This window comes from Arthrobacter oryzae, from assembly GCF_030718995.1.
GTDB classification, from domain to species: domain Bacteria; phylum Actinomycetota; class Actinomycetes; order Actinomycetales; family Micrococcaceae; genus Arthrobacter; species Arthrobacter oryzae_C.
In genome coordinates, this window is sequence record NZ_CP132204.1 from 2491193 (window position 1) to 2606535 (window position 115343).

A 115343-nucleotide genomic window follows, 5' to 3' on the forward strand; every position below is an offset into this window, starting at 1 on the left:
GTAGGTGGATCCCAGGAAGGTGCCATAGGAATAGCCCAGGTAATTCAGTTTGGCGTCGTTGACCACGGCACGCATGATGTCCAGGTCCTTGGCAGCGCTGACCGTGTCCACGTGCGCCAGCACCGGGCCGGTCTTTTCGGCGCACTTGGCCGCCGTCGCCCTGTTGTCGGCCAGTGCGGCCGCCAGGCCCGCGTCCGAGCTGAGGTCGTAGTTCTTTGCCCGGGACTCATCGCGTTCCTGGTCCGTGAGGCACGTGACCGGGGCGGAGCGCTTCACTCCGCGGGGATCGAAGCCCACCAGATCGTACTTGGCGCGGACCTCACTGGAGATGTTCGTCGCCCCTGCGTCCTTGACGAAGTCATAGCCGGACCCGCCCGGCCCGCCGGGGTTGACCAGCAGGCTGCCGGTCTTTTCGCCTTCTGCGGGCATTTTGAGGGCCGCGATCTCAATGCTGTCGCCGTCGGGCTTGCTGTAGTCCAGGGGCACCTTGATCTTGGCGCACTCCAGATTGTCCTCGCAGGAGGTCCAGGCAACCTCCTGCGAGTAGAAGTTCCTGAGCTCCTCGGGAGCCGCCTCGGCAATCGACGGATCGGCCTTGCCGGTGCTGCCTCCGTTCGATCCGCCGTTGGACGAGCCGAACAGGGTGCAGCCCGTCAGTGCCAGCAGTACGGCCAGTGAGCCGGCAGCTGCCTTTGCGGCGGTCGATCCGGACCGTGACCGTAAGGGCAGGCGTCGGGCAGGCTTCATGCAGGGCTCCTTGGGGGACGTGGCGTGGGCTCGGGGGAACATACGTCGGCGGGACGGGGCTGGACGCGGCGGCACTAGATCAGGCTCGCGGCCATGGATTCGATGGCCAGCAACGGCGCAACGTTCGTGGTGGTGATGCGCTGGCGCGCCTTGTTGATCGCATCCATCCTCGCTAGCGTCGCCTCCGGGCCGGAACGGCCGGCAAACTCCGCCAGCTCGCTCCTGAGTTCAACGTTCACCAGTTCCACCGCGTTCCCCATCTGGATGATCAGCACGTCGCGGTAGAACGAGAGCAGGTCCGTGAGGGTGCGGTCAAGGGAATCGGTGATGGAGCGTTTGGCGCGCCGCTTCTGGTCATCCTCGAGCTGCTTGATCTGGCTTCTCATGGCAGGCGGCAGGGTGCCGCTTTCCGGCGCACCGAGCGTGGCCAGGAGCGCTGCCTTTTCCTCGGCGTCGCGCACTTCATTGGAGCTGTTGGCTTCCTCAGTGGCGATCTTCACCAGCTTTTCGGCCATCAGGACTGCCGCGGTGATGCCCCGCAATCCCAGCGGGAACCGGACGGTTTCCATCCGGCGTTCGCGGGCGGCCTCGTCCCGGGCCAGCCGGCGGGCAATACCCACGTGGCTCTGCGCCGCGCGGGCCGCACGTTCGGCCAGTGCGGGGTCCACGCCGTCGCGCCTCACCAGCAGCGCCGCGACGTCGGCAGCCGGCGGGAGCCGCAGCGCCACCGGGCGGCAGCGGGACCGGATGGTCACCAGGACGTCCGCCGGTGACGGCGCGCAGAGCATCCACACGGTGCGGGGAGTGGGCTCTTCAATTGCTTTAAGGAGGACGTTGGTGGTGCGTTCGGCCATGCGGTCGGCGTCTTCCACCACGATGATCCGCCACCGCCCGGACGAGGGGCGGTTTCCCGCGGTCGCCACAAGGTCCCGGGCTTCATCGATGGTGATGGTGACCTTCTCGGTGCGGACGAACACCACGTCCGAATGCGTTTCCCCCAGGATGGTGCGGCACGCCGCGCATTCGCCGCAGCCGCGCCTGGTGACGTCCTCCTGGTCGCAGTTGAGGGCGGCGGCGAAGGCCTTTGCCGCGTTGGAGCGGCCTGACCCGGGCGGGCCGGTAAACAGCCACGCGTGGGTCAGGCCCTCGCCCTGCGCGGCCTGGCGGAGCTGGGCGACGACGGCGGGCTGGCCCTGCAGGTCATCCCAGACGGTCACGGGGCCACGCCTTCTCTGGAAACCTGCGGGGCAACGTTCCGGGCCACGATCAGTGCGTCCACCCGCGCCAGGATGAGCCCGGCCAGCTCGGCGGCGGGCTGACGGGCCGGCAGCACCAGATAGTGGTCCGGTCGGTCGGCGGCGAGGTCCAGGAACGCAGTGCGGATGGTGGCGTGGAATTCGTCCGCCTCGGACTCCATCCGGTCCTCAGCGGCGTCACCGGCTGTGCGGCGGAGGCGGCCGACGGCGGGGTCGACGTCGAGCAGTACCGTGAGGTCCGGCTGCAGGCCGGACGTGGCCCACTCGTTGAGCTGGCGCACGGCAGCGGTGCCGAGCCCCCGCCCGGCGCCCTGGTAGGCCACGGATGAGTCGATGTAGCGGTCCGTCAGCACGATGTCGCCGCGTTCCAGCGCCGGGAGGATAACCTGTTCGGCATGGGCCGCGCGGGAGGCGGCAAAGATCAGGGCTTCGGTGCGGGCGTCGATGTGGCCGTGGCCGTGGTCCAGCACCAGGGACCGCAGCTTTTCGCCGATCGGGGTGCCGCCCGGCTCCCGGGTGCGCAGCACCGTGAAGCCGCGCGATTCAAGGGCCCCGGCCAGTGCTGCGGCCTGCGTGGACTTGCCTGCGCCGTCGCCGCCTTCGAAGGCGATGAACAGTCCGGGGTTCTGGGTAGTCACAAGACCAGCCTACCGACAATCACCGACACCGCAGGTGCCCGGCCGTAACGCCTTTCCGGGGCTGCGGGCCTCCCACGTACTCTTTGACCATGAGTCTTTCCGAACAGCAGGCCGCCGCGCTGTCGGCCGAAACGGTGGTCGTGGCCGCCGGCCGCCCGCCCCGTAAACGCGATGCGCCGGTCAACCAGCCCATCGTCCTGTCCTCCACCTACTTCGGCACGGGGCCGCTCGCCGACGGCGACCGCGGCTACGGGCGCTACTCCAACCCCACGTGGGACCCGTTCGAGGAAGCGCTGGGCCAGCTGGAGGGTGCGTCCCTTCCGGGCCTGCTCTACGCTTCCGGCTTGGCCGCCGTCAGTTCGGCGTTGTCCCTTATCCCCGCCGGGGGAGTGCTGGTCATGCCCTCGCACAGCTATGCCGGGTCCCTGGTGATGGCCACGGAATTGGCGGAGAAGGGGCTGTTCGAGCTCCGCACCGTGGACATTGCGGACACGGACGCCGTCAAGGCACTGCTTGCGCCGGCCGAGGGCAAGGCTGCCAGCATGCTCTGGCTGGAAAGCCCCACCAACCCGATGCTGGGGATCGCGGACATCCGCGCCCTGACGGCTGCCGCTCACGAAGCCGGTGCGATCGTAGTCACCGACAACACCTTTTCCACGCCCCTGGTCCAGCAGCCGCTGAGCCTGGGGTCCGACGTCGTCCTGCACTCGGTCACCAAGTACCTTGCCGGACATTCCGACGTCGTCCTGGGCGCCCTGGTGACCTCGGACGCCTCGATCCGCGCCGCACTGCTGCACCACCGCATCATCCACGGCGGCATTGCCGGCCCGTTCGAAGCCTGGCTGGCGCTGCGCGGGCTGCGGACGCTGGCGCTGCGCATCGAACGCTCGCAGGCATCGGCGGCCGAGCTCGCCGCACGGCTGAGCGACCACCCCCAGATCGAGGGCATCCGGTTCCCGGGACTGGAAACGGACCCCGGGCACGAACGCGCCAAGTCGCAGATGAAGGGCTTCGGTTCGGTGCTGTGCGTGCAGATCGCTCCCGTCGGCGGCCTGAGCGGTGCCGACGCGGCGGACAAACTGGTCCGCGCGCTGCAGCTGTGGCTTCCCGCCACCTCTTTGGGCGGCGTTGAGTCCCTGATTGAACGGCGACGGCGCCACGCGGCTGAGCCGGTCAGCGTACCGGACAACCTGGTGCGCCTGAGTGTCGGGATCGAAAACATCGACGACCTGTGGGCCGATTTGGAGCAGGCACTGGACGCTCTTGGCGGATAGGCTGGGGGCGTGGACGGAAAACAGTTGATTATGTTCGTCGAGAACTGGGTGTACTTCATCCTTGCGCTCGTCGCCCTTGGCATCGAGGTGTGGGCCTTCTTCGATTGCCTGCGCCACAAGGCGAATGCCTTCGAGGCCGTGTCCAAGCGGACCAAGACCTTCTGGCTGGCACTGACGGGCGGTGCCCTGGCCATCGGCGCCCTCTCCGTCTTCGGAGGCGGTGGCGGCGGGCTTCTCGGCCCGCTCGGACTGTTCGGCCTGGCCGCAGTGACCGCCGCGTCCGTGTACCTCGCCGACGTGCGGCCCGCAGTGAAGGACGCTGGCCGCGGCGGCAGCCGCAACATGGGGCCTTACGGGCCCTGGTAGCGGGGCTGCCCCGCCAGCCGGGCGGGCACTAACCGAGCGGGGCCACAGCGTCCCAGCCCACCGTCATCTCGCCCAACCGCCAGCGGGACGGTCCGTCCTGCACGGGCCAGCCGCCGTCGAGCATTGACCGGCACATGGCTGTCCACCGTTGCCGGTTCCCGAATGCTGCCAGTGGTGCAGCGTCCAGCCAGGCCTTGTCCAGTGCCTGCAGGAAGCCGTGGATCCTCTCACCGGGCACATTCCGGTGGATAAGGGCCTTCGGCAGCCGTTCGGCAATCTCCGAGGGCAGCACGAAACCGCCGAAGCGCATGGAGATGCTCAGGCTCAGCGGGCCGGAGGCGTCGAGCGCCACCCACGTCACGCGCCGTCCGATCTCGTCGCAGGTGCCGTCGATGAACAGCCCGTCCGGTCCGAGCCTGCTCCGGACCAGCGCCCAGATGGCTTCGACGTCCGCTTCCTCATACTGCCGCAGGACGTTGAAGGCGCGGACGATCACTGGCTGACCGGGCACGGGAATCTCGAACCCGCCCACATGGAAGCTCAGCCCGGCCCGTTCCAGTTCCTGGGCCGCCCGGACCCGCTCCGGCTCGATTTCGATGCCGGCCACCCGGACATCCGCGCGCACCGCGGACAGGCGCTCGAACAGTTCGACGGCGGTGGCCGGGGAGGCGCCATAGCCGAGGTCGACGACCAGCGGGTCGGAGGCCCGGCGCAGCCGCCAAGCCTGCGTCCCGGTGAGCCACCGGTCGAGGCGACGCATTCTGTTGGGGTTGGTGGTGCCGCGGGTGACGTTGCCTACCGGCTTGCCGCCGCGGCCGGCGCCGCCGGTTCCTCCGCCGGCGCCCTTTCCGGTCCGGGCAGGGGCGACCCGTTCAGCTTTCTGCACCACCGGACAAGCTTAACGGTCCTGCCCTTCTCGCCGCGCACCGGCGATCCGGTCGCGGTTCCTGCCACCCGGTGTAACGCTCGGCGCCGCCGCCGCCTGCTCGGCTAGGATGAAAACCATGACTTACAAGCTGATTCTGCTGCGCCACGGCCACAGCGAATGGAACGCCAAGAACCTGTTCACCGGCTGGGTGGATGTTGACCTGAACGACCAGGGCCGCGAGGAAGCGGCACGCGGCGGTGAGCTTCTGGTTGAGAACAATGTTCTCCCGGACGTCCTCTACACCTCCCTCCTGAAGCGGGCCATCAACACTGCGAACATCGCTCTGGACAAGGCCGACCGCGGCTGGATCCCGGTCAAGCGCGACTGGCGCCTCAACGAACGCCACTACGGCGCCCTGCAGGGCAAGGACAAGGCACAGACGCTGGCCGAATACGGCGAAGAGCAGTTCATGGAGTGGCGTCGTTCGTACGACACCCCGCCGCCGCCCCTGGATGACAACAGCGAGTTCTCCCAGGCGCATGACCCCCGTTACGCGGACCTGGGCGACGCCCTGCCGCGCACCGAGTGCCTGAAGGACGTCCTCATCCGCCTGATGCCCTACTGGGAATCGGACATCAAGGAAGACCTCAAGGCCGGCAAGACCGTCCTGGTCACGGCCCACGGCAACTCCCTGCGCGCCCTCGTCAAGCACCTTGACGGCATCAGCGACGAAGCCATCGCCGGCCTGAACATCCCCACGGGCATTCCGCTGGTCTACGACCTCGACGAGGACTTCAAGCCGCTGAACCCGGGCGGCACCTACCTCGACCCCGAGGCGGCCGCCGAGTCCATCAAGGCAGTCGCCAACCAGGGCAAGAAATAAGGCAACGCCTTAACAGACGACGGCGGGCCGGTCACCTCTCAGGTGACCGGCCCGCCGTCGTACTTTCCACTCCCGGAGTTTTTGTCCAGATAACGGGGCCAAAATGCCGTCAAAAGGCCATTATCTGGACAAAAACTCCAGAGATGTCAGCTGATTTCGGTGCTGTGCGGGTGCCACGCGCCGGTGACGAGGTACGTGACCTTCTGGGCGACTGACACGCCGTGATCAGCGAACCGCTCAAAGTAGCGGCTTGCCAGGGCGACGTCCACCGTGGTGGCCGGGGATTCATTCCAGTCGCTGCGGGCGATGGCCTTGAAGACGCTCAGGTGGAGGTCGTTGACGGTGGCGTTCGCCTTGAGGATGTCGCGGGCAACTTCCAGGTTGCGCGTTTCCAGGAGTTCGGTGAGCTTGTCCGCGATCAGCTGGTCCTGCTCGGCGAAGTTCTTGAAAGTGTCCGCGAGCTGCGGCGGAATCACGTTGGCCGGGTACCGGAGCCGTGCCAGCTGGGCGATGTGCCGGGCAAGGTCTCCCATGCGCTCCAGCGAGGCGCTCATCCGCAGTGATCCCACGATCATCCGGAGGTCGCTGGCCACGGGACCCTGGAGGGCCAGAATGTCGATGGCCCGCTCGTCCAGGCTGTTCTGCAGGAAGTCGATTCTGGCGTCAGCGGCGATGACATCCTGGGCGAGGTCGACGTCGGCCCCCTCGAAGGCGGTCGTGGCCTTGGAAATGGCCTCGCTGACCAGCTTTGAAATCTCGACGAGCTGCTCGCCCACCTGTGTGAGCTCCTCCTGAAAAACCTTACGCACTTCGCGTCCTTTCCTTGGAAATCCGTCTCCCACCGCAATGGGAGGCAGATTTCGTGTCACCGCTCTGCAGTCCAACTAATTACTCTGTCAGCGGCCGGTGAACTGTTACGCACCTATAGGTGAACGTTAGCTGAACCCGGCGGTGAAACGCATCAGATTCGACTTCGACGCCCGGAGCAGAGCATAAGCTGGAGCCGTGGATCCTATGCTCATCGGTGTCATCGCAGGCCTTATCGGCCTGTCATTCGGCATCTTTGGCGTGCTCGCCTTCCGGGTCAGCGAACAGCAGCGCAAGCTGGTGGACGTCGAATTCGACGAACCGGCACTGCCTCCCGGTGCCGCGGAGGTACTTGCCGTCGTCGGCCGCGCCTTCGTGGTGGTGGATGCGATCGACGGTGTGGTGCGGGCGAGTCCGGCGGCATACGCCTTCGGCCTGGTCCGCGGGCACACCGTCGTCCACGAACAGCTCCTGGACATGACCGCCAGGGTGCGGCGCGACGGCGTCATCCTCGAAAAGCAGTTCGAACTGCCGCGCGGCCCGCTCGGGCAGGGGACCATCGTCGTCCAGGTGCGGGCGGCCATGCTCGGTGAGGAATACATCCTGCTGCTGGCGGACGACCGGACCGAGCTCACGCGCACCGAAGAGATCCGGAATGACTTCGTCGCCAACGTCTCCCACGAACTCAAGACGCCGGTGGGCGCCATCTCCCTGCTGGCAGAGGCACTGGAATCATCGGCGGACGATGAAGTGGCCGTCCGCCGCTTCGCCAAGCGCATGCAGAAGGAATCGACGCGGCTTGCTGCGCTGGTCCAGGACATCATTGAGCTTTCCCGGCTGCAGGGTGCCAACGTGGCCCAGCAGGGACACCCCGTGGACATCAACGCCGTGATCACCGAAGCCGTTGACCGCTCGCAGCTGCCCGCCGAAAGCAAGAACATCTCCATCGTGGTCGGCGGCCACGTGGACGCCATGGTCTACGGCGACCAGGACCTGCTCGTGACGGCGCTGCGAAACCTGATAGACAACGCCATCCGCTACTCGCCGGAAAACACCCGGGTGGGGATCGGCGTCCGTGCCAAGGAAGGCCTGATCTCCGTCTCAGTCACGGACCAGGGCGACGGCATGAGCCCGGAGGACCAGGAACGGGTCTTCGAACGGTTCTACCGTGCGGATGCCGCCAGGTCGCGGCAGACCGGTGGCACCGGACTGGGCCTGAGCATCGTGAAACACGTGATCTCCAACCACGGCGGGGAAGTGACGCTGTGGTCGCAGCCCGGCCAGGGATCCACGTTCACCATCAGGCTTCCCGAGATGGAGGGCCAGGTCGACGGCGACGCCCCCGCGGCGCCCGCACCGGCCGCCCGCAGCACCTCACCCCACAGTAACGACGCCACCGGCGTCCATGAGCAAGGAGCCAGCGCTTGAGCAGGATTCTCATAGTCGAGGATGAGGAGTCGTTCAGCGACCCTCTGTCCTACCTTCTGGGCAAGGAAGGATTCGAGGTGGAAGTCGTGGACAACGGCCTGGACGCCATCACGGAGTTCGACCGGAACGGCGCCGACCTGGTGCTCCTGGACCTCCAGCTTCCCGGCCAGTCAGGCACCGAGGTGTGCCGGCAGCTGCGCCAGCGCTCCACCGTGCCGGTGATCATGCTGACCGCCAAGGACGCCGAGATCGACAAGGTCGTGGGACTGGAACTCGGTGCCGACGACTACGTCACCAAGCCGTATTCGTCCCGGGAACTCGTTGCGCGGGTCAGGGCCGTCCTCCGCCGGCAGGGTGAGCCCGAAGAACTCATCACCAACACGGTCCAGGCAGGCCCCGTGAGGATGGACGTCGAACGCCATGTGGTGAGTGTCGACGGCGAACAGGTCTCACTGCCGCTCAAGGAATTCGAACTGCTGGAGATGCTGCTGCGCAATTCCGGCCGGGTGTTGACCCGCGGCCAGCTGATCGACCGGGTGTGGGGGTCGGACTACGTGGGGGACACCAAGACCTTGGATGTCCACGTCAAAAGGCTGCGCAGCAAGATCGAACCGGACCCGTCAGCGCCGAGGTACCTCGTAACGGTCCGCGGCCTGGGCTACAAGTTCGAGCCGTAGGCAGGCTGCGCAGGCAGGCGCACCGCACGCTGGCGCGCTGCAGGCTGTCTCGCCGGGGGAACAGGCGCGCAGACAGCTTGCACGGACATGCAGAAAGGAGGGCCCCCGCGCGGCGGGAGCCCTCCTTTCTGCTGTGCGGACTAGTGGCTTTCGCTGCTCGTGGGAGTCGGCGTGGCAGTCTCCGAGACCGTCGGCTCGCTGCCTGCCGGCAGGTACTCCTTGTACTCGGGCAGGGTGGCGTCCAGGACAGGCACCTTGACCTTGGCGGTCTGGTTTGTGCCGTCCTCGGAGATGGTCACATCGGACAGGGAGCCCGGGATGGCTCCTGTGCTGCTGAGGATCGCCGGATCCGTGGATTCGTTAAGCAGGGTGTAGGAATTCTGCTTCACGGACACTTCCGTCTGCGAGCCGGCAGCCCCGCTAATGGTGAGCTTGACGTCGCTGGACGAGGAGTTGTAGACGGCGCCGATGACGCGGCCCGGCTTGTCCTCGCCGGTGGAGATGATCATGAAGTTGCGGATCTGGAGCGGACCAAGATCTTCCCGGGTCCCGTCCGAGGCAGAGTACTGCTCAGTGGTCTGCTGGGCGTTGATGTAGCCGCAGCCGGTCACGGACAGCAGGCCGATGGCAAGTGCTGCCGTTGCCATTGCCAGCTTGCCGCGCTGGCCCCGGTTCATCGCAGTGAAACGCACGTCACGCACTCCTTGAGAGTCTTGAAACATTATTCAGCCATAGCCTATCCTCAAACGGTCTCAAACAAGGATTCGGGGCGTACACATTAGCGTCCGGAAACCCGCCCTCCCGCAACGCCGCATGCAGCCCCGCGCTGGCCGGAACCAGACCGGGCAGCCGCTTCCCCGTGCCCTTGGCACAGCCCCCGCCATGCACTAATATCCGCATCCGTCAAGGGGTTGGAGGGGGTGGATTACCCCCAATTTCCCCGTATTTACGCGGTTCGCGGCCCGTATCCGTGCCAGTTGTATGCCTGAATCGTGATAAACTGGTCTGCGGGAAAGGGGAAAGTCCACATGGTTTTTGAGGTCGGCGAGACAGTAGTTTACCCTCACCACGGTGCAGCAAAAATTGAAGAAATCAAGATGCGCACCATCAAGGGCGAAGAGAAGATGTATCTCAAGCTCAAGGTGGCTCAGGGTGATCTGACCATTGAAGTTCCAGCAGAGAACGTTGACCTAGTAGGGGTTCGCGACGTAGTGGGCAAAGAAGGTTTGGAGCATGTCTTTGACGTGCTGCGGGCCGAGTTCACTGAAGAGCCTACCAACTGGTCACGTCGTTACAAGGCAAATCTGGAGAAGCTTGCTTCCGGGGACGTCATCAAGGTTGCAGAGGTCGTTCGCGACCTGTGGCGCCGTGATCACGACCGCGGCCTTTCCGCAGGTGAGAAGCGTATGCTGGCCAAGGCCCGCCAAATTCTGATTTCAGAACTGGCGCTGGCTGAAAAGACGGATGAAGAGAAGGCCGCAAGCGTTCTCGACGAAGTCCTGGCTTCCTAAGAATTGAACCCCGGTGGCTCACCAGCCGCCGGGGTTTCTTTTTGCCCTTTTTTGGGAGAATCCCGGGATTTTGCCGGGCGCCTGATGCGCGCAGGCACGTAGTGTTGTGCCCATGAGTGCAACAGAATTCCCGACCGGATCCGGGCCGGCGGCGGAAGACCGCCCCGCCCGCCCCGTCGTCGCCGTCGTACTGGTCGCGGCCGGATCAGGGCAGAGGCTGGGTTACGGCATGCCCAAGGCAAGGGTTCCCCTCGGCGGGGAACCCATCCTGATGCATGCCCTTCGCGGGATAGTCGCCTCCGGCGTCGCGCAGCAGGTCTGCGTCGCGTTGCCGGCGGGCGACGGCGCCCTGCGGCGGATGTGCGATGAGTTCAAGGCCGAACTTGTCGACGGCGGGCCGCTGCTGACCGTCGTCGACGGCGGCCTGACGCGCGCCGAGTCCGTCCGGTCCGCTTTGGCGGCACTGGAAGAAGGCACCCAGGCGGTGCTCGTCCACGATGCCGCACGCGCCCTGACGCCCGAAACCGTCTTCCACCGGGTGGTCGACTCCCTGGCGGCCGGCGCGCTGGCGGTCATTCCGGTGATGCCCGTAGTGGACACGGTCAAGACCGTCGAAGCAACGAGTGAGGCAGACGCCCGTATGGCGCCGGAGGTGGTGGTGGGCACGGCTCCGCGGGAGAAGCTCCGGGCTGTGCAGACCCCTCAGGGATTCGACTACGACACACTCATGAAGGCGCACCGGCAGGCGGCAGGATTGGACGACGCCGAGGCTGCAGCCGTCACGGATGACGCCATGCTTGTTGAGCGCCTGGGCGTCGCGGTCCATGCCGTCCGCGGAGCCAGCCAGTCACTGAAGATCACCACGCCTTTGGACCTCATCATTGCCGAGGGCCTGCTGGAGGGCCCCCTGGGCGCCCGCTGGGTGGAAGGCTGACATGGCCGTTCCGATCATCCCCAGGACCGGAATCGGTGTCGACGTCCACGCTTTTGCCACCCCGGACAACCCGCGGGCCCTGTGGCTGGGAGGCTTGCTGTGGGACGGTGAGCAGGGCCTGGCCGGCCACTCCGACGGCGACCCCGTGGCCCATGCAGCCGCGGATGCGCTGTTTTCGGCTGCCGGGATCGGCGACCTGGGCACGCACTTCGGCACGGACCGGCCGGAATTCGCGGGTGCCTCCGGCGTGACGCTCCTTGCCGAGGCCGCCCGGATCGTGCGTGCGGAAGGCTTCGAGATCGGCAACATCGCGGTGCAGTTCGTTGGCAACAGGCCCAAGTTCGGTCCGCGCCGGGAGGAGTCCCAGGCTGTCCTCAGCGCAGCCGCGGGCGCCCCCGTCAGCGTCAGCGCCACCACCAGCGACGGACTCGGTTTCACCGGCCGGGGGGAAGGCATTTCCGCCCTCGCCACTGCACTGGTGTACCGGGCGGGCTGAAGAAGGGCACGCCTTTCGCCTAGGCTTAAGGGAGCCATTCCTCTGCCCAACACTCCAGGAGACCCCTCGTGAAGAAGCCGTTTGCCGCCGTCGTACTCGTTGCCGGGATGCTGCTGAGCGGTTGCGGCACTCCGAAGATGAGCGTCGAGGAAAGCTGCAAGTTCCTCAACGGGGACACTTTCGTGCCCAGCGGAAACGAGCAGCAGCAGGCTGACCAGATTGCCAAGCATTACCAGGAAGTGGCGGACAAGGTGGCCCCTGAAGTTGCCGAGCCCATCCAGAAAATGGCCGACATCATGAAGAAGGTCGCCGCCACGTCGCTGGGCACCAAGAGCGCAGAACAGACAGCACAGCTGAGCGAGCAGAACAACAAGATCGGCGAAGTCTGCAAATAGCGCTTGTGGGGGCACCTCCGGGGCCATCGGCTAATCTGGAGCGGTGACCCTGCGCTTTTACGACACAGCATCCGCCGAAGTCCGCGACTTCGTCCCTCTGAAACCGGGCAACGTGAGCCTGTACTACTGCGGCGCAACGGTGCAGGGCCTGCCGCACGTGGGGCACATCCGGTCCGCCATCGCCTTTGACCAGCTCACCCGCTGGCTGGAGTACCGCGGATTCCGGGTAACGGTGGTCCGGAACGTCACGGACATCGACGACAAAATCCTCGCCAAGTCCGCGCTTTCCTTTGAACCGGACTTCGAGGAAGGCCCGGACGACATCCGCGAAGAAGAGTGGTGGGCCCTGGCCTACCGCTATGAACAGGCGTTCCTCAAGGCCTACGACACCCTCGGCGTTTCCCGCCCCACGTACGAGCCGCGGGCCACCGGCCACATTCCGGAAATGCATGCACTGATCCAGCGCCTCATCGACCGCGGACATGCCTACCCCGCCCTCGACGACTCCGGCGACGTGTACTTCGACGTCCGCTCCTGGGACCGCTACGGCTCACTCACCCGGCAGAAGATCGACGACATGCAGGGAGCCCCGGACGCTGACCCGCGGGGAAAGAAGGACCCGCGGGACTTTGCGTTATGGAAGGGGCATAAGGCCGGAGAGCCGACGACGGCGAGCTGGGTTTCGCCCTGGGGCACCGGCCGTCCGGGCTGGCACCTGGAGTGCTCCGCCATGGTCACCAAATACCTCGGCACCGAGTTCGACATCCACGGCGGCGGCCTGGACCTCCGGTTCCCGCACCATGAAAACGAGATGGCCCAGTCCCAGGCGGCGGGCCACGCCTTCGCCAACTTCTGGATGCACAACGGCATGGTGACGTACCAGGGCGAGAAGATGTCCAAGTCCATCGGCAACACCGTAAGCCCCGCGGAGATGCTGGAGCTCGCTTCACCACGCGTGGTGCGTTACTACCTTGGCCAGGCGCAGTACCGTTCGGTCCTGGACTACCAGCCCACGTCGCTGCAGGAAGCCACCGCCGCGATGGAGCGGATTGAGGGTTTCATCGCCCGGGCAGTGCGTGCGTTGTCTGACAGTGTTGTTTCCGGCGCGGCCGAACTCCTGTTCGGAAGCCCCGGCACAGTTCCGGACGCCTTCGCCGCGGCCATGGACGACGACCTGAATGTTCCGCAGGCGCTGGCTGTCCTCCACGACACGGTGCGGGCCGGCAACACCGCCCTTACGGCGGGCGACAACGCCGCGGCCCGGGCAGCGTTGCACTCCGTCACGGACATGATGCGCGTCCTGGGCCTGAACGACGTCGCGGCTCCCACCCGCGACGAGCAGGCGGACACGGCCCTCGGCGTGCTCATCGACGCCCAGCTTGGAGCGCGGGCGCAGGCGCGGGCCACCAAGGACTGGGCGGCTTCGGACGCCATCCGGGACACGCTGGCGGCGGCGGGAGTCCTCGTGGAGGACGGTCCGGACGGCGCCACCTGGAGCCTGAGGCGAAGCTAAGGCAGGGCGGATCGGGCGCCGGGCCGGCGATTTAACCTGAGTAAGTAGACTGGAGGTCAGACTTACTCAACAAAGCAAGGGTGAAACTCATGGCCAACAACGGTCGCCGGTCGGTCAAAGCAAAGAAGGGCCCCACCATCGGAACGGGGGGCCACGGCCGCAAGGCCCTCGAGGGCAAGGGCCCCACTCCCAAGGCGGAGGACCGCCCCTACCACAAGGCCCACAAGAACAAGCAGCTCGCCGAGCGGTCCGCCGCCAAGCGTCCGGGCGCAGCCCGCGGTGCCGGCGCCCGCTCAGGTCCGAAGGGCCGTGCCACGGAAGAAGTGGTCACCGGACGCAACTCCGTCGTCGAAGCGCTGCGCGCCGGAATCCCGGCGAAGGCCCTCCACGTTGCCATCCGCATCGAAATGGATGACCGCGTCAAGGAGTCCCTCAAGCTTGCGGCCGAACGCGGCATTCCGCTGCTGGAAACGGGCAAGCCGGAATTGGACCGGATGACGGACGACGCCATCCACCAGGGCCTTGTGCTGCAGATTCCGCCCTACGAATACCAGGACGCCTACGAGCTGGCCGAAGAAACGGTGGAAAGCTGGAAGAAGGGCCACGTTGCCAACGCTCCGCTCTTTGTCGCCCTGGACGGCATCACGGACCCGCGCAACCTTGGTGCCATCATCCGCTCCGTGTCGGCCTTCAGCGGCCACGGGGTCATCGTGCCGGAGCGCCGCTCCGTCGGCGTCACTGCCTCGGCATGGAAGACCAGCGCCGGCGCAGCCGTCCGCGTCCCGGTGGCACGCGCCGCCAACCTGAACAACACGCTCAAGGCGTTCAAGGGCATGGGCATCTATGTGCTGGGCCTGGACGGTGACGGCGACGTCTCGCTGCCGGACCTTAGCCTGGCCAAGGAACCCGTATGCATCGTCGTCGGTTCCGAGGGCAAAGGCCTGAGCCGCCTGGTCCGCGAAAACTGCGACCAGATCGTCTCCATCCCGATCGACTCCGCCATGGAATCGCTCAACGCCTCCATGGCTGTGGGCATCTCGCTGTACGAAGTTTCCAGGCAGCGCGCCGCTAAGTAGCAGGTGGGCGGCTGGCGAGGAGGGGCGGCACGGCCGCCATCCTCCGCGTGCTGCTCCTTCGTCGCTTTGACGCAGGCTTCCGGATGCCAGCCGTGCCGCCCAACGCTCTATTACTTCCTGCAACAAAACCAGAAACGCTCTCTCACCTTCGGTGGGGGAGATTTCTGGTTTTTAGAATGTGTGCCGGTTGGCCAGGACCGGGAGCTTTGTCCGGGCGTCCTTGACGACGGCGGGGTCCAGGTCGGCGAACAGCAGCCCGGTCCCGCCGTCGAGCTCTTCCAGCACCTCACCGAGCGGGGAGACGACGGCGGAGTGCCCCACGCCGGTAGGCGCTGAGCCCTTGGCCTCGATGCCCTCGGTGGCCGGATCGCCCTGGCCGCAGGCGAGGACATACGTCGTGGTGTCCACGGCGCGGGCCCTTGCCAGCAGGCGCCACTGATCGACCTTCCCCGGCCCGGACCCCCAGGAAGCACACACAATATTGGCCTCGGCACCCAGATCGGCATTGGCAGTGAACAGTGCCGGGAACCGGATGTCGTAGCAGGTGGCGAGCCCGAAAACGATGCCGCCCAGTTCAAACGTGACCGGTCGCGTGCCGGCCTCCACCGTGTCTGATTCGGCAAAGCCGAAGGCGTCGAAAAGGTGGATTTTGTCGTAGCTCGCTTCCACGCCGGGACCGGTGGCTACGAGGGTATTGCGCACCTTCCGGGCGCCGGCCAGCCCCGGGGTAAACATGCCCGCCACGATCACGATCCCCAGTTCGGCGGCGATTTTGCGCAGCCGGGCGGCCCAGGGTCCGTCCAGCGGTTCGGCAATGTCCAGGAGGGAATTACCGAATGCGCGCATGGTGGCTTCGGGAAAGACCACCATTTCGGCGCCGCCTTCTTTCGCTTTGCGGGAGAATTTCTCCACAAGGTCCAGATTCCCGGAAATGTCGCGTCCTGTTACTACCTGAGCAAGTGCAACTCGCACAATTACCTCCAACTTGGCTGTCACTCCAGTATGAACGCTGAACAAGGCCAGCCCATTTCCCGACACATGACAAGGAATATCGGACATTTGTGCGGCACAGCTAATATTTAAGCAATGGTCATGCCTCTCCTAGACACAGCTTCAACCGTGGACGCCTCCAGGCCGTTTCCACTGGGTATCAGCGTGCCGCGCACGGGTTCGCCGGCAATGGACGATCCCGAAGGTGCCTGTGCCAACGTCGCTGTCTACGCCCCCGGCGTGGCCACACTGGAAATTGCCTACTGCCCGCCCGGCGGGACCTGGCAGTTGAAGACGCTGCCGAACATCACCAACGACGTCCACCACGGCATTGTGGACGGTTTCCCCGCGGGATCGCGCTACGGGTTCCGGTCGTCACCCGAGGATGATGCCTTGCCGGTGTCTGTGCCCACCGTGGCTTTCGACGACGACGCCGAGCAGCCGCTGCTGCTGGACCCTTACGGCCGCGCGGTGGATCAGAGGGATGATTTCCTCACCAATGTGCGCATGTCCAGCGGTTTCGACTGGGGTGGGGACCGCAATCCGCACACTTCCTGGCGCAACACCATCATTTACGAGGCCCACGTCCGCGGCCAGAGCATGCTGCATCCGGATATCCCCGAAGACCTCCGGGGCACGTACGCCGGAATGGCGCATCCGGCAATGATTGAGCATCTCACGGGCCTGGGCATCACCTCGGTCCAGTTGCTGCCCGTCCATTTCCACCTGGACGAGCCCCATCTCCAGAACCTGGGCATGACCAATTACTGGGGTTACAACACGGCGGCGTTCTTTGTTCCGCATCCCGCCTACGCCACCCAGGCTGCCCAGGCGGCCGGACCGCAGGCCGTGCAGGATGAATTCAAGGGCATGGTCAAGCTCCTGCATGCGGCAGGCCTGGAAGTAATCCTGGACGTTGTGTACAACCACACGGCCGAGGGCGGCCGCGACGGGCAGACAATCAGCTTCCGCGGGCTCGGGGAGATGCAGTATTACCGGAACGACGGCCATGGCCGGTACGTGGACACGACCGGATGCGGCAACAGCCTGAACTTTGGGCACCCCCGTGTCGTCCAGCTGGTCCTTGATTCGCTCAGGTACTGGGTGGACGAGTTCCACATTGACGGATTCCGCTTCGACCTCGCAGTCACGCTGTGCCGCAACGCCGCGAACGACTTCGATCCGCACCACCCCTTCCTCGTAGCCATCGCCGCGGACCCGGTGCTGTCCTCCGTCAAGCTGATCGCCGAGCCGTGGGACATTGGCTACGGGGGCTGGCAGACCGGGCGCTTCCCGCCGGGTTGGGTCGACTGGAACGACCACTACCGCGACGCACTGCGTTCGTTCTGGCTCGCGGACCGGGCCGCGATCGACGCCGGTGGCCACGGCGGTTCCGTGGCCCGGCTCGCGGATTCCATTTCAGGCTCCGCGAGTCTCTTTGCGGAATCGGGCCGTTCCCGGATGGCCTCGGTCAACCTCGTCACCGCGCACGACGGTTTCACGTTGGCCGACCTCGTGTCCTACGACCGCAAGCACAACGAAGCCAACGGAGAGCAGAACCGCGACGGCCACGGGGACAACCGCAGCTACAACCACGGCTTCGAAGGACCCACCGAAGACGAAGACATCCTGGCGTTGCGGGCGCAGACCAGCCGCAACCTGATGGCTACCCTGATGGTGTCCATGGGCATCCCCATGATCACCGCGGGCGACGAGCTCGGCCGGACGCAGCAGGGCAACAACAACGCCTACTGCCAGGACAACCCCATCACCTGGCTGGACTGGACAAGCACACCCGAATCGCATGCCATGCTCCGGAGCACCAAGCGGGTGATCCGGCTTCGCAAGGAATTCCTGGCCGGGCAGCCGCACCACTATCCCACGCGGGACAAGCAGTCCTACCTGCACTGGTTCGACGAACACGGCAAGCCAATGTCCATGGACCGCTGGCATGATCCCCAGCACCGCGTGGTCCAGCTCCTGCTGGGCTCGGACGACGGCCAGGTGGACGGACTCGTAGTGGTCAACGGCAGCGCCCATGACATCAAGATCACGCTGCCCGAGATCAGTAACGACGAAGGCACGGGCAAACGGCTCTTCGAACTCCGGCTCACCACGTCCGAACTCCATGACCGGCGCCAGGGAGTCAGGGTGGCTGCCGGCGAACGTGACGTCGTGCAGTCCTACACCATCAGCATCTACCGCACCTAGGATTCGACACATGGTGAATGCATGAGGGGGATCGCGAAGCTGCTGACGCTGGCCGCGGTTCTGGTGCTGGTGGTCGGCCTGGGCATGGTGCTTTCCGGCACGCAGGAGGCCCCTGTCAGTCCGGGCGCTTCAGCGGGTTCGACGGCGGCGCCCACCCCCGTGACGTCCGCCCCCGCAGTCACCGATTCCGGGATGGAACCGGTCCCTGTTTCCGGCCTCCCGCCGGAGGCGCGGGAAACCCTGGCCCTGATTGCCCGCGGCGGGCCGTACCCGTACGAGCGTGACGGCGCAGTCTTTAGCAACTTTGAGCGCCTGCTGCCCCGGAAAGCCGGCGGTTACTACAAGGAATTCACAGTCAGGACCCCCGGGGAATCGGACCGGGGCGCCCGCCGGATCGTCACGGGGCAGAGCGGCGAGAAGTACTACACTCCCGACCACTACGAATCGTTTCTTTTGATCCTGGAAGGCCAATAGAGCACCCATGAAGATCTACTCCGCTGACACCTGGACTATAGATGAGCTCCGGGAGCAGGCGTCCGACGCCGGCCGCCGGGTCCTGGTGATCCCCGCAGCCGATACCAAGAAAGCGGTGCTCCACACGTTCGGGGAAGTCCTGGACTTCCCCGAACACTACGGCGTGAACCTCGACGCCCTCAATGACTCGCTGCACGACTTCGCGGACACGGTCACGGACGACGGCAAGAAACCGCTCACGTTCATCTGGCAGGTGCCGGCCGTCTTCCGGTCGGACCGCTCCTTCGGCATCATCTGTGAAATCCTGCAGGACGCGGAGAGCTATGCGGGCAAGGACCTGTCCGTGATCACCGTCTGCCTCTGACGGACGCTCTCTCACTTTTCGCCCTGAAACGGCAATCGCTCTCTCACCCGGTGAGAGAGCGATTGCCGTTTTGCTGTAAAAAGTGAGAGAGCGTCGGAGCCCGACGGCGGGTCAGGCGTTGACGATGAGCCCAAGCTCCGCCCGCGAAGCGAGGGCCGAATGCTTCGGGAGAACGCGGACGGTGTAGCCGAAGGACCCGGAACGGTCGATCAGCAGTGATCCGCTGAAGAGGTAGCGGCCCTTGCCCAGGTCCTCCTTGGGCACCAGATCCGCGACTGTCACATCGGCCAGTTCGTCGCTTTCCTCGGCACGACCGAACGCGACCTCTACGGCGACGTCGTCGGGGTCGAGGTTGTTCAGCGCGATGTAGGCGTTCACCTGGAGCGTGTCGCCGATCTGTGGGTCTTCGGACACGCCCACCGAGTCGACGTGCTCCACCTGGATCTGGGGCCACGCTGCGCGGATCTGCGACGTCCAGGCCGCCAGGGACTTGGACTGGGCGAAGTTGTCCGCAACGGCCCGCCGCCCGGCGATCGCAGCGGGGCGGTAGAGGGTGTTCACGTAGTCCTGCAACATCCGGTCAGCGGACACCGCCGGGCCCAGATGAGCCATGGTGTGCTTGATCATCGACACCCAGTGTGTGGGCACCTTCTGACGCCCGGGCTCCGAAGGCCCTGCAGCCCCCGCGCCGTCGGAAACGGTGAGGCCATAGAAGCGCGGTGCAACCTGCGTCTCGAGCAGCTCGTACAGAGCCGCGGCCTCGATGTCGTCCCGTTCCTCGGGCGAGGCATTGTTGTTGGCAGTGGGGATGGCCCAGCCGTTTTCGCCGTCGTACATCTCATCCCACCACCCGTCCAGCACCGAAAGGTTCAGCGACCCGTTGATGGCCGCCTTCATACCGGACGTTCCGCAGGCTTCGAGCGGGCGCAGCGGGTTGTTCAGCCACACATCGCATCCGGGGAAGAGAGTGCGTGCCATGGCGATGTCGTAGTTGGGCAGGAACGCGATCCGGTGCCGGACTTCGGGGTCGTCGGTGAAACGGACGAGGTCCTGGATCATCTTCTTGCCGGCATCATCGGCGGGGTGGGACTTGCCAGCAATGACCAGCTGGATCGGGTGGGTCTCGTGCAGCAGCAGGGCCTTGAGCCGGGCCGGTTCGCGGAGCATCAAGGTCAGCCGCTTGTACGTGGGCACGCGCCGTGCGAAGCCGATGGTGAGGATGTCCGGGTCCAGGACGGAATCGGTCCAGCCGAGCTCGGCATCCGCCGCCCCGCGCTTTTTCCAGGCCGCGCGCAGACGTTTGCGGACGTCCTCCACGAGTGAGACGCGCATTTCGCGGCGGAGGGCCCAGACGTCCTCGTCACTGACGTTGTAGGCAAGATCCCAGCGGCCCATGGCTTCGGCCTCGGTGCCGAACTGCTCGCGGGCCAGCTTGGAGACGCGGCTGTCCACCCAGGTGGGAACGTGCACTCCGTTGGTCACCGAGGTGATGGGAACTTCTGAATGATCGAACCCGGGCCAGAGCGCCGAGAACATGCCGCGGGACACCACGCCGTGGAGCTTGGCCACACCGTTGGCGCGCTGAGCCAGGCGCAGCCCCATCACGGCCATGTTGAAGACCGAAGGGTTGCCGTCCGTGAAGTTTTCCCGGCCGAGGTCCAGGATCCGTGATACGGGAACGTCGGGAGCCAGCCCGGCCTCGAAGAAGTGCTGGATCTGGGACACTTCGAAACGGTCGATGCCCGCCGGCACCGGAGTGTGCGTGGTGAATACAGTGGAGGCGCGCCCGGCCGCGAGAGCCTCTTCCCAGCTCAGCGGGCTGTCTGAGGACATGAGTTCCTGGATGCGTTCGACGCCGAGGAAGCCTGCGTGGCCCTCGTTGGTGTGGAACACCTCCGGTGCCGCGCAGCCCGTGAGGCTCTGGTAGGCGCGCAGTGCCTTCACGCCGCCCATCCCCAGCAACAGCTCCTGCTGGAGGCGGTGGTCACCGCCGCCGCCGTACAGGCGGTCCGTGATGCCGCGGGCGGCGTCGTCGTTCCCGGGAACGTTCGAGTCGAGCAGCAGCAGCGGGACACGCCCGACGTCGGCACGCCAGATGTGTGCCAGCAGCCGGCGCCCGTGGGGGAGCGGCAGCGAGATCTGGATCGGCTTGCCGTTGCCGTCGGGGGTTTCCTCGCGGAGGAGCGTCAGGGGAAGTCCGTCGGGGTCAAGGACCGGATAGGTTTCCTGCTGCCAGGCGTCCCTGGACAAGGATTGCTTGAAGTAGCCGGCCTGGTAAAGCAGGCCGACGCCGATGAGCGGCACGCCGAGGTCCGATGCTGCCTTGAGGTGGTCGCCGGCCAGAATTCCCAGGCCGCCGGAATACTGCGGCAAAACTTCGGTGATTCCGAATTCCGGTGAGAAGTAGGCAATGCAGGCCGGAGCGTCGTCGCCCAGGCTCTGGTACCAGCGGGGCTGTTCCAGGTAGCGGTCCAGGTCTTCGGCGGCGGCGTGAACGCGGCGGACAACATCCTGGTCCGCGGCCAGCCGTTGGAGTTCTTCGCGGCTCACCAGGCCAAGGAAAGTGACGGGATCGTGCGCGCTTTCGTCCCAAATTCGGGGGTTGAGGCCCTCGAAGAGCTCCCTGGTGGGCCGGTGCCATGACCACCGCAGGTTGGTGGCCAGCCGGGCCAGCGGCCGGATGGATTCCGGAAGTACGGTTCGGACGGTAAATCTGCGGATAGCCTTCACCTGCGTCACACTAACGGACAAGGTGGGCCGCCGGAACAGGTTTAGGTTTCTTTTAGGTAAATGACGGATTGCTGGGGAAAAAACGGAAGTTCCCTTAGCAAAATGGGGGATTTGTCGATAACGTCGAGTCCGTGACGACTAATACGCGAACCAGTGCCGGATCCAGCAAAAAGCCTAAGGCCCTGATCACGGAAGGCCTGCAATTTGGCCGGTTCCCGATCACTGCCGTACAGCCCGTTGTGGACGGAGGTAGGTTTCCCGCGAAGGCGCTACCCGGTGAAGGGCTTGTAGTCGGCGCGACGGCATTCCGTGAAGGACACGACCAGCTCGGAGTCAGCGCGGTGCTGTTCGATCCCAAGGGCAAGGAACGCCAACGCGTCCGGCTGGCGCCGCCCCGCGGCGACCGGGGCAAGGGCACCGACCGGTGGGAGGGCATCATCACGCCTACCGGCACCGGCAACTGGTCGTTTGCGATCGAAGCCTGGCATGACCGGTACGGGACGTGGCACCACAACGCCGAGGTCAAGGTCGAAGCGGGCATCGACGTCGAACTGATGCTGGCCGAAGGAGCGGCACTGCTGTCGCAGGCAGCCGAAGACCCTGCCCGTCCCTCCGCCGACAGGCGGACGCTCCGAACTGCCGTGGTGGTGCTGTCCGACACATCGCTAACCCCGGAGGAGCGGCTCGCCGCCGGGTTCGGACACGAGGTGACCGACGTCGTTGAACGCCAGCCCATCCGGGAACTTGTCACCGTTTCGGAACGCTTCCCCCTCCTTGTGGAACGCGATCTGGCCGGCCGCGGTGCCTGGTACGAGTTCTTCCCGCGTTCCGAAGGCGCGGTCCGCAACCACGAGACCGGCGAGTGGCAGTCCGGCACGTTCCAGACGGCAGCCAAACGGCTCGACGCTGTCGCGGGAATGGGCTTCGACGTCATCTACATGCCGCCCATCCACCCGATCGGCATCCAGCACCGCAAGGGCCCCAACAACACCCTGATTGCCGGACCGCACGATCCCGGTTCGCCGTGGGCCATCGGCGCCAAAGAAGGCGGACACGACGCCATCCATCCGGACCTTGGCACCTTCGAGGACTTCGACGCGTTCGTGGCACGTGCCCGGGACCTGGGCCTCGAAGTCGCTCTCGACCTCGCACTCCAGGCAGCTCCGGACCATCCCTGGGTGAAGTCGAACCCGGAATGGTTCACCACCCGGGTGGACGGCAGCATCGCCTACGCCGAGAACCCGCCGAAGAAGTACCAGGACATCTTCCCGCTGAACTTCGACAACGACCCCGAGGGCCTGTCCAAGGAAATCCTCCGGATCGTTTTGCTCTGGGTGAGCCACGGCGTCAAGATCTTCCGGGTGGACAACCCGCACACCAAGCCGGTGTGGTTCTGGGAATGGCTGATCGCCAAGGTCAACAAGAAGCACCCCGAGGTGGTCTTCCTCGCGGAGGCCTTCACCCGGCCGGCCATGATGCATGCGCTGGGACGGGCCGGATTCCAGCAGTCCTACACATACTTCACGTGGCGCAACACCAAGACGGAACTGGAGGAATACTTCACCGAGGTCAGCCAGAAGTCCCCGGCGTATTTCCGCCCGAATTTCTTTGTGAACACCCCGGACATCCTCACCGAGTACCTGCAGTTCGGCGGTCCTGCCGCGTTCAAGATCCGCGCCGCGCTTGCAGCAACGGCCAGCCCCCTGTGGGGCGTCTACGCCGGCTACGAACTGTACGAGCATGTGGCCCGGCCCGGCGCCGAGGAGTACATCGACAACGAGAAGTTCGAATACAAGGCCCGGGACTGGGACGCTGCGGCCGAATCCGGCCGGACGCTCGCTCCGTACCTGACCCGGCTCAATGAAATCCGCCACAGCCACCCCGCGCTGGGGGATCTCCAGAACCTGACGCTGCACCACAGCACCGATGACGCCACGATCGTCTATTCGAAGCACAAGACGCTTCCCGACGGGACCAAGGACACCCTCATCATCGTGGTCAACGTCGACCCGCACGGAACCCGGGAGAGCACCGTTTCCCTGGATCTGGCCGCACTTGAACTCGACCCGGCCGACCTCACGCACAACGGCGGTTTCAGGGTGGATGATTTGCTGACCGGCGAGAGCTGGGAATGGGGCGAGTACAACTACGTGCGGCTTGACGCCCACGTGGAGCCGGCACACATCCTGAACATCCGGAGGTAGCATACGTGAGTTTCAGTCCGCAGAACCCGAGCCAGCATTTCACCCCGAAGGGCACGTTCGAGCTCAACGCCCCTGGCCTGCAACACGATCCCCTGTGGTACCGCAAAGCAGTCTTCTACGAAGTCTTGGTCCGCGGCTTTGCCGACGGAAACGGCGACGGGTCCGGTGACTTCCACGGACTCATCGACAAGCTGGACTACCTGCAGTGGCTGGGCGTCGACTGCCTCTGGCTGCCGCCGTTCTTCCAGTCGCCGCTCCGTGACGGCGGCTATGACATCTCGGACTACAACTCCGTCCTGGATGAGTTCGGCACGATTAGCGACTTCAAGCGGCTGGTGGCCGAAGCCCACGCCCGCGGTGTCCGCGTGATCATCGACCTGCCGTTGAACCACACCTCGGACCAGCACCCGTGGTTCCAGGAGTCCCGCAAGGACCCCGACGGACCGTTCGGCGATTTCTATGTCTGGAGCGACACGGACGAGAAGTACCAGGACGCCCGCATCATCTTCGTGGACACCGAAGAATCCAACTGGACCTTCGACCCCATCCGGCGGCAGTTCTTCTGGCACCGGTTCTTCAGCCACCAGCCTGACCTGAACTTTGAGAACCCCAAGGTCATCGACGCTCTTTTTGACGTCGTCCGGTTCTGGCTGGACCAGGGCATCGACGGTTTCCGCGCCGACGCCATCCCCTACCTCTACGAGGAAGAGGGCACCAACTGCGAAAACCTGCCGGCCACCCATGATTTCCTGCGCAAGTTGCGGAAGATGGTGGACGACAACTACCCCGGCAGGGTCATCATCGCCGAGGCCAACCAGCCGCCGGTCGAGGTCGTGGAGTACTTCGGGACCGAAGAGGAACCGGAATGCCACATGGCCTTCCACTTTCCCATCATGCCGCGGCTCTACTACGCGCTGCGTGACCAGAAGGCGGCGCCCATCATCGAGACGATGAAGGATACGCCGGACATCCCGGAAGGCGCCCAGTGGGGCACTTTCCTGCGGAACCATGATGAACTCACCCTGGAAATGGTCACCGCCGATGAGCGTGCGGCCATGCTCGGCTGGTACGCGCCGGACCCCCGGATGCGCGCCAACATCGGTATCCGCCGCAGACTGGCACCGTTGCTGGACAATTCCCGGTCCGAGATCGAGCTCATCAATGCACTGCTTCTTTCGCTGCCCGGGAGCCCCTTCCTGTACTACGGCGACGAAATCGGCATGGGCGACAACATCTGGCTCGAGGACCGCGACGCCGTCCGCACGCCCATGCAGTGGAACCCGGACCGCAACGCGGGCTTTTCACACGCCGACCCAGGCAAGCTCTACCTGCCGGTCATCCAGTCGCTGGTGTACAACTACGGCATGGCGAATGTGGAGGCCGAGGCAGCACATTCCGGTTCACTGCTGCGGTGGACCCGCCAGATCCTCAGCGTGCGGAAGAACCACCCCGCCTTCGGGCTGGGCGCCTTCAAGCACGTCGAAGCGGATCACGACGTCGTCCTTGCCTACTTGCGCGAACTGGCCCCTGACAATGCTGCGGGTGAAGACGCCGAGTCGATCCTGTGCGCGTTCAACCTTTCGCAGCACCCGGTGGCCACCACCTTGCGGCTTCCGCAGTACGCCGGCCGCGGCCTTCGGGACGTATTCGGCGGCCAGCCGTTCCCGGCCATCGGCGACGACGGCCGGCTCACGCTGACCCTCGGCAGCCATGATTTCTTCTGGCTCCGGATCCGTTCGGCTGCTTCCAACCCGGCCTCACCGTTCACCCAGGCCCTCCCGGTCCTGTCCATCGAAGGCTGAAATGACCCAATCCACACTCAACCCCGCCCTTTCCGAACTGCTCCGGGCCTGGCTCCCGCGCCAGCGCTGGTTCCCCGTCAAGACGGGTGACTTCACGTTATCTCCCGTCGGCGGCGTGCGCCTTGACGACGGCAGCGGCGAGGTGGGCCTTGAGGTGTTCCTCGCGGCGGTCACGTACGCCACGGCCGACGGCGGCACCCGCACCGACGTTGTGCAGGTCCCGCTCAGCTATCGGATTGAGCCGCTGCCCGGCAAGGAGGCGGCGCTGGTGGGCGAAGGCGGCGACTCCTCGCTGGGGCGGCGCTGGATCTACGATGCCGTCCACGACCCCGTGTTCGTGTCGGCGTGGCTTGAGCTGATGCGAAGCGGCGGCACGTCCCCGGAAGGAGACGCGGTTGGCCACCTCGTGCCCTCGGACTACCGGCTGCCCACAGCCACCGGCACCGTCAAGGTCCTCTCCGGTGAGCAGTCAAACAGTTCGGTGATAGTGGACGACGGCGGCTCGGCGGCGATCGTCAAATTCTTCCGCGTGCTGTCCGAAGGACGGAACCCCGAGGTGGAAATCGGCGCGGCCCTTACGCAGGCCAGGACGTCCGAGGTGCCTGCCACGCTCGGCTGGGTCTCAGGGGAGTGGCAGGCTCCGCTGGACGGCGCCGGAGGCCAGCCGCGTTTCGTTCAGGGTGAACTGGCCGTCGCCCATGAGTTCCTGGCGGGCGGCCGGGACGCGTGGCGGCTGGCCGTTGACGCCGCGAGTTCCGGCACGGATTTCTCGGCCGAAGCCCACGCCCTTGGCGCGGCAACCGCAACAGTGCACCGGCGCCTGGCCGAGGCCCTGGGCCTGGCCGCGGAATCGGCGCCGGGAAAGGACATCGCACCAGGAGTAGCCCAGCGCGTCCGGCAGTCCTGGACGGAAGCAGGTCCCGCCGTCGGGCAGTATGACGACGCCCTGGCTGGCCTGCTCAGCCAGCTGGAAGGCAGCAACGCCGGAGCTCTGCAGCGCATCCATGGCGACCTGCACCTGGGTCAGATCCTGCAGGTGCCGGCGCACTCGGGGGAGCCTGAACGCTGGGCCATCCTGGACTTCGAAGGCGAACCGCTGCGGCCCATCGCGGAACGCAACTTCCCGGACGTGCCGCTTCGCGACGTCGTCGGCATGCTGCGGTCCTTCGACTACGCCGCCGGCGCAGCCGAACGCGAGCGGAACGGCGTTCATGTCCCAGACTCCTGGGTAGACGACTGCGCCGAGGCGTTCTTGGCGGGGTACGCCGAAATTACGCCTGGAACCATTGACCGCCACTCGCCCTTGTTTGTGGCATTGTGGCTGGACAAGGCTTTGTATGAAGTTGTTTATGAGTTGCGGAACAGGCCCGGATGGCTGGACATTCCGGTGAACGCCTCACGACGTCTCCTCAGCAGTAAAGGTTCCGGCGCTTCAGCCGTAGCCGCAGCGGAAGGTAACAAAATGACAGGCTCAGCACGTACAGACCGACCCGGTGCGCCACTTCAGGTGGACCCGGAGACGCTTTCGAAGGTGGCGTCAGGCGAATACCACGCCCCGCACTCCGTCCTGGGCGCGCATCTTGATGATCACGGCCACGTCACCATCCGCACCGTCAAGCACCTTGCCTCCGCCGTGTCAGTGGTCACCGCAGCAGGTTCAGTACCCATGACGCATGAAACAAACGGTGTCTGGGCAGCTGTGCTGGAACCCCTTCAGCCGGGCCATGTACCCGACTACCGGCTGGAAGTCACCTACGAGGGCGTGCCCGCCCAGGCCACAGACGATCCCTACCACTACCTGCCCACGGTCGGGGAGGTGGACCTGCACCTGATCGGTGAAGGCCGCCACGAGAAGCTCTGGGAAGTCCTGGGCGCGCACGTCCAGCACTACAAGTCCTCCCTCGGCGACGTGGACGGCGTCTCGTTTGCCGTCTGGGCGCCGAACGCCCAGGCTGTCCGCGTCAAGGGCGACTTCAACGCCTGGGACGGACGGGAGAACTCGATGCGTTCACTCGGCTCATCCGGAGTCTGGGAACTCTTCATCCCCGGTGTTTTAGCAGGGGCGTGCTACAAGTTTGAAATCCAGACAAAAGCCGGGCACTGGGTGGAAAAAGCGGATCCACTCGCCTTCGGAACCGAAGTCCCGCCGCTCACTGCATCCCGGGTTGTGGAATCGGCATACGCCTTCAAGGACGACGAGTGGATGGCGGCCCGCTCTGAGCGGGACCCGCACAATTCACCCATGAGCGTTTACGAGGTCCACCTTGGATCGTGGCGCCTCGGATTGGGCTACCGCGAACTGGCCAAGGAATTGGTGGAGTACGTCAAGTGGCTCGGTTTCACCCATGTTGAATTCATGCCGGTGGCAGAGCATCCCTTCGGCGGTTCCTGGGGCTACCAGGTCACGTCCTACTTCGCACCTACATCCAGGTTCGGCCACCCGGACGAATTCAGGTTCCTGGTTGATGCCCTGCACCAGGCAGGCATCGGCGTCCTGCTTGACTGGGTGCCGGCCCACTTCCCGAAGGATGCCTGGGCGCTGGCGCAGTTCGACGGTGAGGCACTCTACGAGCACGCCGACCCGAACCTTGGCGAGCACCCGGACTGGGGAACCCTGATCTTCGACTTCGGCCGGACCGAGGTTCGCAACTTCCTCGTCTCCAACGCGCTCTACTGGCTCGACGAGTTCCACATCGACGGCCTTCGCGTGGATGCCGTGGCGTCGATGCTGTACCTCGATTACTCACGTGAGGAAGGGCAATGGCAGCCCAACAGGTACGGGGGCCGCGAGAACCTTGAAGCGATCTCCTTCCTGCAGGAAGCCAACGCCACGGTGTACAAGACCCACCCCGGCGCCGTGATGATCGCAGAAGAGTCAACGGCGTTCCCCGGCGTCACCGCCCCGACCAGCGTCGGTGGCCTGGGCTTCGGACTGAAGTGGAACATGGGCTGGATGCATGACTCCCTGAAGTACGCATCGGAAGACCCGGTGAACCGCAAGTGGCACCACGGCACCGTCACCTTCTCCATGGTGTACGCCTTCACCGAGAACTTCCTCCTGCCCATCAGCCACGACGAAGTTGTGCACGGCAAGGGCTCCATGCTCCGGAAGATGCCCGGTGACCGCTGGCAGCAGCTGGCCAACCTGCGCGCATTCCTGGCGTACCAGTGGGCACACCCCGGCAAGCAGCTGATCTTCATGGGCACCGAATTCGGCCAGGAAGCAGAATGGTCCGAACAGCACGGCCTCGATTGGTACCTGGCGGATATCCCCGCACACCGTGGCATCCAGCTGCTCACCAAGGAACTGAACGAGCTGTATGCCTCCACTCCGGCACTCTACGAGCGGGACAATGAACCGGGCGGCTTCCAGTGGATCAACGGGGGCGACGCCGACCGTAACGTCCTGTCGTTCATCCGGTGGGATACCGAGGGCAACCCGCTGGTATGCGCCATCAACTTCTCCGGCGGCCCGCACCAGGGCTACACCATGGGCGTGCCGGCGGCCGGCGCGTGGCAGGAAGTCCTCAACACGGACCATTCCAGCTACGGCGGATCCGGTGTCTTGAACGGGGGAGCCCTCGTCGCTTCGGCAGAGGGGCAGGACGGCCAGCCGGCCACGCTAACCGTCACGCTGCCTCCCTTGGGCGCGGCGTTCTTCAAGCCGGCGTCCTAGCGCTCAAGCATTACGAAAGCCCGGAATCCTTGTGATTCCGGGCTTTCGTGCGTCCTGGACGGGCGGCTTTGTATCCCCGCCGAAGTAGTGGTAGAGTTTATTTCCGCGCTGCTCCCCGGAGTTGGCCAGCCAAGACATCACGGATCGCCACAGGCACAGTGAGTCGGGGTGGCCGATTTGACTCGGGTGAAGCAAGCGGGTAAGTTTGAAAAGTTGCTCCGGAGCGATCCACGGCTGGGATGTTGTGGTGGTGCCGGGTGTGTCTGTTGTTTGAGAACTCAATAGTGTGCCAAGTTTGTTGATACCAATTTATTGTATTGAATTGGTTGAATTTGCCGGATTGTCCACCCCGTGGATGGTTTGGTGTTTTTAGCTGGTTTCAAATTTTGTGCAGCCTGGTTCCGCGTTTTCCCGTGGTGCCTGGTTGTGTCTGTTTTTGTTTTACTTCAACGGAGAGTTTGATCCTGGCTCAGGATGAACGCTGGCGGCGTGCTTAACACATGCAAGTCGAACGATGATCCCAGCTTGCTGGGGGATTAGTGGCGAACGGGTGAGTAACACGTGAGTAACCTGCCCTTAACTCTGGGATAAGCCTGGGAAACTGGGTCTAATACCGGATATGACTCCTCATCGCATGGTGGGGGGTGGAAAGCTTTTTGTGGTTTTGGATGGACTCGCGGCCTATCAGCTTGTTGGTGAGGTAATGGCTCACCAAGGCGACGACGGGTAGCCGGCCTGAGAGGGTGACCGGCCACACTGGGACTGAGACACGGCCCAGACTCCTACGGGAGGCAGCAGTGGGGAATATTGCACAATGGGCGAAAGCCTGATGCAGCGACGCCGCGTGAGGGATGACGGCCTTCGGGTTGTAAACCTCTTTCAGTAGGGAAGAAGCGAAAGTGACGGTACCTGCAGAAGAAGCGCCGGCTAACTACGTGCCAGCAGCCGCGGTAATACGTAGGGCGCAAGCGTTATCCGGAATTATTGGGCGTAAAGAGCTCGTAGGCGGTTTGTCGCGTCTGCCGTGAAAGTCCGGGGCTCAACTCCGGATCTGCGGTGGGTACGGGCAGACTAGAGTGATGTAGGGGAGACTGGAATTCCTGGTGTAGCGGTGAAATGCGCAGATATCAGGAGGAACACCGATGGCGAAGGCAGGTCTCTGGGCATTAACTGACGCTGAGGAGCGAAAGCATGGGGAGCGAACAGGATTAGATACCCTGGTAGTCCATGCCGTAAACGTTGGGCACTAGGTGTGGGGGACATTCCACGTTTTCCGCGCCGTAGCTAACGCATTAAGTGCCCCGCCTGGGGAGTACGGCCGCAAGGCTAAAACTCAAAGGAATTGACGGGGGCCCGCACAAGCGGCGGAGCATGCGGATTAATTCGATGCAACGCGAAGAACCTTACCAAGGCTTGACATGGGCCGGACCGGGCTGGAAACAGTCCTTCCCCTTTGGGGCCGGTTCACAGGTGGTGCATGGTTGTCGTCAGCTCGTGTCGTGAGATGTTGGGTTAAGTCCCGCAACGAGCGCAACCCTCGTTCCATGTTGCCAGCGCGTAATGGCGGGGACTCATGGGAGACTGCCGGGGTCAACTCGGAGGAAGGTGGGGACGACGTCAAATCATCATGCCCCTTATGTCTTGGGCTTCACGCATGCTACAATGGCCGGTACAAAGGGTTGCGATACTGTGAGGTGGAGCTAATCCCAAAAAGCCGGTCTCAGTTCGGATTGGGGTCTGCAACTCGACCCCATGAAGTCGGAGTCGCTAGTAATCGCAGATCAGCAACGCTGCGGTGAATACGTTCCCGGGCCTTGTACACACCGCCCGTCAAGTCACGAAAGTTGGTAACACCCGAAGCCGGTGGCCTAACCCCTTGTGGGAGGGAGCTGTCGAAGGTGGGACTGGCGATTGGGACTAAGTCGTAACAAGGTAGCCGTACCGGAAGGTGCGGCTGGATCACCTCCTTTCTAAGGAGCACCTACAGCAACCTCACCCCGTGTATGCGGGTGTGGTGGTGTTGTCAGGAAGTTGCCCGTTGCGCAGACGCAAGTTCTGCGGCGGGTGCTCACGGGTGGAATATCAACAAATAGCGGCCGCTGGTTTCCTGCCGGCACCCAGTACGGATGTTCTTCACTTGTGGAGGGTTGTCCTGGAACGGTGCGGGGAGGGTTGCGGGTGGTTTAGTGTTTGGCACACTGTTGGGTCCTGAGGCAACAGGGCCATGGCATTGCGGGGTTTCCTTTCGGGGAGGCGTTCGTGGTGGTGTGGGTTTTGTTTGTTTCTGGTTTCCTGGCTGCACCGATCACACGGTTTGTTCTTCCTTCGGGAGGGGTGGTGTGTGGGGTGTGTGGTACGGGGTTGTTGTTTGAGAACTACATAGTGGACGCGAGCATCTTTTATAAGAAGCAATTTCCAAGAATATGAACCTGGATCTGTTGTGCTGTCTTTCGGGATGGTGCAGTGGTTTTCGTGGTTCTCTCGAAAATTAGCGTTTTTGATCTTTTGTGGTCAAGTTTTTAAGAGCACACGGTGGATGCCTTGGCATTAGGAGCCGAAGAAGGACGTAGGAATCTGCGATAAGCCTGGGGGAGTCGATAACCGGACTGTGATCCCAGGGTGTCCGAATGGGGAAACCCCGCCAGGGGCGCGAGTTGCCTGGTGACCCGCATCTGAACACATAGGGTGCGTGGAGGGAACGCGGGGAAGTGAAACATCTCAGTACCCGCAGGAAGAGAAAACAATAGTGATTCCGTTAGTAGTGGCGAGCGAACGCGGATCAGGCTAAACCGTTCCATGTGTGATAGCCGGCGGGCGTTGCATGGTCGGGGTTGTGGGACTTTCCGTATCAGTTCTGCCGGACTGGTGAGGTGTGATGTGCAGGCATAGGTGAACGGTCTTGAAAGGCCGGCCAGAGAGGGTGTGAGCCCCGTAACCGTAATGTTGTGTACCGCCTGGAGAGTATCCCAAGTAGCACGGGGCCCGAGAAATCCCGTGCGAATCTGTCAGGACCACCTGATAAGCCTAAATACTCCCTAATGACCGATAGCGGACCAGTACCGTGAGGGAAAGGTGAAAAGTACCCCGGGAGGGGAGTGAAACAGTACCTGAAACCGTGTGCTTACAATCCGTCGGAGCCAGTCTGATTCTGGTGACGGCGTGCCTTTTGAAGAATGAGCCTGCGAGTTAGTGTTACGTCGCGAGGTTAACCCGTGTGGGGCAGCCGTAGCGAAAGCGAGTCTGAATAGGGCGTTGCAGTGGCGTGATCTAGACCCGAAGCGAAGTGATCTACCCATGGCCAGGTTGAAGCGACGGTAAGACGTCGTGGAGGACCGAACCCACTTCAGTTGAAAATGGAGGGGATGAGCTGTGGGTAGGGGTGAAAGGCCAATCAAACTTCGTGATAGCTGGTTCTCCCCGAAATGCATTTAGGTGCAGCGTTGCGTGTTTCTTACCGGAGGTAGAGCTACTGGATGGCTAATGGGCCCTACAAGGTTACTGACGTCAGCCAAACTCCGAATGCCGGTAAGTGAGAGCGCAGCAGTGAGACTGTGGGGGATAAGCTTCATAGTCGAGAGGGAAACAGCCCAGACCACCAACTAAGGCCCCTAAGCGTGTGCTAAGTGGGAAAGGATGTGGAGTTGCGAAGACAACCAGGAGGTTGGCTTAGAAGCAGCCATCCTTAAAAGAGTGCGTAATAGCTCACTGGTCAAGTGATTCCGCGCCGACAATGTAGCGGGGCTCAAGTACACCGCCGAAGTTGTGGCATTCACATTTTATCCAAGCCTTTGTGGTTCAGGAGTGTGGATGGGTAGGGGAGCGTCGTGTGGGCAGTGAAGTCGCGGTGTAAACCAGCGGTGGAGCCTACACGAGTGAGAATGCAGGCATGAGTAGCGAAAGACGGGTGAGAAACCCGTCCGCCGAATGATCAAGGGTTCCAGGGTCAAGCTAATCTGCCCTGGGTAAGTCGGGACCTAAGGCGAGGCCGACAGGCGTAGTCGATGGACAACGGGTTGATATTCCCGTACCGGCGAAAAACCGCCCATGCTGAACAGGGGATACTAACTGCCCGAGACCTGCCCGATCACCCTTGTGGTGTGAGGGTTTTGGTGGAGCGCGGGACCTGATCCTGGGAGGTAAGCGTATTAACAGGTGTGACGCAGGAAGGTAGCCGAGCCGGGCGATGGTTGTCCCGGTCCAAGGATGTAGGGCGAACGGTAGGCAAATCCGCTGTTCATGATGCCTGAGACCTGACGGGACCCCCGTAGGGGGGGATTCGGTGATCCTATGCTGCCTAGAAAAGCATCGACGCGAGGTTTTAGCCGCCCGTACCCCAAACCGACACAGGTGATCAGGTAGAGAATACTAAGGCGATCGAGAGAATTATGGTTAAGGAACTCGGCAAAATGCCCCCGTAACTTCGGGAGAAGGGGGGCCCCAACCTTGAACACCACTTGCTGGTGGGAGGGGATCGGGGCCGCAGAGACCAGGGGGAAGCGACTGTTTACTAAAAACACAGGTCCGTGCGAAGTCGCAAGACGATGTATACGGACTGACTCCTGCCCGGTGCTGGAAGGTTAAGAGGACCGGTTAGCCGCAAGGCGAAGCTGAGAATTTAAGCCCCAGTAAACGGCGGTGGTAACTATAACCATCCTAAGGTAGCGAAATTCCTTGTCGGGTAAGTTCCGACCTGCACGAATGGAGTAACGACTTCCCCGCTGTCTCAACCATAAACTCGGCGAAATTGCAGTACGAGTAAAGATGCTCGTTACGCGCAGCAGGACGGAAAGACCCCGAGACCTTTACTATAGTTTGGTATTGGTGTTCGGAGTGGCTTGTGTAGGATAGGTGGGAGACGTTGAAGCCCGGACGCCAGTTCGGGTGGAGTCATCGTTGAAATACCACTCTGGTCACTTTGGACATCTAACTTCGGCCCGTAATCCGGGTCAGGGACAGTGCCTGATGGGTAGTTTAACTGGGGCGGTTGCCTCCTAAAAAGTAACGGAGGCGCCCAAAGGTTCCCTCAGCCTGGTTGGCAATCAGGTGTCGAGTGTAAGTGCACAAGGGAGCTTGACTGTGAGAGAGACATCTCGAGCAGGGACGAAAGTCGGGACTAGTGATCCGGCGGTACATTGTGGAATGGCCGTCGCTCAACGGATAAAAGGTACCTCGGGGATAACAGGCTGATCTTGCCCAAGAGTCCATATCGACGGCATGGTTTGGCACCTCGATGTCGGCTCGTCGCATCCTGGGGCTGGAGTAGGTCCCAAGGGTTGGGCTGTTCGCCCATTAAAGCGGTACGCGAGCTGGGTTTAGAACGTCGTGAGACAGTTCGGTCCCTATCCGCTGCGCGCGCAGGAAATTTGAGAAGGGCTGTCCTTAGTACGAGAGGACCGGGACGGACGAACCTCTGGTGTGTCAGTTGTACTGCCAAGTGCACCGCTGATTAGCTACGTTCGGATGGGATAACCGCTGAAAGCATCTAAGCGGGAAGCTCGCTTCGAGATGAGATTTCCATACACCTTGTGTGTGAGAGGCCCCCAGCCAGACCACTGGGTTGATAGGCCGGATGTGGAAGCGAGGACTAACGACTCGTGAAGCTGACCGGTACTAATAGGCCGATAACTTACACCACACACCACCCCCGCAAACCGTTCAAAAGAGGTTTGCACCCAGGGGTGGTAAAAAGAAAACAAGACTGCTTGCGTCCACTATGTGGTTCCCAAACAACAAACCCGTTGCTTTGGCGAACCGACAACTAAATAACAACACCACAATGTTGTAACCACATTTTTCCCACCCCCCAGGGCACACAACCGACGGGGGAACGGGTAACAGGGTTACGGCGGTCATAGCGTGGGGGAAACGCCCGGTCCCATTCCGAACCCGGAAGCTAAGACCCACAGCGCCGATGGTACTGCACCCGGGAGGGTGTGGGAGAGTAGGTCACCGCCGGAACATCATTCAGGTCGAGAGCCTCCAAACACCCGTTTGGAGGCTCTCCCGCTTTAACCACCCAAACCCCCACCCTCACCCCCTCTCTCACATCCGGCACCCCTTTTGCCGGATCCTCTCGCAGTACCCGCACCTTTTCGACGGACCCTCTCGCACCCGTGCCGGGACCCGGCACACCCCACCCGGCACACCCGCCGTCGAACACCCACCCCCGGGAACTGAGAGAGCGCCCGGGGAAACCCGGCAGCAACTGCGAGAGCGCCCGGGGAAACCCGGCAGGAACTGAGAGAGCGTCCGGTGAAACCCGGCAGGAAGTGAGAGAGCGTCGCAGGCCGGGGCAGGTCGGTGCGTCCTCGCGGCCGGGTAAAGTTGTTGACCATGGACAACCTCTTCAGCCACGCGTCCCCTGCCGACGGGGCCTCCGATCCCGTGGATGACCTGGACGCCGTGGTGCACACCGTGGTGGTGCCCGGTGCAGTCTCCAAGGCATTTATCGGGTTCACCGAACACACCCACCTCTGGTGGCCACTCGGGGAGCAGAGCGTGTTCGGTGCCGGCTCGTACGTTGAGTTCGAAGAGAACCTGGTCTTGGAAACCGCTGACGATGGCCGGACTGCGGTCTGGGGGAGCATAGACGACTGGCAGCCACCGTTGTCATTCCACGCCAGCTGGCATCCCGGGACTACGGCGTTGTGGTCCACGGAGGTTCGCGTCGCTTTCCGGGCTGTTGAGGGCGGAACCGAAGTCCGGGTTGTGCACGACGGGTGGGAGGGCGCCGAGGACCCTGCCCTCGCCCGGGAGCAATACGACGCCGGATGGCCCGTGGTTCTGGCCCGTTTCGTCCGCTTCATGGGCGGCCGCGTTGGCTAGGGTGCGGCGCCTGACCGAAGGGGAATGGGAACTTCTGCGCGCCGTGAGGCTTGAGATGCTCGCGGACACCCCTACGGCCTATGTGGAGTCGCTGGCTTCGGCCTTGGCACAGACTGAGGGGCAGTGGCGGAGCCGCGCCGCTGCGATGACCGGCCCCGGGAGCATCACTTTCGTGGCCGAGGACGGCTCAGCGGCCAACACTTGTTGTGGCCTGATGCGGGTGGTGGTGAAACACCCGCAGGAAGCCAACCGGCCGCTTCAGGCCATGCTCATCAGCGTCTATGTGGCCGCAGCCTATAGGGGAAGCGGTCTTGCGGACGGGTTGCTGACCGGGGCCGTGGACGCCGCTGAAGGCGAACTGGGGGCCGGCATCCTGCAACTGGGTGTCCACCAGGACAACGCGAGGGCCCTTGCCTTCTACACACGCCACGGCTTCCGCGACACCGGCCTCCGGGAGGCCTACCCGCTCGATACGAGCAAGATGGAAATCATCATGGAACGGCCGCTGTCGCTTGCCGTCCCGGCCGTCCAACAGTCGGGAGCCGCCCAGCACTCGGGAGCCGTTTAGCAGCGGGGAGCAGTTTAGCGGCCCGGAGCCGTCTCGACCGGCGGCACGGCCGTACTGGACCGCACCACGAACGTTGTGGGGTACTCCGTATCGGTTGCACCGCCGTCGGCTGCGTTTTCAAGGCCTGCGAGCAGGAGCCGGACCGCCAGGGCCCCCTGGCCGCGGGCGTCCTGGTCAATCGTGGTCAGGCCGAACACTTCACCAAGCTCGTGGCCGTCGATGCCGATGACGGACAGGTCCCGGGGGATGTGCAGGCCGAAATCGCGGGCCGCGAGGATGGTTCCGATGGCCATCTCATCCGAGGCAGCGAACACAGCGGTGGGACGTTCGGAACTACCGCCGAGGAGCTGCCTGGCACTCGCGTAGGCACCCTGGATGGTGAAATCGGCTGTGACCTGCCACTCCGGGCGGACCTGCAGACCGGCAACCGCCATGGCCTTTTCAAACCCGCCCTGACGCGTACCCGGCAACCGGAAATCCTGCTGGTACGAGGCATCACCGGTCATATGGGCGACGCGGGAGTGGCCCAGCCGTATGAGGTGGTTGGTTGCTGCCTCGGCGATGCCGGAGTCATTGATCCTGATGGTCGAGGCGCCCGGCAAAGGGCCGCCAATTCCCACGATAGGACGGTGGATGGCCAGAAGCTGTCGTATCTCGGCTTCACTGAGTTCAAGTGACACGGCGATGACCGCATCCACGCGTTTCCGCAGCAGAAAGTCATTCAGGACACTGTGCCGCCGGTCGGGGCCTTCGCTGACGTTGTACAGGGTCAGGTCGTAACCGGCGTCGAGCAACGTTGCCGAGACCCCTTCCACCACCGATGAGAAAAACCAGCGGTGGACCGAAGGGACCACCACACCTACGTTGTGGTTTCGGCCGGAAGCCAGGCTGGAGGCGTGATACGAGAGCACGAAACCGAGCTCCGCCGCGGCAGCCTGCGCACGTTCGCGGCTGCGGGCGGACACATTGCCTTTGCCGCTCAGCGCCCGTGAAACAGTGGCGATGGAAAGGCCCGCGCGCTCAGCTACGTCCTTGATGCCGGGCATATTCAGTTCTCCATGTTCTCAACTGCGGATTCAACGACAGCGGCGTCACCCGGCCGGAAGGCTCAGCCAGGCCGTCTCACCTGAGCCTAGCTGATGACCGCCGTCGTGCGGTCCCGGTGACGCCGGGAGGTGCTCGGAGGCCGCCGGTGAGCTACGCAGCAGCACGCTGCCCGCCGGGAGGTCCAGCGGATCCCGGCCCACGTTCATCACCACCACGGTGGTGCCGTTGAGGTAGGCCAGGCACGTATCGCTGCACCAGCTTTCCAGCCAGGCCAGCGAACCCCGGCCCAGGTCCAGCTTCCTGCGCATCGCCAGCATCCGGCGGTAGAGGTTCAAATGCGACGTCGGCTGTTCCGACTGCGCATCCCGCGCCAGTTCGGTGAAGCTCTCCGGCTGGGGCAGCCAGGGAGCCTGTCCGGATCCGAAACCGGCGTGGAGTTCGGCGGCGCGCCACGGCAGGGGCACCCGGCAGCCGTCGCGGCCCAGCCGTTCTCCGCCGGTCCGTGCAAAGGTGGGGTCCTGGCGCTGGCTGTCCGGTATGTCGATGCCGTCGGGAAGGCCCAACTCCTCGCCCTGATAGAGGTACGCGCCGCCGGGCAGTCCCAGCATGAACATGGAGGCTGCCGCTGCGCGCGACCTGCCCTTGGCAATGTCGGGCTGCTGGTCGAAGGGTCCAATCCCGTCGCCGTCCCGCGGTGCGGGGCCGTCGTAACCGAAGCGGGTGGCGTGGCGGACGACGTCGTGATTGGACAGCACCCAGGTGCTGGGCGCACCGACGGCGTCAAGGGCCACCAGCGAGTCGGTGATGACGCCGCGGAGCCGGTGAACGTCAAGGCCCGCGTGGAGGTACGGGAAATTGAATGCCTGGTGCATTTCGTCCGGGCGGACCCAGTCGGCCAGCCGGGGGAGTGGATCCACGTTTGCTTCGGCGCACAGGATGCGGTCCGGACCGTATTCTGCCAGGATGCGGCGCCAGGCCCGGTAGATGTCGTGCAGGGCCGGCTGGCCGAACATCGGCGCATCGTGGCCCGGGTAGCCGTCACAGCTGTTGCCGTCTGCCCTGCCGCCCCACTCCGGCAAACCGGGAGCTTTCACCAGTGCGTGGGCAACGTCCACGCGGAATCCGGAGACACCACGGTCCAGCCAGAAGCGCAGCACCCGCTCGAATTCTTCGTGGACGGCCTGGTTGTCCCAGTTGAAGTCCGGCTGGGACGTGTCGAAGAGGTGGAGGTACCACTGCCCGGGAAGGCCATCCGGCTCCGTGACTCGCGTCCAGGCAGGTCCGCCAAAGTGCGACTGCCAGTTGTTGGGCGGCTCCGCACCAAAGGGGCCGGTGCCGTCCCGGAAGATGAACATGTCACGTTCGGGGCTGCCGGCCGGGGAGGCAAGGGCGGCCTGGAAAGCGGCGTGCTGGTCCGAGCAGTGGTTGGGTACGAGGTCCACGATCACGCGCAGGTTCAGCCGGGTTGCTTCCGCCGTCATGGCGTCAAAGTCGGCCAGGGTACCGAAGAGCGGGTCCACGTCGCAGTAATCGCTGACGTCGTAGCCGGCATCCTTCTGCGGGGAGCGGTAGAACGGCGAGAGCCATATGGCATCCACGTCGAGCCGGGCCAGCTGCGGCAGCTCTGCCGTGATGCCGGCGAGATCTCCAATGCCGTCCCCGTTCATGTCCCGGAAGGACCTCGGATAAACCTGATAGATGACAGCCGACCGCCACCAACCCGACGCCTCATCGGCGTGGTGGACCAGGGTCAGCGGGCCGGCCGCCGCGGCGGGGGCTTGGAGCATTGAGTCAACGGACATGCCGGTAATCGTAAGACGGAATCGCGCCAAACTGAAAACGCTTCCAATTGTGACGTGCGCCTCATTGAGTTTCGTTCGAGGTCCTTCGCTGGGTCAACTGCCGCGCAGTGGCAGCCTGACCCGCGACAACTCCGCGCCCCGATCAGTTTGGTGCAGCTGGCTACCGCCGAGTAGGGTGGCTTTCCAACATGGAGCATTCCGTGTACTTTGGAAGCGCTTGCAGCTGTGAGCCACATCACCGACGATGCCACAGGGCCCGAGGGCCAACGCGTGGATGCAGGATTTTTTATGAAAGGGACACCAATGAAGGTGCAGAACACCCTCACGAGCGGGACCAGCCGCCGCGTCTTTACGGCGGGCGCGCTCTCCGTAGTGGCGGCCCTGGCGCTCAGCGCCTGCGGCGGCGCGTCAGCGACCGCACCGGCAACCGCCACCGCCAAGCAGGACCTGAAATCCGCCGGTGCCGGCACGATCACCATGTGGGTCGACGCCGAACGGTCACCTGCGCTGAAGGACATCACCGCTAAGTTCCAGGCCGATACCGGCATTGAGGTGAAGCTCGTCGTCAAGGACTTCGCCGCTGTCCGCGACGACTTCATCACCCAGGTCCCCACGGGCAAAGGGCCGGACCTGATCGTCGGACCCCATGACTGGGTGGGCAAGTTCGTCCAGAACGGCGTGATCGCTCCGATCGAACTCGGAGACAAGTCGTCGTCCTTCCAGGATTCCTCCATCAAGGCCATGACCTTCAACGGTTCCGTCTATGGCGTCCCCTACGCCATCGAGAACATCGCGCTGCTGCGCAACACCGACCTGGTGGCCGAGAGTGCGGCAACTATGGATGAGGTCGTGGCCAACGGCAAGAAGGCTGTGGCTGACGGCAAGGCCACGTTCCCGTTCCTTGTCGGCATGGACCCCAAGCAGGGCGACCCGTACCACCTCTACCCGCTGCAGGCGTCCATGGGTTCCCAGGTCTTCGGCCAGGCGGCCGACGGCGGCTACGACCCCAAGCAGCTCCTCATCGGCGACGCCGCGGGCGTCGAGTTCGCCAAGAAACTGGTGGCCTGGGGCGACAGCGGTGAAAAGATCATCAACTCCAACATCACCGGAGACATTGCCAAGGAGAAGTTCCTGGCCGGCGAATCCCCGTACTTCCTGACGGGCCCGTGGAATGTTCCGGACGTCCAGAAGAAGGGCATCAAGTTTGCGGTTGACGCACTGCCCACCGCCGGCGACAAGCCCGCCCAGCCATTCATCGGCGTCAACGGCTTCTTCATCAGCGCCAAGAGCGCCAATGCGCTGGCCACCAACGAGTTCGTGACCAACTACCTCACCTCCGAGGACGCACAGGATTCCATGTACAAGGCCGGCGGCCGCCCGCCGGCGCTGAAGTCCTCCTTCGAGAAGGCTGCCAGCGACCCCGTCGTTGAAGCATTCGGCAAAATCGGTGCCACCGGTGTTCCCATGCCGGCCATCCCGGAAATGAGTGCCGTCTGGGCCGACTGGGGAGCCACGGAACTTGCCCTGATCAAGGGCCAGGGCGACCCGGCTGCCGACTGGGCCAAGATGGCTTCCAGCATCAAGGCAAAAATCGCCGGCTGACGCCTTCCATCAGGCTCGCTCCTGCCAATGACAGGCCGGGCGGCTCTCGCCGCCCGGCCTGTCCGCTGCAGCCCCGCTGCGGCCCCTGCCGTTGCGCCCGCCACGGCAGCGCCACGGCAGCGCCCCGAACTCTTCACGGCCCCGCTTCTCCCAAGGACCATAGACAGCCATGCCCAAAACAGACCTTTTCCAGGATTCTCCGCCGCCCCCGTCGTCGGGAGCCGAACCAACGTCGGGAGCGGGAGCCGAATCAACGTCGGGAGCCGCAACAACACCGGGCGGCCGCCCCCAGGGCCGGCGTCCGGGACTGCCGAACCGCCGCTCCCGCGATGACTCCGCCAGGGGGACCGTCGCCAAGATTGTGCTCCTGGGCCTGGTCGACGCCCTGGCTGTCTATGTCCTGATGATGCTTTTCCTGAGCCAGTCCTGGGGTGCCCTGGCGGTCTCGTCCGCCGTCGTCCTGGCCATTAATTGGATTTACCTCCGCAAGGGGGGACTGCCCGCAAAATACCTGGCACCGGGCGTGCTGTTCCTGCTGGTGTTCCAGGTCTTCGTGGTCCTGTTCAGCGGCTACATTGCCTTCACCAATTACGGTGACGGGCACAACAGCACCAAGGACGACGCCATTGCGGCCATCCAGCTGACCGCCCAGAAGCGCGTCCCGGACTCGCCGGCCTACAAGGCAGCTGTGCTCACCAAGGGCAGCGACTTCTACCTGCTGTTCACCGACCCGGACGGCAAGGCCTCGATCGGCAGCACCGGCACGCCCCTGCAGGAGGTCCCCGACGCCGGCACCGACTCCACGGGCAAGGCCAACTCTGTTGACGGCTACCGGACACTCAATTTCCAGGAAATCGTCGCCAACCAGCAGGAAATCCTGGCCATCACGGTACCCGTCTCCGACGACCCGGCTGACGGCACGCTGCGCACGGCTGACGGCAGCAACGCCTACGAGTTCAAGCCGGCGCTGACGTATGACGCGGCAGCCGACACGTTCACCGACACGGACACCGGCACCGTTTACCGCGACAACGGCAAGGGCGCCTTCGCGGACAGCAACGGCGAGACCCTCACCACCGGCTGGAAGATCGACGTCGGCATGGAGAACTTCGCACGTGCCTTCACCGATCCGAGCCTCCGCGGGCCGCTGCTGGGCGTCATCCTGTGGACCTTCACCTTCGCCGTCACCTCCGTGGGCCTGACCTTTGCGCTGGGACTCTTCCTGGCCGTCACCTTCAACCGCGAAGACCTGCGCGGCAAGAAGGTGTACCGGATCCTGATGATCCTGCCGTACGCTTTCCCCGCGTTCCTCTCCGGACTCGTCTGGTCCGGCATCCTCAACCCGCAGTTCGGCTGGCTCAACCAGACGCTGCTGGGCGGTGCCACGATCGGCTGGCTGACCGACCCGTTCCTGGCCAAGATCAGCGTCCTGGTGGTCAACCTGTGGCTTGGGTTCCCCTACATGTTCCTGGTGTGCACCGGCGCCCTCCAGTCGCTGCCCACGGAGCTCGATGAAGCTGCACGCATGGACGGCGCCGGACCGTGGCGGGTGTTCCGGTCCATCAAGCTGCCCCTGCTGCTGGTCTCCATCGCACCCCTCCTGATTTCGTCCTTCGCCTTCAACTTCAACAACTTCAACGTGATCTACATGCTTACCGGCGGCGGACCGCGCTTCGGGGATACAGACCGCGACATCGGGGCCACGGACATCCTGATCACGCTTGTCTACAAGGTGGCGTTCGGGCAGGGCACAGGACGCGACTACGGCCTCGCCAGCGCGCTGGCCATCATCATCTTCATCATCGTGGCCACCGTTTCGGCCATCAGCTTCAAGCAGACCAAGGCACTCGAGGACGTGAACTCATGAACGGGTCAACGGCACGCACGGGCACGACGGCGGCACCCGCCGCAGGCTCCGCCGTCACCGCTTCCGGCACCACCGACGTCGAACAGCTGAAGCAGCTGCAGCGGCGGCGCACCTTCGGTGCCTGGTTCAAGGACAAGGGCTGGCGACACCTCGTGGGAATTGCGGTGACCATTTTCGCGATCTTCCCGCTGCTCTACGTGCTGTCCGCCGCGTTCAACTCCACCGGCACACTGGTGGGCTCGAACGCACTCTTCAGCAGGCTGGACCTCGGCAACTTCACCGCCCTGTTCAACGACCAGTCGCGGCCCTTCGGACGCTGGTTCGTCAACACAATGGTGGTGGGCGTGGTGACCTCGGCCGCGACGGTCTTCCTGGGTGCCATGGCCGCGTACGCATTCTCCCGCATGCGCTTCAAGGGACGCCGGATCGGACTGCTGAGCCTGCTCCTGCTCCAGATGTTCCCCCAGCTGCTGGCCGTGGTGGCCATCTTCCTGCTGCTCAGCGGAATCTCGGAGGTCATCCCTGCCCTTGGCCTGGGCAGCCAGCTGGGCCTCATCATGGTGTACCTCGGCGGTGCGCTCGGGGTGAACACGTACCTGATGTACGGCTTCTTCAACACTGTTCCGCAGTCCTTGGACGAGGCGGCGAAGATCGACGGCGCCAGCCATGTCCAGATCTTCTTCGGCATCATCCTGCGCCTGGTGACACCGATCCTTGCCGTGGTGGGCCTGCTGGCCTTCATCGGCATTTCCAGCGAGTTCGTGATCGCCAGCGTGGTGCTGACAGACCCGGACAGCCAGACGCTCGCCGTCGGACTCTACTCGTTTGTCGCCCAGCAGCGCTCGGAAAACTGGGGCGTCTTTGCCGCCGGCGCTGTGCTCGCAGCAGTCCCGGTGATGGCCCTGTTCCTGTTCCTCCAGCGCTACATTGTCAGCGGGCTTACCCAGGGATCGGTCAAAGGCTGAGCATGGCTCCATTTCCTGCGCACTGCCCCCTCCCGCACCACGACGGTTCGCCCCTGCACGCACCCCGGCGCACTGAACTTGGCGATACTGCCCGGCTCCGGGTGAGGGTCCCTGGGGCGTGGGGACGTGCCGCCAGGATCTGGCTCCGGTCCGTTCATGACGGTGAACCGAGATACGACGCCGCGCGCATCGTGGGGGAGTGCGACGGCTGGACGTGGTGGGAAGCGGAAATGACCGTCACCAACCCGGTGGCCCGGTACCGCTTCCTGCTGGAGGCCGACGGCGGGTACTGGAGCCTCAACGCGCAGGGGCTGTTCCGCCGCGATGTCTCCGACTACGCGGATTTCCGCCTGACCTCGTTCCCGGCTGCGCCGCAGTGGCTGCGGCGGGGAACGATCTACCAGGTGTTTCCGGACCGGTTCGCGCGCTCGGCCGGGGCCGGTTCGCATCCGGCGCCCGACTGGGCCGTCCCGTCCGACTGGGACCACACCGCGGTGGAGGGAACCGGACCGGCAACGCCGCTCCAGTTCTACGGCGGAGACCTTGCCGGGGTGGCGGAAAGGCTGGACCACATCCAGGAACTCGGCGCCGACGTCATCTACCTGACACCCTTCTTCCCGGCACGCTCCAACCACCGCTACGACGCCTCCACCTTCACCACGGTGGATCCGCTGCTTGGCGGGGACGGTGCGCTCGTGGCGCTCGTGGAAGCGGCCCATGCCCGCGGGATCAAGGTGCTGGGCGACCTCACGGCGAACCATTCCGGCGACGCCCACGAGTGGTTCCGGCAGGCGCTGGCGGATCCGAAATCAGAGGAAGCCGGCTACTACTATTTCAGCGCGGACCACCGGACCTACGAATCCTGGTATGGCGTGGCCTCGCTGCCCAAGCTCAACTGGTCCTCCGAAGGGTTGAAGCGCAGGTTCGTCCTTGACGACGACTCAGCGGTGGCGCGGTGGCTCAGGCCGCCGTTCAGCCTGGACGGCTGGCGGATCGACGTCGGCAATATGACCGGGCGGCTGGGTGCCACGGACCTCAACCGCGAGGTGGCCCGGCTGATCGCCGAACGGGTGCGGGAAATCAACCCCGGCGCCGCGTTGCTGGCCGAAGCCACGAACGACGCCGCGCCGGACTTCACCGGCGAACACTGGCACGGGGCCATGACCTACGCGAACTTCACCCGCCCGCTCTGGTCGTGGCTAGGAGGGGACGCCGCGCACGTGAATTTCTTCGGCACGCCCCTCGCCGGGCCGAACAGGGTGGGCGCAGAGGACTTCCTTGCCACCCACCTGGACCTCGCGTCGGGCTTCAGCTGGGACCTACGGTTGCAGAACATGAACGCCCTGAACAGCCATGACACGGCACGGGCGGCCACAGTGATGATCGACGGCGGGCAGCTGCTCGGGGCCGTCATGATGTTCACCCTTCCCGGTGTCCCGGTGGTCTTCGCAGGGGATGAATTCGGACTCAAAGGCTCCAACGGTGAAGACTCCAGGACGCCGATGCCCTGGAATGACTCCCGCCGGATCGAGAAGGACCTCCGTGCCAGCTATGCAGCCCTGGCAGCCCTGCGGCGGGGGCAGGCGGCGCTCACCGAGGGCGGAATCCGCTGGCTGTATGCGGAAGGCGATGCGATCGCCTTCATCCGGGAAACTGCGGGAAGTGCAGTCCTGGTGTTCGTGGCCCGCGCGGCCGCCCGGGCCGACGTCGCGGCCGGCTCACTGTCCCAGGCACAGTTGGCCGCCCTGGCAGGCCAACCCGCATTCGGCGTCGGAAGCGTCAGCGTCGCGGCCGGGAACGGGTGCACCAGCATCCGTGCGGGCGAAGCAGCGGCCGCTGTCTGGGTCCTTCCCGGGACGGACACGCCCGCCGTCTAGATGTATTGACCTGAGAGGTTAGTGACGCGGCTGGCCGGTGTCTGACCCTTAAGGGCAGTGTGGGCTCGGTGGTGATTGTAAGCATGGAGCCAGTCGGGGAAGGCGGCAACACGCTCGGCCTCGGAGCGGTAGGGGCGGGCGTAGGCCCATTCCTCCAGCATCGTGCGGTTGAACCGTTCGACCTTGCCGTTGGTTTGCGGGCGATAGGGGCGGGTGCGTTTGTGCTTGATGTCCGGGCCCAGGGCTTGGGCGAAGGCGCGGGACCGATAGCAGTTTCCGTTGTCGGTCAGGACGCGCTGGACCGTGATCCCTTGGGCTTGGAACCAGGCGTTGGCGCGGTGCCAGAAGGCTGCTGCGGTTTCCTTTGTCTCGTCGGTGAGGATCTCGGTGTATGCAAGGCGTGAATAGTCATCGACGGCATTGTGGAGGTAGTGGTAGCCGGGCCGGCGGTTGGATGGAGTCCGGGCCTTGTTCCGGCGTCCGGTGGCCCTGCCGAGGGCGCGGTGTCCGCCGCCGTCCGGGATCCGACCAAGTTTCTTGATATCGACATGGACCAGGTCCCCGGGCTTCTCGTGTTCGTAGCGGCGGATCACTCTTCCGGTGCCACGATCAAGCCAGGCCAGTTTCGCCAGCCGGTAGCGGGACAGGACGCGGTGCACCGTGGAGGGGTGGATTCCCAGCAGATAACCGATCCTTGCCGGCCCCCACCGGCGGTTCACGCGCACGGCGATGATCCGCCGCTCCGTCCGCGTTGCTGTCCGCCGGGGCGAGGAATGCGGGCGGCTGGAACGGTCATTCATTGCCTCCGGGCCGTGCTCGCGGTAGCGCTGCGCCCAACGAGCCGCCGTTGGCACTGAGACCTGGAAGCGTTCAGCGGCACGGCGCAGACTCCAGCATTGGTCAACGACACATTGTGCGAGCTGCAGCCGGCCACGAGGGGTCAGAAGAGCGTTAGGGTGGGACATGAAGACCTCCGTGCGTGGAATTGGACTCTAGACAAGCCCCACTCCACCCGGAGGTCTTCTTCATGTCACCAAACCACGCCGCATGTAACTAACGTCCGTGGTCAATACATCTAGACTGGAGGCCGGATTCGACGGACCTGGAGGCCGCATGGGCAATATCGTTGACGAGCTCAAAACCATTCTGGAGCCCGGCAAGCTGGCCGTGGACGAGATGACCTTGGCGGCCTACGCCGTGGACCAGGCCCCGGTGGTCGACTACCAGCTGCCGCTGGCCGTCGTCCGGGCCGAAACTGTCGCGGACGTGCAGGCTGTGGTCCGTGCCTGTGCGAAACGCGGCGTGCCAATCGTTGCCCGCGGGGCCGGTACAGGTGTCTCCGGCGGCGCCCATGCCAGCCCGGGCTGCATTGTGCTGGGCCTTGAACGGATGAACCGCATCCTTGCCCTGAATGCGGACGACGAGACCGCCGTCGTCGAACCCGGCGTGATCAACGCCGACCTCAACGACGCCGCCGCCGCCCACGGGCTGATGTACGCGCCGGATCCCGCCAGCTTCCGGACGTCCACCATCGGCGGGAACGTGGCCACCAACGCAGGCGGCCTGCGCTGCGCAAAATACGGCGTCACGCGCGATTCGGTGCTGGCCCTCGACGTGGTGCTGGCGGACGGATCCCTGGTCCACACCGGGCATCAGACGTTCAAGGGTGTTGCGGGCTACGACCTGACCGGGCTGTTCGTCGGCTCCGAGGGGACGCTCGGAATCGTGGTGGGGGCAACGGTGCGGCTGAAATACCTGCCCCGCGAAGTGCACACCATTGCCGCGTTCTACCCGGACTTTCGCAGCGCTGCGGCAGGCGTGCTGGCTGTGGGGAAAGCGCGGGTCCAGCCCGCCATTATGGAACTTCTCGACGGCGGTTCGCTGCTTCAGCTCGACGCGATCCACGGCTCGGACCTGAGCTCCCGCGGAGCCTCGCTCCTGTTGATCCAGACAGACGGCTTCGGGGCAGCTGCGGAGGCAGACGTGGTCCGCGAGGTCCTTGCCGCCGGCGGAGCCACGGTGACAACGGAGGCCAGCGCCGAAGCCGAGCGGCTGGTGGAACTCCGGCGTAACAGCCGCGGTGTGGAAGTGGACGACGAATACCGGGTGGGGGAAGACGTTGCCGTGCCGCGCTCGCGGCTGGTGGATTACGTCGGCGAACTCGAAGCCATGGCGGCGGAGCACGGCGTGCAGCTCAAAGTTGTGGCGCACGCCGGCGACGGCAATCTGCACCCCACATTCTGGGTGGACCGCGTGGACAACGAGGTGGACGCCGATGCCATGCAGCGGCTGGGCGACTGCCTGGACAGGTCAATCACGGTGGCCCTGGCCATGGGCGGCACCATCACGGGCGAGCACGGGATCGGGCAGTACAAACTGCGCTGGCTGGGCCTGGAACAGCCCGAACCCGTGCGGGAACTGCAGCGCCGAATCAAGCATCTCTTCGATCCGGCCGGCATCCTGAACCCCGGAAAAGCGATTTAGCTCGGCGGCTTAGTCGTCTGCGTCCGGGTATTCGTCGATGTCCTCGTCGCCGTAGCGGGACTGCTCGGTCTCGACTTCGAGGATCTTGAGCAACTCCGTGTCGGGGTTGAGCATGATTGCCGCCTCGTCGCGGCGGTGCCGGAGGATGGAATCGATGTAGGACTGCACCGCTTCGGCGAGTGGAATGTGCCGTTCCTGCTTCTCGGACATGTACCAGCGGTGTTCCAGCACCTCGTGGACAGCTTCCGCGGGTTCGAGCTTGCCGGAAAGGTCTCGCGGGATTGAGCGGACAATGGGCTCGAAGATCTGGCTGACCCACAGGTGGGCGCTGTATTCCTCGTCCATCGCCGGGTTGTTGTCGGCGCGGAACGAGTCCATGTCGTTGAGCAGGCGGCGGGCCTGGTTCTCCTGGGCGTCCAGTCCGGTAAGCCGCAACAGGCGGCGCTGGTGGTGGCCCGCGTCCACTACCTTGGGCTGGAGCTGGATGGTGGAGCCGTTCTGGGTGGTCTTGATGGCGTATTCCTCGACGTCGAACCCGAGCTCGTTGAGCTTCCGGATCCGGGCGGCCACTCGCCACCGTTCGCCGATCTCGAAGGATTCCTTCTCCGTCAGCTCGGTCCAGAGCCGCCGGTAGCTGTCCATGATGAGTTCGCTGGTGGCCACCGGGTCCACCTTCTCCTCGATCAGGCCGCCGTCCAGCAGGTCCATCAGCTCACCGGCAATGTTGACCCGGGCGATCTCGAGATCGTACTCACGCTGGCCCGTGGACAGGTCCGGATACAGCTCGCCGGTCTCCGCGTCCACCAGATAGGCGGCGAAGGCACCGGCGTCGCGGCGGAAGAGGGTGTTGGAGAGCGAGACGTCGCCCCAGTAGAACCCGATCAGGTGAAGCCGCACCATCAGCAGCGCCTGGGCGTCGATGAGGCGGGTGAGCGTGTCCTTGCGCAGCATCTGGGAGAAAAGAGCCCGGTATGGCATGGAGAACTTCAGGTGCCGCGTGACGAGGACCGGGTTCAGGGGCCTGCCGTCGGGCGTGGTGCGGCCCGTGATGACGGCAACCGGCTCAACGCACGGCACGTCCAGGCGGGCCAGCTTGCGGAGCATGTGGTACTCGTGGCGCGCCACGTGTTCGGACGTTTCCTTGATGGCGATCACCGATCCGCCCAGGTGGGCGAAGCGCACGATGTGCCGGGAAATACCGCGAGGGAGCGCCGCGAGGTATTCCGCAGGCCAGTCCTCCAAAGCGATGTGCCACGGCAGGTCCAGGAGCTCGGGATCAGCCGATGCGGCGGTGATGCTCAGGTTGCTGGAGACGCTGGAACTCTTGTCGTCGTTGGCGCTGGCCGCTTCAAACCGAGGCAGTTTGCCGATCTGGCCGTAGTCGGTGGGTTCGTCGTGCCATTGGGCGTTGCTTTCCTCGGTCATGTGCCAATTCTTCCGTACGTAGGGGCGGCCCGCCTAAAGAAAGCGGGGAAACCGCGCTTAAATCACGACGGCGGCCCGTCCAGTGAGGAGGGGCCGCCGTCGGTTGGTGCTAAAGGCTAGTCGCCGAGGCGCAGGCCGGTCTTGGTGTCGAACAGGTGCACGTGTCCGGACTGCGGGCGAACGTAGATGGACTCGCCCTTCATCGGGGGACGGCGGCCGTCGACGCGGGCCACGATGTCGTGGCTCTTGCCGTCCAGCGTGGTGTGGCCGTAGACGTAGGCGTCGGCGCCGAGTTCTTCGACGACGTCAACCTCAACCTGGAGGCCTTCACCTGCGGCGACCTGCTCGAGGTCCTCAGGGCGTGAACCCAGGGTGACTGTGGCGCCGTGTGCCTCTTCGAGGATGTTGCGCGGTACCGGGTAGACGGTTCCGCCGAACTGGACGCCGCCGTCGACGACGGGGAGTTCCAGCAGGTTCATGGCCGGGGAGCCGATGAAGCCGGCGACGAACACGTTCTTGGGCTTGTCGTAGAGGTTGCGCGGGGTGTCAACCTGCATCAGCAGGCCGTCCTTCAGCACAGCCACACGGTCACCCATGGTCATGGCCTCGACCTGGTCGTGGGTCACGTAGACGGTAGTGACACCTAGGCGGCGGGTCAGGGACGCGATCTGCGTACGGGTCTGGACGCGGAGCTTGGCGTCAAGGTTGGACAGCGGCTCATCCATGAGGAAGACCTGCGGGTTACGCACGATGGCGCGGCCCATGGCAACACGCTGGCGCTGACCGCCGGAGAGTGCCTTCGGCTTGCGGTCCAGGTAGGGCTCGAGGTCAAGCAGCTTGGCTGCTTCGCGGACACGCTCGGCGCGCTCTTCCTTGCTGACGCCGGCGATCTTCAGCGCGAAGCCCATGTTGTCCGCAACGGTCATGTGCGGGTACAGGGCGTAGTTCTGGAAGACCATCGCGATGTCGCGGTCCTTCGGGGGAACATCGGTGACGTCGCGGTCGCCAATGAGGATGCGGCCTGCGTTGACGTCCTCAAGACCTGCAAGCATGCGCAGGGAGGTGGACTTACCGCAGCCGGAGGGTCCGACGAGGACCAGGAATTCGCCATCGGCGATGTCGATGTTGAGCTTATCGACGGCGGGCTTATCTGTGCCCGGGTACAGACGTGTTGCGTTATCAAAAGTAACTGTTGCCACAGTTATCAATCCCTTCACCGGCAGGTACGTGCCGGACGATCCGTTGTGAATGGTTCATGTTTATTCAGTTGTCCACGGTTTTTCAGCCGTGTACTCCCCGGCCGAAGCCGAGGAGTATCGCATGACGCCGCACGGTCTCTGTGCGCCACATCACAAACAGAGTATGTCAGATTTTATGCAATTGGGTGCAAATGTTACGGGCGTCACATATGAGATTCGTAACAGGTGCGGTGTGGGGCCGGGGGCTCGGCCGCGGAATTACGCGGATTTACGGGGATTCAGCCAAGGCCCGGGTCCGTTCCCGGAGCAGGGTCTCCAGCAGTTCGGCGATGTGCACGGGTGCCTCGACGCGGAACTGCGCCTGCGTGAAGTCCAGCCCCACCTTTACCCCCACGTCGCCCGGATACAGCCGTCCCAGCGCGTCCTCATCGGTGGTGTCGTCGCCGGCGAACACCACGGCCGTGGCATCGGTCGCCTGGCGCAGGAAGGCCATGCCCTCGCCTTTGGACGCGTGGACCACGGACGTTTCCAGCACGCGGTTGCCGTTCTTCAGGTAGACGTCCCGCCGGCCCTGCAGGGCTGCCCGGGCGGCAGCGACGGCGTCCTCGGCCACGTCGTCGGCCGCGAGGCGGGTATGGAGCACCACCCCGGCAGGTTTGTCCTCCAGCAGCGTGCCAGGCGCCTGCTCCACGATCTCCTCAAGGATGCGGCGGACCTCCGCCAGCAGGGCAAGCTGCTCGGGGTCGAGCGTCAGCTCGGACGAGCCCGGTCCCAGCCAGGCCTCGGCCCCGTGGCTGCCGATGAGAAGGGTCTCCGGGGGCGGCGAAGCGACCGCCCGGAGGCTGCCCAGTGCCCGGCCCGAGATGAGTGCCGTCGTCGTTCGCGGGAGGGCCGCGAGGGCGGCGAAGGCTGCAGCGGAGCGGGGGAGCGGGCGGGCATCGGCCGCATGGTCAACGAGGGGGGAGATGGTCCCGTCGAAATCCATGGCCACCAGAAGGTGATCGGTGGCGGCAACTGTCTTGAGGGCGGCCAGGAGTTCGGGCTGAAGCGTCAGGGGCGCCTTGCCGGGGGCTGCATCAGGTGTCATCGCGGACCACTTTCTCTTTGAGTGCTGCAAGGAACTCGGCTGACCAGTGGTCGACGTCGTGGTCCAGGATCTGCTTGCGCATGGACCGCATCCGCCGGGCCGCCTCGGCAGGCTGCATGTTGACGGCCCTCATGATGGTGTCCTTGAGTCCGTCGATGTCATGCGGATTCATCAGCAGCGCCTGCTTGAGCTGGTCCGCGGCACCGGCGAATTCGCTCAGCACCAGGGCGCCGTCGTTGTTGGTACGCGCCGTCACGTATTCCTTGGCAACCAGGTTCATGCCGTCCCGCAGTGCCGTGACCAGCATGACGTCGGCGGCAAGGTACAGCGCCACCATTTCGTCGATCGGGTAGCTGTGGTGGAGGTATCGGACGGCAGTGTTCTGCATGGTGTCGTAGGTGCCGTTGATGTGGCCCACGGTGCCTTCCACTTCTTCACGGAGGAGGCGGTACTGTTCCACCCGTTCCCGGCTGGGGCTCGCCACCTGGATCAGGGCCGCGTCCTCCACCGTGACCTTGCCGTCGGCCAGCAGCTCTTCATAGGCCTTGAGCCGGTGGCGGATGCCCTTGGTGTAGTCGAGGCGGTCAACGCCGAGGAGGATGGTCTTGGGGCTGCCGAGGTCCCGGCGGATCTGGCGGGCACGCTCGATGATCTCGGGCTTGCGCGCCAGTTCGCTGATCTGCTTGACGTCGATGGAGATCGGAAACGCCTGCGCCCGGGCAATGTGGGTGGTTTCGCCGTCGGGACCCTTGACGTGGACCTGCTGCTGCTTGACGCTGGCACCCAGGAAACGCCGGGCGGAACGCATGAAGTTGCCGGCGTCGCTGCTCCGCTGGAAACCGACCAGGTCGGCACCGAGGAGGCCGTCAATGATGGCGCGGCGCCAGGGGAGCTGGGCAAAAATCTCCGGCGGGGGAAACGGTATGTGGTTGAAGAACCCGATTTTGAGGTCAGGGCGTGCTTCGCGGAGCATCTTGGGAACCAGTTGCAGCTGGTAGTCCTGCACCCAGACGGTGGCCCCCTGATCGGCGTGGCGCACGACGGCGTCGGCGAACCGCCGGTTCACCTTGCGGTACGAATCCCACCAGGTCCGGTGGAATTCCGGCGGCGCGATGACGTCGTGGTACAGCGGCCAGAGGGTGGCGTTGGAGAAGCCCTCATAGAAGAGCTCGACGTCGTCAGTGCTTAGCTGCACCGGGACCAGGTCCATGCCGCCGTGGCTAAAGGGCTTGACGGTTTCATCCGGGGCACCATGCCAGCCCACCCACGCGCCGTCGGTCTTGGTCATCATGGGGGCCAGCGCAGTAACGAGGCCGCCCGGCGACCGGCGCCAGCCGTCCTCGCAACCCCTGTCTTCCGGGGAGCAGCGGTCAACCGGCAGCCGGTTGGACACCACCATGAAGTCGTAGAGCGCGGCAGCCGCGTGGCCGGCGTGGGCGGGCTTTCCTTCGGCGGTTGCTTCGGACTTTTCACGGTGCGTAGTGTGCATTGGTGTCCCTTGGGTTGCTAATGGCTCGAAGTCAACCCTAGTCGGACGGAATCTTCCGTGCTATCCATCCGTTGGGCAGACAGGCGGAAACTTGAAGGCGCAAGCTCTCAGGTTTCTCCCCTAGACTGAAAAAGTTGCCACTGATGTGGTCCGCACCTGGCCGATCGACCCGAGGAACTGATGAGCGCCGCAAACGAACCCCGCAAATCCAAAGCAGAACGCACTGCCGAGGCCCGCGAGAAAGCCCGTGAGATCCGTGAAGCGCAGCTGAAGAAGGACAAGCGCAACAAGCTCCTCATCGGCTGGGGCATCGTGGTGGCGGTAGTAGCCATCCTCGCGATCGTGGCACTGGTTGTCAGTTCCAACATCCGGAACAACGCCCCGGTGGCGGACGAAGGTCCCACCCCGGCCAACGGCAACATCCACGGCGGCGTGACGCTGCTGGCCAACTCCGAGGTGCTGAAGTCCGAGCCCGCCACGGTCAACGTGAAGGACGTCCCCGCCAAGCCGGAAACGCCGCCCGCCGAGGTGACGGCTCCCGGCGCCGAGGCTGAAGCCGGCAAGCCCGTGAAAGTGGTCGTATACGTCGACTTCATCTGCCCCGTCTGCAAGCGGTTCGAAACCACCTACAACGAACAGCTGACCAGCCTCCGCAACGAAGGCAAGATCTCGGTGGAATACCGGGCCCTCGGTTTCCTGGACCAGCAGTCCACCACCAACTACTCCTCACGCGCGGCCAACGCCGCTGCCTGTGTGGTCAATGAATCGCCCGAAAAGTACGCCGACTTCGTCAATGCGCTCTTCGACAAGCAGCCCGCAGAGGGTGGTGCGGGCCTTTCGGATGACGAACTGAAGAAGATGGCCACGGACGTGGGCGCCAAGAGCATCGATTCGTGCGTGGAAGAGAAGAAATTCCGGCCCTACGTGAAGGTGGCCACCCAGGAAGCTGCGGCCATCGGCGTGACCGGCACCCCCACCGCCTTCGTCGACGGCAAGCAGTGGGGCAAGGGCGACTCTGCCAACACTGACCTGATCCCGTTCATCCAGGCTGCCATCGACGCCAAGGGCTAGGAACCACCGCCCCGCGCAGCAGCCCAGCGGCCCGGCTCCGGAACCCTCCGGAACCGGGCCGCTGCCGTTTTTACCAGCGGGGCGTCCTTGGGCTACCCTTATCTAGCACTGCACCTGGTGCCGCTGTTGAGCCGGATCCATCCGGCAGAAACAGGTACGCCTCCTTAGCTCAGTTGGCCAGAGCACCGCTCTTGTAAAGCGGGGGTCGTCGGTTCGAATCCGACAGGGGGCTCCACGAAGGCTGCCATTGTTCGCGCCTATTGCTGGCTCCCCGTGAGGCCTACACTGTGTTGCATCCAGCGGTGCAAGGCATGGAGGAGGACGTCATGGCGGTCATTGAGCAGGTACGTGAGGGAATGCACGTGGTTGCACCGGACGGGAAGAAGATCGGCAAGGTCGAGGACCTGAAGATGGGTGATCCGGAGGCGGTTACCTCGGACGGCCAGACCGACGCTGAAACAGGAGGCCTGGTTAGCGCGGTGATCGACCATTTCGCCGCGACCTCCAGTCTGCCCCGCCACACAGCGGAGAGGCTGCTGCGGATCGGTTATGTGAAGGTTGACAGATCCGGTCTGTTCGCCGGGCATGCGTATGTCGCCTCGGATGAGCTCGACCGTGTTGAGGGCGACACGTTGTGGCTCAAAGAGGGCGTGCGCGCCCATCACTGAGGCCCGCGGGCTGCTTGGCGTGCACCGGGGCCCGGGTCCTTCGACCCTAGGCTGCAGCGTTCGCGCCGCGGATGGTTGGCGTATGAGCCATGAAACCGAAATCCGCCTGGTCCAGCGCACCGAGCAGCCCACCGCCGTCGTCCGCGAAAACGTGCCCATGAACGAGCTGCCGGAATTCTTCGGCCGCGCTTACGGCGCTGTTATGGCAGCGGCCCAACAGCAGGGCGTGCAGTTGGGCGGCCCGCCTTTTGGCCGGTACCTGAACATGCCCACCGACTCCGTCGACGTCGAGGCAGGCTTTCCGGTCTCGGCGCCGATCTCTGCGTCCGCAGGAGTGGCGGCCGGGACCCTGCCGGCGTGCCAGGCCTTCGAAGCGACCCACACCGGTCCGTACGACACCCTGAGCACGACGTACGACGCCATCCAGGAGCGGATGACCGAAGAGGGTTTCAGTCCGGCTGGTTCCATGTGGGAGTACTACCTCAGCGACCCCGCCACGGAGCCGGATTCCTCCACGTGGAAGACCCTGGTTGTGTGGCCCGTGGCTGAGTCGTAACGACCGGGGGCCGCGCTGAGTCCCGTCGCCTAGTCCTCGGCGTCGATCTTTTCCAGCAGGTCCTTGGCGGCCTTGGCGATTTCATGGTGGTTGTGCTGGGCAGCCCGGCTTTCCAGGGAGGCCACGGCGCAACGGTGGACCTTCTTGAAATCCCCGAAAGGAAAACTCACGCTGCCCTTGGTTCCTTCCGACTCGTCCGGGTCCAGGCCCAGGTGCCACTTGGAGAACTCCGGAAAGCCGTGCTTGTCGATATAGGCATTTTCCTGGTCCGCCGACGGCGCGTGCTCGCTCCAGTCGTCCCGGGTATCGCGGACAACTTTTCCGTCCTTGACGAGGCTGCGGGCGTGCTCCAGTGCCTTCTTGTTGAGTTTCGTGGCCATGCCATACCTCCGGAGGTCTCGGATGCTGTGCATCAAGGCTAAATCCACGGTTCACGGGCCGCCAGCACCTCTCCATTTGCGAATGTCGGAAATGTAACGCCGCGGAGACTGCGGCGAAATGTTCCCACAACATGCGTCGCCTACGTTTGGCCCTATGACAACGCGCCTGCTCACCAGAATTGCCTCGTGGTTCGAGGCCCGGCCCACGCCGGCAGCAGCGGACCCTGCGGACCACGCCGCCTGGGAGCAAGGTCATGCCGCCATCGCCGACGTCACCAGGTGGGGCTGGCTTCCGGCCCTCAGCGGGGTGTCCTTTGCTGCCGACCATGCGGCGATCGCGCACCGGAAAAAGGCTGCCGCGGCAAGCGAGGGGTAGCCGCCGGCTTGCTGCGCTGGAGGTCTGGTTGCCCTGCTGGCGGGCGTAATGTGTCGGGTTGAACACACTTTTCTTCAACTACCGTCATAATGGCCTAAACTGCTTCACTGAGGTGCCCGAGACGGCGCTGCGCAGCAACGAAAGTGAACCCCGCCATGGCTACCGATTACGACGCCCCACGCAAGACAGAAGAAGAGTCTCCCGCTGAATCGCTGGAGGCCCTCCAGGCGTCCCGCGGCGGCGGAGCCCAGACCGCCGTTATCGATGTCGACGAGAACGACACCGCCGAAGGCATTGACCTTCCGGGGGCGGATCTTTCCGGCGAGGAACTGACGGTCACTGTTGTCCCGGAGCAGTCGGATGAATTCACCTGCTCCTCCTGCTTCCTGGTCCGTCACCGGTCCCAGGTTGCCAAGGAAAAGAACGGTTTGAAGTACTGCCGCGACTGCGAAGGCTAGGAAGCCTTCGGCGCGGCCGCAGTTCACGCGCCTAACATTTTCAAACGCACGGCACGCGAGGCGCCGGCAACCCGCAGGGGCTGCCGGCGCCTCGCTGTGTGCCGTTCCGTAACCTGCGCGGCGGCAGGTTAACGGTTGGGCGCCGAACGGACGTGGACCCTCGTCATTGCCTGTCCGGGCTCCTACGCTTGAGATATCTCATCGCTTCCAGGGGTGGCTGAAATGAAGAAATTCCAAGTGTGGCTCGCAGCAATTCTGATGGCCGCCGGGCTGGGACTTGTGGCCCCGGCGCCAGCGTCCGCTTCCTACTGCGGCCTGGTGTGGGGATCGCTGGCAAAATCCGACGACACCATGGGCACGGGGCAGGTCACGAACGTGCGGACCGGGCAGCACTACTGCTTCGACCGCATGGTGGTTGACCTCAACGGGCCCGTGGAAGGCTACACGGTCCGGTATGTCCCCACGGTGGTGCAGGACGGTTCAGGCCTCCCGGTTCCCCTGCGGGGACGGGCATTCCTGCAGATCACCGTGAACTCACCGGCTTACGACGGCGGCGGGAACCCCACGTATGACCCTGCGGACCCGAAGGAACTCGCCAACGTCGGCGGCTACCAGACCTTCCGCCAGCTCGCCTGGGCCGGAAGCTTCGAAGGTTACTCCAGCCTCGGCCTCGGTGTCCGCGGACGCCTTCCCTTCAGGGTGTTCACCCTGGACGGACCCGGGGCAGGATCCCGCTTTGTGGTTGACGTTGCCCACTACTGGTGAGCAGTTGGCGGGCTGCTGCTGAGCTGCCCGCCTTACTCCGGAACCACCAGGGCAGGGGTGTCCTTGCGGATGGTTTCGCCGCGGAAGAACCCGGGGCGCAGCCTGGCCATGATGAGCATGAACACGGCGCCCAAGGCGAGGATTCCCACCCCGAGGACGAAGACCAGCCCCACGCCGAAGATCTCGGATCCGCTGCCGAACTCCGGCGCCCAGCTGTCCGCGGCCGTCTGCAGGAACACCACCAGCAGTCCCAGGCCGCCCAGCAGGGGGCATAGCAGCCGCAGCACGAAGTTGCGGACGCTGCTGAAGACGCTGTTGCGGAAGTACCAGGTGCACGCGAACGCCGTCAGCCCGTAGTAGAAGCAGATCATGAGTCCCAGGGCAAGGATGGTGTCGTTCAGGACATTTTCGCTGACCACATGCATCACCGCATAGAACCCCGCGGAGAGGACGCCTGCAGCGATCGTTGCGAAACCCGGCGTCGAAAACTTCCTGCTCATGTGGCTGAAAGGCTTCGGCAGGGCACCGTAGTGTGCCATGGCCAGCAGGCTGCGGGACGGCGAGGTGAATGTGGACTGCAGCGACGCCGCGGAGCTGGACAGGACCGCCAGGGACATGAGGATCGCAAACGGGCCCATGATGGGGGAGGCCAGCGCGGTGAAAATGTTTGCGTGGTTCTCTTCGTTGTTCAGCCCGACGCCCTCGGTGCCCACGCCGGCGAACATCATGGTGGCGATGGTGACCAGGAGGTAGATGCCCAGGACCACCACGGCGGTGAGGGTGCCGGCAATGCCCGCGGTCTTCTTGCCGTTGGCCGTTTCCTCGTTCACAGTGAGGCACACATCCCAGCCCCAGTACACGAAGATGGACAGCGAAATTCCGGCGGCGATCTGCCCGAAGGTCTCGATCTTGGTGACGTCAAACCATTCCCAGCTGAACGGGATGGAGGTTTCCGAGGACGACCAGTTGGCGAAGGCCATGGCCACGAACAGGCCGAGCACCAGCAACTGGAATCCCACCAGGCCGTACTGCACGATCTTGGTGGTGTGCAGGCCGCGGTAGCTCACCCAGACGGCCAAGGCCACGAACACGAAGCACGTGGCGACGTTCAGGAGCTTGTTGGCGGCGAGGTCCGCCAGTTCCGGGGCGCCGGTGAGCTGGGCAAGGAACAGGTAGAAGAAGTCCACCGCCACCGCTGCCAGGTTGGACAGCACGATGATGTTCGCCGCGAGGAGTCCCCAACCTCCCATCCACCCCACCCAGGGGCCGAAGGCCTTGGTGACCCAGGTGAAGGTGGTGCCGCTGTCCGGCGAGTCGGCGTTGAGCTCACGGTAGGCCAGGGACACCAAAATCATGGGGATGAAGCCGATGAGGAAAATGACGGGCAGTTGCAGCCCGGCCTCGTTCACGGTGGGGCCAAGGGCGCTGGTGAGCGTATAGGCCGGCGCGATGGTCGAAATGCCGAGGACGACGACGGCGAGGAGGCCCAGTTGCCCGCCCTTCAGTCCCTTTCCGGTGATGCCGTGCGCGGTTCCCGGCGCGTCAGCGCCGGTTGAACCGGCGCCGGATGCTTTTGCGCCGGCTGCGCCGGACTGGGAGCCCTGGCGGATGGTTTGGGTCATGTCCGGACCTTTCACGAAGTCAATACTTTAGAGGAAGCAGCAGGCTGCTGCTGGGTGATGCAGTGGATGCCGCCGCCCCTCGCGAACAGCTCGCGGGCGTCGATGCCCACGATCCGGCGGCCGGGGTAGGCGTCGGCAAGGATCCGCAGGGCCTTTTCGTCGTTGGGGTCGGCGAACGTGCAGGCAATCACGCCGCCGTTCACCACAAGGTGGTTGATGTAGCTGTAGTCCACGAAACCTTCGTGGTCCCTGAGGGAGGCGGGAGCGGGGACCTCGATGATGTTCCACTCGCGGCCTGCGGCGTCCCGGGTGGTGGCCAGGAAACTGATGATTTCGCGGCTGACCTCGAAATCGGGATGCTCCGGGTCCTGCTGCGAATGGACCAGCAGCGTTCCGGGGGAGGGGATCGCGGCCACGATGTCCACGTGCCCCCGGGTTCCGAACCGTTCGGAGTCCCTGGTCAGGCCGCGGGGCAGCCAGATAACGTGGGTGGCGCCGATGGTCCGTGCGAGTTCGGCCTCCACGTCCGCCTTGGTCAGTCCGGGATTGCGGTCCGGGTCCAGTTGCACGGTTTCGGTCACCAGCACGGTTCCCTCGCCGTCCACGTGGATGCCGCCGCCTTCATTGACCAGGGAGGAGGCAAGGTGGCAGGCTCCGGACCGGCCCGCTACTTCCGCGCCGATCAGCGCGTCTTTGTCCCAGCGCGCCCAGTCCTGCCCGCCCCAGCCGTTGAAGACCCAGTCGACCGCGCCCAGGCGCCCGTCGTCGTCGAGGACGAAGGTGGGGCCGATGTCCCGCATCCAGGCATCGTCCAGGTCCGCGATGAGCACCTCGACGGCGGCATCCAGGTAGCGCGCGGCGGTGCCGACGTCGTCGGGCGCCACCACCACGGTGACCGGCTCGAATTCGACGGCGGCATTGGCAACGGCGGCCCAGACGGACCGTGCGGCGTGTGCCTCCCCGGCGGTGTCACCGAGCGTGTAGCCGCCTGTGGGGAACGCCATCCAGACGCGCTCTTGCGGTGCCGTCTCGGCGGGCATGCGCCAGCGGCTCATGCGGTCACCTCGTGGTAGGTGCGGGCCTCGCCGCCCAGCGGCTGGTCGTGCCGCACCGGTTCGGCCAGCCGGCCGTAGGTGTCCGGGCGGCGGGTGGCCAGGAAAGGAAAAAGGGTGAGCCAGTCCCTGCGCTGGTCAAGGTCCAGGTCGGCCACCAGGACGGCGGATGCGTCGCGGGGCGCCTGGACGAGAATCCGGCCGTACGGGTCCGAGATGAAGGAGGAGCCGTAGAAATTCAAGGTTCCTTCGTTTCCCCAGCGGTTGGGGGCCACCATGAACAGGCCGTTGGCGATCCCGTTGCCCACGATCACCTGCTGCCAGAGCGGCTGGGTGTCGAACTCCGGGTGGTCCGGTTCGGAGCCGATGGCGGTGGGGTAGACCAGGATGTCTGCCCCGCCCAGGGAATACAGCCGGGCGAGTTCCGGGAACCATTCGTCCCAGCAGGTGGGCATGCCCAGCCGGGCTCCGCCCAGTTCGGCCGGGGAATGGACCTCGTAGGCATCCCCGGCGGCGGGCCCCTGGCGGAAGAACTTGTCCTCGTAGTAGCCGGCGGTCACCGGGATGTGCAGTTTATGCGTGCGGGCAAGAAGTTCACCCCCGGGCGATACCAGGATTGCAGTGTTCAATCCAAGGCCGTCGTCCGATCCGTCCGGGTTCTCCGCGCGCTGGTAGAGGGAAGCGTGGACGGAGATGCCGTGCCGGCGGGCGGCCTCCGCGGCGAAGCGGAAGGTGGGCCCGGTCAGCAGGTCCTCAGCAAGGTCCGACGGGCGGGGGCGCGGGGCCCAAGGCCGGGCCGTATCGTTCTCCGGGCGCGTGTCCGCGGGGTAGCGGGACAGCGTCAGCTCGGGCAGGAAGACCACCGTGGCGCCGAGCCGCGCGGCGCGGCCGATGCCTTCGTCGAGTTCGGCCAGGAGGGCGTCCGGGTTTGTGTGCCAGCGGTGCTGCACCACGCCCACCCTCAGGGCGGGGCGTGCGGACGGCGTTGTCCGCGCCAGGGAAGGAGGGGAGTCGAGGCAGGAAATTTCAATCATGTGCTTACTTCCAGTGAGACGACCGTCACTAAATGAATGACGTTCATTTAGTATGAGGGGTCACAAACCGTCGGCGCAAGGGTTAAATGAATTACGTTCTTTTATTTCGGGGAACGGTGGCTGGGAGGGTGTCGGGAAGGGGCGGCGTCGTGGAGGGTGCCCGGAGCTAGGGTCGTTTGGCATCTGACCGCAACGACGCGCGCAGTTCCTTCCATGCCCCCGTGCACCACAGGGCCCATGCAACCAATACGGGCTGGAAGAGCAGCCGCACCAGGCGGTCGCGGTCCGTGTCCAGGCCGAACGCGTCCGTCCGGGTCGCGTACTGCGAGATGTTGCCGGGGAAGATCAGGATAAAGAACGCCGCCGCGAGCAGGCCCACCGGGACGCGGCGTTTGCGCAGCGCGATCAAGGCGGCACCGAGGGCGACTTCCAGGACGCCGGACGCCAGGACCACGGCGTCCTTGTCCACCGGGAACCATGGCGGAACCTGTGCCTGGAACTCCTGCCGCGCCACGGTGAGGTGGCTGATCCCGGCGAAGGCCAGCGCACTCCCGAGGGCAATGGCGCCGATCAGCCGTGGTACCGAAACCTTCCCGGCCGGGCGGGTGAGGAGATGGGTCAGTGCCGTTCGAATCCGTTCCATTACCGAAAAGTAACATGCTTACCCACCCGGGCCGGCGGCCGCAAGTCGGCTGTCAGTTACTAAGCTCACTGAGAAATTTCCTGCAGCCCTCCTCCGCCGCCCCGCGTGGCTGATAGCGTCAGGACTACTGGACCAATCGAGGAGGATTCATGAAAGCTTCACCGACGCTGACCAACAATCTGCAGGCTGTGCTCGCGGACCTGATTGAACTGCATATCCAGGGCAAGCAGGCTCACTGGAACATCGTGGGAACCAACTTCCGCGACCTCCACCTGCAGCTGGATGAAATCATCGATGCCGCCCGGAACTTCGCCGACGACATGGCGGAGCGCATGCGCGCCCTCCACGCCCTGCCGGACGGCCGCAGCGCCACTGTGGCCGAAACCACCAGCCTTGCGCAGTTCCCGCAGGGGCTGATCAACACCAGGGACGCCGTTGACCGCATCGTCGCGGCCCTGGAAGCCGCTGTGGGAACCATGCGCAAGGTCCACGATGAGGTTGACGAGGAGGATCCCACCACGGCGGATCTGCTGCATGAGTTCATTTCGAAGCTCGAGCAGTACGCCTGGATGGTGGGCGCTGAGAACATGAAGGCTTCAGCCAGCGTGACCACTCCCGACAGCAAGCCGAGCAGCAAGTAGGCCGGCGGCAGTAGCACTACGGCGACTCCGGTCGCTGGCCACCGCCAGGAAGCCCGGCGCCGGAGCATGTCCCGTCGCCGGGCTTCCTGCTGTCCCGGGGTGCTATCGCCCCGGATGGCGGGCGGCGTCGGGCGGATCTATGTCGCCTTGGGGACTCCGCGGAGTACGACGGCGACGAGGGCTGCCGCCCCGGCCATCAGTACCAGCGCAATGGACGCCGTCACATGGACGCCCGACTCAAAGGCGACCCTGGCCGCGGACGTCAGTGCGTCCGCCAGCGGCGCCGGCAGCGACTGTGCCAGCTCCATGGCCCCCGCCAGCGTCTCCTGGGCCTGCGCGGTCCCCTCCCCGGTGCCGGCGGCGCTGACGCCCTCGGGCAGGACGAGGTTCCGCTGGTAGGACGCCGTCAGGATCGAACCGAGGATTGCCGTTCCCAGCAATGAGCCGATCTCGTAGCCGGTCTCCGAAATGGCGGCCGCTGCTCCTGATTTCTCCGGCGGCACGGATCCGAGAATCATGTCGTTGGATATCGTCTCCGCAGCGCCCACGCCCAGGGCCAGGACCAGGAGTGCGGCCAGCAGCAGCGCAGGGCCGCCGGAATGATCCCCGAACGCCACGATGAAGTAGCCGGTGGCGCTCAGCGAAAGTCCGCCGGCCACGACGAATCCGGGCCTTACCCTGCGCACCAGCGGGACCACCAGCAGTCCGGCAAGCACGGTGGCAACCAGGGCGGGGATCATGGAGATCCCGGCCTCCGTGGGCCGCCGGCCCTCGAGTAGTTGGAGGTGTTGGGCCAGGAAGAGAATGAAGCCGTTGAAGGAAAACAGTGCCAGGACATTGGCCGTAATCGCCGTACTGAAGATCCTGTTGCCGAACAGGCTCATGTCCAGCAGGGGGCTGTGAAGCCGTTTCTGCCGCCGGACGAAGGCATAGCCCATCAGCAGTCCGAAGCCGGTGACTGCCGCCGGCACAGCGCCGAAGCCCTCCGTTGCCAGCGCCTTGATGCCGTATACGAGCGGAACCATGGTCAGCAGCGAGAGGGCGATGCTGGCAACGTCCACTGTTCCTGGCCGGGGATCCCTGGACTCCGGAATGAGCACCGGGCCAAGGGCCAGGATGGGCAGCATGATGGGCACGGCCACCAGCAGGATGGCGCCCCACCAGAAATGCTCCACGAGCCACCCGCCGAAGATGGGCCCGAGCGCGGCGCCGCCGGAGAAGCCAGCCGCCCAGATGGCGATGGCAAGCCGGCGCCGGTTGGGATCCGGAAAGATGTTCCGGATCAGGGACAAAGTGGAAGGCATCAGCATCGCGCCGAAAAATCCGAGGGCGGCGCGCCCTGTGATCAGCCACTCCGCGCTCGGGGCAAATGCCGTGGCGGCGGACACCGCGGCGAACCCGAAGCTGCCGATCAACAGGAGCCGCCGGCGTCCGATCCTGTCGCCGAAACTTCCCATGGCAACCAGGAGGCCAGCCAGGACCAGGGGGTACGCGTCAACGATCCACAGCAGCTGAACGCCGGTTGGCTCGAGGCTGCCGGCGATGGCGGGCAGGGCAAATGTCAGTGCGGTGTTGTCTACGGCGACCAACAAAACCGGGAACATCAGCAACGCCAGTGCAAGCCAATCCTGTCCGCGTTTCGGTGTGTGGAGACTGCTGCCGGGAACAGGGCGGCCTGCTGCAGCGGAGCTCCGCGTGAAAGTCGGGGTGACCGGCGTCGAAGGTGCTGATGTGTTTCCCATGACAATAACTATACCGTCCGGACGGTACAGTTAAGAAACCGGCCCACCAACCGGGCATGATAGGAGCCATGGCCAGAAAACCCGTTGCGCGCGAAGCTGTGCTGGACGCCTTTGAATCCCTCCTGATCGAAGTGGGCGAACGTGCCGCCACGCTGGACGCCGTTGCCCGGCGCGCCGGCGTTTCCAAAGGCGGGCTGCTGTACCACTTCCCGAACAAGGAGGCTTTGATTTCGGCGTTGCTGGAACGGATGGACCTGCTCGTTGCGGGAGATCTGGACGTGATGGCAAAAGCTCCGGAAGGGGCTGCGGCCTACTTCATACGGTCCTCGCTCTGGGCGGGAACCCCGCTGGACCGCGCGTTTGTTGCTGCCACGCGGCTCGCCGAGGTGGCCCACGCGGAAACGATGCACCGGTTCGCGGCAGTCCAGCGGAGCTGGCTGGAGCTTTTGGCCGGCGACGTCGGGCCGGCCATGGCCAAGGCTGTCCTCTATATGGGTGACGGCCTGTACTACAACGCCATGCTGGCCAGCGGCCCCGGTGCCGCCCCGCCGGAAATGAGCGGCGACGTCGACAGCCTCCTGGCCGCCGTCGAGCGGCTCCGCGGCTGACGTCCGTCATGCGGCGCCGGGCTGGACGGCAGAGTTTGCAGACTGGACCGCCGCGTAGGACAATTGCAGCTGTGACTGTTGTCACCGCTAACTAAATATGCCTTTGATCTGCGGCGGGAGAGTTCTGCAAGTAGGTACAAGCAGGCGCCGTAGGAGCAAACCCTCCCCAGGAATCTCTCAGGCCCATGTACCGCCGCGGCAAGGCAACTCTGGAAAGCAGCAGGCTGTCCGCTGGGACGTGCCTGCTCACCGACGGTGCAAGCGGAGCCATGCGTAAGCTGGTCCCCGCGGAAACTCTCAGGTCCAATACAGAGCGGGGAGGAACCCGAACCACTGCGGCGCATCCGGCGCTGCCATTAGTAATGGAGTTCCTTCGTGACGGTTAGTTCAGTCTCCACCACCTTTGTCGACCGGCATATTGGCGCCCGCCGCCAGGCCGATATCGACACCATGCTCAAGTCTGTCGGTTACGACAGTGTCGATTCGCTGGTTGATACGGCAGTCCCCAACGACATCCGCCAGGACGTTGCCCTCCGCCTTCAGGACGCCCTCAGCGAGGTTGAAGTCCTCGGGGAGCTGCGCAAGCTGGCTGCCAAGAACAAGACGGCTGTGCAGATGATCGGCCAGGGCTACTACGACACCGTGACCCCGCCGGTGATCCGCCGTAACGTCCTGGAATCCCCGGCCTGGTACACCGCCTACACCCCGTACCAGCCGGAAATCTCCCAGGGCCGTCTCGAGGCGCTCCTGAACTTCCAGACCATGGTCCAGGACCTCGTGGGGCTGCCCATCGCCAACGCCTCCCTGCTGGACGAAGCCACCGCTGTGGCCGAAGCGGTGTTGATGATGCGCCGCGCCAACAAGAACAAGACCGCCCACGACGGCAAAACCGTCCTCGACGCCGATGTGCTGCCCCAGACCATCGCCATCGTCAAGGGCCGCGCCGAGGCACTCGGCTTCGAAGTTGAGGTTGCGGACCTGTCCCAGGGACTTCCCGACGGCATCATCAACGGCATCGTGCTGCAGCAGCCGGGCGTTTCCGGCCGCGTGTTCGACCACTCCGCGGTCATCGCCGCCGCCAAGGAACGCGGCGCGCTGGTCACCGTCGCGGCTGACCTGCTCTCGCTGACCCTCATCACGCCTCCGGGCGAGCAGGGTGCGGACATCGCCGTCGGCTCCACCCAGCGCCTGGGTGTGCCGCTGTTCTTCGGCGGTCCGCACGCCGCCTACATGGCCGTCCAGAAGGGCCTCGAGCGCTCCATGCCTGGCCGCCTGGTGGGTGTGTCCAAGGACAACGCGGGAACTCCGGCCTACCGCCTGGCACTCCAGACCCGCGAGCAGCACATCCGCCGCGAAAAGGCCACGTCCAACATCTGCACCGCGCAGGCACTGCTGGCCATCGTCTCCTCCATGTACGCCGTCTACCACGGCCCCGACGGCCTGAAGGCCATCGCCGAGACCGTCCACAACCACGCCCGCACCCTGGCAGCGTCCCTGCAGGGTGCCGGCCTCGAAGTCCTGCACGGCAGCTTCTTCGACACCGTCACTGTCCGCGTTCCGGGCAAGGCCGTTGAAATCGTTGCGGCTGCGGAGGCCAAGGGCATCAACCTGCGCGGCATCGACGCCGACACGGTGGGCATCTCCACTGACGAAACCACGACGCCGGAAATCGTCGCCGCCGTCGCCGCCGTCTTCGGCGCCGAGGTTGCCGACACCGACGCCGACGCAGGCTTCGCCCTTGACGCCGCCGTCGAACGTTCCTCGGACTACCTGCAGCACCCGGTCTTCAACACGCACCGCTCCGAAACCCAGCTGCTGCGCTATATCCGCAAGCTCTCGGACCGTGACCTCGCGCTGGACCGCACCATGATCCCGCTGGGTTCCTGCACCATGAAGCTGAACGCCACGGCCGAGATGGAAGCCATCTCCTGGCCGGAGTTCGCCTCCATCCACCCCTTCGCACCGGACTCCCAGACCGAGGGCTGGCGTGAACTGATCGAAGGCCTGGAAGCGGACCTCGCCGAGATCACCGGCTACGACCAGGTCTCCATCCAGCCCAACGCCGGCTCCCAGGGCGAGCTCGCGGGCCTCCTGGCGATCCGTGGCTACCACCTGTCCCGTGGCGATGACCAGCGCAACGTCTGCCTGATCCCCGCCTCCGCGCACGGCACCAACGCTGCGTCGGCCGTGCTGGCCGGCATGAAGGTGGTTGTGGTGGCCACCGCTGCCGACGGCACGATCGACCACGCCGACTTCCAGGCGAAGATCGAGGCCAACAAGGACGTCCTGTCCGCAATCATGATCACCTACCCGTCCACGCATGGCGTGTATGACGCCGACGTCCGCGAAATCTGCGACTCGGTGCACGCGGCCGGCGGGCAGGTCTACGTCGACGGTGCGAACCTCAACGCCCTCGTGGGCCTGGCGCAGCCGGGCAAGTTCGGCGGCGACGTGTCCCACCTGAACCTGCACAAGACCTTCTGCATCCCGCACGGCGGAGGCGGCCCGGGCGTCGGCCCGGTGGCAGCCAAGGCCCACCTGGCACCCTTCATGCCGGGGGACGCGAACAAGGCCGCACACGAGGACGGTCACGGCGTGGCGATCTCCGCTTCGCGCTTCGGCTCCGCCGGCGTTCTGCCGATCTCCTGGGCTTACGTGAAGCTGATGGGCGGCACCGGCCTGACCGAGGCCACCAAGTCTGCCCTGCTGGCGGCGAACTACATCGCATCCCGCCTGAACGAGTTCTTCCCGGTCCTGTACACCGGCGAAGGCGGACTCGTGGCGCACGAGTGCATCCTGGACCTCCGTGCACTGACCGCCAAGACCGGCGTCACCGCGGAAGACGTGGCCAAGCGCCTCATCGACTTCGGCTTCCACGCACCCACGCTGGCGTTCCCGGTTGCCGGCACGCTCATGGTGGAGCCCACCGAGTCCGAGGACCTCGTGGAGATCGACCGCTTCATCGACGCGATGATCACCATCCGCCAGGAAATCGACCAGGTTGCCAACGGCGACTTCACCGTGGAGAACTCCCCGCTGCGCAACGCACCGCACACCGCGGCCGCCGTCGTCTCCTCCGACTGGAAGCGCGAGTACCCGCGCGAGCAGGCCGCTTTCCCGGTCCACCACCTGAAGCAGGACAAGTACTTCCCGCCCGTGGGCCGCATTGACGGCGCAGCAGGGGACCGCAACCTGATCTGCTCCTGCCCGCCCATTTCCGAGTTCGAAAACTAAGGATTTCCCGCGATGACTGAGAATTACACCGCGCTCTACGAAGAGCACAAGAAGCTCGGCGCGTCCTTCACCGATTTCGGTGGCTGGCAGATGCCCCTGAAGTACTCCTCCGAGCTGGCCGAACACCACGCCGTCCGCAACGCGGCAGGCCTGTTTGACCTCTCCCACATGGGCGAAGTCTGGGTCACCGGCCCGGACGCCGCAGCGTTCCTGGACTATGCCCTGGTGGGCAAGATCTCCGCCATGTCCGTGGGCAAGGCAAAGTACTCGCTGATCTGCCAGGAAGACGGCGGCATCATCGACGACCTCATCACGTACCGGCGCCCTGTTGCTGAAGACGGCACGGACAGGTTCCTGGTTGTCCCGAACGCCGGCAACGCCGTCGTGGTCGCCGAAGCACTGGCGGAACGGGCTGCAAACTTCGACGTCGTGGTGGACGACGCTTCCGCTGACACCTCGCTGATCGCCGTCCAGGGTCCCAAGGCCGAAGCCATTCTGCTTCGCCTGGTGCCCGCGGCACAGCACGAACTGGTGACCGGCCTGAAGTACTACGCCGCCGTGGAGGTTCCCTTCATGGTGGCCGGCAGCAGCAAGGACCTCCTGCTGGCCCGCACCGGGTACACCGGTGAGGACGGTTTCGAGATCTTCGTGGACAACGCCGACGCCGCAGCCCTGTGGCAGGCAATCTCGGCTGTGGCCGAGGAAGGCGAGCTCGTCCCGGCCGGCCTGGCCTGCCGCGACTCGCTGCGCCTGGAAGCCGGCATGCCGCTCTACGGCAACGAGCTCTCCCGCGAAGGCAATCCCTACGCAGCAGGCCTCGGCCCGGTTGTCTCACTCGCCAAGGTAAGCGACTTCGTGGGCCGTGCGGCGCTCGAAGCACTCAAGGCCGGCGGCGCCGGTTCCACGAGCGGCCGCAAGCTGGTGGGCTTGAAAGGCCTGGGCCGGCGTGCCGGCCGCGGCCACTACCCGGTCCTCAAGGACGGCAACGTTGTTGGCGAAGTGACGTCCGGCCAGCCGAGCCCCACCCTGGGCTACCCGGTGGCATTGGCCTACGTCGACGTCGAACACTCCGAGGTAGGCACTGCCCTGGACATCGACCTGCGCGGCAAGGCCGAGCCCTTCGAAGTGGTCGCACTGCCTTTCTACAAGCGCCAAAAGTAGCTTTGGGGTTGCGTTGGGGCTGAGATCCTCTGCATGCTGCTCCCCACCGGCTCCCTAGCCTCGCAAGCTCGGCAAGGGAACCCTGCCGGCGTGGGCCCACGTCGCTCTGACGCACTCTGCCGGATCCCAGCCCCAACGCTCTCTCACTTCCTGCAGTGTTTGGGCCAACGCTCTCTCACTTTTCGCAAACCAAACTAAAGGAAAAAACACATGGCAAAAGTAGCCCCTGAACTCCAGTACTCCGACGAGCACGAGTGGGTGGCCCGGGAAGCCGGCAACCTCGTGTCCATCGGGATTTCCGCCGTGGCCACGGACGCGCTCGGCGACATTGTGTACGTTGACCTGCCCGAGGTCGGCGCCACGGTGACCGCTGGGGAGACCTGCGGCGAGGTCGAGTCCACCAAGTCCGTTTCGGACCTGTACTCCCCGGTCGCCGGCGAGGTCACCGAAACCAACTCCGCCGTCGTCGACGACCCCGCGCTGATCAACAGCGACCCGTACGGCGCCGGCTGGCTCTTTAAGGTCGCCGCCGAATCGGACGGCCCGCTGCTCTCCGCCGAGGAATACGCTTCCAAGAACGGCGGCGAACTGTGAGCTCGGCGGGCGCTGCAGGCACCGTCGCGTTCGAGCAGGTAGTCTCGGCGTCCCTGGACTCGGACCTGTCCGCGCTGGACCCCGAGATCGCAGCGAAGATCGACGACGAACTGGCCCGCCAGCGCAGCGGCCTGGAAATGATCGCCTCGGAGAACCACACCGCCAAAGCTGTGATGCAGGCCCAGGGCTCCGTGGTGACCAACAAGTACGCCGAAGGCTACCCGGGCAAGCGCTACTACGGCGGCTGTGAACACGTCGATGTGATCGAGCAGCTGGCCATTGACCGGGTGAAGGCCCTGTTCGGCGCCGGGTTCGCGAACGTGCAGCCGCACTCCGGGGCCCAGGCCAATGCCTCGGTGATGCATGCGCTGATCAAGCCGGGCGACACCATCATGGGCCTGAACCTTGCCCATGGGGGACACCTGACCCACGGCATGCGCATCAACTTCTCCGGCCGCCTGTACAACGTCATTCCGTACCAGGTCCGCGAAGAGGACCACCGGATCGACATGGCAGAGGTGGAACGCCTGGCCCTGGAGCATAAGCCGCAGCTGATCGTCGCGGGCTGGTCCGCCTATGCCCGGCAGCTGGATTTTGCCGAGTTCCGCCGGATCGCCGACCTGGTGGGCGCCTACCTGATGGTGGACATGGCCCACTTTGCCGGGCTCGTCGCGGCCGGACTGCACCCGTCGCCAGTGCCGCACGCACACGTCACCACGTCCACCACGCACAAGACCCTCGCCGGTCCGCGCGGCGGCATCATCCTCTCCAACGACGCCGACATCGCCAAGAAGATCAACTCGGCAGTGTTCCCCGGCCAGCAGGGCGGGCCCCTGGAGCACGTCATCGCCGGCAAGGCCGTGGCGTTCAAGATCGCCGCATCCCCGGAGTTCAAGGAACGCCAGGAACGCGTCCTGGCCGGTGCCCGGATCCTGGCTGACCGCCTGGTCCAGCCGGACGTCACCGCCAAGGGGATCAGCGTGATATCCGGCGGAACCGACGTCCACCTGGTCCTGGTGGACCTGCGCAACTGCGAACTCGACGGCCAGCAGGCGGAAGACCGCCTCGCTGCCATCGACATCACCGTGAACCGCAACGCCGTGCCGTTCGACCCGAGGCCGCCGATGGTCACCTCGGGACTGCGCATCGGCACACCGGCCCTCGCGACCCGCGGTTTCGGCGAAGCCGCCTTTGCCGAAGTGGCGGACATCATCGCTGAGGCGCTGATCGCCGACGCCGGCGCGGACCTTTCCGGCCTGCGCTCACGGGTTGACGCACTCGCCGCGGCCCACCCGCTGTACCCCTCGGTTGCCAACCTGGGCTAGAGGCCGTATTACAGAAGTAACAGATCACGACGCCGGGCGGCCGCCATAAGCTGCCGCCCGTCGTCGTGCATCCGGCAGTGCAGCCGCCCACCGGCGGCTGCACCGCCCTCCGGCAGGACCATCTGCCGGACCACAGTTAGACCAAGTAAGGACCCCGGCTATGGCTGTTGGTGTTTTTGATCTTTTTTCCATTGGAATCGGGCCGTCGAGTTCGCATACGGTGGGTCCGATGCGGGCTGCCGCGGTGTTCGCTGAGGAGCTGAAGGCGTCCGGTGATCTGGACCGGGTGGCGTCGCTGCGGGTGGATCTGTACGGTTCGCTGGCTGCGACCGGGCACGGGCACGGGACCATGACGGCGATCCTGCTGGGGCTGGAGGGCTACCATCCGGAGAAGATCCTGCCGGCGGAGGTGGAGGAGCGGTTGGCGGCGATCGCGGAGTCCGGGGAACTGCAGCTGGCCGGCGCCGGTGACGGGCGGGGTGTGGCGTTGCCGTACGGGGTGAAGGACATGGTGCTGCGGCCGTTGACGATCCTGCCGCGGCACACGAACGGGATGACGTTCACGGTTTTGGACGAAAAGGGCGAGGTGCTGCACCAGGCGACGTTCTTCTCTGTCGGCGGCGGGTTTATTGTCCGTGAGGGCGAGGAGGACGCGGCCCGGCAGGAGCTGGAGGAGTCCAAGAAAGAGCTGCCGCTGCCGTTCCGGACCGCTGCGGAGTTGCTGGGCCGGTGCCAGTCCAAGGGCCTGTCCATCGGGGAGATCATGATGATCAACGAACGCGCGTCCCGGTCCGGGGAGGAGATCCGCGAGGGGCTGCTGCACATCTACTCCGTGATGGAGGAGTGCGTCGCGGTGTCGCTGAAGCGTGAGGGGCTGCTGCCGGGCGGGCTGAAGGTCCGACGTCGGGCCCCGGACTGGCATGAGCGCCTGATGAAGGAGACCCGGGACCAGGATCCTCAGGACCCGGAGTACCGGGATCCGAAGTACTGGCAGGAATGGGTCAACCTGATCGCCCTCGCCGTGAACGAGGAGAACGCCTCGGGTGGCCGGGTGGTCACCGCGCCCACGAACGGGGCGGCCGGGATCATCCCGGCGGTGCTGTATTACGCCCTGCATTTCGCGCCGGGCATGGACAAGGCGACGCAGGCGGACCGCGAGGACGTGGTGGTGAAGTTCCTGCTGACCGCCGCCGCCATTGGTGTGCTCTACAAGGAGCAGGCGTCGATTTCGGGTGCCGAGGTGGGTTGCCAGGGCGAGGTGGGCTCGGCGTCCTCGATGGCCGCTGCCGGTCTGGCCGAGGTCATGGGCGGGACGCCTCAGCAAGTGGAGAACGCGGCGGAGATCGCGATGGAACACAACCTGGGGCTGACGTGTGATCCGATCGGCGGTCTGGTGCAGATCCCCTGCATCGAGCGGAACGCGATCGCCGCGGCGAAGGCCATCAATGCCGCGAAGATGGCGCTCTGGGGTGACGGGACGCACCGGGTCTCCCTGGACGAGGTGATCGTGACCATGCGCGAGACCGGCAAGGACATGTCCTCCAAATACAAGGAAACGGCCATGGGCGGCCTCGCCGTCAACGTCGTCGAATGCTGAGCCGGTGGTCCCTGCCGGGGCTGCCTCAGTTGTGCAGGGCAGCCCACCAGTTGAGGCTCGTGGCGAATACCAGCCACGAGATGTAGGGCAACAGCAGAAGGCCGGCGGCTCGGCTGATAGGGCCGAAAAACAGCACGGTCACGGTCACCGCGATGACCAGGGCGATGATGATGGCCAGCCCCAGCCAGAGCGCCGCGGTGCCCATCACCGGATAGAGGCCGAAAAACACGGGCGTCCACGACAAGTTCAACACGAGTTGGACGGCGTAGGCAGCCAACGCTGGTCCTGTGCGTTCCGAGCGGCGCCGCCACACGAGCCACGCGGCAACGGCCATTGCGGTATAGAGCAGGGTCCAGGCAGGGCCGAACACCCAGTTGGGCGGTGACCACGGAGCCTTGTCCGCCGTGGCGTACCAGCCGTCCACATTGTTCAGGGTGGCCAGCGCACCCAACCAGGCCACCAAGGCCGAGGCGCCGAGGAACGCGACCAGTCCCATCAGCTGGACGCCTGCGCTGCGATGCCCGGAACCGGTGCCGGACCCGCCGCGGGAACCGGAAATAGGCTGTTCGTGATGGGCCTGCATGCTTCAAGCCTTGCCAGTACGGCAGGCCAAGTCAAGCCGGAGTGGACGCGGGCGAATCGGTCCGGCGGGCAGCTTCCCCGATCCTGTCAATCAGCTTCCGGCCCGGGCTCTGTTCACTGTGTGACTGGAGTGCCACCATGTAGCTATGACTGGGGGATATGACCGGGACTTCTTGCGGGCACGCCTTGAGCTGCCCAGTCCGCCGGCAGCAACGGTATTGCTTGACTACATCCATTTTTCCGTCAGGCTGCGCCCGGCGCGCAAGCTCGCCGCCGTCGTCGGCGTCAACATCCACGGACGCGAGCTGGTGGCGCTGGCCCGGGAAGGGACCTGGCATTTCGATCCCCGGGTTCCCCAGGAGCACCAGGCCGGACCGGACGTCTACAAGAACAACGCCTTTGACCGGGGGCACCTTGTCCGGCGGCTGGACCCGGTGTGGGGCGATCCGGAGACCGCCAAGGCCGCCAACCAGGACACCTTCGCCTTCACCAACGCCGCGCCGCAGGTTGACGACTTCAACCAGGGCAAGGAGCTGTGGGTGGGGCTGGAAAACCACGTCCTGAATCACGCCGACCTCAACGACGCCAAGCTCAGCGTCTTCACGGGACCGGTGCTGGCAGATGACGACCTGCCGTACCGCGGCGTGCAGATACCCCGGAAGTTCTGGAAGATCGCGGCCTGGACCACGGATGGAAAACTCGCTGCTGCCGGGTTCGTGCTGGACCAGTCGCCGCTGCTGGGAAAAGTGGAGCTCAAGAAGGCCATCCGCGAACGGCTCCTGGCCGATGAGCCGCCTCCGCTGGGCCCTTTCCGCACCTTCCAGGTCCCGATTGCCCGGATCACCGAAATGACCGGATTGAGCCTGTCCCGGCTGGAAAATGCGGACCGGCTGGCAAAAAGCCAGCGATCCCTGGGCAAGGAACCACTGGCCGTCCGGCTCGAAGCCCTTGAACAGATCCGGCTCTGAGCCCGGCCGTCAGGGAACCGCCGGTCAGCGTCCTCCTAGGGAGGGCCGATAGACTTGTGCCTTGCATGCCCGGCATGCAGCCGAAGTACCGACCGCAAAGATTGGACACCGCGCACTTGCGAGAATTTACCGCCCGCTTTGCCTCCGCCGAGGAGGTCGCCAACTGGGACAACCACGTGACTGCGAACCCGAACGGCGGCAACCTGCTTCAGTCTGAGGCTTTTGCCGAGGTCAAACAACACTTCGGCTGGAAGCCCCTCCACCTGGTCTACGAAACCGCTGACTACACGAGCTACAACCTGGTGCTGGAGAAATCCTTCCCGGTCCTGGGCAAGCTCTGGTACCTCATCAAGGGTCCGGACGTGGCAGCAGTTGAAGATATCCCGGGCATTGCCGCGGCCAATGCGGAGTTTGTGAAGCGCGCAAAGCTGGGCGTCTTTGCTATCAAGATTGAGCCGGACATCATCCTCTCGGAGGACGCACGGCGCGTGATCGAGGGCGCCGGGCTGGTTAAGACGCCCAACCTGCAGCCCAATGACTCCACCGCACTGCTGGACATCGCGCCGGAGGAGAACCAGTTGCTTCGGAACCTGCATTCCAGGGGACGCAACGCTGTGCGCCGGGCCATCCGCGAGGGCGTGGAAGTCCACAACGTGGAGCCCATCGAAGAGAACTTCAGGGCCATGTATGCGCTGATGACCACCACGGTGGAAGCGAAGTCGCAGGTCCGGGTCCGCGAGTACGACTATTACCGGCAGTTCTGGACCAACTTCATCGGGCGCGGCCAGGGGCGGTTGCTGTTCGTCTACGAGAACGGCGTTCCTTCCGTTGGGGCCTTCGTGATCAATTACGGCCGGAAGGGGACTTACAAGGACGGCGGTTCCCTCCAGAAGCGCAGCCAGTACGGAGACTCCCACCTGGTGCAGTGGACGGCCATCAACCAGGTCAAGGAACTCGGCTGCACGGAATACGACTTCTGTGGCACACCGCCCAGCGACAAACTCAAGGACACGTCCAACCCGTTCCACGGCCTGGGGCTGTTCAAGACCAGCTTCAGCAAGACGGTCACCGACTTCGTGGGCTGCTATGACCAGGTCATCAGCCCGTTGAAATACAAAGCCTGGACGGCGGCCGGCGAACGTGTCGCCCGCCAGCTGTACACCCGGCGAACAGGCCGGCAGTTCTACTAAATTCCAGTCTTAAGCCCTTGAGGAGGCCGCAATGACCAAAGCACCCGACGGTCGCCGCAGGCCGCCTACGACGCCGCTGCCCCCGACCCAGCCGCTCACCGCGTCCCAGGTGCGGCAGAACGCCGCCGCCAAGCGCATGCTGCGCCGGCTGGTGCAGGGCGAGAATCCGCCGACAGCCCCCATGAGCATTGTGGACCGGCTTGCGGGCAGCCCGTACGCCAACCCCATGATCCAGGTCGGGGGAGTGGATACCTCCGCCCGCAAGACCATCGACTTCGCGCTCCATCTGGCCGAGTCCATGTTCCGCTACGGTGCCGGTGCCCTCGAAGTGGAAACCAGTATCATCGCCGTCACGGCGGCACTGGGCCTGAAGCACATCGAAGTGGATATCACCAACCAGTCTGTTGCCATCAACTATGCGCCGAAGGACCAGCCGCCCCTCTCGCTGCTCCGGGTGGTGCGCTCCTGGACCAACAATTACGCGGGCCTGGCCCAGGTGCACCAGCTCGTCACCGACATCGTGGCAGGCGGGGTGGGCCGGGATGAGGCAGTCCGCCGGCTGGACGAAATCATCCGGGCGTCCAAGCCGTTTCCGCGCTGGATGGTTACGGTTGCCTTCGGCGTGTTCGCCGCGGTGTTCGTGGGTGTCCTCGGCGGCGGCCCGGGTGCCTCAGCCATCGCGTTCGGCTCGAACCTGCTGGTCAGCCTGCTGGCCCGGCAGCTGGGCCGCTGGCGTGTGCCGGACTTCTTCACGACGGCGTCGTGCGCGTTCCTGGTCACGTTCATCGCTTTGCTGCTGTGGCGGTTCGGCAGCCCTATCGGCATCCAGATCGCGCCGGCGATTGTGGTGGTGGGCGGCATCCTGCTGCTCCTGCCCACCGGCCGTCTTGTCTCCTCGGTCCAGGACGCCATTAACGGCTTCCCCGTCACGGCGGCGGGCCGGTTCCTGTCCACCATGCTGACCTTCGGCGCCCTCGTGGCCGGGATCTCGGTGGCCTTCGTGTTCGGAGCCATGATGGGCATGGAGGAAATCGACGTCACGGAGACATTCCCGCCTGCGTATGACTTCTGGGTTGTAGTGATCCTGATCGCCATTGCCGTCGTAGCGATCGGCGTGACGGAACAGACTTCGTGGCAGCTCCTGCTCCCCACCGCCGGAGTGGGCGTCGTGGGGTACATGGTGCTGCTCGGCGCAGAGCTGATCGGCATGGGGGCGAGGTTTTCGCCAGCCGTGGCGGCCGTGGTCATCGGCCTCATGGCCAGGGTGATCGCCCTGAGGATGGGAGCCCCGCAGCTGGTGGTGGCCGTTCCCGCGGCGCTGATATTGCTCCCGGGCCTCACTATATTCCGCTCCATGTATGTGTTGACCATCGAAGAGTCGGAGATCCTGGTGGGCGCCGGGGGAATGCTGAACGCCGGTGCGATCGTGCTGGGTGTGGCCGCAGGCATCGTCCTCGGGGACACGCTGGCCCGCCCGCTCACGCGGAGCCTGGCAAGTAACGAGCGCCGCCGCGCCCGGCGCCGCTAGCTGCACCTGTCCGAGGGCCGGAGGTGCAGCTACCAGCTGTGGGGGCCTAGACCTGGCCGATGGGAAGCTTCTTTTCGGCCTGGAAGTCGTCCTCCACCCGCCCGGTGGCCCAGTAACCGGACAAGGACACCTGTGAGCGTTCAAGGCCCCGTTCACGGTAGAAAACCTCCCGGAGGGACTTCATGTAGCCCCGCTCGCCATGGGCGAAAACGTGCACCCGGCCGCCGGGCCACTCGGCGTCCCGGACCGCGCTGACCAGGAGGCGGCTGCTTCCGGCGGGGGTGCCGTTCCGCGCCAGCCACTGGACCTGCAGGCCGGCCGGGGCCTTGATGGGCTGGATATCGGCGTGGCTGTCCACTTCAAGGAACGCCAGGCCGCGGGAGTCCGTCGGCAGTGACTCGATGGCGGCGGCGATGGCCGGCAAGGCGGCCTCATCGCCGGCGAAGAGGTGCCAGTCCGCGGCCGGGTCCGGGTTGTAGCCGCCCCCCGGACCGGTGAACACCAGGCTGTCGCCGGGGCGGGCTGTCGCCGCCCAGGGACCCGCCAGGCCCTCGTCACCATGGATGACGAAGTCGATGGCCAGTTCCCGGGCCTCTTCATCCACCCAACGCACCGTGTAGGTCCTGGTGTGCGGCCACTGGTCGCGCGGCATCGTTTCACGGATGGCCCAAAGGTCCAGGGGGAGCGGGTACTCGACGCCGGGCTGCGGGAAGGCGATCTTCACGTAGCGGTCCACGTAATCGTTGTTCACATAGCCGGAGAAGCCGTCACCGCCGGCCACGATCCGCACCATGTGCGGTGAGAGCTCCTCGCGCCGCAGGACCGTGAGGTTCGTCTGGGGACGTGATTTTCGGCTTGCTGACGTGGCGGCAGGGAGGGAAGTCATGGAAGTAAGCCTAGGCTAAGAAACCGGGGGAAGCTCCCAGTTGACGGGCTCCGAACCCTGTGAACGGAGCACCTGGTTCGCCTTGCTAAACGGGCGCGATCCAAAGAATCCGCGCGCGGCGGATAACGGGCTGGGATGTGCGCTGGTGAGCACCGGAGTGTTTCCAAGAAGCGGCCGGACACTCTCGGCATCCTTGCCCCACAACACGGCCACCAGGGGCGCCGGATTGCCGTCGGCAGCACGGCGCCCGGCGACGGCGGCGATCGCCGCCGTCGTGATTGCTTCCCAGCCCTTGCCGCGGTGCGATCCTGCGGCCCCGGCGCGGACTGTCAGGACCCGGTTCAGCAGGAGCACGCCTTGGTCCGCCCACCGGGTGAGGTCCCCGTGGACGCGCGCCGGAAGGCCGAGGTCGGATTCGAGTTCCTTGTAGATGTTTGCGAGGCTGCGCGGAATGGGCCTGGTGTGCCCCTCCACTGCGAATGACAGTCCGATGGGGTGGCCCGGCGTCGGGTAAGGATCCTGGCCCACGATGAGGACCTTGACGGCGGCCAGCGGCCGTTGAAAGGCGCGCAGGACGTTCGACGGCGACGGCAGCACCTGGTGCCCGGCCGCCACTTCAGCGGCAAGGTACTCCAGAACGCTGCGCAGCTCTGCCTCGACAGGAGCCAGCGCGGCGGCCCAGTCTGCCGCCATCAGGCGGTCCATCGGCAGGCCCGCCATCTCAGCGAATCCCACCGCCTCAACGGCAGGCTTCAGCTCGAACAAGGCTTCAGAATCAAACACGAGTCCATTCTCGCAGGGGTGTGCTGTGGAAGCTGGCGGGCGGCACTGGCTTTTGCGTAGGCGCCGTCTCAGCGAGGAACGAGCGAGGCGCCGGCAAAAGTCAGTTGTGCCGCCTCACAAGGGCATGTCACCGGGCGTAAATGACAGGCGTGTTATTCGCCCGTACCATGGAAAGTGACTTTGACCGGATCAAGTGAAGGATTTTGCCGTGGCCGAACCAGTGCGCGATGACCTCTCACTGGCGGGCATAGGCAGCGAAAATGCGGGGATGGCATACTCCCTGCCCGCACCGCAGCCGGGCTCCAGGCTGAGCGGGCGGGACCAGCAAATGCTGGCGCTCGAACGGCAGTGGTGGAAGTATGCAGGGGCCAAGGAGCAGGCGATTCGGGAGCTGTTCGACCTCTCCGCCACGCACTACTACCAGATCCTCAACACTCTGATTGACACCGAGGACGCCCTGGCCCACGACCCCATGCTCGTGAAGAGATTGCGTAGACTACGTACGTCACGCCAACGGGCACGCACGGCGCGCCGTTTGGGTTCTGACGCTTAACAGTCAGGGCCGGGCAACCAGCGAGAACCAACAAGGACATCGTTTTACCATGACCAAATACGCTCGGGATGAATTCGACAGGGTCCCGGAGACCTCCTCACGACAGGGTGTACACCGGGTCGCCTCCGAATCCTCCCGGCGCAGGCTGGGTCCGATCCTGGCCGTCGGCGTTGTGGCGCTCGCCATCGGACTGGTTGCCTTCCTTTTCCTGCCGAAGCTGGGAATTACTCCTTCCGGCAGCCCGCTGATGGCGGCAGGGTCAGCGCTCAGCAGCCCTTCGGCTTCCGCGGAGACGCCCCAAGGCACGGCGTCCCCGGGTGCCGAACCCAGCGCAGACCCGAGCGCCGTGCCCTCCGCCAGCGAGACGCCGTCAGCCGGCAGCTCACCCTCGGAAGTTCCTGCCGAGGCGCAAGCCGTCGATAAGACCCAGGCCGTGGCGGTCTACAACGGGACCACCACAGCGGGGCTTGCCGGCCGTGTGAGCAGCACCGTGGCAGGCGAGGGCTGGACCCTGGGCCCGGTGGGCAACTGGGGCGGAATGCCGCAGCAGTCCTCCGTGATCTACTACAGCGGCGCTGGGCAAAAAGCGAACGCCGAGGCGCTGGGGGAGCTCCTGAGCATCACCTCGCTGGTGGACTCCGCCGAGTTCCAGCAGCCGGTGGTCGTGGTCCTCGGGCCCGGGTTCCAGTAAGGGAATTCGGTTACGCCTGAATAACTATTGGTGGCGCGCAGGCCTCGGTCCTGCACCCGGCAAACGGCAATGGCTACAGTGATTCCGGATGCCGCACCACAGCGGACCGTCCCAACGGCGCACAGTGACGTGGGCCGATCAAAGCAACCGGAAAGTGGGCAACATGGCAACGGGAACCGTCAAATGGTTCAATGCCGAAAAAGGCTATGGCTTCATTACCGTTGACGCCTCCGGAGACGACGTCTTCGTGCACTGGTCGGCCATCGAAGGCGAGGGCTACCGCGCCCTCGACGAAGGACAGCGGGTGCAGTTCGAAGTCGGCGAAGGCGAGAAGGGTCCGCAGGCAGAAAACGTCCGGCCGGCCTGATGCTCTCCACCGCGGCAATGCATGGCACAGGCATCCCCGCCCGCCCTGTTCGGCCCCGGCTTCGGATATCCGCAACGCTGGTTCTTGCGGCCGGAACGGCGCTCGTGCTTGCTGGCTGCTCCGGTCCGAGCGGCAACGTCCGGGTTGATGCCGTGGACGCCGGCGGCGACGGCACGCTGCGTATAGGGCTGATGCTGGATAACACCGGGAAGCAGTCGTTCCTCAACTCCGCGCAGCTTGCCGCGGCCAAACTGGCGGTCCAGGAGATCAACGCCGCAGGGGGCCACAAAGGGCGGCCGGTGGAACTCCTGCCCGAGAACATCAGCGAGGACGCAACCGCCCAGGCGAAGGAGCTCGTGGCGGCCAAGGCGGATGTCGTCATCGGCCCGACTGACTCCAGCCGGGCCCCGGGGGCAATCGATGTCCTGTCGCGGGCCAAGGTGGCCATCATCTCTCCGGCAAACACGGCGCACGGACTGACCAGGTACCGGAGCGGCGGATATTACTTCCGCACGTCGGCGGCGGACGTTGCCCAGGCTCCCGTGCTGGTCAAGCTGGCCAAGGACAGCGGGGCCCGGACAATCGCCATCCTGCACGAGGACGACACCTACGGCAAGGACGTTTCAGTTGCCGTCGCCGCCGCGGCGAAAGCAGCCGGCCTTGGGACCGTGGCAGAGGCCGCCTTCACGTCCGGCCAGGCGCAGCAGGCGGCTGCAGCTGCCAAAGCCGCAGGCCCAGACGCCGTCGTCCTGGTGGCCCGCGCCGGAGCCCAGGGCGCCATAGCCGAACTCAACAACGCGGGGCTGGCCGGCAGCAAACTGATCCTCAGTGACGGTGCGATCAACCAGTACGGATCGGCCCTCGGATCCAAGGCCCTCGAGGGTACCCGCGGCATCCTGCCGGGCATGTTCCCGTCGGCGCACTTCCAGGGCGAGCTGGTGGCGGTTGATCCCGGACTCAAGGACATGACGTTTGCCGGGGAAGCATATGATGCCGTGAACCTGGCTGCCATCGCAGCGGCCGCGGCGCAGGACGACGCGGGCTCGTCCATTGCCGCGCAACTGGTTGCGGTCTCCGGACAGCGCGGCCCCGGCGGTGTCGACAAGGGAACTGTCCAGCCGTGCAAGACCTACAAAGAATGTGCCGACGCCATCAGGGCCGGCAACCCGGCGGATTACGACGGCGAGTCCGGGCCGATCAGCTTCGATACCAACGGCGATATCACCGCCGCCAACTACATGGTGTTCAGCTACGGCGCAGACAACAGGGCCCGGATGAGCGGAAGTGAAACGTCCGCCCGTGCCGGCGGCTGATCGCTCCTAGCGTAGTGCGGGCCGCAGGAGGGCTTTCCGCGCAATCCCTGCTTGCACTCTCCCCGGGGGAGTGCTAATTATTGATTTAGCACTCCCACGGACTGACTGCTAATTCGACGCCCGGTTCCGGCCGGCTGCGGAGAGCGGGAAGGACCAGGAGCGAAAGAAATACCTTGCTGGGGTGAGATCCCATCCGCGCGGCATACAGAGGCCGCCGGTGAAGGGTCGTCCGTCGCGGGCACCGCAGTGAAGGTTCATTCTTCACGACTGTCCCGAAAGGACTACTGCCGTTATGGCCAAGATCATTGCATTTGATGAAGAGGCACGCCGCGGTCTTGAGCGGGGCCTGAACATCCTCGCCGACGCCGTCAAGGTCACCCTCGGCCCGCGTGGACGCAACGTCGTCCTCGAAAAGAAGTGGGGCGCCCCCACGATCACCAACGATGGTGTTTCCATCGCCAAGGAGATCGAGCTGGACGATCCTTACGAGAAGATCGGCGCCGAGCTGGTCAAGGAAGTTGCCAAGAAGACGGATGACGTCGCTGGCGACGGCACCACCACGGCCACCGTGCTCGCACAGGCCCTGGTCAAGGAAGGCCTGCGCAACGTCGCGGCCGGCGCTGATCCGCTGTCCCTGAAGCGCGGTATCGAGAAGGCTGTTGAAGCCGTCACCACCGAACTGCTCGCGTCCGCCAAGGAAATCGAAACCAAGGAAGAGATCGCTGCCACGGCATCCATTTCCGCCGGTGACGACGAAATCGGCGCGCTGATCGCTGAGGCGCTGGACAAGGTCGGCAAGGAAGGTGTCATCACCGTCGAGGAGTCCAACACTTTCGGACTCGAGCTTGAGCTCACCGAAGGCATGCGCTTCGACAAGGGCTACATCTCCGCTTACTTCGTCACCGATGCTGAGCGTCAGGAAACGGTCCTTGAGGATCCGTACATCCTGATCGTCAACTCGAAGATCTCCAACGTCAAGGAACTCGTAGCTGTCCTCGAAAAGGTCATGCAGTCTTCCAAGCCGCTGCTGATCATTGCCGAAGACATCGAGGGCGAGGCCCTGGCCACCCTGATCGTCAACAAGATCCGCGGCACCTTCAAGTCCGTCGCCGTCAAGGCTCCGGGCTTCGGCGACCGCCGCAAGGCACAGCTCGCCGACATCGCCATCCTCACCGGCGGCCAGGTCATCTCCGAGGAAGTCGGCCTCAAGCTTGAGACCGCCGGCCTGGAACTCCTGGGCAGGGCACGCAAGGTTGTTGTCACCAAGGACGAGACCACCATCGTCGAGGGTGCAGGCGACGCCGACCAGATCGCCGGCCGCGTTTCCCAGATCCGCGCCGAGATCGAGAACTCCGATTCGGACTACGACCGCGAGAAGCTGCAGGAACGCCTGGCCAAGCTGGCCGGCGGCGTTGCAGTCATCAAGGCCGGTGCCGCTACCGAAGTCGAGCTCAAGGAACGCAAGCACCGCATTGAGGACGCTGTCCGCAACGCGAAGGCTGCTGTTGAAGAAGGCATCGTTGCCGGTGGCGGCGTTGCCCTGATCCAGGCCGGTGCCAAGGCATTCGCCAACCTGCAGCTCGAAGGCGACGAAGCAACGGGCGCTAACATCGTCCGCGTTGCCATCGACGCACCGCTGAAGCAGATCGCCTTCAACGCCGGCCTCGAGCCGGGCGTTGTTGTGGACAAGGTCCGCGGCCTGCCCGCAGGCCACGGCCTGAACGCTGCAACCGGACAGTACGTTGACCTGCTGGCTGCCGGCATCAACGACCCCGTCAAGGTCACGCGCTCTGCCCTGCAGAACGCTGCATCCATCGCGGGCCTGTTCCTCACCACCGAGGCCGTAGTGGCCGACAAGCCGGAGAAGAACGCTCCGGCCATGGGTGGCGGCGACGAGATGGGCGGCATGGGCGGGTTCTAATCCTCCCAACCTCGCTAACGCGCAAAAAGTGCGGCTCCCTCGATTCGAGGGGGCCGCACTTTTGTTGCAGCAGGAAGGCCCGGGACTATTTGCGGGCGGAGGCCAGCATCCCTTCAACCTCCTTCTTGAACTCCTCCGCGGCGGCGGAAGGCGACTTGCGGTCGTAAAGGACCTCGTCGGTGTAGCGCTTGATGACGTTCTGCACGCTGCCCGATCCGACCGGCGGCACAGGGGGTGCCTCGGCCATGTCGGGGTTGATGTCCTGGAGGAAGCCGACCACGGTGGTGTCAGCCGCTTTGAGCTTGGGCGTGATGTCCGCGAGAACTTCTGAGTTGGCAGGGATGCCGCGGTCGGTCATCAGGATGGCTCCCGCGGCGGGGCTGTTTGCCAGGTAGTTGATGAACGTTGCCGCTGCCTCCGGGTTTTTCGACCTCGACGACGCCGACCAGAACATGGTGGGTTTGTAATACATGCCGTTGTCTGCGGCCCGCCCGTCCGTGCTCGGGGCGCGAAGCATCCTGATGCTGCTTCCCGTGGTGGTCTCCAGAGACCCGAGCTGGTTGGTCCACCACCAGGCCATGCCGATCCGGTTGGTGCCGAACAAGCTCTCTTCCAGTCCCGCTCCGGCGTCCTCGGTTGCGACGCTCGCCGGCGGGCTCGCTTTCGAATCGCGCTGCTTCTTCAATCGCTCCCAGAACGACGCCGCAGTCGCCGTGTCGAAGTCCAGTTTGCCGTCCGGCGAGTACAGGTTCTCGCCGTGCTGCCGAAGCCAGATGATGAGGTCGGCTTCGTTGCTGCCATAGGCGGCGCCATAGGTGGAGCCCCCGCCGGACTCCGTGAGCTTCGTAGCGATGCTGTTGAAGTCGTCCCAGGTCCAAGTGGAGTCATCGGGCAACGGGACGTCGGCGGCCTCGAACACCTTGGTGTTAGCCATGATCACGTAGGCGTTCTTGCCGGTGCTGAGGCCGTACTGGGCGTCGTCGTACTGGCCGGAGGCGAGCTGTTCCTTGTCCATTTTGGAAAGGTCGATGCCGTCCTGCTTGGCCAGGTCCAGAAGGGCGCCGCGGCCCCCGTACTCGGCGATGTACTTTTGATCCATCTGGATCACGTCCGGCGCATCATTGGCCGCTGTGGTGGTTGCCAGTTTGTCCCAGTACCCTCCCCATTCCCCGGGCGCCGCCTTGATCTTGATGTTCGGGTGCTCTGCCTCGAACGCCTCAATGACCTTCTGGGTCTGGGCATTGAGGTATTCGTTGCCCCACCAGGCGAAGGTCAAGGTGACTTCCTTGTCTCCGCCGGAGCCTGCTGACCCCGCGCATCCCGTGACGAGCAATGCAAGGGCAGCGGCGGTGGCTCCTATCTTCAGTCGTAGCCTGCTTCCGGACGAGATCTTCATTGATACGCCTTCCTGTGTACTGCCGGTTGAAATGGTCTGGCACGGCCGAAAACCGCGCAGTGAGCTGCAAAGCGGACTTACAAAACGTGCAAGGGAGCCGAGATGAGAAAACGCTTTCTGGCTGCGAGTTCCGATTCTTGCACGCGCGCTTTCCGGGTGTCAACGATTCCGGGTAAGCGTTTTCCGGCGCGTTGCAGGAAACGCTGCCGCGGACAAGGCAAACCACAATGCCGGGCCCGTCTGGCAGGATAGTGCGGTGACGATTACTGCAGCAGCCGACGGTTCGGCTTTAGGAAACCCCGGTCCGGCCGGATGGGCCTGGTACGTGAACGACGATTGCTGGCGGGCGGGCGGCTGGCCGCACGGCACCAATAACCAGGGCGAGCTGATGGCCGTGCTGGATCTCTTCCGTTGCACGGAGCACCTTGCTGAGGAGGAGCTCCATATCCTGTGCGACAGCCAGTACGTCATCAACTCAGTGACCAAGTGGATGCCCGGCTGGAAGCGCAAGGGCTGGCGGAAGGCCGACGGCAAGCCCGTCCTGAACGTGGAGCTCCTGCGGGAAATCGACCAGGCCTTGAGCGGCCGCACATACCGGTTTGAGTGGGTCCGCGGCCATGCCGGCCATGATTTGAACGAGGCTGCCGACGACCGCGCGCGTGCTGCGGCCACTGCCTACCAGCAGGGCATTGCGGTACGGTCAGGGCCGGGCTTTGTCCGCGGGGCCGGCACTCCCGCAGCCGCCCCTGCCAAGGTGCCGGAGCGGAGGGAATCCCTCACCGTTGCGGGAAGCCGCAGTCAGCCGGACCTCTTCACCGAGCCGGACCTTTTCAGCGAACTGGACACGGATCCCTTCGCAACCCCGGCGGGGCCCGAAGCAGCTCCCGAGGCAGTGGTTGAGGCACTGGAACGGGAGCTGCTGAGCCCGGACACCCGGGCCGATATTGGCCGGACCGGTGTGCTGCTGCACCCGGAGTTTACTGAAATCGGCAGCTCCGGGCGGCTCTGGACGCGGGACGCCATGATGATGGCACTTGAGGAGAACCCGGGTGCGGCTGTTGAACTGGAGATCATCGGGGCGGACCGGGTGGGGCCGGAAGCAGTGCTCCTGACCTACCGCAGCAAGGACCGGACGGGATCCGCGCTCCGTAGTTCGCTCTGGGTGCTCGACGGCACCCGGTGGCGCCTGCGCTTCCACCAAGGCACGCCGGAGGCTTAGTCCAATCAGCCGCTGAACCGCTGCGTATTGCCCTGTTCCGCCTGGGCGTACGTGGCGGCTGCCGAGGCCAGGGCCATGTTGATGGAAGCGAGGGAGGCCTCCACCTTCCCCTGGGTGAGGGTCCACTCCGTGATGAGCCCCTGGAAGTTGGTGGCCGCCGATCCACGCCACGTGCCCTGCAGCTCGTCCAGGCCCCTCTTCATGGCCTGGACGTCCGCGCTGATTCGGTCAACTGTGGCTTTGACGTTGGCTGATTTGAGCTGGAGCAGTTCGGTGTCAACTGAGATGATGCTCATGGTTAGTGCCCTTCGACGCTGTTCGGAAGCTTGTTCAAGCTTGCGGGGCGGCCTGCCTGTTCAAGCCGCTACGTCGAGCCTAGGAACCGGGCCGAAAACCGCGCTACAGCAGCTGCTTATATGTGGACAACTTCGCCGTCGCCGCCGCCGTCGTGCTTGGCGTCTGCTTTCTCGTCCTGGAACGGAAGGCTGACCACCATGGTGGCGCCGCCGCCGTCGGTCGGGACCACCCGGACGGAGCCCGAGTGCGAGGCCACGATGGCAGCCACGATGGCCAGGCCAAGGCCGCTGCCGCCTGTTTCGCGGGTCCGTGAGGTATCCGCCCGGTAGAAGCGCTCAAAAATCCTGGCGGCCTCGCCCTCCGGGATCCCGGCACCGTGATCGCGCACTTCGATGACGGAGGATCGTTGGCCGACATCCCCGGTCCGCACCCCGACCGCAATCTCTATGGGTGTCCCGGCGGGGGTGTAGCGAAGGGCGTTGCCCAGGAGGTTGCCCACCACCTGGCGCAGTTTTGCCTCATCGCCCAGCACCGGGGCCGGGGACGGCGACCCGCCGTCGAGTCCGGTCAGCGAAATCTGCCGGTCCCGGTCGCTGGCCTGGGTGTCCACCACGGCGTCGTTGGCGAGGAGCAGGAGGTCCACAGGCTTCTCCTGCAGCGGGCGTTGCTCGTCCAGCCGGGCGAGCAGCAGGAGGTCCTCCACCATGGAGCCCATCCGCTTGGCCTCGCTCTCAATCCGTCCCATCGCCGTGGCAACGTCCTCTTCCTTGGACAGCGCACCCTGGCGGTACAGCTCGGAGAAACCCCGGATCGTCACAAGGGGAGTTCGAAGCTCATGGGAAGCATCGGCGGCAAAGCGGCGCATCCGCTCTTCGGAGGCCATCCGGGCCGCGAAGGCGGACTCAATGTGGCTGAGCATCGCGTTGAGCGAGCCGCCCAGCCGGCCCACTTCCGTGGCGGGGTTCTCCACGTCAACGCGGCGCGAGAGGTCGCCGGCGGCGATGGCCGCCGCGGTCTTCTCCACGCGCGCCAACGGCCGGAAGGACCGGGACACCGTCCAGGTGGCGATGAAGAAGGCCAGCACCAGGGTGAGGAAACCAACACCGATGACCACCAGCGAGGCGTGTTCCATGACGGAGTCCACGGGGGCCAGCGGCAGGCCGATGATGACGACGGCATTGCGCTGGTTGCCGTCCAGTACGTTCAGTGCCACGACACGCCAGTTCCGCCCGTCGGTGCCCCGGACCTGGAAGGGGGCAAGGTCGAGCCTGTTGGCTTCTGCCGGTGACAGGCTGTCGATGTCCGGGTGGGATTCCTTGCTGCCGCCGAAGGGGAACGCCTCCTGGTCCGGGCGCAGCAGCATGAGCGAATAATCCGTGGGGATGTTCGGGTTCTGCTGCAGCAGCTGGCTGAAGGATTGCTGCTGCTTCACGGAATTGACGGCGACCTTGAGCTTGTCGTCAACCTGCCCCTGGAGATAGCTGTGCAGGAGTGTCAACGTGCCGGAACCGGTCACGGCGAGTGCCACCAGCATCAGTGCCATCATGATGGCCACGAGCTGGGAACGCAGTGAGGCCGACTTCCAACGCTGCAGCAAGGTCAGCGCTTTTCGGCTGTCCGGAGTACGTAGCCCACCCCGCGCTTGGTCTGGATCAGTGCCGGGGCCTCGGGATCGATGTCCACCTTGCGCCGCAGGTAGGAGATGTACGACTCCACGATCGACGCGTCGCCGTTGAAGTCGTATTCCCAGACATGGTCCAGGATCTGGGCCTTGGACAGGACCCGGTTCGGGTTGAGCATCAGGTAGCGCAGGAGCTTGAACTCGGTGGGTGAGAGCTCAATGACGGTGCCGCCGCGACGCACTTCGTGCGCGTCGTCGTCGAGCTCGAGGTCATCCACGCGAATGACGGCGTCGTCGTCGAGCAAGGGCTGGGTGCGCCGCAGCACCGCGCGGATCCGGGCCACCACCTCGTCCAGGCTGAAGGGCTTGGTGACGTAGTCGTCGCCGCCGACGGTGAGTCCGGTGACCTTGTCCTCGGTGTCGTCCTTGGCGGTAAGGAACAGGACGGGGAAGTGCTTGCCGGAGGCGCGCAGCCGGCGGGTCACGGTGAAACCGTCCATGTCGGGGAGCATGACGTCCAGCACTGCAAGGTCGGGGGAGTGCAGCTCGGCGGCGGCGAGGGCGTCTCGTCCGTTGCCTGCCGAGACGACCTCAAAGCCTGCGAACCTCAGCGACGTGGAGAGCAGCTCGCGGATGTTCGGTTCATCATCGACGACGAGGAGCTTGGCTTCGGGACCGTTCTTTTTCATACTTCCCATGATGCTCCCAGAATCTGGGAGTTTTCTGAATGAAAGTTGAGTGTCCCATGAGTAGACGCCGACCTTGTCCTTCGGCAGGCGGGGAAAGCGCTGTGATCGCCTGAAGGGAACCCTTTTCCCAAGCAATTCGTTCACGCGGCGAAGGGTTTCCAGCGCTACCAGCCAGTACTAGAGTTGGGCCACTGAGTCCTTGGGGATTCGGGAAAAATCGTTCATGCGGCACCCAATGAAGGGGATCTATCACCATGACGGAAATACAGACGCCTGAGACCACCGGCACAGCAGACCGCAGCATCCGCGACTGGGCAGACCTGGCAGAGGAAATGTGGTCCTACCTGACGGGCAAGGGCGCCGCCATCAATTACAACTTCATCGACATGACTGTCGAGGTTCCGCGGGACATCGGCCCTGACGCGCCGCGCGCTACCTGGAAGCTCAACGGCAGCCTCCGGGTGACCACCAGTGACAAAGACGCCCCGGGGTCAGACGAGAACCGGAGCTGAACCGGTTGTGAACGGATTCCGCCTCGACATGGATCTGGACTTCTCGTTTACCGATGAGTCCGGCGCGGTAACGCGGGGATCGGCCCGGGCCGGCGGCAGCGAAATACGCGTCGCCGTGGACGCCCTGGAGTCGTTCAGTGCCGGCGGAATCCCGTCGCTCGAGGAGATTCGTCCGCTGGCAAAGACCTTCGCTGACCGGGGGCTGACCGTCGTCGTCGATGGTCCCGATGGCCACATCGTGAGCCTCGGTGCGGTCGCAAGCCCGGCATCGCAGCGGCTCATCACCCGGTCTCCCCACATCAAGCTGGGAAAACTCGGTGCACTGGCGCCACTCCTGAAACGCGGACGGGGTCCGGCGCGACGGTTCTCGCTGTTGCCGCCGCAGACGCCCCTGCCGTTGATGCCGACAGTCAGGCGGAGCATCGTCCGCCGCATCACCACCACCCACCACACCCGGGGGAGCGGCCGGCCGAGGCTCATCTTCGTGCAGGACTCGGCCTCTTGGAACGGCCAGGTGCCGCGGGAGTTCACACTTAGCAGCGAGATCGTCAGGATCGGCAGTGACGCGTCCTCGGACGTCCAGCTTGCCGGGCTGGAGGGTCTCCATGCGGAAATAGTCCACAACGCTGACGACGAGTACGTCCTGGTGCCGCATGGGAAAGTCGCCGGAAGCGTCGGGTCCACTGGAGAATCCGTCCTCAGGACCGGCGCCCGGATCCAGATGGGACAGTGGTGCCTGGCCTACTTCCGGGAAGAGTTCGCAGACCATGGGCGTCCTTTCGGCGGACGCAGCGGCGGCGAACTCGCCTACCAGGCTCCGCAGTTTGATCCCCGGACGGGAACTACGGAACGGGACGGATCCCGGGGGATCAGCTGACGGACCAGCGCCTAACCACTTATGTCGCGCTGGGATTCCGTCCGACGTCCTTGGCATCCATGATCCGGTAGGCGTACCCCTGTTCGGCCAGGAATCGCTGGCGCTTCGCCGCGAAGTCCTGGTCCAGCGTGTCCCGTGCCACCAGGGAGTAGAACCGCGCGGCGCGGCCGTCCTGCTTGGGGCGCAGCAGGCGGCCGAGCCGTTGCGCTTCCTCCTGCCGGGAACCAAACGAACCGGACACCTGGATGGCCACTGACGCTTCCGGAAGGTCAATGGAGAAGTTCGCCACCTTGGAAACCACCAGGGTCTGCACCTCGCCCGCCCGGAAGGCCTCGAACAGCTTCTGGCGTTCCTTCACGGACGTGTCACCCTTGATCACCGGAGCCTGGAGCCGTTCACCCAGCTCGTCAAGCTGGTCAATGTACTGGCCGATGACCAGGAGCTGCTCACCCCGGTGCTGTTCCACCAGTTGTTCCACCACCACGGTCTTCGTTTCGGACGTGGAACACAGCCGGTATTTGTCAGCCTCCTCGGCCATGGCGTAGGCCACGCGTTCGTCATGGGGGAGGTCCACCCTGACTTCCACGCAGTCCGCCGGCGCGATGTAGCCCTGGGCCTCGATGTCCTTCCACGGGGCGTCGTACCGTTTCGGGCCGATCAGGCTGAAGACTTCGCCTTCGCGGCCGTCCTCCCGCACCAGCGTGGCTGTGAGTCCGAGCCGCCGCCGCGCCTGCAGATCCGCTGTCATCCGGAAGATCGGCGCCGGCAGCAGGTGGACTTCGTCGTAGATGATCAGGCCCCAGTCGTGGCCGTCCACCAGCTCAAGGTGGGGGTAGAGGCCGCCGCGTTTGGTGGTCAGCACCTGGTACGTCGCAATGGTGACCGGACGGACTTCCTTGACCGAACCGGAGTACTCGCCGATCTCGTCTGCGGTCAGCGAGGTCCGCTTGACCAGCTCGTCCTTCCACTGCCGGGCGGACACGGTGTTGGTCACCAGGATCAGGGTTGTGGTGGAGCTCGTCGCCATGGCCGCCGCGCCCACCAGCGTTTTGCCTGCACCGCAGGGAAGCACGACGACGCCGCTGCCGCCGGCCCAGAAGTTCTCCGTGGCCAGTTTCTGGTAGGGCCGCAGCTTCCAGCCGGATTCGTTGAGCATGATGGGATGCGGTGTGCCGTCCACGTAGCCGGCAAGGTCTTCGGCGGGCCAGCCGATCTTGAGGAGGAGCTGCTTCAGCTGGCCCCGCTGGGAGGAATGGACCACCACGGTCTCGCCGTCGATGCGCGGCCCCAGCAACGGCTGGATCTTCTTCGCCCGGGAGACCTCCTCAAGCACGGGGTAGTCACTGGTCCGCATCACCAGCCCGTGCTGCGGATCCTTTTCCAGCCGCAGCCTGCCGTACCGCGACATCGTTTCTTCGATGTCGATCAACAGCGAATGGGGCACGGGGAAGCGGGAGTATTTCAGCAGGGTGTCCAGGACCCGTTCCGCATCCAGCCCGGCGGCGCGGGCGTTCCAGAGTCCCAAGGGAGTGAGCCGGTAGCTGTGCACGTGTTCAGGCGCGCGCTCGAGTTCGGCGAAGGCCGCGATGGCGTGTCTGGCTTCCGTTGCCTTCTCATGGTCCACTTCGAGCAGGATGGTCTTGTCGCTCTGGACGATCAGGGGGCCGTCGCTCACGGTGCCAAAGCCCTGGTGCTGCGGGGCCGCGGGGTGCTGGTCACTGCTGGAATTCCTCTTCCGCCTCAATGTCGATGATCCGGTGGATGGAGAGCACGCGTTCGGTTTCGCGGGCAGGGTCGAAGACCCGGACCCGTCCGCCGTTCACAGAAACCGGAACAACCGTTTCCCTGCTGGAATTCCCCTGGCTGTCCACGACGTTCATCACTACAGCCTGCCGGAGCCGGATGGCCTTTTGCAGGGTCTCGAGCCCGAGCTGTGTTGCTTCCTCTCCGGTGGCTCCCGACGGCGGGCGGTGGCCGCCGTTGGCGTGCGCACCGTAGGTGTCCGCATGGCTGCGCAGAATCGCCAGCTGGGCGTCGACGTCGGCCTCCGCCGGAGCCGTCCGCGGCGCACTGTACACGGGACGTCCACTGCCCGGAACGGCGGTTGTCCGGCGCAGCCGGATGAGTGCTGACTCCGGCTCCTCGACAGCCGGTGACAGGCCCAGCGTCCGAAGGACCTGCGCGGTTTCCTTGGTGCCCGCGCGGGAGATGAGGACCGTGGGAGCGATGCGGACCAGCCCCAGCCCGGCTGCGCTGGATTCCCTGACCAGTTCCAGCAGGGCATCTTCGTCATCGCTCTGGATGAAGCTGGAGGCCACGCCCACCCGCAGCCTGCCATGCCGGGCCGCGGTGTCCTCCACAAGGTATTCGAGCGGCTGCGGCACGGCAGTGGCGGAGTGCTCGCGCAGGAAACCCAGCACGCTGGCGGCGTCATGGCCTGCGTCGAGGGCGCGGCGGACCGACGCCACAGAAAAGCGGTAGATCGTCGCGGGGCCCTGGCCTTCGGCGTCGGCCATCAAGAGGAGCTTTTCACTCAACTCGGGGGCCAGGTAGCCCGGCGCCACGGCGGTGAGGTCGGCCTGCAGCAAAACGTGGTTGAGGGCGGCCGGCAGGTGCTCTCCGAGGATATCCAGCGCCTCGTCGGGCCGCTCCGCGGCAATGGCCGAACCCAGCTGGCTGAGCGCGCCTGAACCGATGAGCCCGAGCATTTCCGCTTCGGCCAGGACACCCCGGATCAGCGAACTGAAGCGCCTGGCCATCCGGGGCTGGGCCCAGTCAGCCCGCTGAAGCACCGCGGCAGCGTCCAGCACCGGTGCCTTGCCGTCCGCCTCCTCCGCCTCGAGGGTGAGTTCGTTGAGGATCTCCAGGATCCTCTTCCGGACCACTGGCGCGTCCGGCCGCTGGGCTTCGGCGGAGAGAGCGTTGATGGTGGTGCCGGCAGCTGCGCGGTGTGGCACGGGCGCCGCGCCGGGACCCGTGACGGGCTGGCCCACCAGGGACGGTGCACGTTCACTGGCCAGCCAGGCGTTCACGAGCCACAGCCACTGTTCCTGGCGCGGCAGCGTCAGCCACTCGAGCTGCTCCGGCTGGACCCAGGCGGAGCTGTCAACGTCCAGCCGGATCAGTCCGGCCAGGGCGCAGAGCTCAACCAGCAGGCCGGCCCGGTTCAGGTCGATGCGGAGCGAGTCGGCCAGCCGCTTCATCTCGCGGACTCCGACGCCGCCGCTGCGCAATGTGACCAGGGGCTGCTCGCGCACGCTGTAGAGGAGTTCGCCTGTCAGGCGGAGGGTTTCGGCGATGGCGCCGAGGGCGGCATTGCGCCGCAGCGCCGCCGTGGTCTGCCCAAGCCTGGGCACCGGGGGAGTGGTGGTGAAGTCCTCAATGACGGCGCCGCCGCGGAGGGCGATCCCCACGCTATGGGGCAGTTCCACATGCGCGGCGTCCAGCGGGACCAGCAGGCCCCTGGCCAGGAGCCAGTCAACAGGGCCCACGTCGGACCCTTCGTTAAGGACTGACGCCCTCCTCTGCGCCTGCGGGACTGCCCCCATGGCCCAGTTTCCGAAGCGTGCAAGGAGTGCCGTGGTGCGCTCCGGTGCGGTGGCGAGGATTTGCTGCAGGGCCTCCGGAGTGGCCGTCCAGTGCTGCAGCGACAGGGCCGCTTCCATGGGGGTGGCGGCGGGATGGATGTTGGCTCCGCTGTGGTGCAGTTCGCCCACGAGTTGCACCACCCGCTGGGCGAACGCCGGCTGCAGCCGGACCAGTTCGGTGTAGCTACGCCCCAGCCCTGCCGGGTAGATTCCCACCACGTCACGCAGGCTGCCTACGGGAAGGTAGAACCGCTGGCGGGGACCGGCCGGCAGCGCGGCACCGTGCGGGGGCTCGGCACGGTGCACGAGGGCCAGCTCTTCCAGTGAGTGCAGGATCCGTTCGATGGCGGACAGGGAAGCGCCGCGGATGAACTTCTTCAGGCCGGCGGCCGAAGCACTGTGGGCCGTGTCCGTGTTGGTGCAGAGGTGGAGGGTCTCCAGCACCTGCATCTGCGGCCGGTTCAGCCGCTCCAGGGCCCGTTGCACGCTGACCCTTGCGCTGGCCCGGGCGGCGAGGGCAGCAAAGTCCGGAACGTTGGGTGAGACCAGGTCCGGCCGCGCGGAGAACAAGGCCCGCAACGAGTCGTCGCTGCGTGCCTCCAGTTCCTTGCTGAGCGCGCGTATAAGGGACATCAGTCCAACGTTACCGCCCGCCGGACTTTCCTGCCCGGCGTCGGGCCGCGACGCCGTCGATTACCAGGGCGATCATCAGCAGGAATGCCAGCGGCAGGCCGTACAGGGCCAGGGACGTCACCCACACGGGCGCCGTGCCGCCGTCAAAGGCTATGGCCATGACGGCGCCCACGGCAGCCAGCGAAAGGACAGCAGTAACCGCCGCAACTATCATCAGTGGCCGCCGGTAGCGCGAGGGTGTCATGGAAGTAACGCTAACAGCCCCGCTGTGCCCGTGCCGCAAAGCGGGAATCCGGGTCCCGGCAGGATAACCTTGAAGATACAGACCAACATGGTCCGGGCAGTCATACCCTGAACCCGCATATCAATGCGGATGCGGTGGCCGCCGGCCGTGTCTCAGCAAGTCCAGAACGAAGAAGGTTGATTACGTGCCTACCGGCAAGGTCAAGTGGTATGACAAGGAAAAAGGCTTCGGATTCCTCGCAGGTGAGGACGGCCAGGAAGTGTTCCTGCCCAAATCCGCCCTGCCTGAGGGCGTCACGGAGCTCAAGGCGGGCACCCGTGTGGAGTTTGGCGTGGCTGACGGCCGCAAGGGAGCCCAGGCCCTCGGCCTGCGCGTGCTGGACAAGACACCGTCCATTGCCAAGGCGAAGCGTCCAAGCGCCAAGGACCTGGCACCCCTCGTCCAGGACCTGGTGACCGTGCTGGACAACCTGTCCGGAACGCTGTCCGCCGGAAAGTACCCGGAAGGCAACAAGGCCAAGGCGATCGCTGCTGCCCTCCGTAAGGTTGCCGACGAGCTGGACGCCTAGGCATCCGCATGACTTCCCAACCTGACCAGGGCACCCCCAAACCGGCTTCGAAGCCGCGTGCCGGCGTGCCTGTATGGCGAACCGGCAAACCGGACGCAGTGCTCGCTGCCGCGGTGGACCTTGCCCGGGAGGCGGTGGAGGGCATTGCCCCGGCCGAACAGATCGGACAGCACCTCGGCGCCAAGAGCGAAGGCGACCGTATTGTCACGCACCTCTTTGAGTCCAGGCTGGCCGGTTACCAGGGGTGGCAGTGGTACGCGGTGGTGACGCGCAACTCCCGTTCCAAAGTCATCACGGTGAACGAGCTCGGCCTGCTGCCCTCCGGCGACTCCATCCTTGCACCCGAGTGGGTGCCGTGGGCTGAACGGGTGCGCCCCGAGGACGCCCAGGAAAACGAAGCGGACGCCGACGCTGCTGTTTCGGAAAGTGCCGAGGATGCCGTGGCGGACAGTGCCGAGGATGCCGTGGCGGACAGTGCCGGGGTCACAACGTCCGACGCCGAAGTGTCCGAAGAGGACGACGGCGACTCCCCGGAGGAAGAAGCCGACTCCACCCGCGAGGTCGACTAGCCGTTGGAACCTTGCGGGGCTAGGCACCACGGAGGCCGGAGATGACGTCCACCTTCAAGTCCCTGCAAATCCTTAACTACCGCCTCTGGTTCGTTGGCGCCCTGATTTCCAACATCGGGACCTGGATGCAGCGCACCGCCCAGGACTGGCTGGTCTTTGACCACCTGACTGACCACGACGCGGGGGCCATGGGCATCACCATGGCCTTGCAGTTGGGGCCGCAGCTGTTCCTCGCACCCGTGGCCGGACTCCTGGCGGACCGCTTCAACCGCCGCCACCTCCTGCTGATGACCCAGTCCGGCATGGCGTTGCTGAGCACCGGCCTGGGCCTCCTTGTGGTCCTGGGTGCCGGGCAGCTCTGGCATGTTTACGCCTTTGCCCTGCTACTGGGCCTTGTCTCCGCCCTTGACGCCCCCGTCCGGCAAACCTTCGTCTCGGAGCTGGTGCGGGACGACTACCTGCCCAATGCGGTGGCGCTCAACAGTGCCTCCTTCAACGTGGCCAGGATGATCGGACCCGCTGTGGCCGGCGTGCTGACGGTGGCGGTCGGGCCGGGGTGGGTGTTCCTGATCAACACCTCCACGTTCCTGGCACTTCTGTTCAGCCTCTGGAAGATCCCGGTTTCGTCCCTGCGCGTCCTTCCCAGGGCGGCTCCCGGCAAGGGGCGGATCCGTGAGGGACTGCGTTACGTGCGCTTCCGCCCGGACATCGTGGTGGTGCTTGTGGCCGTCTTCATCGTCGGCACCCTCGGGCTGAATTTCGTCCTGTTCATAGCCGCCATGGTGGGCACCGAATTCGGGCTGGATGCCAGCGCCTTCGGGTTGATGAACTCCATCATGGCCATCGGCTCCGTCGCCGGGGCGCTGCTGTCAGCCGGGCGAAGCAAGCCCCGGCTTCGTATCATCTTCGGGGCAGCCGGCGCATTCGGCGTCACGTCCGGGGTGGCGGCCCTGGCACCGAACTACTTCTGGTTCGGGGTGGCGCTCGTGCCCGTGGGGCTCTTCGCCATCACGATGATGACCAGCGCCAACGGCTACGTGCAAACCACCACCGACCCGGTGATGCGCGGCAGGGTCATGGCCCTGTACATGGCCATCTTCATGGGCGGAACACCGATCGGTGCCCCGCTGGTGGGGTGGGTGGCCAATGTTGCCGGACCCCGCTGGTCCATGTCCGTGGCAGCCGCTTCAGGGCTGCTGGCCGCGGCGATCGGCGTGGTGTGGATCATCCGCGCCGGGCAGCTGAAGCTCGCATTCAACCGCCGTGCCCGGGGACTGCGCTATTTCCGTGTGGTACCCGGCGCGTCCAACCGCGCACGAAACGCTGAAGGAAATGCCGAAGGAAAAGGACCGAAAGAAGAAGGCGCCGCCCGGGACCAAAGCCCGGACGACGCCGTCGAACGCTAGCGCGTCAGCGCCACGGACTCGCTACTTCCGTAGTTCGCCTACAACGTAGTCGATGCTGGACAGGAGGGCGGAGACGTCGTCCGGATCGATCGCCACGAAGGTGGCGATGCGCAGCTGGTTGCGTCCCAGCTTGCGGTACGGCTCCGTGTCCACGATCCCGTTGGCGCGGAGGACCTTAGCGATGGCCGCTGCATCGATCGAGTCGTCGAAGTCGATGGTGGCGATCACGTTGGAACGGTCTTCGGCCTTGGCAACAAACGGGGTGGCGTAGTCGGAAGCCTCGGCCCAGGAGTAAATGCGCCCGGCGGAATCGGCGGTGCGTGCAGCGGCAAAATCAAGGCCGCCGCTGGCGTTCAGCCACTGGACCTGCGCGTCCAGGGTCACCAGGGTGGCCAGCGCCGGGGTGTTGTAGGTCTGGTTGAGCCGGGAATTGTCGATGGCCGTCTGCAGGTCCAGGAAATCGGGGATCCACCGGCCGCTGGCTTTGATCTGCGCGGCACGCTCGAGGGCTGCGGGGGAGAAGAGGCCCAGCCACAGGCCGCCGTCGGAGGCGAAGTTCTTCTGCGGGGCAAAGTAGTACACGTCTGCTTCAGACACGTCGACGTCGAGGCCGCCGGCAGCAGAGGTGGCATCCACCAGGACGAGCGAGCCTTCGTCCGCACCCGCAACCCGCTTGACGGGGGCGGCCACGCCCGTGGATGTCTCATTCTGCGGCCACGCGTAGACGTCAACGCCGGCTTCCGCCACGGCGTCGGGCCTGGTCCCCGGCTCAGCCTTGATGATCGAGGACGCATCCAGGAACGGAGCCTTGTTGGTGGCAGAGGCGAACTTGGAGCCAAACTCGCCGAAGGAGAGGTGCTGTGCCTTGCTTTCCACGAGTCCGAACGCCGCAATGTCCCAGAACGCGGTTGAACCGCCCACGCCGAGGATGACTTCGTAGCCTTCCGGGGCGCGGAAGAATTCGCTGAGGCCGTTGCGGACGGACCCCACAAGGTTCTTGACCGGCGCCTGGCGGTGCGATGTTCCCAGGAGCGTGGCAGACGCGGCAGACAGGGCCTCGATCTGCTCGGGGCGGACCTTTGAAGGCCCGGCGCCGAACCGCCCGTCCTTCGGCAGGAGGTTGGCGGGGATAGTGATGCTGGTGTCGCTCACAGTGGCTCCAATTTTTCGGCATGGACGCGGAGGGGCCCGGCAGTGCACGGGGTACTGCAGGTGGAATCCCCTATATTCTGCCTGACGCGCCTGCGCGGGAGGGAACGGCATCCGTCATAGTCCAGTCACTGAGACATGGTCCGGTCCCGGAGGCGCGGCACACTGATGCGGCAGTTCACGGGGCGGCTGACGGTGAGGCAGCCGGAAGATTATCCGGAGTAATTCAAAATAGGTTAAGCTTGTCCCTGACGCAAGGACTGTGCTCGAGGAGCTGAGCTGGATGACGGATCTGATCGACACCACGGAGATGTATCTTCGGACAATCTTGGAGCTTGAGGAAGAGAACATCGTGGCTCTCCGCGCCCGGATCGCCGAACGGCTGCGCCACTCCGGGCCCACCGTTTCGCAGACCATCGGCCGGATGGAGCGTGACGGGCTGGTGGTTGTTTCGGGCGACCGGCACCTTGAGCTTACGGAAACGGGCCGGAAACGGGCCACTGAAGTCATGCGCAAGCACCGCCTCGCTGAGCGGCTCCTGGCCGACGTGATCGGGCTCGACTGGGCGTACGTCCACGACGAAGCGTGCCGGTGGGAACACGTCATGAGCGAACGGGTGGAACGGCGCATCTTCGAACTCCTGGACCACCCCACGGTTTCCCCCTACGGCAATCCCATTCCCGGGCTGGCTGCGCTTGGCGGCGAACCGTCGCCCGCGTTCACCGACGGCGTGGTGAACCTCCTTGACGCCATGACCGGGTACGGGGCCGACTCGCGCGTCACCGTGAGCAGGCTGGCCGAACCCATCCAGGTTGAACCCGAGCTGCTCGTCCAGCTTGATGAAGGCGGGATCCGGCCGGGGGCGTCCCTCGCCCTGGAACGCGTGGGGGAGTACATCTCGGTGCGTGTACCCGAGATCGAGGGGGCCCTTGAGCTGCCGCCCGAAGTCGCGGCCCACGTATTTGTTACGGTCAGCTGACCGCGCACCTCGTAGGACCACCTACAACTGCCTGAGACGCAGATAACGGAATTATTACCGCGCTGATTAATCACCTATAGTTGTGGACTAGCGCCGATACTAAAGCGTTACCTGATCCGAAGCCGAGCTCTGCCAGCGGATCAGCGTACGAAACACCTCCTGGCAGAGGCGGGGGAACCACAACCGGCCGTTGAAAAACGGCCTTGGGGTGAAGTCCGTCAGCGGCAAGCCATCTCCGACGAAGGATTCCTTAGGGATACCCCTGTGTCGGATGCCTTGCAGTGGCGGACCGGGTCTTTGATCTCTCTGACCCGAATCCGACAGCTAACTTCGCAGGCTATCCAGAGAGGATAATTTTTGACCACGCAGACCGTCAGGGGCCGCCGCAGGGCGACCGGTCCCGCTTCGGAGTACCCAGTGGCCGAAGCCGTTATGACGGTCAGGCCGCGCGATGCGCATCGTGATGCACGCCGGCGCCGCAGCCTGTTCAGCCAGGTAACGGCCTTCGCTTCGGCGAGCGGTGTGGGCCAGAAGGCGGGCATTGCCCTCGCGGCCACCGGGCTCGTCCTCACTGTGACCGTCCCGTCCACCGGCCCCGCGATGTCCACAGCGGACACGGGGAACGCTGCCGCCGCTGCGTCAGCTGCGCCACAGCCGGAAGTGTCCGCTGCTGCAGGTGCCAAAATCGACTTCAACCGCACGTACGTTGCCACCAAGGGTGATCCGGACGGCAAGCTCAAGCAGCTACTGAGCGCGCAGTCGGCAGGGACCATCACCCGTGCGGCCTCCGCCGGCAGCCTCGGTGCTCCGTTGGAACAAATGATTTCGGCCTCACCGTTCGGCTTCCGGGTCAGCCCCATCACGGGCGGCGCCGGTGAGTTCCACCGCGGCCAGGACTATGCCGCCCAGTGCGGTACGAGCGTCCTCGCTGCCGCCAGCGGAACAGTGACCTTCTCGGGCTGGCACCCCTATGGCGGCGGAAACCGCGTGGTGATTGATCACGGCAACGGCCTGGAAACCACGTACAACCACCTTTCGTCCTCCAACGTCCAGGTGGGGCAGAAAGTGGGCCGTGGCGACCTCGTGGCGCTCAGCGGGACCACCGGCGCCTCCACCGGCTGCCACCTCCATTTCGAGGTCATGGTCAACGGCGAAGTCGTCGACCCCACCGGCTGGCTCTGATCCAAGCGATGGACCGCTCTCGCATTCCTGTGACATGCCGTGACCTGAATGTGACATTCGTTATTAATTCCTGTACCGTTTAGAGCACGCCAACTTTTCCGAAGTTGGCGCTCTTGAGTGGATTGCCTAACTCTGCCACCGCTCAAGGTCCGTTCGCATGACATCGTCTGGCAGAGGCGGGGGAACCAATTTTGGTCTTCGCAAGAAGACCTTGGGGTTAAGTCGCAACGCTTCCCAGGAAGCCGAGCGGCCGGGTGACTCCCATCCGAATCCGACAGCTCACCTCGTAGGCATTGGGAGAGGCTACCTTCGTGTCTACACGTCACAATTCTGCGCGCCACCGTGCGCAAACGGTTCGAACGAACCCGTTGAACTCCGTGTCCCGGGCTGTTACTGCCAACGCCGGAACCGTAGGTCGCCAGGCGGCTGTCATTGCAGCCGCGTCCGGATTGATCCTCAGCGTTGGAATGCCGGCGAACGCCGCCGACACCAACCTGGGTGTTTCCGCTTCCACGGAGTCCGGCTCACAGTCGGCCCAGCTGACCGTCACCGCGGAACCGACAGCGACTGTTTCCTTCGAGCGTCCGGCAGTGACCACGAAGGCAGCGCCCAAGGTTGAAACCGTCCGGGCACAGTCCACCGGTACAGATGCCAGCGAAACGTCCACTGAGGCCGACGCAGAAGGCAAGGCAGGCAAGCTTGCCGACGCCGCTTCGTCTGCAGCAGCATCGGGCCTCGCTGCCATCGCCTACACCGGCATTGGCAGTGCCTACGTCTGGGGCGGCACCACTCCCAGCGGCTGGGACTGCTCAGGCTTCACCCAGTGGGTCTACGCCCAGGCCGGCATCAGCATCCCCCGCACCAACGCATGGACTGCCATGACGCCCACCGCCACCCCGGCGCCGGGCGATCTTGTCATGCAAAACGGCGGCGCACACGTTGGCATCTACGTCGGCAACGGCATGATGATCAGCGCGTTGAACCCGTCGCAGGGCACCCTCCTGCACGCTGTGTCCGCCACGGGCACGTCCGCGTACTACACCATGCGCTAAATCACACTGCGCTAAAACACGTGCTTCCCTTCAGTGAAGCGCGCGTCCTTCGCTAAAAACCCTGTTCGGGCCGTTCCGGCTTACCCCCAAGATGCCGGAGCGTCCAAAAGCCGCGGCCTGCCATGCAGTCTGAGGAAAACGAAAGAGAGAAATAATGACTACTCGTGCCATCGCACGGCACCGCGCCGAGGTTACCAAAACCAACTCGCTTGCTGTCATTGCCAAGGCTGTCGGCGACAACGCCGGCGGCATGGGCCGTCAGGCTGCGGTTATCGCTGCTGCTTCCGGCCTGGTCCTGACGAGCGGTATCGCAGCCAACGCTGCCGACACCAATGTTCAGCGCGAAGCAACCTCTGCTTCCACCTTGGAAGTCCAGTCTTCCGCTCCCGCCAACATCTCGGCTGCATCCAGCATCGCCATCTCCTTCGAGAAGCCCGCTGTATCCACCTCCCCGGCTCCGGTCGTTGAAGAGCCCAAGCCCGTTGTTGAGGTCCAGGAAGCTGCTCCCGAGGCCGCTCCGGCAGCCACCGTTGAAACCACCGTCGCAGCTCCGGCCGCCCCCGCGCCGGCTGCTCCGGCCGCTGCCAGCGGTAACGGCGCCTCGATCGCAGCTGCTGCTTACGCCCAGCTCGGCGTTGCCCAGGACTGCACCGCCCTCGCCACCAACTCGCTTGCAGCCGTGGGCATCAACTACCACGGCTGGCCGGCAGGTTACCTCTCCCTGGGCCGCACCGTCAGTGCAGCCGAGGCGCAGCCGGGCGACCTCGCCTACTACCAGAACGGCGGCATGGGCATGGCTCACATCGCTGTCTACGTTGGCAACGGCCAGGCCGTGCACGGCGGCTGGAACGGTGGAACCACCTCCCTGTTCAGCGTCAACGTCGGCTCCGGCCCGGTCTTCATCCGCGTCGGCGGCTAAAGCCTCCGGCTCACGTTTGCCAAAAGAACCCCTGCCTTCGGGCAGGGGTTCTTTTGCGTTTCCGGCAGGTGAATTTTTATCGACACGGGCTGTATGGTAACGGCCCGATTCGGTGATCGGCCACTTGAGTGTTTACTCTTGTGTTGTCGATCCATAGCCCGGACAAGCAGAGGGCAGCCGGCCCTCGAGCCCCTGACGGGTGCGGCCGTGAAGAGGTATGTGCATGCGCACTCTCGTTCTTAATGCTGGATATGAACCGCTGGCGGTTGTGACATTCCGCCGGGCGCTGGTTCTTGTGCTGACCGGAAAAGCTAGCGTGGTGGCCGAAGGCGACGATCCTGTCGTCGGGCCGCAGGAGATCCTGGGCCGCCCGTCCGTGATCCTCCTGAACCGCTACATCCGCCCGCGGTACAACACCATCACGGCAGTGAGCCGCCGGGGCGTGCTGCGCCGCGACGGCCACCGCTGTGCCTATTGCGGGAAAGCAGCACACACCATTGACCACGTCCACCCCAAATCGAGGGGCGGTGCCGACTCGTGGGAAAACCTGGTGGCCGCCTGCTTGAGATGCAACAACGTGAAAGGCGACCACACCCCGGCCGAAATGGGCTGGAAGCTCAGGTTCGTGCCGGCGCCCCCTCACGGCACCATCTGGCAGATTAAGGAGCTGGAAAAGCCCACTCCCGCGTGGGATCCGTTCCTGCTGCCTGAATCCGCCGCCTGAGGCGTCGCTGCTGCACGGGGCCGGCTCCATCGCTAGGCTGGCCTTGTGGAGTTTGATGCCTTAATCCTGGCCGGCGGCCGGTCATCCCGCCTGGGCGGCGTGCCCAAGTCCCAGTTGGTGTACGACGGCGCCACCCTCCTGTCGCGGTCGCTCGCGGCAGCCGCCGGGGCAACCGCCACAGTGGTGGTGGGACCCGATCCCGGTGTCCTGCCCTCCGGCGTCCTGACGTGCCGTGAAGAGCCTGCGTTCGCCGGCCCTGCCGCAGCTATTGCTGCCGGCCTGGCTGCCCTTGCCCATGCGCAGGGGCCGTATCGGGCAGGCATGACGTTGGTTCTGGCCTGTGACATGCCCAAAGTGGACCAGGCGGTGGCCGCCCTGCTGGCTGCCTTGGCCGCGGGATCCCCGGGGTCCGCGGGCTCCGAAGGAGTCATGTCCGTTTCGCCGGACGGCCGCCAGCAGCCGCTCGCGGGCTTTTATAGCACACATGCGCTACAACGGGCCGTCGAGGAAAAGGCCAGGAGCGGAGGGCTTGCGGGAGCATCAGTCTTCGCCCTCCTTGCTAGGCTTGACGTGCGGACTGTAACCGTCCCCGCCGGTGCCACGGACGACGTGGATACCTGGGGCGATGCCACCGCGTTAGGGGTGTCCCGCCAGGGGGCGTGAACCGCCGTCAGCATGCGCCGACGTCGGTGGACCGTGCGGTGGCACCGCAACTGAATTTTCGAGTTTGGAGGCAACAGTGAAGAGCCAGGAAGAAACGCTGGAAGACTGGTGCCGGGCGCTGCTGCAAGCATTCGAGTTGGAGGACGTCGAGGTGGACGTCAATGAAGTACTTGCGCTGGCCGGGGTGGCAGCCCACTCCGTGGTGCGCCCGGCGGCGCCGTTGACCACCTTTATCGCCGGCTTCGCGGCGGGCATGGCCACGGGCTCGGGCCAGGCCCCGGACACGGTCTCCATGCAGGCTGCCCTGGGCACGGCACGGGCGCTGGCGATGGACTATGCGGAAGTGGACACGGCAGCGGCGACGCAGCATTCGCCATCCGGGTCGGAATCAGCCGTGTCCGGGCCGGCGGCCGACCCGGCAGCAGTGCCACCCGCCACAAGCAGGAACACCGGCGCATGACGGCTGCGCCGCCGGGCGGCGCCGACGCCGCCAGCGACGTCCTTGAAGAAGGGGATCCTGCCGGCGGCCCAGACTCCGCCGACGCAGCCGACGCAGCCGACTCCCAGGCTCCCGCTTCGCAAGGGGGCGAATCCCAGGCGGCGGGATCCCGCGGGGTCGGGCACACCCACGCGGCGCACACCTGGCAGGAGGCCCGGCAGGCGTCGTTCGACTGCGCCACACCCATCCCGCCGGGACCGGTGCCGCTCAGGAGTGCGCTGGGCAGGACGCTCGCCGCGGATATCACGGCGCTCCAGGATATGCCGCACTATGCTTCATCAGCCATGGACGGCTGGGCGGTCAACGGGACGGGGCCGTGGATCCTGGCAGAGCCCGGCCACCGGCTGGCGCCGCACCAGGCCAGCCCCATCGTCACGGGCGGCCTCATTCCCCCCGGCGCCAAGGCTGTGCTCCGCAGCGAAAGCGGCATGATCACAACGGATGACGAAGGGCTCCCGGTCCTGGCCCTTGGCGGCTCGGCGCGGCCCGGCGAACCGAAGAACGGCCAGCACATCCGGAAAGCCGGGGAGGAAGCAGCCGCCGGAGACGTCCTGGTCAAAAGCGGTGCGGTCCTCAATCCGGCCCACGTAGCCCTCGCTGCGCTCGCCGGGTACGACTCCCTGCAGGTCCAGGGCAAGCCCGTGGTGAGGATCCTGCTCACAGGCTCCGAAGTGGTCGCTGCAGGCCTTCCCTCGCCCGGCAAGGTGCGCGACACCTTCGGCCCGCAACTGGGGGCAGTGGTCGGGATGCTCGGCGGCATCTTCGCCGGGCAGGAAAAAATCGGCGACAACTACGACGAATGGCTTGCTGCCTTGGAAGACATCGGTCCCGAGGACATCGGACCGCAAGCCGGTCCGGGCGTGCAGGCTGGCCAGGCCCCGGAAACCGGTTCCGTTCCATCGCTGGGAGCGCCGGTGCCGGGCGCGGAGGAGGTGCCTGCCGACGTCGTCATCACCACCGGCGGAACCGGCCAGTCCGGGACCGACCACCTCCGCCGTGCCGTTGCGGAACTGGGCGGCCGCCTGCTGATCGACGGCATCGCCATGCGTCCGGGGCATCCGGCGGTCCTCGCGGAACTGCCGGACGGCCGCTTCATCCTGGGCCTGCCCGGCAATCCCCTCGCCGCGATGATGGCGCTCTGCACGGTGGGGGCGCCGCTCCTGGCCGCCCTGGGCCACGGCACCCTGCCGCCGGTCAGCGAAGTGCCCTGCGGAACCATGATCGACGCTGAACCGGGACGGACCCGGCTTATGCCCTTCAGGCTGCTGTACGGCATGGCATCGCCGGCCCGGCACGCCGGACCAGGGATGATGCGCGGCCTCGCGGCTGCCGACGGCGTCCTTGTGGTTCCGCCGCACGGCGTTCAGCTGGGGGAGCCGGTACCGGCCTTCGCCCTGCCCTGGGGCGCGCCGATCCAGACGGCGGATCCCGCTGCGGCCAAAGCGAAGGCGGCCGCCCGCAAAGCACCCCGCAAGCCCGCAGCGGCGGACGGTCCGGTGGACTGGAGCGCCCTGCTGGGCTGAAACGTCCCCGGCTGGTGAAGCCGGTCCGGGCTTGCAATGATGGTCGTAACTGCACTGTTAAGGAGCGCATCGTGGCCCGCATGACGCAACGCCGCAAGATCCACAAGTTCGTCCTGGACGGCTCACCCCAGTCCCGCGCATTCCCTGTGCGGCACCGGGAGGATGTTCTGGCTGTGGAAGAGCCGCTCGAGATACGGCTGGGCTCCCTCCCGTTTACTGTCACCATGCGGACGCCCGGCGATGACTTTGACCTCGTGGCCGGATTCCTGGTCTCCGAGGGCATCATCTGGGACCCCGATCAGCTCATCTCCCTGCGCTTCTGTGCAGGTGAGGATGAGAACGGCGTGCAGACCTTTAACGTGGTGGAGGCCCAACTGCGGCCGGACGTGGTCCTTCCTGAGCGGGGGCGCAACATCTTTACCTCAAGCTCGTGCGGCATCTGCGGCACCGATTCGATCGATGCCGTCCGCAAGTCGTCGCATTTCAGCCCGGCGGGGGATCCGCTGACCGTGCCGGTTGAGACGCTGTCAGGGCTCCCGGACCAGCTTCGTGCCGCGCAGGCTGTCTTCGACACCACCGGCGGTGTCCATGCAGCGGGCCTCTTCCGGATCACCGACGACGGCGGCGCTGAGCTGCTGTGCCTCCGCGAGGACGTGGGACGCCACAACGCCGTGGACAAGGTGGTGGGCTGGGCGCTGCGCGAGCGGCTGCTGCCCCTGGCCGGCACGGTGCTGCAGGTCTCCGGGCGCGCCTCTTTCGAACTGGTCCAGAAGGCGGCACTCGCCGGTATTCCGGTGCTTGCGGCGGTCAGTGCGCCGTCCAGCCTGGCTGTTGAACTTGCCGACGCCAGCGGCATGACCCTGGCGGGCTTCAGCCGGGGAGCGACCCTCAACGTCTATGCCGGACAGCACCGCATCACGGCTCCCGCACCCGTGCCCGGATAGGGAAAAACGCTTGGCTTATGCGGCCCGGCACAGTAGATTTTATCCATCGAATGGACGCGCCGATCCGCTCCTTCAGCTGAGTCCAAGGGCTAGCGCATAAGCTGAAGCCAACGCCCGGCAAACCCGCGAATCAGCTGTAGGATTCCAAACCACAGGCATTAAAGAGGACCACATTGCACGACGACCGCCGCATCACGGAAGTCCGTCTTGACCGCTTCATGCGCGAACGCGTGGACCCCGCGGTGTATGCCCGCAGCGTCCCGCTGAACCTGAGCAGCTGGGATGTTCCGGACGAGCCCGTTTCCGTCCTGGAAGCCCTGCGCCACGACTTCGTCCCGCTGGAACACGGATCGGCGTGGGGGCGTCCCTGGAGCACCAAATGGCTGAGGCTGCAGGGGGAGGTTCCCGATTCATGGGGTACCGCTCCGGATACCGCAGTCGAGATCGTGGTGGACCTCGGGTTCACCCGCGAGCTCCCGGGCTTCCAGTGCGAGGGAACGGCGTGGCGGCCGGACGGGACCATTATCAAGGCCATCTCGCCGCGGAACCAGTACATACCGTTGAAGCTTCTCGGCAGCGGGATTGCAGTGGACTTCTACGTCGAGGCTGCCGCGAACCCGGACGTTGCGCAGGGGTGGACTTTCGCGGCCATGCCCTATGGCGACAAGTCAACGGCGGGGAACGACCCCAAGTACCGGCTGGGCAGCATCGCCATCGCCGAACTCAACCAGACCGTCTGGGAACTGCAGCAGGATGTCTGGACCCTTAGCGGGCTCATGCACGAGCTGCCGATGGAAATGCCGCGACGCCACGAGATCCTCCGCGCCTTGGAACGGATGCTGGATGTCATGGATCCGGACGACGTACCCGGCACCGCGGCGGCCGGGCGTGCAGCCCTGGCCGAAGTACTGTCGCGCCCGGCGTACGCCTCGGCCCATCAGCTGGTGGCAACGGGTCACGCGCATATCGATTCCGCCTGGCTGTGGCCGGTCCGGGAAACCATCCGCAAGTGCGCCCGCACGTTCTCCAACGTAGTGGCACTGATGGATGAGTCTCCCGACTTCGTTTTCTCGTGTTCATCCGCGCAGCAGTTCGCCTGGATGAAGGAGTTCTATCCGGAATTGTTCGGCCGCATCCGCGAAAAGGTCAAGGCCGGCCAGTTCGTGCCGGTCGGCGGTATGTGGGTGGAATCAGACACGAACATGCCTGGCGCCGAGGCGATGGCCCGGCAGTTTATCGAAGGCAAGCAATTCTTCCTGGACGAGTTTGGCGTGGAGTGCCGCGAGGCCTGGCTGCCTGATTCCTTCGGCTACTCCGCAGCGCTGCCGCAGATCGTCAAGGCGGCCGGCAGCAAGTGGTTCCTGACCCAGAAGATCTCCTGGAACCAGGTCAACAGGATGCCGCACCACACCTTCAACTGGGAAGGGATCGACGGCACGCGCCTATTCACGCATTTTCCCCCCGTTGACACGTACAACTCCGAGCTCAGCGGGCGGGAACTCGCGCACGCGGAGCGCAACTACCGGGACCACGGCCGTGGCACGGTTTCGCTGGTCCCCTTTGGCTACGGCGACGGCGGCGGCGGACCCACCCGGGAGATGATCGCCGCGGCCCACCGCACCGCCGACCTCGAAGGGTCGCCCAGGGTCCGGATCGGGACCGCCGCGAACTTCTTCGCCCGGGCGCAGGCCGAATACTCCCCGCTGCCGGTGTGGGTGGGCGAGATGTACTTGGAACTGCACCGCGGCACGTACACCAGCCAAGCCAAGACCAAACGGGGCAACCGGCGCAGCGAGCACCTGCTCCGGGAAGCCGAACTCTGGTGCGCCACAGCATCCGTCCGGACCGCGGGCGCGTTCGACTACCCGGCGGCCGAGCTGAAGCGACTGTGGCAACTGGTCCTGCTGCAGCAGTTCCACGACATCCTGCCCGGCAGTTCCATCGCCTGGGTCCACCAGGATGCCGAGCGGAATTATGCAGCCGTCGCGGACGCACTGGAGGCCATCATTGCCGGCGCTGCGAACGCCGCCCTCGGTGAAGGAAACCGCGAATTCCTGCTCAACGCCGCACCGCACGAACGCAGCGGCGTGCCTGCACTGGCGGCTGCCGAACCGGTCCGGAGCGACCACCCCGTGACGGTCACCGAATCCGACGGCGGGTACGTCCTCGACAACGGCGTGATCCGGGCCGTGCTGGATTCCACCGGACTCCTGACGTCCCTGGTGGACCACGCCAGCGGCCGCGAAGCTATTGCCCCCGGCCAGTTCGGGAACCATTTGGAACTCCATCGTGATACGCCCAATGAGTGGGATGCGTGGGATATCGACGAGTTCTACCGGCGCAACGTGACCTCCCTGACCGAAGCACATTCGGTGACCCTCGAGCGGGGCGGCTGGGACGCCGTCGTCGTGGTGGAACGGCTGGTCGGATCGTCCGCGATCACCCAGCGGATTTCGCTGGAAGCAGGTTCCGGCTCGCTGGGGATCCTGACCTCCGTGGACTGGCAGGAACGCGAAAAGCTGCTCAAAATCGGTTTCCCGCTGGATCTGCGCGCGGACCGTTCAGCGTCCGAGACCCAGTTCGGGCACGTCTTCCGGCCCACCCACACCAACACATCCTGGGAGGCCGCCAAGTTCGAAATCTGCGCCCACCGCTGGATCCATGTCGCGGAGCCGGGTTACGGCGTGGCTGTCTCCAATGCCTCCAGTTATGGTCACGATGTCACCCGGACGGTGAGGGACGACGGCGGCACAACGACTACCGTGCGTACGTCGCTGCTGCGCGCCCCCAAGTACCCTGATCCCGGTGCCGACCGCGGCCGGCACGATCTGTTGGTGACCATCAGGCCCGGTGCGGCCATTGCCGACGCCGTGGAAGAGGGCTACCGGACTAACCTGGCCCCGCGCATGGTGAAGGGGGCACATCCCGTCAGCCCGCTGTTCACGGTGTTCAACCAGGGAATCGTGGTGGAGGCGGTGAAGCTGGCGGAGGACGGGTCCGGGGACGTCATTGTCCGTCTCTACGAATCCCTGGGGGAGCGGTCCGAAGGGATGGTGACCGCCAACTTTGATACCACGGACGTGCAGGCAGTGGACCTGCTGGAGCGCCCCGCTGAGGCGCACGGCGTTGTGACCGGACGGGATTCCGCCAAGCTGGCGCTTCGGCCGTTCCAGCTGGTCACCCTCCGCTTTAGCCGCTGACGCGGCCATTAAGTGCAGTGAGGGCCTTAACAGGCTGAGTGGTGGCGGTCCCCAACGGCCCGCCACCACTCATCCCCCCAATAGCGCTCAGTGGGGGCCCGGCGCCCACGGATTGTGCCCGCTAGCGAGCCCAGCCTGCACCACTTTCACACATTCATGATTCTCTCATGTTCTAATGATTTTGTGAAAGCGCTCAGCCTACTTTGCAGTAGATGACCTGCGCGTCGCTGGCGCGGCAGCCCGGACGCGGCCACACCAAAAGGCGGCAAGGCCGAGGACGAAGCACAGGGCGGCCCCGTAATTGATGAAGAACCGCAGCGAATGCAGCTGTGGCGGGAAGAAGGGAAAGAGCAGGCTGCCGGCAAGGCAGACACCGCCGACGGCAAGCAAGAACGCGCCCACCCGGACCAGGGCCGGCAACCGGCTGGCCACGGCCCTGGCCAGGGCCGGGAGCAGCACAACTGAGACGTACGCCGGGTAAGCGCGGCCCGCGGCGCCATAGTATTCCACGAGCACGGCATCCCGGGGGCTGCGCTGGGAGATGGCAACCATCCCCGCCGAGGAGCCGGACGTATCCATCATGAGGAAAACAACCACCGTGAAGGCCGAGACCAGGCCGAACACCAGCAGTCCCGGCAGCCCCAGCAGCATGCTGCGGGACTTCTGAGCGCCGAACGCCCTGAGGCTGCGCAGCCCGATGAAGAAGATGACGCCGAAGAGGACAAACCGGAGTACCAGGTTGGCGATGTTGTTGCTGCCGAGAAGGCCGTCGATGGCCACGTACGGTCCGTCAATGCTGAGCAGGATCGCCAGCGTGGCCAGCACGAAAATATAGAAGAGCGACCGGTTCTCACCCCTGATGGCACTGGGAATTCGCGCCACCGCGGCGGCGCAGCAGACGGCCAGGGTGGCCCATTGCAGGATCTCGATCATCCGAGGTTCTCCCAGATCGTTTTGGTTTGTTCGTGGTCTTGTTCCTGGCGCTTGAGGGTCTTCCCCAGCGCCTGCAGCCTCTCGCCGGCCAGGGCGGCGAGCTCGCCGTCGGACATGGCGTCCAGCGCAGCCTGCCGCGCACCGGGTGGCCAGCCTGCTTCGGATTCGGTGATCATGCCGGTGGCCACCAGCCCGCCTGTCAGGCCGACTCCGGCGGCCCTTGACGTTGCGAGGGCCAGTTCGGGGGTCAGCCGGTTGGCTGTCAGCTGCGCGGAGTAATTCTGCGGGGCGATGCCCGTGGAACTGGAAACCCGGTGCCGGAGTTCACCGTCGTCGATCGCGTCCACCCAGTTCTTGACGGATGTTGCATGCGGGGCCGGGGTGAGCGGCGGTGGCCGGTCGGTTTCGCTGCCGGCTGCAGCGGACCGCGAAATGACCGCCTTCAGTAAATCCATGGTGGCAATCTGGCTGACGAGTTCCGCGGCAGTGGGAAGCGCGGGGCTTCCGGCGAGCTCGCTGTAGTTGTCGAAGGTAGCCAGCGCCGCCACGGGATTGATGTTGAAGGCCCGGCTGATGCTGACAACCGTGCTCTCGGCCACCTTCCCGCGCACCAACTGCTGGGCCAGGGTGGTCCGCTTGACCCCGGAGATTCTGCAGATGTCAGCGGTGCTCGCCTGGGGCGCTATTCCGTGAAGCCAGCGTTGGAACGCCTTGGCGGGGAGTGGCATTAATGGCTTCCTGCAGGGTGGGGCGGGGCTGGTCTCATTGGCCGATTTTACGGCGGGGGGTATATGAACTATGCTAAATGGTCGAACCCGTTGGTCCGTACACCCCCCAAGTCCGGACCAGCGGGTTCTTCCATGCCCGGCGGGATTCCAGGCCGTTTTGGGCCGCAGTGAGAGGATGGACTAATGACTGCAACCCTTGTTGCCAAAGACCTTTCCGGCGGTCACGACCACCGAACACTCTTCTCAAAACTCTCCCTCACTGTGGCGCCCGGCGACGTTGTGGGCGTTGTGGGCGCGAACGGTGCCGGCAAGTCCACCCTGCTCCGGCTGCTGGCCGGTGTGGACCAGCCCCTGTCCGGCTCGGTGAGCCTTGCCCCGTCAGATGCCTTCGTGGGCTGGCTGCCCCAGGAACATGAACGCGTTGCCGGCGAAACCGTGGCGGAGTACGTGGCGCGCCGGACCGGCTGTGCCCAGGCAACCTCGGACATGGAGTCCACGGCCGAAGCTCTGGGTTCGGGCGCCCCCGGCTCGGATGATGCCTACTCCCTGGCGTTCGACCGCTGGATGGCCTCCGGCGCAGCGGACCTTGACGAGCGGATTGCACCGGTCCTTGCCGACCTCGGACTCGACGTGGGGCCGGACGCGCTCATGACCGGCCTCTCCGGCGGACAGGCCGCCCGGGTGGCTCTGGCCGCGCTGCTGCTGAGCCGCTTCGACGTGGTCCTGCTCGATGAGCCCACCAACGACCTTGACCTCAACGGGCTGGCCAAGCTGGAAGCATTCGTGCAGGGCCTCCGCGGCGGCGTAGTCCTGGTCTCCCACGACCGCGAATTCCTGGCACGCTGTGTCACCACCATCGTTGAACTGGACCTGGCCCAGAATTCCGTGGCGGTTTACGACGGCGGCTACGAGGCGTTCCTGGAGGAACGCGCCGTGGCGCGCCGCCATGCCCGGGAGCGCTACGAAGAGTTTGCCTCCACCAAGGCGGACCTCGTCTCCCGTGCCCGGACCCAGCGTGAGTGGAGCTCCCAGGGCGTCCGCAACGCCATGAAGAAGAGCCCGGACAATGACAAGATCCGCCGTGCGGCCTCCACCGAATCCTCGGAGAAGCAGGCCCAGAAGGTGCGTCAGATGGAGTCCAGGATTGCCCGGCTCGACGAGGTCGAGGAACCCCGCAAGGAATGGCAGCTGCAGTTCAGTATCGGCCAGGCGCCGCGCTCCAGTGCGGTGGTGGCAACGCTGCGTGACGCCGTCGTGCGCCAGGGCGACTTCACCCTGGGGCCGGTGAACCTGCAGCTCAACGCCGGAGAGCGCATCGGTATCACAGGCCCCAACGGGGCCGGCAAGTCGACCCTGCTCCGGCTGCTGCTGGGGATCCGGCAGCCTGATTCCGGAAACGCTGCGATGGGCGCCTCTGTGGCCATCGGCGAAATCGACCAGGCACGTGGCCTGCTGGCCGGCCACCTCAAACTGGGGGACGCCGTCGAATCCGTCCTGACGGAGCTGACCCCGGCGGAGGTCCGGACCCTGCTGGCCAAGTTCGGCCTCAAAGCGGACCACACCTCGCGCCCGGTCGATTCGCTCTCGCCGGGGGAACGGACCCGCGCCGCGCTCGCGCTGCTGCAGGCCCGCGGGGTGAACCTGTTGGTCCTGGATGAGCCCACCAACCACCTGGACCTCCCCGCTATCGAACAGCTCGAAGAAGCACTGGAAAGCTACGACGGCGCCCTGCTCCTGGTCACGCACGACCGCCGGCTGCTGGAAAACGTGCGCCTGGACGTCCGTTGGAACGTCGAGGACGGCGTTGTCACCGAACAGTTCGCCGGCGCCGCAACATCTCCCGGCGCGGCAGATCGCGCCACGAAAGGCCAGTCACGATGAGCATGGACCGGGTAGCCTGGAGCTCCCTTTACAACATCACGCGGGCCTCCAGCGGCTCCAAGCCGTTCTCCAAGGCAACGCTGAAGCGCGTGTTCGGCTTCGCCCGGCCGCACCGGGGCAAACTGATCGCCTTCGTGCTGCTCTCGATCGCCATGGCAGTCCTGGCCGTTGCCACCCCGGTCCTCGCGGGGCAGGTGGTGGACGCCATCATCGCCGGAGTAGGCGCCGACGTCGTGATCGGGCTGGCCGTGCTCATCGCGGTCGTGGCCGTGGCCGAGGCCGGGCTGGGACTCGTGACGCGCTGGCTGTCCTCCACCATCGGTGAGGGCGTCATCGTGGACCTGCGCACCAAGGTGTTCGACCACGTGCAGAAGATGCCGATCGCCTTCTTCACCCGTACCAGGACCGGTGCCCTGGTCAGTCGTCTCAACAACGACGTGATCGGCGCGCAGTCCGCCTTCGCCGGAACCCTGTCCGGCGTCGTGAGCAACGTCGTGGCCCTCGCCCTGACCCTCGTGGTGATGCTGGGCAAGTCCTGGCTCGTGACCGTGCTCGCCATGATCCTGCTGCCGATCTTCCTCATCCCCGCCCGCCGGATGGGCTCCAAGCTGGCCGACCTGCGCCGGGAAGCCGCGGAGCACAACGCCTCCATGGGCACCCAGATGACGGAACGCTTCTCCGCCCCCGGCGCCACCCTGGTGAAGCTCTTCGGCCGACCGGATGAGGAGTCCCGGGAATTTGCCGCCCGCGCGGGACGCGTCCGGGATATCGGCGTGCGGACGGCGATGCTGCAATTCACCTTCGTGACCGCCCTGACGCTCGTCTCGGCGCTGGCGCTTGCCTTGGTCTACGGGCTGGGCGGCTTCCTGGCGCTGCAGGGGCAGCTGGCCGCGGGCGACGTCGTGGTGCTGGCACTGCTCCTTACCCGCCTTTACGCACCGCTCACCGCCCTCTCCAACGCCCGGGTCGAGATCATGAGCGCCCTGGTCAGTTTTGAGCGGGTCTTCGAGATCCTGGATCTCAAGCCGCTCATCCAGCAGAAGCCCGATGCGGTGTCATCGCCGGCCGGGCCGCTGTCCGTGGAGTTCGACGACGTCCGCTTCTCCTACCCGTCGGCGGACAAGGTATCACTCGCCTCGCTGGAGGACGTGTCCACGCTTGACACTCGCGGCGGTGAAGAGGTGCTGCACGGCGTCAGCTTCCGGGTGGAACCCGGCCAGACGGTCGCCCTCGTGGGCTCCTCGGGCGCCGGAAAGTCCACCATCGCCCAGCTGCTGTCCCGGCTGTACGACGTCGATTCCGGCGCCGTCCGCTTCGGCGGAACGACGCCGGGGACCGGCGTGGACGTCCGCGACCTCACCTTTGATTCGATGCGGCAGACGCTCGGCATGGTGACGCAGGACGGGCACCTGTTCCACGAGAGCATCGCCTCCAACCTGCGCCTGGCCCGGCCGGAGGCCAGCGACGAGCTCATGTGGGACGT

Annotated in this window: 97 protein-coding genes, 1 tRNA gene, 3 rRNA genes and 4 riboswitches (2 of these 105 running past the window's edge); of the genes, 67 read left to right on the forward strand and 34 right to left on the reverse strand. The window is 65.2% G+C overall.

Going from position 1 to position 115343, the window contains the following annotated elements:
* The 3 genes from Q8Z05_RS11505 to tmk form a co-directional block, all read right to left on the reverse strand.
* Positions 1 to 747, reverse strand: the beginning of a protein-coding gene (locus Q8Z05_RS11505) for an alpha/beta hydrolase (RefSeq protein ID WP_305939779.1). The gene continues 828 nt to the left of window position 1, outside the view; 747 of the gene's 1575 nt are visible here — the first part of the coding sequence; its start codon is at positions 745 to 747; its stop codon lies off the left edge, out of view.
* A gap of 74 nt (positions 748 to 821) precedes the next feature.
* Positions 822 to 1964, reverse strand: a complete 1143-nt coding sequence (locus Q8Z05_RS11510) for a DNA polymerase III subunit delta' (RefSeq protein ID WP_305939780.1) — start codon at positions 1962 to 1964, stop codon at positions 822 to 824.
* Positions 1961 to 2641: a dTMP kinase gene (gene tmk, locus Q8Z05_RS11515; RefSeq protein ID WP_305939781.1), complete on the reverse strand. Its 681-nt coding sequence runs from the start codon at positions 2639 to 2641 to the stop codon at positions 1961 to 1963. Before tmk ends, Q8Z05_RS11510 begins: the two co-directional genes overlap by 4 nt.
* An 89-nt stretch (positions 2642 to 2730) precedes the next feature.
* Between tmk and Q8Z05_RS11520 the strand changes: the two genes are divergently transcribed.
* Together Q8Z05_RS11520 and Q8Z05_RS11525 are read left to right on the forward strand one after the other, a co-directional pair.
* Positions 2731 to 3915, forward strand: a complete 1185-nt coding sequence (locus Q8Z05_RS11520) for a trans-sulfuration enzyme family protein (protein ID WP_305939782.1) — start codon at positions 2731 to 2733, stop codon at positions 3913 to 3915.
* A 9-nt stretch (positions 3916 to 3924) separates the two neighbouring features.
* On the forward strand, positions 3925 to 4281 hold the full coding sequence (locus tag Q8Z05_RS11525) for a DUF2516 family protein (RefSeq protein ID WP_305939783.1): 357 nt from the start codon (positions 3925 to 3927) through the stop codon (positions 4279 to 4281).
* Positions 4282 to 4309: 28 nt separating this feature from the next.
* Here Q8Z05_RS11525 and Q8Z05_RS11530 read toward each other — a convergent pair whose 3' ends face one another.
* Positions 4310 to 5170 carry a class I SAM-dependent methyltransferase gene (locus tag Q8Z05_RS11530; protein ID WP_371745856.1) on the reverse strand — a complete coding sequence of 287 codons (861 nt, stop codon included), beginning with the start codon at positions 5168 to 5170 and terminating at the stop codon, positions 4310 to 4312.
* A gap of 115 nt (positions 5171 to 5285) precedes the next feature.
* Here Q8Z05_RS11530 and Q8Z05_RS11535 point away from each other — a divergent pair, with 115 nt between their 5' ends.
* Positions 5286 to 6032, forward strand: coding sequence for a phosphoglyceromutase (locus Q8Z05_RS11535; RefSeq protein WP_305939784.1), 747 nt, complete (start codon positions 5286 to 5288; stop codon positions 6030 to 6032).
* Between the two features lie 146 nt (positions 6033 to 6178).
* Here the strand turns inward: Q8Z05_RS11535 and phoU are convergent, their stop codons facing one another.
* Positions 6179 to 6841, reverse strand: coding sequence for a phosphate signaling complex protein PhoU (gene phoU / locus Q8Z05_RS11540; RefSeq protein WP_305939785.1), 663 nt, complete (start codon positions 6839 to 6841; stop codon positions 6179 to 6181).
* Positions 6842 to 7046: 205 nt separating this feature from the next.
* Here phoU and Q8Z05_RS11545 point away from each other — a divergent pair, with 205 nt between their 5' ends.
* Positions 7047 to 8267 (forward strand): sensor histidine kinase, encoded by a 1221-nt coding sequence (locus Q8Z05_RS11545; protein ID WP_305943544.1) that lies wholly within the window; start codon positions 7047 to 7049, stop codon positions 8265 to 8267.
* Entirely contained in the window at positions 8264 to 8944 is a 681-nt protein-coding gene (locus tag Q8Z05_RS11550; protein ID WP_043478332.1) for a response regulator transcription factor, read from the forward strand. The genes Q8Z05_RS11545 and Q8Z05_RS11550 overlap by 4 nt, the downstream gene beginning before the upstream one ends.
* Positions 8945 to 9084: 140 nt before the next feature.
* Here the strand turns inward: Q8Z05_RS11550 and Q8Z05_RS11555 are convergent, their stop codons facing one another.
* The gene (locus Q8Z05_RS11555) at positions 9085 to 9621 is read right to left on the reverse strand and encodes a hypothetical protein (protein WP_305943545.1); all 537 of its coding nucleotides are present in this window, start codon (positions 9619 to 9621) and stop codon (positions 9085 to 9087) included.
* Between the two features lie 351 nt (positions 9622 to 9972).
* On the opposite strand from Q8Z05_RS11555, the gene Q8Z05_RS11560 reads away from it, so the two are divergent.
* The 6 genes from Q8Z05_RS11560 to rlmB all read left to right on the forward strand — a co-directional run bounded on the left by Q8Z05_RS11560 (position 9973) and on the right by rlmB (position 14869).
* Positions 9973 to 10455 (forward strand): CarD family transcriptional regulator, encoded by a 483-nt coding sequence (locus Q8Z05_RS11560; protein ID WP_011690592.1) that lies wholly within the window; start codon positions 9973 to 9975, stop codon positions 10453 to 10455.
* A 112-nt stretch (positions 10456 to 10567) separates the two neighbouring features.
* A complete protein-coding gene (gene ispD / locus Q8Z05_RS11565; protein ID WP_305939786.1) occupies positions 10568 to 11389 on the forward strand; it encodes a 2-C-methyl-D-erythritol 4-phosphate cytidylyltransferase in 822 nt (273 codons plus the stop codon).
* A gap of 1 nt (position 11390) precedes the next feature.
* Positions 11391 to 11885: a 2-C-methyl-D-erythritol 2,4-cyclodiphosphate synthase gene (ispF, locus tag Q8Z05_RS11570; RefSeq protein WP_305939787.1), complete on the forward strand. Its 495-nt coding sequence runs from the start codon at positions 11391 to 11393 to the stop codon at positions 11883 to 11885.
* Positions 11886 to 11953: 68 nt separating this feature from the next.
* Complete coding sequence (locus Q8Z05_RS11575; protein WP_305939788.1) at positions 11954 to 12280, forward strand: hypothetical protein; 327 nt, start codon at positions 11954 to 11956, stop codon at positions 12278 to 12280.
* 43 nt (positions 12281 to 12323) lie between these two features.
* Positions 12324 to 13793: a cysteine--tRNA ligase gene (cysS, locus tag Q8Z05_RS11580; RefSeq protein ID WP_305939789.1), complete on the forward strand. Its 1470-nt coding sequence runs from the start codon at positions 12324 to 12326 to the stop codon at positions 13791 to 13793.
* Positions 13794 to 13882: 89 nt separating this feature from the next.
* A complete protein-coding gene (rlmB, locus tag Q8Z05_RS11585; RefSeq protein ID WP_305939790.1) occupies positions 13883 to 14869 on the forward strand; it encodes a 23S rRNA (guanosine(2251)-2'-O)-methyltransferase RlmB in 987 nt (328 codons plus the stop codon).
* A gap of 171 nt (positions 14870 to 15040) precedes the next feature.
* Here the strand turns inward: rlmB and Q8Z05_RS11590 are convergent, their stop codons facing one another.
* Complete coding sequence (locus tag Q8Z05_RS11590) at positions 15041 to 15841, reverse strand: carbon-nitrogen hydrolase family protein (protein WP_305939791.1); 801 nt, start codon at positions 15839 to 15841, stop codon at positions 15041 to 15043.
* Between the two features lie 114 nt (positions 15842 to 15955).
* On the opposite strand from Q8Z05_RS11590, the gene glgX reads away from it, so the two are divergent.
* The 3 genes from glgX to Q8Z05_RS11605 are packed head-to-tail and all read left to right on the forward strand — an operon-like array spanning position 15956 to position 18908.
* Positions 15956 to 18070 carry a glycogen debranching protein GlgX gene (gene glgX, locus Q8Z05_RS11595; RefSeq protein WP_305939792.1) on the forward strand — a complete coding sequence of 705 codons (2115 nt, stop codon included), beginning with the start codon at positions 15956 to 15958 and terminating at the stop codon, positions 18068 to 18070.
* A 21-nt stretch (positions 18071 to 18091) separates the two neighbouring features.
* The gene (locus Q8Z05_RS11600) at positions 18092 to 18544 is read left to right on the forward strand and encodes a ribonuclease domain-containing protein (RefSeq protein ID WP_305939793.1); all 453 of its coding nucleotides are present in this window, start codon (positions 18092 to 18094) and stop codon (positions 18542 to 18544) included.
* 7 nt (positions 18545 to 18551) lie between these two features.
* On the forward strand, positions 18552 to 18908 hold the full coding sequence (locus Q8Z05_RS11605; protein WP_305939794.1) for a barstar family protein: 357 nt from the start codon (positions 18552 to 18554) through the stop codon (positions 18906 to 18908).
* Positions 18909 to 19019: 111 nt separating this feature from the next.
* On the opposite strand, the gene glgP is transcribed toward Q8Z05_RS11605, so the two are convergent.
* Positions 19020 to 21638, reverse strand: a complete 2619-nt coding sequence (gene glgP / locus Q8Z05_RS11610; RefSeq protein WP_305939795.1) for an alpha-glucan family phosphorylase — start codon at positions 21636 to 21638, stop codon at positions 19020 to 19022.
* A 131-nt stretch (positions 21639 to 21769) separates the two neighbouring features.
* Here glgP and Q8Z05_RS11615 point away from each other — a divergent pair, with 131 nt between their 5' ends.
* The 8 genes from Q8Z05_RS11615 (at position 21770) to Q8Z05_RS11650 (ending at position 36713) form a co-directional block, all read left to right on the forward strand.
* Positions 21770 to 23842: an alpha-1,4-glucan--maltose-1-phosphate maltosyltransferase gene (locus tag Q8Z05_RS11615; protein WP_305939796.1), complete on the forward strand. Its 2073-nt coding sequence runs from the start codon at positions 21770 to 21772 to the stop codon at positions 23840 to 23842.
* A gap of 5 nt (positions 23843 to 23847) precedes the next feature.
* Positions 23848 to 25644: a maltose alpha-D-glucosyltransferase gene (gene treS / locus Q8Z05_RS11620; protein WP_305939797.1), complete on the forward strand. Its 1797-nt coding sequence runs from the start codon at positions 23848 to 23850 to the stop codon at positions 25642 to 25644.
* Between the two features lies 1 nt (position 25645).
* Positions 25646 to 29320 carry a 1,4-alpha-glucan branching enzyme gene (locus Q8Z05_RS11625; RefSeq protein WP_305939798.1) on the forward strand — a complete coding sequence of 1225 codons (3675 nt, stop codon included), beginning with the start codon at positions 25646 to 25648 and terminating at the stop codon, positions 29318 to 29320.
* A 446-nt stretch (positions 29321 to 29766) separates the two neighbouring features.
* Positions 29767 to 31290 (forward strand): 16S ribosomal RNA (locus tag Q8Z05_RS11630).
* Positions 31291 to 31829: 539 nt separating this feature from the next.
* Positions 31830 to 34955 (forward strand): 23S ribosomal RNA (locus Q8Z05_RS11635).
* 206 nt (positions 34956 to 35161) lie between these two features.
* Positions 35162 to 35278 (forward strand): 5S ribosomal RNA (gene rrf, locus Q8Z05_RS11640).
* Together the 16S, 23S and 5S rRNA genes form the textbook arrangement of a ribosomal RNA operon.
* A gap of 375 nt (positions 35279 to 35653) precedes the next feature.
* Positions 35654 to 36145 (forward strand): SRPBCC domain-containing protein, encoded by a 492-nt coding sequence (locus Q8Z05_RS11645; protein ID WP_305939799.1) that lies wholly within the window; start codon positions 35654 to 35656, stop codon positions 36143 to 36145.
* Positions 36146 to 36188: 43 nt separating this feature from the next.
* Positions 36189 to 36713 carry a GNAT family N-acetyltransferase gene (locus Q8Z05_RS11650; protein WP_305939800.1) on the forward strand — a complete coding sequence of 175 codons (525 nt, stop codon included), beginning with the start codon at positions 36189 to 36191 and terminating at the stop codon, positions 36711 to 36713.
* A gap of 14 nt (positions 36714 to 36727) precedes the next feature.
* Here Q8Z05_RS11650 and Q8Z05_RS11655 read toward each other — a convergent pair whose 3' ends face one another.
* Entirely contained in the window at positions 36728 to 37759 is a 1032-nt protein-coding gene (locus tag Q8Z05_RS11655; RefSeq protein WP_305939801.1) for a LacI family DNA-binding transcriptional regulator, read from the reverse strand.
* A gap of 45 nt (positions 37760 to 37804) precedes the next feature.
* Positions 37805 to 39562, reverse strand: coding sequence for a glycoside hydrolase family 13 protein (locus Q8Z05_RS11660; protein WP_305939802.1), 1758 nt, complete (start codon positions 39560 to 39562; stop codon positions 37805 to 37807).
* A 303-nt stretch (positions 39563 to 39865) separates the two neighbouring features.
* Between Q8Z05_RS11660 and Q8Z05_RS11665 the strand changes: the two genes are divergently transcribed.
* The 4 genes from Q8Z05_RS11665 to Q8Z05_RS11680 all read left to right on the forward strand — a co-directional run bounded on the left by Q8Z05_RS11665 (position 39866) and on the right by Q8Z05_RS11680 (position 45873).
* Positions 39866 to 41164 (forward strand): sugar ABC transporter substrate-binding protein, encoded by a 1299-nt coding sequence (locus Q8Z05_RS11665; RefSeq protein ID WP_305943546.1) that lies wholly within the window; start codon positions 39866 to 39868, stop codon positions 41162 to 41164.
* 169 nt (positions 41165 to 41333) lie between these two features.
* Positions 41334 to 43031, forward strand: coding sequence for an ABC transporter permease subunit (locus Q8Z05_RS11670; protein WP_305939803.1), 1698 nt, complete (start codon positions 41334 to 41336; stop codon positions 43029 to 43031).
* Positions 43028 to 43996: a sugar ABC transporter permease gene (locus Q8Z05_RS11675; protein ID WP_305939804.1), complete on the forward strand. Its 969-nt coding sequence runs from the start codon at positions 43028 to 43030 to the stop codon at positions 43994 to 43996. The genes Q8Z05_RS11670 and Q8Z05_RS11675 overlap by 4 nt, the downstream gene beginning before the upstream one ends.
* Positions 43997 to 43998: 2 nt before the next feature.
* Positions 43999 to 45873, forward strand: a complete 1875-nt coding sequence (locus Q8Z05_RS11680) for a glycoside hydrolase family 13 protein (RefSeq protein ID WP_305939805.1) — start codon at positions 43999 to 44001, stop codon at positions 45871 to 45873.
* On the opposite strand, the gene Q8Z05_RS11685 is transcribed toward Q8Z05_RS11680, so the two are convergent.
* Positions 45870 to 46838, reverse strand: coding sequence for an IS481 family transposase (locus Q8Z05_RS11685; RefSeq protein ID WP_305939806.1), 969 nt, complete (start codon positions 46836 to 46838; stop codon positions 45870 to 45872). The genes Q8Z05_RS11680 and Q8Z05_RS11685 overlap by 4 nt on opposite strands.
* 148 nt (positions 46839 to 46986) lie before the next feature.
* Here Q8Z05_RS11685 and Q8Z05_RS11690 point away from each other — a divergent pair, with 148 nt between their 5' ends.
* Entirely contained in the window at positions 46987 to 48357 is a 1371-nt protein-coding gene (locus tag Q8Z05_RS11690; protein ID WP_305939807.1) for an FAD-binding oxidoreductase, read from the forward strand.
* A 9-nt stretch (positions 48358 to 48366) separates the two neighbouring features.
* On the opposite strand, the gene Q8Z05_RS11695 is transcribed toward Q8Z05_RS11690, so the two are convergent.
* From Q8Z05_RS11695 to Q8Z05_RS11710, 4 genes are all read right to left on the reverse strand, one after another.
* Positions 48367 to 49782: a DUF4032 domain-containing protein gene (locus Q8Z05_RS11695; protein WP_305939808.1), complete on the reverse strand. Its 1416-nt coding sequence runs from the start codon at positions 49780 to 49782 to the stop codon at positions 48367 to 48369.
* Positions 49783 to 49898: 116 nt separating this feature from the next.
* On the reverse strand, positions 49899 to 50981 hold the full coding sequence (locus Q8Z05_RS11700) for an ABC transporter ATP-binding protein (RefSeq protein ID WP_028271384.1): 1083 nt from the start codon (positions 50979 to 50981) through the stop codon (positions 49899 to 49901).
* Between the two features lie 268 nt (positions 50982 to 51249).
* Positions 51250 to 52068: a trehalose-phosphatase gene (otsB, locus tag Q8Z05_RS11705; RefSeq protein WP_305939809.1), complete on the reverse strand. Its 819-nt coding sequence runs from the start codon at positions 52066 to 52068 to the stop codon at positions 51250 to 51252.
* Complete coding sequence (locus tag Q8Z05_RS11710; protein ID WP_305939810.1) at positions 52058 to 53557, reverse strand: alpha,alpha-trehalose-phosphate synthase (UDP-forming); 1500 nt, start codon at positions 53555 to 53557, stop codon at positions 52058 to 52060. The genes otsB and Q8Z05_RS11710 overlap by 11 nt, the downstream gene beginning before the upstream one ends.
* 180 nt (positions 53558 to 53737) lie before the next feature.
* Here Q8Z05_RS11710 and Q8Z05_RS11715 point away from each other — a divergent pair, with 180 nt between their 5' ends.
* The 4 genes from Q8Z05_RS11715 to Q8Z05_RS11730 all read left to right on the forward strand — a co-directional run bounded on the left by Q8Z05_RS11715 (position 53738) and on the right by Q8Z05_RS11730 (position 55852).
* Entirely contained in the window at positions 53738 to 54628 is an 891-nt protein-coding gene (locus Q8Z05_RS11715) for a DsbA family protein (RefSeq protein WP_305939811.1), read from the forward strand.
* Between the two features lie 158 nt (positions 54629 to 54786).
* A tRNA-Thr gene (locus Q8Z05_RS11720) sits at positions 54787 to 54863 on the forward strand.
* Positions 54864 to 54954: 91 nt separating this feature from the next.
* The gene (locus tag Q8Z05_RS11725; protein ID WP_305939812.1) at positions 54955 to 55296 is read left to right on the forward strand and encodes a PRC-barrel domain-containing protein; all 342 of its coding nucleotides are present in this window, start codon (positions 54955 to 54957) and stop codon (positions 55294 to 55296) included.
* A gap of 82 nt (positions 55297 to 55378) precedes the next feature.
* Positions 55379 to 55852: a GyrI-like domain-containing protein gene (locus tag Q8Z05_RS11730; protein WP_305939813.1), complete on the forward strand. Its 474-nt coding sequence runs from the start codon at positions 55379 to 55381 to the stop codon at positions 55850 to 55852.
* A gap of 29 nt (positions 55853 to 55881) precedes the next feature.
* On the opposite strand, the gene Q8Z05_RS11735 is transcribed toward Q8Z05_RS11730, so the two are convergent.
* Positions 55882 to 56232, reverse strand: a complete 351-nt coding sequence (locus Q8Z05_RS11735; protein ID WP_305939814.1) for a hypothetical protein — start codon at positions 56230 to 56232, stop codon at positions 55882 to 55884.
* A gap of 154 nt (positions 56233 to 56386) precedes the next feature.
* On the opposite strand from Q8Z05_RS11735, the gene Q8Z05_RS11740 reads away from it, so the two are divergent.
* From Q8Z05_RS11740 to Q8Z05_RS11750, 3 genes are all read left to right on the forward strand, one after another.
* Positions 56387 to 56608 carry a hypothetical protein gene (locus Q8Z05_RS11740; protein WP_305939815.1) on the forward strand — a complete coding sequence of 74 codons (222 nt, stop codon included), beginning with the start codon at positions 56387 to 56389 and terminating at the stop codon, positions 56606 to 56608.
* Between the two features lie 155 nt (positions 56609 to 56763).
* Complete coding sequence (locus Q8Z05_RS11745) at positions 56764 to 57066, forward strand: DUF4193 domain-containing protein (protein ID WP_305939816.1); 303 nt, start codon at positions 56764 to 56766, stop codon at positions 57064 to 57066.
* A 222-nt stretch (positions 57067 to 57288) separates the two neighbouring features.
* Entirely contained in the window at positions 57289 to 57831 is a 543-nt protein-coding gene (locus tag Q8Z05_RS11750; protein WP_305939817.1) for an AMIN-like domain-containing (lipo)protein, read from the forward strand.
* Between the two features lie 32 nt (positions 57832 to 57863).
* On the opposite strand, the gene Q8Z05_RS11755 is transcribed toward Q8Z05_RS11750, so the two are convergent.
* From Q8Z05_RS11755 to Q8Z05_RS11770, 4 genes are all read right to left on the reverse strand, one after another.
* The gene (locus Q8Z05_RS11755) at positions 57864 to 59453 is read right to left on the reverse strand and encodes an APC family permease (RefSeq protein ID WP_305939818.1); all 1590 of its coding nucleotides are present in this window, start codon (positions 59451 to 59453) and stop codon (positions 57864 to 57866) included.
* Between the two features lie 11 nt (positions 59454 to 59464).
* The gene (locus Q8Z05_RS11760; RefSeq protein WP_305939819.1) at positions 59465 to 60508 is read right to left on the reverse strand and encodes an agmatine deiminase family protein; all 1044 of its coding nucleotides are present in this window, start codon (positions 60506 to 60508) and stop codon (positions 59465 to 59467) included.
* On the reverse strand, positions 60505 to 61539 hold the full coding sequence (locus tag Q8Z05_RS11765; protein WP_305939820.1) for a nitrilase-related carbon-nitrogen hydrolase: 1035 nt from the start codon (positions 61537 to 61539) through the stop codon (positions 60505 to 60507). The genes Q8Z05_RS11760 and Q8Z05_RS11765 overlap by 4 nt, the downstream gene beginning before the upstream one ends.
* 166 nt (positions 61540 to 61705) lie before the next feature.
* On the reverse strand, positions 61706 to 62182 hold the full coding sequence (locus Q8Z05_RS11770; protein WP_305939821.1) for a DoxX family protein: 477 nt from the start codon (positions 62180 to 62182) through the stop codon (positions 61706 to 61708).
* Positions 62183 to 62331: 149 nt separating this feature from the next.
* Between Q8Z05_RS11770 and Q8Z05_RS11775 the strand changes: the two genes are divergently transcribed.
* The gene (locus tag Q8Z05_RS11775; protein WP_305939822.1) at positions 62332 to 62823 is read left to right on the forward strand and encodes a Dps family protein; all 492 of its coding nucleotides are present in this window, start codon (positions 62332 to 62334) and stop codon (positions 62821 to 62823) included.
* Between the two features lie 137 nt (positions 62824 to 62960).
* Here the strand turns inward: Q8Z05_RS11775 and Q8Z05_RS11780 are convergent, their stop codons facing one another.
* Positions 62961 to 64565 carry an MFS transporter gene (locus Q8Z05_RS11780; RefSeq protein ID WP_305939823.1) on the reverse strand — a complete coding sequence of 535 codons (1605 nt, stop codon included), beginning with the start codon at positions 64563 to 64565 and terminating at the stop codon, positions 62961 to 62963.
* A 68-nt stretch (positions 64566 to 64633) separates the two neighbouring features.
* On the opposite strand from Q8Z05_RS11780, the gene Q8Z05_RS11785 reads away from it, so the two are divergent.
* The 6 genes from Q8Z05_RS11785 to Q8Z05_RS11810 all read left to right on the forward strand — a co-directional run bounded on the left by Q8Z05_RS11785 (position 64634) and on the right by Q8Z05_RS11810 (position 73084).
* Positions 64634 to 65173, forward strand: coding sequence for a TetR/AcrR family transcriptional regulator (locus Q8Z05_RS11785; RefSeq protein WP_305939824.1), 540 nt, complete (start codon positions 64634 to 64636; stop codon positions 65171 to 65173).
* 104 nt (positions 65174 to 65277) lie between these two features.
* Positions 65278 to 65376: riboswitch (glycine riboswitch) on the forward strand.
* Position 65377: 1 nt separating this feature from the next.
* Positions 65378 to 65495: riboswitch (glycine riboswitch) on the forward strand.
* A 53-nt stretch (positions 65496 to 65548) separates the two neighbouring features.
* Complete coding sequence (gcvP, locus tag Q8Z05_RS11790; protein WP_305939825.1) at positions 65549 to 68407, forward strand: aminomethyl-transferring glycine dehydrogenase; 2859 nt, start codon at positions 65549 to 65551, stop codon at positions 68405 to 68407.
* A gap of 12 nt (positions 68408 to 68419) precedes the next feature.
* Complete coding sequence (gene gcvT / locus Q8Z05_RS11795) at positions 68420 to 69568, forward strand: glycine cleavage system aminomethyltransferase GcvT (protein ID WP_305939826.1); 1149 nt, start codon at positions 68420 to 68422, stop codon at positions 69566 to 69568.
* A 210-nt stretch (positions 69569 to 69778) separates the two neighbouring features.
* Positions 69779 to 70162, forward strand: a complete 384-nt coding sequence (gene gcvH / locus Q8Z05_RS11800) for a glycine cleavage system protein GcvH (protein ID WP_305939827.1) — start codon at positions 69779 to 69781, stop codon at positions 70160 to 70162.
* On the forward strand, positions 70159 to 71487 hold the full coding sequence (gene glyA, locus Q8Z05_RS11805) for a serine hydroxymethyltransferase (RefSeq protein WP_305939828.1): 1329 nt from the start codon (positions 70159 to 70161) through the stop codon (positions 71485 to 71487). Before gcvH ends, glyA begins: the two co-directional genes overlap by 4 nt.
* Positions 71488 to 71647: 160 nt before the next feature.
* Positions 71648 to 73084 carry an L-serine ammonia-lyase gene (locus tag Q8Z05_RS11810; protein WP_305939829.1) on the forward strand — a complete coding sequence of 479 codons (1437 nt, stop codon included), beginning with the start codon at positions 71648 to 71650 and terminating at the stop codon, positions 73082 to 73084.
* 25 nt (positions 73085 to 73109) lie between these two features.
* On the opposite strand, the gene Q8Z05_RS11815 is transcribed toward Q8Z05_RS11810, so the two are convergent.
* Positions 73110 to 73667, reverse strand: coding sequence for a TspO/MBR family protein (locus Q8Z05_RS11815; RefSeq protein ID WP_305939830.1), 558 nt, complete (start codon positions 73665 to 73667; stop codon positions 73110 to 73112).
* A 145-nt stretch (positions 73668 to 73812) separates the two neighbouring features.
* Between Q8Z05_RS11815 and Q8Z05_RS11820 the strand changes: the two genes are divergently transcribed.
* The 3 genes from Q8Z05_RS11820 to Q8Z05_RS11830 all read left to right on the forward strand — a co-directional run bounded on the left by Q8Z05_RS11820 (position 73813) and on the right by Q8Z05_RS11830 (position 77352).
* Positions 73813 to 74634 carry a DNA/RNA non-specific endonuclease gene (locus tag Q8Z05_RS11820; protein ID WP_305939831.1) on the forward strand — a complete coding sequence of 274 codons (822 nt, stop codon included), beginning with the start codon at positions 73813 to 73815 and terminating at the stop codon, positions 74632 to 74634.
* Positions 74635 to 74750: 116 nt separating this feature from the next.
* On the forward strand, positions 74751 to 75824 hold the full coding sequence (locus tag Q8Z05_RS11825) for a lipid II:glycine glycyltransferase FemX (protein ID WP_305939832.1): 1074 nt from the start codon (positions 74751 to 74753) through the stop codon (positions 75822 to 75824).
* A gap of 31 nt (positions 75825 to 75855) precedes the next feature.
* A complete protein-coding gene (locus Q8Z05_RS11830; RefSeq protein ID WP_305939833.1) occupies positions 75856 to 77352 on the forward strand; it encodes a threonine/serine ThrE exporter family protein in 1497 nt (498 codons plus the stop codon).
* A 46-nt stretch (positions 77353 to 77398) separates the two neighbouring features.
* On the opposite strand, the gene Q8Z05_RS11835 is transcribed toward Q8Z05_RS11830, so the two are convergent.
* Entirely contained in the window at positions 77399 to 78238 is an 840-nt protein-coding gene (locus tag Q8Z05_RS11835; protein WP_305939834.1) for a siderophore-interacting protein, read from the reverse strand.
* A gap of 15 nt (positions 78239 to 78253) precedes the next feature.
* Positions 78254 to 79021 carry a uracil-DNA glycosylase gene (locus Q8Z05_RS11840; RefSeq protein ID WP_305939835.1) on the reverse strand — a complete coding sequence of 256 codons (768 nt, stop codon included), beginning with the start codon at positions 79019 to 79021 and terminating at the stop codon, positions 78254 to 78256.
* 268 nt (positions 79022 to 79289) lie between these two features.
* Between Q8Z05_RS11840 and Q8Z05_RS11845 the strand changes: the two genes are divergently transcribed.
* The 5 genes from Q8Z05_RS11845 to groL all read left to right on the forward strand — a co-directional run bounded on the left by Q8Z05_RS11845 (position 79290) and on the right by groL (position 83866).
* On the forward strand, positions 79290 to 79574 hold the full coding sequence (locus tag Q8Z05_RS11845; RefSeq protein WP_305943547.1) for a DUF3263 domain-containing protein: 285 nt from the start codon (positions 79290 to 79292) through the stop codon (positions 79572 to 79574).
* Between the two features lie 49 nt (positions 79575 to 79623).
* Entirely contained in the window at positions 79624 to 80265 is a 642-nt protein-coding gene (locus Q8Z05_RS11850; RefSeq protein WP_305939836.1) for a LytR C-terminal domain-containing protein, read from the forward strand.
* A 163-nt stretch (positions 80266 to 80428) separates the two neighbouring features.
* The gene (locus tag Q8Z05_RS11855) at positions 80429 to 80632 is read left to right on the forward strand and encodes a cold-shock protein (RefSeq protein WP_305939837.1); all 204 of its coding nucleotides are present in this window, start codon (positions 80429 to 80431) and stop codon (positions 80630 to 80632) included.
* Entirely contained in the window at positions 80632 to 81945 is a 1314-nt protein-coding gene (locus tag Q8Z05_RS11860; protein WP_305939838.1) for an ABC transporter substrate-binding protein, read from the forward strand. The genes Q8Z05_RS11855 and Q8Z05_RS11860 overlap by 1 nt, the downstream gene beginning before the upstream one ends.
* A gap of 292 nt (positions 81946 to 82237) precedes the next feature.
* The gene (groL, locus tag Q8Z05_RS11865) at positions 82238 to 83866 is read left to right on the forward strand and encodes a chaperonin GroEL (RefSeq protein WP_305939839.1); all 1629 of its coding nucleotides are present in this window, start codon (positions 82238 to 82240) and stop codon (positions 83864 to 83866) included.
* A gap of 85 nt (positions 83867 to 83951) precedes the next feature.
* Here the strand turns inward: groL and Q8Z05_RS11870 are convergent, their stop codons facing one another.
* Entirely contained in the window at positions 83952 to 85262 is a 1311-nt protein-coding gene (locus tag Q8Z05_RS11870) for an ABC transporter substrate-binding protein (RefSeq protein ID WP_305939840.1), read from the reverse strand.
* A gap of 256 nt (positions 85263 to 85518) precedes the next feature.
* Between Q8Z05_RS11870 and Q8Z05_RS11875 the strand changes: the two genes are divergently transcribed.
* Complete coding sequence (locus tag Q8Z05_RS11875; protein WP_305939841.1) at positions 85519 to 86481, forward strand: ribonuclease HI family protein; 963 nt, start codon at positions 85519 to 85521, stop codon at positions 86479 to 86481.
* A gap of 5 nt (positions 86482 to 86486) precedes the next feature.
* On the opposite strand, the gene Q8Z05_RS11880 is transcribed toward Q8Z05_RS11875, so the two are convergent.
* The 3 genes from Q8Z05_RS11880 to Q8Z05_RS11890 all read right to left on the reverse strand — a co-directional run bounded on the left by Q8Z05_RS11880 (position 86487) and on the right by Q8Z05_RS11890 (position 89088).
* Positions 86487 to 86777: a WXG100 family type VII secretion target gene (locus tag Q8Z05_RS11880; protein ID WP_305939842.1), complete on the reverse strand. Its 291-nt coding sequence runs from the start codon at positions 86775 to 86777 to the stop codon at positions 86487 to 86489.
* 116 nt (positions 86778 to 86893) lie between these two features.
* Positions 86894 to 88375, reverse strand: a complete 1482-nt coding sequence (locus Q8Z05_RS11885) for a sensor histidine kinase (RefSeq protein ID WP_305939843.1) — start codon at positions 88373 to 88375, stop codon at positions 86894 to 86896.
* A 2-nt stretch (positions 88376 to 88377) separates the two neighbouring features.
* Positions 88378 to 89088 carry a response regulator transcription factor gene (locus Q8Z05_RS11890; protein ID WP_305939844.1) on the reverse strand — a complete coding sequence of 237 codons (711 nt, stop codon included), beginning with the start codon at positions 89086 to 89088 and terminating at the stop codon, positions 88378 to 88380.
* 254 nt (positions 89089 to 89342) lie between these two features.
* On the opposite strand from Q8Z05_RS11890, the gene Q8Z05_RS11895 reads away from it, so the two are divergent.
* Both Q8Z05_RS11895 and Q8Z05_RS11900 read left to right on the forward strand, forming a co-directional pair.
* A complete protein-coding gene (locus tag Q8Z05_RS11895) occupies positions 89343 to 89600 on the forward strand; it encodes a hypothetical protein (protein ID WP_305939845.1) in 258 nt (85 codons plus the stop codon).
* 7 nt (positions 89601 to 89607) lie between these two features.
* Positions 89608 to 90477, forward strand: a complete 870-nt coding sequence (locus Q8Z05_RS11900) for an FHA domain-containing protein (RefSeq protein ID WP_305939846.1) — start codon at positions 89608 to 89610, stop codon at positions 90475 to 90477.
* A gap of 19 nt (positions 90478 to 90496) precedes the next feature.
* Here the strand turns inward: Q8Z05_RS11900 and Q8Z05_RS11905 are convergent, their stop codons facing one another.
* From Q8Z05_RS11905 to Q8Z05_RS11915, 3 genes are read right to left on the reverse strand one after another with little or no spacing between them, the layout of a single operon-like run.
* The gene (locus Q8Z05_RS11905) at positions 90497 to 92152 is read right to left on the reverse strand and encodes a DNA repair helicase XPB (protein ID WP_305939847.1); all 1656 of its coding nucleotides are present in this window, start codon (positions 92150 to 92152) and stop codon (positions 90497 to 90499) included.
* A 40-nt stretch (positions 92153 to 92192) separates the two neighbouring features.
* On the reverse strand, positions 92193 to 94697 hold the full coding sequence (locus Q8Z05_RS11910; protein WP_305939848.1) for a helicase-associated domain-containing protein: 2505 nt from the start codon (positions 94695 to 94697) through the stop codon (positions 92193 to 92195).
* Positions 94698 to 94707: 10 nt separating this feature from the next.
* Positions 94708 to 94941 (reverse strand): hypothetical protein, encoded by a 234-nt coding sequence (locus Q8Z05_RS11915; RefSeq protein WP_305939849.1) that lies wholly within the window; start codon positions 94939 to 94941, stop codon positions 94708 to 94710.
* A 184-nt stretch (positions 94942 to 95125) separates the two neighbouring features.
* Here Q8Z05_RS11915 and Q8Z05_RS11920 point away from each other — a divergent pair, with 184 nt between their 5' ends.
* Genes Q8Z05_RS11920 through Q8Z05_RS11930 form a run of 3 tightly spaced genes read left to right on the forward strand, consistent with a single transcriptional unit; the run spans position 95126 to position 97484 of the window.
* Positions 95126 to 95509 carry a cold-shock protein gene (locus Q8Z05_RS11920; RefSeq protein WP_011690655.1) on the forward strand — a complete coding sequence of 128 codons (384 nt, stop codon included), beginning with the start codon at positions 95126 to 95128 and terminating at the stop codon, positions 95507 to 95509.
* A gap of 8 nt (positions 95510 to 95517) precedes the next feature.
* Complete coding sequence (locus tag Q8Z05_RS11925; protein ID WP_305939850.1) at positions 95518 to 96078, forward strand: DUF3027 domain-containing protein; 561 nt, start codon at positions 95518 to 95520, stop codon at positions 96076 to 96078.
* A gap of 41 nt (positions 96079 to 96119) precedes the next feature.
* Positions 96120 to 97484, forward strand: coding sequence for an MFS transporter (locus Q8Z05_RS11930; RefSeq protein ID WP_305939851.1), 1365 nt, complete (start codon positions 96120 to 96122; stop codon positions 97482 to 97484).
* Between the two features lie 21 nt (positions 97485 to 97505).
* Here Q8Z05_RS11930 and serC read toward each other — a convergent pair whose 3' ends face one another.
* Entirely contained in the window at positions 97506 to 98636 is a 1131-nt protein-coding gene (serC, locus tag Q8Z05_RS11935; protein WP_305939852.1) for a phosphoserine transaminase, read from the reverse strand.
* Between the two features lie 280 nt (positions 98637 to 98916).
* On the opposite strand from serC, the gene Q8Z05_RS11940 reads away from it, so the two are divergent.
* The 10 genes from Q8Z05_RS11940 (at position 98917) to Q8Z05_RS11985 (ending at position 110318) form a co-directional block, all read left to right on the forward strand.
* On the forward strand, positions 98917 to 99612 hold the full coding sequence (locus Q8Z05_RS11940) for a metal-dependent transcriptional regulator (RefSeq protein WP_305939853.1): 696 nt from the start codon (positions 98917 to 98919) through the stop codon (positions 99610 to 99612).
* Positions 99613 to 99753: 141 nt separating this feature from the next.
* Positions 99754 to 99966, forward strand: a riboswitch (cyclic di-AMP (ydaO/yuaA leader).
* A gap of 3 nt (positions 99967 to 99969) precedes the next feature.
* Positions 99970 to 100794: a M23 family metallopeptidase gene (locus Q8Z05_RS11945; protein ID WP_305939854.1), complete on the forward strand. Its 825-nt coding sequence runs from the start codon at positions 99970 to 99972 to the stop codon at positions 100792 to 100794.
* A 148-nt stretch (positions 100795 to 100942) separates the two neighbouring features.
* Positions 100943 to 101101: riboswitch (cyclic di-AMP (ydaO/yuaA leader) on the forward strand.
* Between the two features lie 70 nt (positions 101102 to 101171).
* A complete protein-coding gene (locus Q8Z05_RS11950; RefSeq protein ID WP_305943548.1) occupies positions 101172 to 101846 on the forward strand; it encodes a C40 family peptidase in 675 nt (224 codons plus the stop codon).
* Positions 101847 to 102000: 154 nt separating this feature from the next.
* A complete protein-coding gene (locus tag Q8Z05_RS11955; RefSeq protein WP_305939855.1) occupies positions 102001 to 102765 on the forward strand; it encodes an NlpC/P60 family protein in 765 nt (254 codons plus the stop codon).
* A gap of 223 nt (positions 102766 to 102988) precedes the next feature.
* Positions 102989 to 103489: an HNH endonuclease gene (locus Q8Z05_RS11960; protein WP_028271305.1), complete on the forward strand. Its 501-nt coding sequence runs from the start codon at positions 102989 to 102991 to the stop codon at positions 103487 to 103489.
* Between the two features lie 45 nt (positions 103490 to 103534).
* Positions 103535 to 104152, forward strand: a complete 618-nt coding sequence (gene mobA / locus Q8Z05_RS11965) for a molybdenum cofactor guanylyltransferase (protein ID WP_305939856.1) — start codon at positions 103535 to 103537, stop codon at positions 104150 to 104152.
* A gap of 76 nt (positions 104153 to 104228) precedes the next feature.
* On the forward strand, positions 104229 to 104612 hold the full coding sequence (locus Q8Z05_RS11970; RefSeq protein WP_305939857.1) for a DUF6457 domain-containing protein: 384 nt from the start codon (positions 104229 to 104231) through the stop codon (positions 104610 to 104612).
* Positions 104609 to 106174: a molybdopterin molybdotransferase MoeA gene (locus Q8Z05_RS11975; protein ID WP_305939858.1), complete on the forward strand. Its 1566-nt coding sequence runs from the start codon at positions 104609 to 104611 to the stop codon at positions 106172 to 106174. Before Q8Z05_RS11970 ends, Q8Z05_RS11975 begins: the two co-directional genes overlap by 4 nt.
* A gap of 71 nt (positions 106175 to 106245) precedes the next feature.
* Complete coding sequence (gene fdhD, locus Q8Z05_RS11980; protein WP_305939859.1) at positions 106246 to 107118, forward strand: formate dehydrogenase accessory sulfurtransferase FdhD; 873 nt, start codon at positions 106246 to 106248, stop codon at positions 107116 to 107118.
* Positions 107119 to 107291: 173 nt separating this feature from the next.
* Positions 107292 to 110318 (forward strand): alpha-mannosidase, encoded by a 3027-nt coding sequence (locus tag Q8Z05_RS11985; protein ID WP_305939860.1) that lies wholly within the window; start codon positions 107292 to 107294, stop codon positions 110316 to 110318.
* A gap of 198 nt (positions 110319 to 110516) precedes the next feature.
* Here Q8Z05_RS11985 and Q8Z05_RS11990 read toward each other — a convergent pair whose 3' ends face one another.
* Together Q8Z05_RS11990 and Q8Z05_RS11995 are read right to left on the reverse strand one after the other, a co-directional pair.
* Positions 110517 to 111251 carry a hypothetical protein gene (locus Q8Z05_RS11990; RefSeq protein ID WP_305939861.1) on the reverse strand — a complete coding sequence of 245 codons (735 nt, stop codon included), beginning with the start codon at positions 111249 to 111251 and terminating at the stop codon, positions 110517 to 110519.
* The gene (locus tag Q8Z05_RS11995) at positions 111248 to 111979 is read right to left on the reverse strand and encodes a hypothetical protein (RefSeq protein WP_305939862.1); all 732 of its coding nucleotides are present in this window, start codon (positions 111977 to 111979) and stop codon (positions 111248 to 111250) included. Before Q8Z05_RS11995 ends, Q8Z05_RS11990 begins: the two co-directional genes overlap by 4 nt.
* Positions 111980 to 112162: 183 nt before the next feature.
* Between Q8Z05_RS11995 and Q8Z05_RS12000 the strand changes: the two genes are divergently transcribed.
* Together Q8Z05_RS12000 and Q8Z05_RS12005 are read left to right on the forward strand one after the other, a co-directional pair.
* A complete protein-coding gene (locus tag Q8Z05_RS12000) occupies positions 112163 to 113860 on the forward strand; it encodes an ABC-F family ATP-binding cassette domain-containing protein (RefSeq protein WP_305939863.1) in 1698 nt (565 codons plus the stop codon).
* Positions 113857 to 115343: the 5' portion of an ABC transporter ATP-binding protein gene (locus Q8Z05_RS12005; protein WP_305939864.1), read on the forward strand. It continues 427 nt past the right edge of the window; the window shows 1487 of its 1914 coding nt (coding positions 1–1487); its start codon is at positions 113857 to 113859; its stop codon lies off the right edge, out of view. Before Q8Z05_RS12000 ends, Q8Z05_RS12005 begins: the two co-directional genes overlap by 4 nt.

Bases quoted from the DNA above. Each gene is read 5' to 3' on its own strand.
- Q8Z05_RS11520 (WP_305939782.1), top strand. From the start codon at position 2,731: ATGAGTCTTTCCGAACAGCAGGCCGCCGCGCTGTCGGCCGAAACGGTG.
- Q8Z05_RS11535 (WP_305939784.1), top strand. From the start codon at position 5,286: ATGACTTACAAGCTGATTCTGCTGCGCCACGGCCACAGCGAATGGAAC.
- Q8Z05_RS11545 (WP_305943544.1), top strand. From the start codon at position 7,047: ATGCTCATCGGTGTCATCGCAGGCCTTATCGGCCTGTCATTCGGCATC.
- Q8Z05_RS11555 (WP_305943545.1), bottom strand. From the start codon at position 9,621: ATGAACCGGGGCCAGCGCGGCAAGCTGGCAATGGCAACGGCAGCACTT.
- Q8Z05_RS11560 (WP_011690592.1), top strand. From the start codon at position 9,973: ATGGTTTTTGAGGTCGGCGAGACAGTAGTTTACCCTCACCACGGTGCA.
- ispD (WP_305939786.1), top strand. From the start codon at position 10,568: ATGAGTGCAACAGAATTCCCGACCGGATCCGGGCCGGCGGCGGAAGAC.
- ispF (WP_305939787.1), top strand. From the start codon at position 11,391: ATGGCCGTTCCGATCATCCCCAGGACCGGAATCGGTGTCGACGTCCAC.
- rlmB (WP_305939790.1), top strand. From the start codon at position 13,883: ATGGCCAACAACGGTCGCCGGTCGGTCAAAGCAAAGAAGGGCCCCACC.
- glgX (WP_305939792.1), top strand. From the start codon at position 15,956: ATGGTCATGCCTCTCCTAGACACAGCTTCAACCGTGGACGCCTCCAGG.
- Q8Z05_RS11600 (WP_305939793.1), top strand. From the start codon at position 18,092: ATGAGGGGGATCGCGAAGCTGCTGACGCTGGCCGCGGTTCTGGTGCTG.
- Q8Z05_RS11605 (WP_305939794.1), top strand. From the start codon at position 18,552: ATGAAGATCTACTCCGCTGACACCTGGACTATAGATGAGCTCCGGGAG.
- Q8Z05_RS11625 (WP_305939798.1), top strand. From the start codon at position 25,646: ATGACCCAATCCACACTCAACCCCGCCCTTTCCGAACTGCTCCGGGCC.
- Q8Z05_RS11645 (WP_305939799.1), top strand. From the start codon at position 35,654: ATGGACAACCTCTTCAGCCACGCGTCCCCTGCCGACGGGGCCTCCGAT.
- Q8Z05_RS11655 (WP_305939801.1), bottom strand. From the start codon at position 37,759: ATGCCCGGCATCAAGGACGTAGCTGAGCGCGCGGGCCTTTCCATCGCC.
- Q8Z05_RS11660 (WP_305939802.1), bottom strand. From the start codon at position 39,562: ATGTCCGTTGACTCAATGCTCCAAGCCCCCGCCGCGGCGGCCGGCCCG.
- Q8Z05_RS11665 (WP_305943546.1), top strand. From the start codon at position 39,866: ATGAAGGTGCAGAACACCCTCACGAGCGGGACCAGCCGCCGCGTCTTT.
- Q8Z05_RS11670 (WP_305939803.1), top strand. From the start codon at position 41,334: ATGCCCAAAACAGACCTTTTCCAGGATTCTCCGCCGCCCCCGTCGTCG.
- Q8Z05_RS11675 (WP_305939804.1), top strand. From the start codon at position 43,028: ATGAACGGGTCAACGGCACGCACGGGCACGACGGCGGCACCCGCCGCA.
- Q8Z05_RS11680 (WP_305939805.1), top strand. From the start codon at position 43,999: ATGGCTCCATTTCCTGCGCACTGCCCCCTCCCGCACCACGACGGTTCG.
- Q8Z05_RS11685 (WP_305939806.1), bottom strand. From the start codon at position 46,838: ATGTCCCACCCTAACGCTCTTCTGACCCCTCGTGGCCGGCTGCAGCTC.
- Q8Z05_RS11690 (WP_305939807.1), top strand. From the start codon at position 46,987: ATGGGCAATATCGTTGACGAGCTCAAAACCATTCTGGAGCCCGGCAAG.
- Q8Z05_RS11695 (WP_305939808.1), bottom strand. From the start codon at position 49,782: ATGACCGAGGAAAGCAACGCCCAATGGCACGACGAACCCACCGACTAC.
- otsB (WP_305939809.1), bottom strand. From the start codon at position 52,068: ATGACACCTGATGCAGCCCCCGGCAAGGCGCCCCTGACGCTTCAGCCC.
- Q8Z05_RS11710 (WP_305939810.1), bottom strand. From the start codon at position 53,557: ATGCACACTACGCACCGTGAAAAGTCCGAAGCAACCGCCGAAGGAAAG.
- Q8Z05_RS11715 (WP_305939811.1), top strand. From the start codon at position 53,738: ATGAGCGCCGCAAACGAACCCCGCAAATCCAAAGCAGAACGCACTGCC.
- Q8Z05_RS11725 (WP_305939812.1), top strand. From the start codon at position 54,955: ATGGCGGTCATTGAGCAGGTACGTGAGGGAATGCACGTGGTTGCACCG.
- Q8Z05_RS11730 (WP_305939813.1), top strand. From the start codon at position 55,379: ATGAGCCATGAAACCGAAATCCGCCTGGTCCAGCGCACCGAGCAGCCC.
- Q8Z05_RS11735 (WP_305939814.1), bottom strand. From the start codon at position 56,232: ATGGCCACGAAACTCAACAAGAAGGCACTGGAGCACGCCCGCAGCCTC.
- Q8Z05_RS11740 (WP_305939815.1), top strand. From the start codon at position 56,387: ATGACAACGCGCCTGCTCACCAGAATTGCCTCGTGGTTCGAGGCCCGG.
- Q8Z05_RS11745 (WP_305939816.1), top strand. From the start codon at position 56,764: ATGGCTACCGATTACGACGCCCCACGCAAGACAGAAGAAGAGTCTCCC.
- Q8Z05_RS11750 (WP_305939817.1), top strand. From the start codon at position 57,289: ATGAAGAAATTCCAAGTGTGGCTCGCAGCAATTCTGATGGCCGCCGGG.
- Q8Z05_RS11755 (WP_305939818.1), bottom strand. From the start codon at position 59,453: ATGACCCAAACCATCCGCCAGGGCTCCCAGTCCGGCGCAGCCGGCGCA.
- Q8Z05_RS11760 (WP_305939819.1), bottom strand. From the start codon at position 60,508: ATGAGCCGCTGGCGCATGCCCGCCGAGACGGCACCGCAAGAGCGCGTC.
- Q8Z05_RS11765 (WP_305939820.1), bottom strand. From the start codon at position 61,539: ATGATTGAAATTTCCTGCCTCGACTCCCCTCCTTCCCTGGCGCGGACA.
- Q8Z05_RS11770 (WP_305939821.1), bottom strand. From the start codon at position 62,182: ATGGAACGGATTCGAACGGCACTGACCCATCTCCTCACCCGCCCGGCC.
- Q8Z05_RS11775 (WP_305939822.1), top strand. From the start codon at position 62,332: ATGAAAGCTTCACCGACGCTGACCAACAATCTGCAGGCTGTGCTCGCG.
- Q8Z05_RS11780 (WP_305939823.1), bottom strand. From the start codon at position 64,565: ATGGGAAACACATCAGCACCTTCGACGCCGGTCACCCCGACTTTCACG.
- Q8Z05_RS11785 (WP_305939824.1), top strand. From the start codon at position 64,634: ATGGCCAGAAAACCCGTTGCGCGCGAAGCTGTGCTGGACGCCTTTGAA.
- gcvT (WP_305939826.1), top strand. From the start codon at position 68,420: ATGACTGAGAATTACACCGCGCTCTACGAAGAGCACAAGAAGCTCGGC.
- gcvH (WP_305939827.1), top strand. From the start codon at position 69,779: ATGGCAAAAGTAGCCCCTGAACTCCAGTACTCCGACGAGCACGAGTGG.
- Q8Z05_RS11810 (WP_305939829.1), top strand. From the start codon at position 71,648: ATGGCTGTTGGTGTTTTTGATCTTTTTTCCATTGGAATCGGGCCGTCG.
- Q8Z05_RS11815 (WP_305939830.1), bottom strand. From the start codon at position 73,667: ATGCAGGCCCATCACGAACAGCCTATTTCCGGTTCCCGCGGCGGGTCC.
- Q8Z05_RS11820 (WP_305939831.1), top strand. From the start codon at position 73,813: ATGACTGGGGGATATGACCGGGACTTCTTGCGGGCACGCCTTGAGCTG.
- Q8Z05_RS11830 (WP_305939833.1), top strand. From the start codon at position 75,856: ATGACCAAAGCACCCGACGGTCGCCGCAGGCCGCCTACGACGCCGCTG.
- Q8Z05_RS11835 (WP_305939834.1), bottom strand. From the start codon at position 78,238: ATGACTTCCCTCCCTGCCGCCACGTCAGCAAGCCGAAAATCACGTCCC.
- Q8Z05_RS11845 (WP_305943547.1), top strand. From the start codon at position 79,290: ATGGCATACTCCCTGCCCGCACCGCAGCCGGGCTCCAGGCTGAGCGGG.
- Q8Z05_RS11850 (WP_305939836.1), top strand. From the start codon at position 79,624: ATGACCAAATACGCTCGGGATGAATTCGACAGGGTCCCGGAGACCTCC.
- Q8Z05_RS11855 (WP_305939837.1), top strand. From the start codon at position 80,429: ATGGCAACGGGAACCGTCAAATGGTTCAATGCCGAAAAAGGCTATGGC.
- Q8Z05_RS11860 (WP_305939838.1), top strand. From the start codon at position 80,632: ATGCTCTCCACCGCGGCAATGCATGGCACAGGCATCCCCGCCCGCCCT.
- groL (WP_305939839.1), top strand. From the start codon at position 82,238: ATGGCCAAGATCATTGCATTTGATGAAGAGGCACGCCGCGGTCTTGAG.
- Q8Z05_RS11870 (WP_305939840.1), bottom strand. From the start codon at position 85,262: ATGAAGATCTCGTCCGGAAGCAGGCTACGACTGAAGATAGGAGCCACC.
- Q8Z05_RS11880 (WP_305939842.1), bottom strand. From the start codon at position 86,777: ATGAGCATCATCTCAGTTGACACCGAACTGCTCCAGCTCAAATCAGCC.
- Q8Z05_RS11890 (WP_305939844.1), bottom strand. From the start codon at position 89,088: ATGAAAAAGAACGGTCCCGAAGCCAAGCTCCTCGTCGTCGATGATGAA.
- Q8Z05_RS11895 (WP_305939845.1), top strand. From the start codon at position 89,343: ATGACGGAAATACAGACGCCTGAGACCACCGGCACAGCAGACCGCAGC.
- Q8Z05_RS11910 (WP_305939848.1), bottom strand. From the start codon at position 94,697: ATGTCCCTTATACGCGCGCTCAGCAAGGAACTGGAGGCACGCAGCGAC.
- Q8Z05_RS11915 (WP_305939849.1), bottom strand. From the start codon at position 94,941: ATGACACCCTCGCGCTACCGGCGGCCACTGATGATAGTTGCGGCGGTT.
- Q8Z05_RS11925 (WP_305939850.1), top strand. From the start codon at position 95,518: ATGACTTCCCAACCTGACCAGGGCACCCCCAAACCGGCTTCGAAGCCG.
- Q8Z05_RS11930 (WP_305939851.1), top strand. From the start codon at position 96,120: ATGACGTCCACCTTCAAGTCCCTGCAAATCCTTAACTACCGCCTCTGG.
- Q8Z05_RS11940 (WP_305939853.1), top strand. From the start codon at position 98,917: ATGACGGATCTGATCGACACCACGGAGATGTATCTTCGGACAATCTTG.
- Q8Z05_RS11955 (WP_305939855.1), top strand. From the start codon at position 102,001: ATGACTACTCGTGCCATCGCACGGCACCGCGCCGAGGTTACCAAAACC.
- Q8Z05_RS11960 (WP_028271305.1), top strand. From the start codon at position 102,989: ATGCGCACTCTCGTTCTTAATGCTGGATATGAACCGCTGGCGGTTGTG.
- Q8Z05_RS11975 (WP_305939858.1), top strand. From the start codon at position 104,609: ATGACGGCTGCGCCGCCGGGCGGCGCCGACGCCGCCAGCGACGTCCTT.
- Q8Z05_RS11990 (WP_305939861.1), bottom strand. From the start codon at position 111,251: ATGATCGAGATCCTGCAATGGGCCACCCTGGCCGTCTGCTGCGCCGCC.
- Q8Z05_RS11995 (WP_305939862.1), bottom strand. From the start codon at position 111,979: ATGCCACTCCCCGCCAAGGCGTTCCAACGCTGGCTTCACGGAATAGCG.
- Q8Z05_RS12000 (WP_305939863.1), top strand. From the start codon at position 112,163: ATGACTGCAACCCTTGTTGCCAAAGACCTTTCCGGCGGTCACGACCAC.